The 111,984-nt window shown below is 58.3% G+C and carries 107 protein-coding genes and 1 riboswitch (2 of these 108 cut by a window edge); of the genes, 53 read left to right on the top strand and 54 right to left on the bottom strand.

Translation table 11 applies throughout. The features are described from left to right. The 3 genes from T9A_RS04550 to yghU all read left to right on the top strand — a co-directional run. Positions 1 to 632 carry the 3' portion of an MBL fold metallo-hydrolase gene (locus tag T9A_RS04550; RefSeq protein WP_035245432.1) on the top strand. The gene continues 325 nt to the left of window position 1, outside the view, so only the last 632 of its 957 coding nucleotides appear in the window; its start codon lies beyond the left edge, outside the window; the stop codon is at positions 630 to 632. A gap of 317 nt (positions 633 to 949) precedes the next feature. After that, positions 950 to 2,749: an ABCB family ABC transporter ATP-binding protein/permease gene (locus tag T9A_RS04545; RefSeq protein ID WP_035245430.1), complete on the top strand. Its 1,800-nt coding sequence runs from the start codon at positions 950 to 952 to the stop codon at positions 2,747 to 2,749. Between the two features lie 104 nt (positions 2,750 to 2,853). Next, positions 2,854 to 3,726 (top strand): glutathione-dependent disulfide-bond oxidoreductase, encoded by an 873-nt coding sequence (gene yghU / locus T9A_RS04540; RefSeq protein ID WP_035245429.1) that lies wholly within the window; start codon positions 2,854 to 2,856, stop codon positions 3,724 to 3,726. Between the two features lie 57 nt (positions 3,727 to 3,783). Here yghU and T9A_RS04535 read toward each other — a convergent pair whose 3' ends face one another. Then, positions 3,784 to 5,970: an alpha/beta hydrolase gene (locus T9A_RS04535; protein ID WP_035245427.1), complete on the bottom strand. Its 2,187-nt coding sequence runs from the start codon at positions 5,968 to 5,970 to the stop codon at positions 3,784 to 3,786. A gap of 429 nt (positions 5,971 to 6,399) precedes the next feature. Between T9A_RS04535 and T9A_RS04525 the strand changes: the two genes are divergently transcribed. Further along, positions 6,400 to 7,092 carry a hypothetical protein gene (locus tag T9A_RS04525; protein WP_198030611.1) on the top strand — a complete coding sequence of 231 codons (693 nt, stop codon included), beginning with the start codon at positions 6,400 to 6,402 and terminating at the stop codon, positions 7,090 to 7,092. 128 nt (positions 7,093 to 7,220) lie between these two features. On the opposite strand, the gene T9A_RS04520 is transcribed toward T9A_RS04525, so the two are convergent. From T9A_RS04520 to T9A_RS04510, 3 genes are all read right to left on the bottom strand, one after another. Next, entirely contained in the window at positions 7,221 to 8,678 is a 1,458-nt protein-coding gene (locus tag T9A_RS04520) for a protein adenylyltransferase SelO (protein ID WP_035245422.1), read from the bottom strand. A 132-nt stretch (positions 8,679 to 8,810) separates the two neighbouring features. Beyond that, positions 8,811 to 9,293 carry a nucleoside deaminase gene (locus tag T9A_RS04515; protein ID WP_035245419.1) on the bottom strand — a complete coding sequence of 161 codons (483 nt, stop codon included), beginning with the start codon at positions 9,291 to 9,293 and terminating at the stop codon, positions 8,811 to 8,813. Between the two features lie 53 nt (positions 9,294 to 9,346). Beyond that, a complete protein-coding gene (locus T9A_RS04510) occupies positions 9,347 to 10,540 on the bottom strand; it encodes a tyrosine-type recombinase/integrase (protein ID WP_035245417.1) in 1,194 nt (397 codons plus the stop codon). A 395-nt stretch (positions 10,541 to 10,935) separates the two neighbouring features. Between T9A_RS04510 and T9A_RS04505 the strand changes: the two genes are divergently transcribed. Beyond that, complete coding sequence (locus T9A_RS04505) at positions 10,936 to 12,312, top strand: cytochrome ubiquinol oxidase subunit I (RefSeq protein ID WP_035245560.1); 1,377 nt, start codon at positions 10,936 to 10,938, stop codon at positions 12,310 to 12,312. Continuing rightward, a complete protein-coding gene (locus tag T9A_RS04500) occupies positions 12,312 to 13,310 on the top strand; it encodes a cytochrome d ubiquinol oxidase subunit II (RefSeq protein ID WP_035245414.1) in 999 nt (332 codons plus the stop codon). Before T9A_RS04505 ends, T9A_RS04500 begins: the two co-directional genes overlap by 1 nt. 86 nt (positions 13,311 to 13,396) lie before the next feature. Here T9A_RS04500 and T9A_RS04495 read toward each other — a convergent pair whose 3' ends face one another. Continuing rightward, positions 13,397 to 14,218: an arylamine N-acetyltransferase family protein gene (locus T9A_RS04495; RefSeq protein ID WP_035245411.1), complete on the bottom strand. Its 822-nt coding sequence runs from the start codon at positions 14,216 to 14,218 to the stop codon at positions 13,397 to 13,399. Positions 14,219 to 14,441: 223 nt separating this feature from the next. Between T9A_RS04495 and T9A_RS04490 the strand changes: the two genes are divergently transcribed. After that, positions 14,442 to 14,969: a GNAT family N-acetyltransferase gene (locus T9A_RS04490; protein WP_035245409.1), complete on the top strand. Its 528-nt coding sequence runs from the start codon at positions 14,442 to 14,444 to the stop codon at positions 14,967 to 14,969. Between the two features lie 197 nt (positions 14,970 to 15,166). Next, positions 15,167 to 16,345, top strand: a complete 1,179-nt coding sequence (locus tag T9A_RS04485) for a GGDEF domain-containing protein (protein ID WP_035245406.1) — start codon at positions 15,167 to 15,169, stop codon at positions 16,343 to 16,345. Positions 16,346 to 16,432: 87 nt separating this feature from the next. Here the strand turns inward: T9A_RS04485 and T9A_RS04480 are convergent, their stop codons facing one another. Next, complete coding sequence (locus T9A_RS04480) at positions 16,433 to 17,326, bottom strand: haloalkane dehalogenase (RefSeq protein WP_035245405.1); 894 nt, start codon at positions 17,324 to 17,326, stop codon at positions 16,433 to 16,435. Between the two features lie 213 nt (positions 17,327 to 17,539). Further along, positions 17,540 to 18,493, bottom strand: coding sequence for an aldo/keto reductase (locus T9A_RS04475; protein WP_035245404.1), 954 nt, complete (start codon positions 18,491 to 18,493; stop codon positions 17,540 to 17,542). A gap of 222 nt (positions 18,494 to 18,715) precedes the next feature. Here T9A_RS04475 and T9A_RS04470 point away from each other — a divergent pair, with 222 nt between their 5' ends. Next, positions 18,716 to 19,621: a recombination-associated protein RdgC gene (locus T9A_RS04470; RefSeq protein WP_035245402.1), complete on the top strand. Its 906-nt coding sequence runs from the start codon at positions 18,716 to 18,718 to the stop codon at positions 19,619 to 19,621. Positions 19,622 to 19,801: 180 nt separating this feature from the next. On the opposite strand, the gene rloA3 is transcribed toward T9A_RS04470, so the two are convergent. Continuing rightward, the gene (gene rloA3 / locus T9A_RS04465; protein WP_035245400.1) at positions 19,802 to 20,356 is read right to left on the bottom strand and encodes a retropepsin-like aspartic peptidase RloA3; all 555 of its coding nucleotides are present in this window, start codon (positions 20,354 to 20,356) and stop codon (positions 19,802 to 19,804) included. Between the two features lie 70 nt (positions 20,357 to 20,426). After that, on the bottom strand, positions 20,427 to 21,920 hold the full coding sequence (locus T9A_RS04460; protein WP_035245398.1) for a flavin-containing monooxygenase: 1,494 nt from the start codon (positions 21,918 to 21,920) through the stop codon (positions 20,427 to 20,429). A gap of 200 nt (positions 21,921 to 22,120) precedes the next feature. Between T9A_RS04460 and T9A_RS04455 the strand changes: the two genes are divergently transcribed. The 3 genes from T9A_RS04455 to T9A_RS04445 all read left to right on the top strand — a co-directional run bounded on the left by T9A_RS04455 (position 22,121) and on the right by T9A_RS04445 (position 24,564). Then, positions 22,121 to 22,831: an esterase/lipase family protein gene (locus T9A_RS04455; protein ID WP_035245559.1), complete on the top strand. Its 711-nt coding sequence runs from the start codon at positions 22,121 to 22,123 to the stop codon at positions 22,829 to 22,831. After that, entirely contained in the window at positions 22,824 to 23,039 is a 216-nt protein-coding gene (locus T9A_RS04450; protein ID WP_035245397.1) for a DUF1653 domain-containing protein, read from the top strand. Before T9A_RS04455 ends, T9A_RS04450 begins: the two co-directional genes overlap by 8 nt. A 172-nt stretch (positions 23,040 to 23,211) precedes the next feature. Continuing rightward, on the top strand, positions 23,212 to 24,564 hold the full coding sequence (locus T9A_RS04445) for a DEAD/DEAH box helicase (RefSeq protein ID WP_035245396.1): 1,353 nt from the start codon (positions 23,212 to 23,214) through the stop codon (positions 24,562 to 24,564). A gap of 116 nt (positions 24,565 to 24,680) precedes the next feature. Here the strand turns inward: T9A_RS04445 and T9A_RS04440 are convergent, their stop codons facing one another. The 4 genes from T9A_RS04440 to T9A_RS04425 all read right to left on the bottom strand — a co-directional run bounded on the left by T9A_RS04440 (position 24,681) and on the right by T9A_RS04425 (position 27,780). After that, on the bottom strand, positions 24,681 to 25,076 hold the full coding sequence (locus T9A_RS04440) for an endonuclease domain-containing protein (protein WP_035245395.1): 396 nt from the start codon (positions 25,074 to 25,076) through the stop codon (positions 24,681 to 24,683). 147 nt (positions 25,077 to 25,223) lie between these two features. Next, on the bottom strand, positions 25,224 to 25,976 hold the full coding sequence (locus T9A_RS04435) for an SDR family oxidoreductase (RefSeq protein WP_035245394.1): 753 nt from the start codon (positions 25,974 to 25,976) through the stop codon (positions 25,224 to 25,226). 278 nt (positions 25,977 to 26,254) lie between these two features. Next, complete coding sequence (locus tag T9A_RS04430; RefSeq protein ID WP_035245392.1) at positions 26,255 to 26,932, bottom strand: histidine phosphatase family protein; 678 nt, start codon at positions 26,930 to 26,932, stop codon at positions 26,255 to 26,257. Next, complete coding sequence (locus T9A_RS04425) at positions 26,932 to 27,780, bottom strand: SDR family oxidoreductase (RefSeq protein WP_084573397.1); 849 nt, start codon at positions 27,778 to 27,780, stop codon at positions 26,932 to 26,934. The genes T9A_RS04430 and T9A_RS04425 overlap by 1 nt, the downstream gene beginning before the upstream one ends. A gap of 130 nt (positions 27,781 to 27,910) precedes the next feature. On the opposite strand from T9A_RS04425, the gene T9A_RS04420 reads away from it, so the two are divergent. Then, entirely contained in the window at positions 27,911 to 28,837 is a 927-nt protein-coding gene (locus T9A_RS04420) for a LysR family transcriptional regulator (protein WP_035245389.1), read from the top strand. 123 nt (positions 28,838 to 28,960) lie between these two features. On the opposite strand, the gene T9A_RS04415 is transcribed toward T9A_RS04420, so the two are convergent. After that, positions 28,961 to 29,434 (bottom strand): winged helix-turn-helix transcriptional regulator, encoded by a 474-nt coding sequence (locus T9A_RS04415; protein ID WP_035245387.1) that lies wholly within the window; start codon positions 29,432 to 29,434, stop codon positions 28,961 to 28,963. Positions 29,435 to 29,548: 114 nt separating this feature from the next. Between T9A_RS04415 and T9A_RS04410 the strand changes: the two genes are divergently transcribed. From T9A_RS04410 to T9A_RS04390, 5 genes are all read left to right on the top strand, one after another. Continuing rightward, positions 29,549 to 30,274 carry an SDR family oxidoreductase gene (locus T9A_RS04410; RefSeq protein WP_035245386.1) on the top strand — a complete coding sequence of 242 codons (726 nt, stop codon included), beginning with the start codon at positions 29,549 to 29,551 and terminating at the stop codon, positions 30,272 to 30,274. Between the two features lie 175 nt (positions 30,275 to 30,449). Beyond that, the gene (locus T9A_RS04405) at positions 30,450 to 31,040 is read left to right on the top strand and encodes a 2-hydroxychromene-2-carboxylate isomerase (RefSeq protein WP_035245384.1); all 591 of its coding nucleotides are present in this window, start codon (positions 30,450 to 30,452) and stop codon (positions 31,038 to 31,040) included. 214 nt (positions 31,041 to 31,254) lie between these two features. Then, on the top strand, positions 31,255 to 32,337 hold the full coding sequence (locus tag T9A_RS04400) for a mechanosensitive ion channel family protein (protein WP_035245382.1): 1,083 nt from the start codon (positions 31,255 to 31,257) through the stop codon (positions 32,335 to 32,337). A 165-nt stretch (positions 32,338 to 32,502) separates the two neighbouring features. Next, positions 32,503 to 33,528, top strand: coding sequence for a hypothetical protein (locus T9A_RS04395; protein WP_035245380.1), 1,026 nt, complete (start codon positions 32,503 to 32,505; stop codon positions 33,526 to 33,528). Between the two features lie 197 nt (positions 33,529 to 33,725). Next, positions 33,726 to 36,179, top strand: coding sequence for a hypothetical protein (locus T9A_RS04390; protein ID WP_035245378.1), 2,454 nt, complete (start codon positions 33,726 to 33,728; stop codon positions 36,177 to 36,179). 105 nt (positions 36,180 to 36,284) lie between these two features. On the opposite strand, the gene speE is transcribed toward T9A_RS04390, so the two are convergent. Continuing rightward, entirely contained in the window at positions 36,285 to 37,145 is an 861-nt protein-coding gene (speE, locus tag T9A_RS04385) for a polyamine aminopropyltransferase (protein WP_035245377.1), read from the bottom strand. A 159-nt stretch (positions 37,146 to 37,304) separates the two neighbouring features. On the opposite strand from speE, the gene speA reads away from it, so the two are divergent. The 3 genes from speA to T9A_RS04370 all read left to right on the top strand — a co-directional run bounded on the left by speA (position 37,305) and on the right by T9A_RS04370 (position 40,256). Further along, the gene (gene speA / locus T9A_RS04380; protein WP_035245375.1) at positions 37,305 to 39,185 is read left to right on the top strand and encodes a biosynthetic arginine decarboxylase; all 1,881 of its coding nucleotides are present in this window, start codon (positions 37,305 to 37,307) and stop codon (positions 39,183 to 39,185) included. 271 nt (positions 39,186 to 39,456) lie between these two features. After that, complete coding sequence (locus T9A_RS04375; protein WP_035245372.1) at positions 39,457 to 39,801, top strand: Rieske (2Fe-2S) protein; 345 nt, start codon at positions 39,457 to 39,459, stop codon at positions 39,799 to 39,801. Next, entirely contained in the window at positions 39,801 to 40,256 is a 456-nt protein-coding gene (locus T9A_RS04370) for a DUF4112 domain-containing protein (protein ID WP_035245367.1), read from the top strand. Before T9A_RS04375 ends, T9A_RS04370 begins: the two co-directional genes overlap by 1 nt. 117 nt (positions 40,257 to 40,373) lie before the next feature. Here T9A_RS04370 and T9A_RS04365 read toward each other — a convergent pair whose 3' ends face one another. Next, entirely contained in the window at positions 40,374 to 41,042 is a 669-nt protein-coding gene (locus T9A_RS04365; RefSeq protein ID WP_035245365.1) for a 2-thiouracil desulfurase family protein, read from the bottom strand. 38 nt (positions 41,043 to 41,080) lie between these two features. Here T9A_RS04365 and T9A_RS04360 point away from each other — a divergent pair, with 38 nt between their 5' ends. Next, on the top strand, positions 41,081 to 42,034 hold the full coding sequence (locus tag T9A_RS04360; RefSeq protein ID WP_035245364.1) for a 2-hydroxyacid dehydrogenase: 954 nt from the start codon (positions 41,081 to 41,083) through the stop codon (positions 42,032 to 42,034). A 105-nt stretch (positions 42,035 to 42,139) separates the two neighbouring features. Here T9A_RS04360 and T9A_RS04355 read toward each other — a convergent pair whose 3' ends face one another. Next, on the bottom strand, positions 42,140 to 42,946 hold the full coding sequence (locus T9A_RS04355) for an SDR family NAD(P)-dependent oxidoreductase (RefSeq protein WP_035245361.1): 807 nt from the start codon (positions 42,944 to 42,946) through the stop codon (positions 42,140 to 42,142). 178 nt (positions 42,947 to 43,124) lie between these two features. Between T9A_RS04355 and T9A_RS04350 the strand changes: the two genes are divergently transcribed. The 5 genes from T9A_RS04350 to T9A_RS04330 all read left to right on the top strand — a co-directional run bounded on the left by T9A_RS04350 (position 43,125) and on the right by T9A_RS04330 (position 49,609). Continuing rightward, positions 43,125 to 44,105, top strand: a complete 981-nt coding sequence (locus T9A_RS04350) for a ketopantoate reductase family protein (RefSeq protein ID WP_035245359.1) — start codon at positions 43,125 to 43,127, stop codon at positions 44,103 to 44,105. A 2-nt stretch (positions 44,106 to 44,107) separates the two neighbouring features. Beyond that, the gene (locus T9A_RS04345) at positions 44,108 to 44,488 is read left to right on the top strand and encodes a secondary thiamine-phosphate synthase enzyme YjbQ (RefSeq protein ID WP_198030610.1); all 381 of its coding nucleotides are present in this window, start codon (positions 44,108 to 44,110) and stop codon (positions 44,486 to 44,488) included. A 128-nt stretch (positions 44,489 to 44,616) separates the two neighbouring features. Next, on the top strand, positions 44,617 to 45,828 hold the full coding sequence (locus tag T9A_RS04340; protein WP_198030609.1) for a tyrosine-type recombinase/integrase: 1,212 nt from the start codon (positions 44,617 to 44,619) through the stop codon (positions 45,826 to 45,828). Positions 45,829 to 45,853: 25 nt separating this feature from the next. Continuing rightward, a complete protein-coding gene (locus T9A_RS04335) occupies positions 45,854 to 47,569 on the top strand; it encodes a site-specific integrase (protein ID WP_156964820.1) in 1,716 nt (571 codons plus the stop codon). Next, entirely contained in the window at positions 47,570 to 49,609 is a 2,040-nt protein-coding gene (locus T9A_RS04330) for a site-specific integrase (RefSeq protein WP_035245354.1), read from the top strand. Between the two features lie 415 nt (positions 49,610 to 50,024). On the opposite strand, the gene T9A_RS04320 is transcribed toward T9A_RS04330, so the two are convergent. After that, a complete protein-coding gene (locus T9A_RS04320) occupies positions 50,025 to 50,411 on the bottom strand; it encodes an MbcA/ParS/Xre antitoxin family protein (RefSeq protein ID WP_035245352.1) in 387 nt (128 codons plus the stop codon). A gap of 114 nt (positions 50,412 to 50,525) precedes the next feature. On the opposite strand from T9A_RS04320, the gene T9A_RS17000 reads away from it, so the two are divergent. Further along, complete coding sequence (locus tag T9A_RS17000; RefSeq protein WP_156964819.1) at positions 50,526 to 50,681, top strand: hypothetical protein; 156 nt, start codon at positions 50,526 to 50,528, stop codon at positions 50,679 to 50,681. Between the two features lie 157 nt (positions 50,682 to 50,838). Here T9A_RS17000 and T9A_RS04315 read toward each other — a convergent pair whose 3' ends face one another. The 3 genes from T9A_RS04315 to T9A_RS04305 form a co-directional block, all read right to left on the bottom strand. After that, positions 50,839 to 51,948: a hypothetical protein gene (locus T9A_RS04315; RefSeq protein WP_035245351.1), complete on the bottom strand. Its 1,110-nt coding sequence runs from the start codon at positions 51,946 to 51,948 to the stop codon at positions 50,839 to 50,841. Positions 51,949 to 52,083: 135 nt separating this feature from the next. Next, positions 52,084 to 56,970, bottom strand: coding sequence for a DEAD/DEAH box helicase (locus T9A_RS04310; RefSeq protein ID WP_035245349.1), 4,887 nt, complete (start codon positions 56,968 to 56,970; stop codon positions 52,084 to 52,086). A gap of 68 nt (positions 56,971 to 57,038) precedes the next feature. After that, a complete protein-coding gene (locus T9A_RS04305; protein ID WP_198030608.1) occupies positions 57,039 to 57,263 on the bottom strand; it encodes a hypothetical protein in 225 nt (74 codons plus the stop codon). Between the two features lie 202 nt (positions 57,264 to 57,465). Here T9A_RS04305 and T9A_RS17265 point away from each other — a divergent pair, with 202 nt between their 5' ends. Beyond that, positions 57,466 to 57,681: a S24 family peptidase gene (locus T9A_RS17265; protein ID WP_408605292.1), complete on the top strand. Its 216-nt coding sequence runs from the start codon at positions 57,466 to 57,468 to the stop codon at positions 57,679 to 57,681. A 670-nt stretch (positions 57,682 to 58,351) separates the two neighbouring features. Here the strand turns inward: T9A_RS17265 and T9A_RS04300 are convergent. The 6 genes from T9A_RS04300 to T9A_RS04275 form a co-directional block, all read right to left on the bottom strand. Then, entirely contained in the window at positions 58,352 to 59,047 is a 696-nt protein-coding gene (locus T9A_RS04300; protein ID WP_035245348.1) for a DUF2057 domain-containing protein, read from the bottom strand. 58 nt (positions 59,048 to 59,105) lie between these two features. After that, complete coding sequence (locus T9A_RS04295) at positions 59,106 to 59,444, bottom strand: DUF4870 family protein (protein WP_035245347.1); 339 nt, start codon at positions 59,442 to 59,444, stop codon at positions 59,106 to 59,108. Further along, a complete protein-coding gene (locus tag T9A_RS04290) occupies positions 59,441 to 59,743 on the bottom strand; it encodes a BPTI/Kunitz domain-containing protein (protein WP_035245346.1) in 303 nt (100 codons plus the stop codon). Before T9A_RS04290 ends, T9A_RS04295 begins: the two co-directional genes overlap by 4 nt. Positions 59,744 to 59,826: 83 nt before the next feature. Continuing rightward, positions 59,827 to 60,360 carry a mechanosensitive ion channel domain-containing protein gene (locus T9A_RS04285; protein ID WP_035245345.1) on the bottom strand — a complete coding sequence of 178 codons (534 nt, stop codon included), beginning with the start codon at positions 60,358 to 60,360 and terminating at the stop codon, positions 59,827 to 59,829. 7 nt (positions 60,361 to 60,367) lie between these two features. Further along, positions 60,368 to 61,009 (bottom strand): MBL fold metallo-hydrolase, encoded by a 642-nt coding sequence (locus tag T9A_RS04280; RefSeq protein ID WP_035245344.1) that lies wholly within the window; start codon positions 61,007 to 61,009, stop codon positions 60,368 to 60,370. 380 nt (positions 61,010 to 61,389) lie between these two features. Further along, on the bottom strand, positions 61,390 to 62,757 hold the full coding sequence (locus tag T9A_RS04275; protein ID WP_232222002.1) for a cytochrome P450: 1,368 nt from the start codon (positions 62,755 to 62,757) through the stop codon (positions 61,390 to 61,392). Between the two features lie 158 nt (positions 62,758 to 62,915). Between T9A_RS04275 and moaB the strand changes: the two genes are divergently transcribed. Both moaB and T9A_RS04265 read left to right on the top strand, forming a co-directional pair. Next, positions 62,916 to 63,428 (top strand): molybdenum cofactor biosynthesis protein B, encoded by a 513-nt coding sequence (gene moaB, locus T9A_RS04270; protein ID WP_035245342.1) that lies wholly within the window; start codon positions 62,916 to 62,918, stop codon positions 63,426 to 63,428. Positions 63,429 to 63,468: 40 nt separating this feature from the next. Next, on the top strand, positions 63,469 to 64,695 hold the full coding sequence (locus tag T9A_RS04265; RefSeq protein ID WP_035245339.1) for a molybdopterin molybdotransferase MoeA: 1,227 nt from the start codon (positions 63,469 to 63,471) through the stop codon (positions 64,693 to 64,695). 38 nt (positions 64,696 to 64,733) lie between these two features. Here T9A_RS04265 and T9A_RS04260 read toward each other — a convergent pair whose 3' ends face one another. After that, the gene (locus tag T9A_RS04260) at positions 64,734 to 65,531 is read right to left on the bottom strand and encodes a hypothetical protein (protein ID WP_035245338.1); all 798 of its coding nucleotides are present in this window, start codon (positions 65,529 to 65,531) and stop codon (positions 64,734 to 64,736) included. A 268-nt stretch (positions 65,532 to 65,799) separates the two neighbouring features. Between T9A_RS04260 and T9A_RS04255 the strand changes: the two genes are divergently transcribed. Together T9A_RS04255 and cobU are read left to right on the top strand one after the other, a co-directional pair. Further along, entirely contained in the window at positions 65,800 to 66,378 is a 579-nt protein-coding gene (locus T9A_RS04255; RefSeq protein ID WP_035245335.1) for a PhnA domain-containing protein, read from the top strand. Next, on the top strand, positions 66,378 to 66,908 hold the full coding sequence (gene cobU, locus T9A_RS04250) for a bifunctional adenosylcobinamide kinase/adenosylcobinamide-phosphate guanylyltransferase (protein ID WP_035245333.1): 531 nt from the start codon (positions 66,378 to 66,380) through the stop codon (positions 66,906 to 66,908). The genes T9A_RS04255 and cobU overlap by 1 nt, the downstream gene beginning before the upstream one ends. Before the next feature lie 172 nt (positions 66,909 to 67,080). Here the strand turns inward: cobU and T9A_RS04245 are convergent, their stop codons facing one another. Both T9A_RS04245 and cobT read right to left on the bottom strand, forming a co-directional pair. Continuing rightward, a complete protein-coding gene (locus T9A_RS04245; RefSeq protein ID WP_035245332.1) occupies positions 67,081 to 67,680 on the bottom strand; it encodes a histidine phosphatase family protein in 600 nt (199 codons plus the stop codon). Between the two features lie 3 nt (positions 67,681 to 67,683). Then, positions 67,684 to 68,736 (bottom strand): nicotinate-nucleotide--dimethylbenzimidazole phosphoribosyltransferase, encoded by a 1,053-nt coding sequence (cobT, locus tag T9A_RS04240; protein WP_052042473.1) that lies wholly within the window; start codon positions 68,734 to 68,736, stop codon positions 67,684 to 67,686. Positions 68,737 to 68,942: 206 nt separating this feature from the next. Next, positions 68,943 to 69,181, top strand: a riboswitch (cobalamin riboswitch). Positions 69,182 to 69,297: 116 nt separating this feature from the next. Here cobT and T9A_RS04235 point away from each other — a divergent pair. The 6 genes from T9A_RS04235 (at position 69,298) to T9A_RS04210 (ending at position 76,071) form a co-directional block, all read left to right on the top strand. Then, positions 69,298 to 71,127 carry a TonB-dependent receptor domain-containing protein gene (locus tag T9A_RS04235; protein WP_035245331.1) on the top strand — a complete coding sequence of 610 codons (1,830 nt, stop codon included), beginning with the start codon at positions 69,298 to 69,300 and terminating at the stop codon, positions 71,125 to 71,127. Positions 71,128 to 71,146: 19 nt separating this feature from the next. Beyond that, positions 71,147 to 72,046 carry a cobalamin-binding protein gene (locus T9A_RS04230; RefSeq protein ID WP_035245330.1) on the top strand — a complete coding sequence of 300 codons (900 nt, stop codon included), beginning with the start codon at positions 71,147 to 71,149 and terminating at the stop codon, positions 72,044 to 72,046. 25 nt (positions 72,047 to 72,071) lie between these two features. Further along, the gene (locus T9A_RS04225) at positions 72,072 to 73,013 is read left to right on the top strand and encodes a FecCD family ABC transporter permease (RefSeq protein ID WP_084573390.1); all 942 of its coding nucleotides are present in this window, start codon (positions 72,072 to 72,074) and stop codon (positions 73,011 to 73,013) included. Further along, positions 73,013 to 73,777: an ABC transporter ATP-binding protein gene (locus T9A_RS04220; RefSeq protein WP_035245329.1), complete on the top strand. Its 765-nt coding sequence runs from the start codon at positions 73,013 to 73,015 to the stop codon at positions 73,775 to 73,777. The genes T9A_RS04225 and T9A_RS04220 overlap by 1 nt, the downstream gene beginning before the upstream one ends. A gap of 186 nt (positions 73,778 to 73,963) precedes the next feature. Further along, positions 73,964 to 74,575, top strand: a complete 612-nt coding sequence (cobO, locus tag T9A_RS04215) for a cob(I)yrinic acid a,c-diamide adenosyltransferase (RefSeq protein WP_035245542.1) — start codon at positions 73,964 to 73,966, stop codon at positions 74,573 to 74,575. 68 nt (positions 74,576 to 74,643) lie between these two features. Next, on the top strand, positions 74,644 to 76,071 hold the full coding sequence (locus T9A_RS04210; protein WP_084573389.1) for a cobyric acid synthase: 1,428 nt from the start codon (positions 74,644 to 74,646) through the stop codon (positions 76,069 to 76,071). Positions 76,072 to 76,121: 50 nt separating this feature from the next. Here the strand turns inward: T9A_RS04210 and T9A_RS04205 are convergent, their stop codons facing one another. Together T9A_RS04205 and T9A_RS04200 are read right to left on the bottom strand one after the other, a co-directional pair. After that, positions 76,122 to 77,129, bottom strand: a complete 1,008-nt coding sequence (locus T9A_RS04205; protein ID WP_035245327.1) for a putative solute-binding protein — start codon at positions 77,127 to 77,129, stop codon at positions 76,122 to 76,124. 262 nt (positions 77,130 to 77,391) lie between these two features. Further along, positions 77,392 to 77,880, bottom strand: a complete 489-nt coding sequence (locus T9A_RS04200; protein ID WP_035245325.1) for an FKBP-type peptidyl-prolyl cis-trans isomerase — start codon at positions 77,878 to 77,880, stop codon at positions 77,392 to 77,394. A 274-nt stretch (positions 77,881 to 78,154) separates the two neighbouring features. Between T9A_RS04200 and moaA the strand changes: the two genes are divergently transcribed. Continuing rightward, the gene (gene moaA / locus T9A_RS04195) at positions 78,155 to 79,168 is read left to right on the top strand and encodes a GTP 3',8-cyclase MoaA (protein ID WP_035245323.1); all 1,014 of its coding nucleotides are present in this window, start codon (positions 78,155 to 78,157) and stop codon (positions 79,166 to 79,168) included. A gap of 109 nt (positions 79,169 to 79,277) precedes the next feature. After that, positions 79,278 to 79,925, top strand: a complete 648-nt coding sequence (can, locus tag T9A_RS04190) for a carbonate dehydratase (protein WP_035245321.1) — start codon at positions 79,278 to 79,280, stop codon at positions 79,923 to 79,925. 117 nt (positions 79,926 to 80,042) lie between these two features. On the opposite strand, the gene T9A_RS04185 is transcribed toward can, so the two are convergent. The 8 genes from T9A_RS04185 to T9A_RS04150 all read right to left on the bottom strand — a co-directional run bounded on the left by T9A_RS04185 (position 80,043) and on the right by T9A_RS04150 (position 87,968). Continuing rightward, positions 80,043 to 80,780 (bottom strand): copper resistance protein B, encoded by a 738-nt coding sequence (locus T9A_RS04185; protein WP_232222000.1) that lies wholly within the window; start codon positions 80,778 to 80,780, stop codon positions 80,043 to 80,045. Then, entirely contained in the window at positions 80,777 to 82,657 is a 1,881-nt protein-coding gene (locus tag T9A_RS04180; protein ID WP_035245319.1) for a copper resistance system multicopper oxidase, read from the bottom strand. Before T9A_RS04180 ends, T9A_RS04185 begins: the two co-directional genes overlap by 4 nt. A 36-nt stretch (positions 82,658 to 82,693) precedes the next feature. Continuing rightward, positions 82,694 to 83,053 carry a hypothetical protein gene (locus T9A_RS04175; RefSeq protein WP_035245317.1) on the bottom strand — a complete coding sequence of 120 codons (360 nt, stop codon included), beginning with the start codon at positions 83,051 to 83,053 and terminating at the stop codon, positions 82,694 to 82,696. Positions 83,054 to 83,114: 61 nt separating this feature from the next. Continuing rightward, positions 83,115 to 83,738, bottom strand: a complete 624-nt coding sequence (locus T9A_RS04170) for a LysE family translocator (protein WP_035245315.1) — start codon at positions 83,736 to 83,738, stop codon at positions 83,115 to 83,117. 196 nt (positions 83,739 to 83,934) lie between these two features. Continuing rightward, positions 83,935 to 84,438 carry a DUF411 domain-containing protein gene (locus T9A_RS04165; RefSeq protein WP_035245313.1) on the bottom strand — a complete coding sequence of 168 codons (504 nt, stop codon included), beginning with the start codon at positions 84,436 to 84,438 and terminating at the stop codon, positions 83,935 to 83,937. Between the two features lie 49 nt (positions 84,439 to 84,487). Further along, positions 84,488 to 84,850 carry a cupredoxin domain-containing protein gene (locus tag T9A_RS04160; RefSeq protein ID WP_035245311.1) on the bottom strand — a complete coding sequence of 121 codons (363 nt, stop codon included), beginning with the start codon at positions 84,848 to 84,850 and terminating at the stop codon, positions 84,488 to 84,490. Beyond that, the gene (locus tag T9A_RS04155; protein ID WP_035245310.1) at positions 84,847 to 85,497 is read right to left on the bottom strand and encodes a class I SAM-dependent methyltransferase; all 651 of its coding nucleotides are present in this window, start codon (positions 85,495 to 85,497) and stop codon (positions 84,847 to 84,849) included. Before T9A_RS04155 ends, T9A_RS04160 begins: the two co-directional genes overlap by 4 nt. Next, on the bottom strand, positions 85,494 to 87,968 hold the full coding sequence (locus T9A_RS04150; protein WP_035245308.1) for a heavy metal translocating P-type ATPase: 2,475 nt from the start codon (positions 87,966 to 87,968) through the stop codon (positions 85,494 to 85,496). The genes T9A_RS04155 and T9A_RS04150 overlap by 4 nt, the downstream gene beginning before the upstream one ends. 224 nt (positions 87,969 to 88,192) lie before the next feature. Here T9A_RS04150 and T9A_RS04145 point away from each other — a divergent pair, with 224 nt between their 5' ends. Beyond that, complete coding sequence (locus T9A_RS04145) at positions 88,193 to 88,804, top strand: outer membrane beta-barrel protein (RefSeq protein WP_035245306.1); 612 nt, start codon at positions 88,193 to 88,195, stop codon at positions 88,802 to 88,804. A 206-nt stretch (positions 88,805 to 89,010) separates the two neighbouring features. On the opposite strand, the gene T9A_RS04140 is transcribed toward T9A_RS04145, so the two are convergent. Both T9A_RS04140 and T9A_RS04135 read right to left on the bottom strand, forming a co-directional pair. Then, on the bottom strand, positions 89,011 to 89,925 hold the full coding sequence (locus T9A_RS04140; protein WP_052042472.1) for a hypothetical protein: 915 nt from the start codon (positions 89,923 to 89,925) through the stop codon (positions 89,011 to 89,013). A 26-nt stretch (positions 89,926 to 89,951) separates the two neighbouring features. Beyond that, on the bottom strand, positions 89,952 to 90,605 hold the full coding sequence (locus T9A_RS04135) for a histidinol-phosphatase (RefSeq protein ID WP_035245305.1): 654 nt from the start codon (positions 90,603 to 90,605) through the stop codon (positions 89,952 to 89,954). Positions 90,606 to 90,807: 202 nt separating this feature from the next. Here T9A_RS04135 and T9A_RS04130 point away from each other — a divergent pair, with 202 nt between their 5' ends. The 3 genes from T9A_RS04130 to T9A_RS04120 are packed head-to-tail and all read left to right on the top strand — an operon-like array spanning position 90,808 to position 95,094. Further along, positions 90,808 to 91,350 (top strand): RNA pyrophosphohydrolase, encoded by a 543-nt coding sequence (locus tag T9A_RS04130; protein ID WP_052042471.1) that lies wholly within the window; start codon positions 90,808 to 90,810, stop codon positions 91,348 to 91,350. After that, positions 91,343 to 93,619: a phosphoenolpyruvate--protein phosphotransferase gene (gene ptsP / locus T9A_RS04125; protein WP_035245304.1), complete on the top strand. Its 2,277-nt coding sequence runs from the start codon at positions 91,343 to 91,345 to the stop codon at positions 93,617 to 93,619. The genes T9A_RS04130 and ptsP overlap by 8 nt, the downstream gene beginning before the upstream one ends. Positions 93,620 to 93,663: 44 nt before the next feature. Beyond that, positions 93,664 to 95,094, top strand: coding sequence for a M20/M25/M40 family metallo-hydrolase (locus T9A_RS04120; protein WP_035245303.1), 1,431 nt, complete (start codon positions 93,664 to 93,666; stop codon positions 95,092 to 95,094). Between the two features lie 19 nt (positions 95,095 to 95,113). Here the strand turns inward: T9A_RS04120 and T9A_RS04115 are convergent, their stop codons facing one another. Further along, positions 95,114 to 95,857: an NRDE family protein gene (locus T9A_RS04115; protein WP_035245301.1), complete on the bottom strand. Its 744-nt coding sequence runs from the start codon at positions 95,855 to 95,857 to the stop codon at positions 95,114 to 95,116. 154 nt (positions 95,858 to 96,011) lie between these two features. Here T9A_RS04115 and T9A_RS04110 point away from each other — a divergent pair, with 154 nt between their 5' ends. The 4 genes from T9A_RS04110 to T9A_RS04095 all read left to right on the top strand — a co-directional run bounded on the left by T9A_RS04110 (position 96,012) and on the right by T9A_RS04095 (position 99,051). Continuing rightward, on the top strand, positions 96,012 to 96,815 hold the full coding sequence (locus tag T9A_RS04110; protein ID WP_035245298.1) for a sulfite exporter TauE/SafE family protein: 804 nt from the start codon (positions 96,012 to 96,014) through the stop codon (positions 96,813 to 96,815). A 5-nt stretch (positions 96,816 to 96,820) separates the two neighbouring features. Further along, positions 96,821 to 97,633 carry a prolipoprotein diacylglyceryl transferase gene (gene lgt, locus T9A_RS04105; protein WP_084573388.1) on the top strand — a complete coding sequence of 271 codons (813 nt, stop codon included), beginning with the start codon at positions 96,821 to 96,823 and terminating at the stop codon, positions 97,631 to 97,633. Then, on the top strand, positions 97,630 to 98,463 hold the full coding sequence (locus T9A_RS04100) for a thymidylate synthase (RefSeq protein WP_035245297.1): 834 nt from the start codon (positions 97,630 to 97,632) through the stop codon (positions 98,461 to 98,463). The genes lgt and T9A_RS04100 overlap by 4 nt, the downstream gene beginning before the upstream one ends. A gap of 78 nt (positions 98,464 to 98,541) precedes the next feature. Then, a complete protein-coding gene (locus tag T9A_RS04095) occupies positions 98,542 to 99,051 on the top strand; it encodes a dihydrofolate reductase (RefSeq protein ID WP_035245295.1) in 510 nt (169 codons plus the stop codon). A 270-nt stretch (positions 99,052 to 99,321) separates the two neighbouring features. Here the strand turns inward: T9A_RS04095 and T9A_RS04090 are convergent, their stop codons facing one another. From T9A_RS04090 to T9A_RS04080, 3 genes are all read right to left on the bottom strand, one after another. Continuing rightward, entirely contained in the window at positions 99,322 to 99,741 is a 420-nt protein-coding gene (locus T9A_RS04090) for an OsmC family protein (protein ID WP_232221999.1), read from the bottom strand. A gap of 193 nt (positions 99,742 to 99,934) precedes the next feature. Then, complete coding sequence (locus tag T9A_RS04085; RefSeq protein WP_035245290.1) at positions 99,935 to 100,615, bottom strand: hypothetical protein; 681 nt, start codon at positions 100,613 to 100,615, stop codon at positions 99,935 to 99,937. 278 nt (positions 100,616 to 100,893) lie between these two features. Beyond that, positions 100,894 to 101,388 carry a DUF6231 family protein gene (locus T9A_RS04080; RefSeq protein ID WP_232221997.1) on the bottom strand — a complete coding sequence of 165 codons (495 nt, stop codon included), beginning with the start codon at positions 101,386 to 101,388 and terminating at the stop codon, positions 100,894 to 100,896. A 297-nt stretch (positions 101,389 to 101,685) separates the two neighbouring features. Between T9A_RS04080 and hemP the strand changes: the two genes are divergently transcribed. Continuing rightward, a complete protein-coding gene (gene hemP, locus T9A_RS04075; protein WP_035245286.1) occupies positions 101,686 to 101,862 on the top strand; it encodes a hemin uptake protein HemP in 177 nt (58 codons plus the stop codon). A gap of 299 nt (positions 101,863 to 102,161) precedes the next feature. Beyond that, the gene (locus tag T9A_RS04070) at positions 102,162 to 103,124 is read left to right on the top strand and encodes a ChuX/HutX family heme-like substrate-binding protein (protein ID WP_035245284.1); all 963 of its coding nucleotides are present in this window, start codon (positions 102,162 to 102,164) and stop codon (positions 103,122 to 103,124) included. A gap of 402 nt (positions 103,125 to 103,526) precedes the next feature. Here the strand turns inward: T9A_RS04070 and T9A_RS04065 are convergent, their stop codons facing one another. The 5 genes from T9A_RS04065 to dapF form a co-directional block, all read right to left on the bottom strand. After that, the gene (locus T9A_RS04065) at positions 103,527 to 103,841 is read right to left on the bottom strand and encodes a YqcC family protein (RefSeq protein WP_035245283.1); all 315 of its coding nucleotides are present in this window, start codon (positions 103,839 to 103,841) and stop codon (positions 103,527 to 103,529) included. Continuing rightward, positions 103,834 to 104,541: an HAD family hydrolase gene (locus T9A_RS04060; protein ID WP_035245529.1), complete on the bottom strand. Its 708-nt coding sequence runs from the start codon at positions 104,539 to 104,541 to the stop codon at positions 103,834 to 103,836. The genes T9A_RS04065 and T9A_RS04060 overlap by 8 nt, the downstream gene beginning before the upstream one ends. Before the next feature lie 223 nt (positions 104,542 to 104,764). After that, positions 104,765 to 105,718, bottom strand: coding sequence for a tyrosine recombinase XerC (gene xerC / locus T9A_RS04055; protein WP_084573387.1), 954 nt, complete (start codon positions 105,716 to 105,718; stop codon positions 104,765 to 104,767). A gap of 9 nt (positions 105,719 to 105,727) precedes the next feature. Beyond that, complete coding sequence (locus tag T9A_RS04050) at positions 105,728 to 106,453, bottom strand: DUF484 family protein (protein ID WP_035245282.1); 726 nt, start codon at positions 106,451 to 106,453, stop codon at positions 105,728 to 105,730. A 29-nt stretch (positions 106,454 to 106,482) separates the two neighbouring features. Then, positions 106,483 to 107,334: a diaminopimelate epimerase gene (gene dapF, locus T9A_RS04045; RefSeq protein ID WP_035245279.1), complete on the bottom strand. Its 852-nt coding sequence runs from the start codon at positions 107,332 to 107,334 to the stop codon at positions 106,483 to 106,485. A 169-nt stretch (positions 107,335 to 107,503) separates the two neighbouring features. Between dapF and T9A_RS04040 the strand changes: the two genes are divergently transcribed. Together T9A_RS04040 and nhaC are read left to right on the top strand one after the other, a co-directional pair. Next, complete coding sequence (locus T9A_RS04040; RefSeq protein WP_232221996.1) at positions 107,504 to 108,388, top strand: 23S rRNA (adenine(2030)-N(6))-methyltransferase RlmJ; 885 nt, start codon at positions 107,504 to 107,506, stop codon at positions 108,386 to 108,388. 279 nt (positions 108,389 to 108,667) lie between these two features. Next, complete coding sequence (gene nhaC / locus T9A_RS04035; protein ID WP_035245277.1) at positions 108,668 to 110,161, top strand: Na+/H+ antiporter NhaC; 1,494 nt, start codon at positions 108,668 to 108,670, stop codon at positions 110,159 to 110,161. Positions 110,162 to 110,344: 183 nt separating this feature from the next. Here the strand turns inward: nhaC and lysA are convergent, their stop codons facing one another. The 3 genes from lysA to argH all read right to left on the bottom strand — a co-directional run. After that, the gene (lysA, locus tag T9A_RS04030) at positions 110,345 to 111,586 is read right to left on the bottom strand and encodes a diaminopimelate decarboxylase (RefSeq protein ID WP_035245276.1); all 1,242 of its coding nucleotides are present in this window, start codon (positions 111,584 to 111,586) and stop codon (positions 110,345 to 110,347) included. 2 nt (positions 111,587 to 111,588) lie between these two features. Next, on the bottom strand, positions 111,589 to 111,756 hold the full coding sequence (lptM, locus tag T9A_RS16770; protein ID WP_156964818.1) for an LPS translocon maturation chaperone LptM: 168 nt from the start codon (positions 111,754 to 111,756) through the stop codon (positions 111,589 to 111,591). A 96-nt stretch (positions 111,757 to 111,852) separates the two neighbouring features. Further along, positions 111,853 to 111,984 carry the 3' portion of an argininosuccinate lyase gene (argH, locus tag T9A_RS04025; protein ID WP_035245274.1) on the bottom strand. Its footprint extends 1,269 nt past the window's final position, so only the last 132 of its 1,401 coding nucleotides appear in the window; its start codon lies off the right edge, out of view; it ends in the stop codon at positions 111,853 to 111,855.

The raw sequence follows: 111,984 nt of genomic DNA, 5'->3' as shown, positions 1-111,984 counted from the left end.
TCAAGGCCGGTGCCACAGCGGTATACGGTGAGGCCCAGTTTGCCGAGATCTACGGCGATATCATTCCCGTGGATGAGCGCCGGGTGCGCACCATGGACGACGGCGATGAGGCCACCGTGGGCGATCGCAAGCTGGTTTTCATTGATACCCCCGGCCATGCCCGCCATCATTTTTGCGTGTATGACCCCAGGTCCCGTGGGATTTTCACCGGCGACACCTTTGGCTTGTCCTATCCGCCGCTGACCACCGCCAAGGGGCCCTTTATCTGCCCGACCACCACTCCGGTGCAGTTTGATCCGCCGGCATTGAAGGCCTCCATCCGCAAGCTGCTGGCGCTGCAACCCCAGCGTATTTATCTCACCCATTACAGCATGGTGGAAAACCCGCAACCGCTGGGCGAGCGCTTGCAGACCATGGTGGACGACTATGTGGCGCTGGCGGAAACCGTGGCGGCAACCGCCGACGGTGATGCGCTGGAAAAGGCGTTGATGGCGGCCATGAGGGAGTACTTGTTTGGCTGCGCCCGTGAACACGGCTGTGAGATGTCAGACGAGCAGCTGGAGGCTGTACTGGGGCTGGATATCCAGCTCAACAGCCAGGGCCTGGCGGTGTGGCTGCAGTCCCGGCGATGAAAGCCGGTATGCATGGCTGCATAGGTCGCCTCACATTGCTTGTAGGAGCGTCGCTGGCGGCGCGAGCCGGAACCACGTGAAGGTAACAACCGCCAGGGTGCACGAAGCCAGCAATCGCGCCACCAGCGACGTTATTCGCTTCGCTCACCCTGCGGGTCGGTCTGCGGCCGTTGCTCCGCTACGCTAAGCTCCTACAGAAAGGCTGGCCCACGATTCAGTATCTTTAACGGTAATCGGGGTCTCAGGTTTTCGGTCATCCGATGGTTGCCCGCCATGTTGTTATACTGCGGGCTCTTTTCTTCAAGGCAGGCCTTTTTATGCGCGGTATGAGCCAGGACGTTACCCCCAAGCCCATCGACTGGTCTGTGCTGAAAACCCTGTTTCCCTATCTGCTGGAATTCCGTACCCGCATTGCCCTGGCGGTGGTCTGCCTGGTACTGGCCAAGCTGGCCAGCGTGGGGTTGCCGTTTATTCTCAAGCACATCGTTGACGGGCTGGATGCCAACGACGCCAGTGAGTTGATTACCCTGCCGCTGGGTCTGTTGCTGGCCTATGGGGTGGTGCGTTTCTCCAATGTCCTGTTCGGTGAGCTGCGCGACACCCTGTTCGGTCGTGTCACCGAGCGGGCCATGCGACGAATCGGTCTGAAGGTATTTCGGCATCTGCATGCCCTGGATCTGGATTTTCATCTCAATCGCCGCACCGGCGGGCTGTCCCGTGATATTGAGCGGGGCACCAACGGCATCAGCTTTCTGCTGCGTTTCATGGTGTTCAACATTCTGCCCACCCTGTTGGAAATCGGCATGGTGATCGGGTTGTTGCTGTGGAATTACGATGCCTGGTTCGCACTGATCGTGGCGGTAGCTGTGGTGGCCTATGTGGGATTCTCCATTTTTGCCACCGAATGGCGGTTGGCCTTTATTCGTGAGGCCAATCAGGCGGAATCGTCCAGCAGCACCCGCGCCATCGACAGCCTGCTTAACTATGAAACGGTGAAATATTTCACCAACGAAGAATTTGAAGCCCGTCACTATGACGAGAACCTGGAGCGCTGGGAGCTGGCACGGGGTAAAAACCGGCTGTCACTGTTTGCTCTCAATGCCGGTCAGTCTTTTATTATTGCTGCCGCTGTCACAGCCGCGATGATAATGGCTGCGGTGCAGGTTACCGACAAGGTAATGACTCTGGGTGATTTCGTGCTGATCAATGCCTTCATGATGCAGGTGTTCATGCCGCTGAATTTTCTCGGCTTTGTTTACCGGGAAATGAAGGGTGCCATGACCAACATTGAAAACATGTTTGCGGTGATGGACGTAGAGCCCGGTGTGGTGGATCGCGAAGGCGCTACCGCACTGGCCGTGGGCGATGGCGAGATCCGCTTTCATGATGTGCACTTCGGTTATGGCGATACCCGGGACATTATTCGTGGCGTCAGCTTTACCGTGCCATCCAGACAGAAGGTGGCGATTGTGGGCAGCAGCGGGGCGGGTAAATCCACCTTGTTCAAGCTGCTGTTCCGGTTCTATGACGTCAGTAGTGGCGATATCACCATCGATGGCCAGTCGATTCGCCAGGTCAGCCAGACCTCCCTGCGTCAGCAAATTGGTGTGGTGCCCCAGGATACCGTGCTGTTCAACACCAGCATCTTCGAGAATGTCCGCTACGGTCGCATTGATGCCGGCGACGAGGAGGTGCGCGAGGCGATTCGTCTGGCCTATCTGTCCGACTTCATCGCTTCCCTGCCCAAGGGAGAACACACCATGGTGGGCGAGCGGGGCCTGAAACTTTCCGGCGGCGAAAAGCAGCGGGTGTCCATCGCCCGGGCATTGCTCAAGCATCCGCCGATCATGGTGTTCGACGAAGCCACATCATCCCTGGACAGCCACTCGGAAAAGATCATCCTCAAGGCAATTAGCGACATCTCTCACCAGCAGACCACCCTGGTGATTGCCCACCGCCTGTCCACCATCATGGATGCGGATCGCACCATCGTGCTGGACAACGGCCAGGTGGCGGAGCAGGGCAGCCATGTTGAGTTGCTGGCCCGGGGCGGTTTGTATGCGCACCTGTGGGACGTGCAGCAGCATGAGAGTGGGTCGATCGATCGATTAAACTGAAGCGTTTGTTCATTTTTTTCAGCTTGTTCCCGGCGCTCGGGCTGGCCATGATGAGGCAACATTCAACGTGCACAGGCCATGCCTGTCATCGATCGGGAGCAACTATGTCTGACCCCACCTACACCCCACCCCGTGTCTGGAAGTGGGACCAGGCCAATGGCGGCGCCTTTGCCAATATCAATCGCCCTATCGCCGGGCCCACCCATGACAAGGCCCTGCAAGTGGGCAAGCATCCCCTGCAGCTTTACTCCCTGGCCACCCCCAACGGGGTAAAGGTCACGGTGATGCTCGAAGAGCTTCTTGAGAAAGGCCACAAGGATGCGGAATACGATGCCTGGCTGATCAATATCCAGAATGGCGACCAGTTTGGCAGCGGCTTTGTGGAGGTGAATCCCAACTCTAAAATTCCCGCCTTGATGGATCACAGCGTTACCCCGCCGCGCCGGGTGTTCGAGTCCGGCAATATCCTGCTTTACCTGGCAGAAAAGTTTGGCGAATTTCTGCCCACGGACCCAGGCAAACGTACCGAAGCGCTCAGCTGGCTGTTCTGGCAAATGGGCAGTGCGCCGCTTCTGGGTGGCGGCTTCGGTCATTTCTATGCCTACGCCCCGGAAAAGTACGAATACCCGATCAATCGCTACACCATGGAGATCAAACGGCAGCTGGATGTGCTGGATCGCCAGCTGGCCGACAACGACTACATCGCCGGTGATGAATACACCATTGCTGATATGGCCATCTGGCCCTGGTACGGCGCTTTGGTCACCAACAAGGTGTATGAAGCGGCGGAATTTATTGAGGCGCACACCTACAAGAATGTACTGCGCTGGACCGAGCAGATCAGCAAGCGCCCAGCGGTGGAACGTGGCCGTAAAGTCAACCGGGCCTGGGGTGACCCTTCCAGCCAACTGTGGGAGCGGCATGACGCCAGCGACTTCGAATTGCGTACGCTGGATAAACTGCAAGCGAATCAATAACCGGGCCATGCCAGGCATGGCGAAAGCCCCGTCCCCGGGGCTTTCGGTTTCATCCGTTTATAGCGGGTTCACGAACAGCTGGTTGCGTCCCTGAACCAGGTCTACCTCTCTGCCATCGCTGAATGCCAGGGTGCTGCTGCCGTCACTGTCGATGTCCAGATTGATGGCGCCTGAAAGGCAGCTATCGGTAACATCAATGGTCATGTGATGAATGTTCTCCAGCGACCCGGTCAGGGTGTTGCCGCCTGGTAGCAAGGAATCGCTGCTCAATGTCCGTTGCGTGCTTACCCAGGGTATCGGGTAAGTGCCAGCTCCTGAGGTGAACTGGCGATCCATCTGCGGTGTGCCGCAGCCATCGCTTTGCAGTGAAATCTGGCTGGGCTCGGTGGAGCGATTGAGGATGTTGCTGACCCAGTAAGCGCGATTGTGATCAATGGCATATTCCGGGTAGGCCTGTGCCGGATCGTAGTAGTAACTGACCGTGCTCGGCCGGCTAACGGCCACACGGTTGGCGCTGTAATTGGCCATCTTCTGCCATTCATCCAGCAGGATATAGGTCAGGTGCTCCGCAGGTAGATGGAGGTAGAACACATAGTCTGAATTTCCGGCGACATATTTTTCCTGTAGTGCCAGAGCCGTAGTGACATGCACGATTTCATCGGCCGCACTGTAGGCATTGGCCACCGGGATATGCTCCAGATTTCCCAGGTAATCCAGCACGTTGTCTTCCGCACCAATGCTGAACTCCTGCTGCAGTTCCTGGAATGCAGACAAGGGGGCATCCAGTAGCTCAATGCCGGTGAGATCCGTCAAAGAGTCGAGCAATGTTCTTTCCAATGGCAGGTTCAGCAGGCTGCCGGTAAAGCCCACCCAGTTCACACCGGCAGCGTAATCCTGTGGATACAGTGCCGCCATTCTCAGCGTGCCATAGCCGCCCATGGAGTAGCCGCTCACCAGCACCTTGCGGCTGTCGATCGGGTAGTGTTCTTCCACGTCCGCGCGAACATCCAGCACATCACGCTCCGAGAGCCCGGTATAGAAACCCCGCGGCCCGCGGCCCAGGGGGGCGGCCAGAATGCGGTTGTTGGCATCGGCGAAAGAGGTCTGGAAATTGCTCTGGTTGATCTGGCTGGCGTGGTTGGCTTCGCAGCCGTGCAGTACCAGCTGCAGCTCGTGGGGGCCGTCCTGCTCCGGTACATAAAAACCGTAGGGCTGGTATTTCCCCAGGTAATGAAAATACTGGTCGCAGGGCAGGCCGGTATCACCCTGGCGGCCGGGGACGCCCCGCAGCGAGACCCCTTCACCGGGAGGAAGCGTGTATTGGGAGGTGTAAACGCGCTGCTGAAAACCGGTGACGGACTCCGCAGGGCGGGTGATGCGGTTTTCCAGATCACTGCGTGAAACCACGTCCCCGAAAACGGAAATGTCGCCGCTGCCGAGCGCCTGGGACTGTTTGTCTTCCCAGAAATTGCCCGCGTCTGGAAGAATCTGTTCCGGGATAGAAGCCGCACGGGCGGATTCATCGGGGCCACGGAAAGCCACATTCATCACCGTGCCGTCGTGCTGCGCCACCACAGCCTGAATGCGCCACTGTTCGGTTTCTGGCGCAGGAATTCGACCAGCAATAATGTTATTGATCGGGTCGCCTTCAGCGAAGGTATAGATCTCATCCCAGCCGTCACTGCGAATGCCCAGGCCCGGCCAGACGCCACCACCGGTACTGCTGTCATTGTCAGTATCAATGGCGATGACGGCGAGGCTGTCATCACTGCCATAAAGTGTATTCAGCTCGAAGCGAACAGACAGTTCATCGCCATCCAGAGCCAGTGCCAGCGAAACCAGGTCAGCGGTGTTTTCCATGCCGGCAGGGTAGCGTTGATCGCCCGCAGTGGGAGACAGCAGCCCGGGGGTGTTGGCAATCGGATTGAACACGCCGCCACCCCGTGACAGCAGATTCATCACGGTCAGGGGCGACAGGCCCACCAGGCCGGTATCCGCGCCGTAGTCATCATAGACATAGTCACGGTAAATGAGTGTGCCGTCGCACAGTTCTGTGGTGCCTGCCACCCAGCTGTTCCGCTGGCAGTCCACCGGCATGTCGGGCGGTGGCACGGGCTGATTGGGGGTGGGGGATTGCGGGGTCGAGCCAGGCGTCTGCGACACGCTACCAGAGCTGCCGCCGCCACCGCAGGCGGTAACAAGCAGTGCCAGGCTGGCGATGGATGCGTACTGTTTTTTCATCATTATTGTCCGCCTATGGGTGACAGCGACGGGGCAACCGGATGTGCCATGTGTCTCTTTCATGGCTGAAGAAGAGCCCGCCTGTCAGGGGCTTGAGATGTCACAGGGCATAGCGAACAGAGAGCGCGTTATCGCGATGCTGATGGGTGACTGCAGGGAGGTTGCCACTGCCTAACTGTGTTTTTATGACTGGTTTTATTCTGTTCTTAAGAAAACGTTTTTATAGCCATTTACTGCGATGTTTTGTAATGGAATTGTTTCCCTGTCTACCTGCCCGGTGAGTCGTACAAGTTGCCTGTTGAGCAGGGGGGAGAGACTTGGTGGCGTGCACCGCTGGCGTCCTGATGGAACAGCCCGCCTGGGCTCAGTGCATCCTGCGCTAGGCGTTGCGTTGGGGGTTGTATTGAGGGTGGCAAGGTGTGACGGTGCGCCGTGTTGCGCTACGCTGGCGCCATGACGATGCCATCGACGCCGGTTCGCTTGTCCCCCCTGGCCTGGGCCACCGCCTTGTTGCCGCTGGCGACTATGCATGTCTGTTATTTGTTGTCTGCCAGTGAGCAGCTGGTGCCCTGGTGTCTGCCCTGGTTCGAGGGCTGCACCAGTATTTCCCGGGCGTCCCGTTCCGGTACCGCCTATTTCGTTTTCAAGGCCGGCATGTTGCCGGCCTGCGTCTGCATGATGCTGTTCTGGTGGGCCAACCGTCACTGGCTGCGCCACATGCGGGTGGAGCCGAAAATCTGGTGGTGGCTGGGGATGCTGGCGCCGCTGCCCCTGGCGCTCTATACGGTGGTCCTTGGCCATGAGGGAGATACCCCTTACCTGCTGCGCCGGATCGGCGTGGTGGGATTTTTCGGCCTCACCTTTCTGGCCCAGCTGGGGCTGAGCGTGTCTTTGCGGCACAGTCCGATGTCAGCAGCGGGGAACTTGCTGCTGCGGTTATGCGGTTTTACCCTGTTGGTGGGAATAGCGTCGCTGATACTGGGGGTGATCTGGCCCGAGCACTACGACACCATGGATGACGGCTTTGAATGGGCTCTGGCGGTGTTGATCAATCTGCATACCCTGAGGGTGGCATGGCTATGGCAGCGCAGTGGTTTCGCCGTGAATGTCTCATCGGTTTCCTGAGCTGAAGTGCTGACTCAAGTATTGCCATGGGTGCGTAGCAAAGACCGCAGACCGGCCCGCAGCGAATAGCGTCGCTCCTGCGGAGTCTTTTGCGGGGCGGGGCAATCCATGGTTGGGTCAGCCGGTTATCAGGTTCCGCAAAAAGTCTGGCAGACCCGCTCCTCCGGAGCCGGCGGCTGTCGATAGCTGTCGTCCGGGTCGCGATCGGCATAGGGGTCGGCCAGTGCGTTCAGCAGTGCTGAGGTGACAGCCAGGTCACCCTGTTCCGCCGCCGTTAAGGCTTCTGCCACGCGATGGTTGCGGGGGATCACCGCCGGGTTGTGATTGCGCATCAGGCACAGGGACGACTTGAGGGGTTTGGAGTTGCGACCCAGACGGGCCTGCCAGCGCTGGTGCCAATTGATGAAGGCGTCATCCTGGTAAAAACCACCGGCGGGAAAGTGTTCGCCGGTGATATCGCGGAAGGTATTGGTGTAATCCGCCTGGTTCACCTTCATCCATTCAAGCAGATCGGTAATCAGTTTTTCATCCACCGGGTCATCACCGAACAACCCCAGCTTTTTCTTCATCATTGCCAGCCATTTTTCGCTGTAGCGTTCGCTGAAAGACTTGATGATGGCGGTGGCTTTTTCGATGGCGCTGTCCACATCCTCGTCGATCATCGGTAGCAGGGTTTCCGCGAAGCGGCTCAGGTTCCACTGGGTGATGGTGGGCTGATTGCCGTAGGCGTAGCGGCCCTGGTGGTCGATGGAGCTGAATACGGTGTCCGGGTCAAAACTGTCCATGAAAGCACAGGGACCGTAATCGATGCTCTCGCCACTGAGGGTCACGTTGTCGGTATTGAGTACGCCGTGAATAAAACCCACCCGCATCCAGTGGACGATCAGATCCACCTGGCTGTCCATGACCGCATCCAGCAGGGTCAGGGCCGGGTTGTCGGCGGGTTGTCGATCCGGGTAGTGGCGGTTCAGGGTGTAATCCACCAGTGCTTCCAGCAGCGCCGGGTTTTGTCGGCCGGCGGCGTACTGGAAGGTGCCCACCCGCAGGTGCGATGCCGCTACCCGGGTGAGAATGGCGCCGGGCAAGGCGGTTTCCCGTAATACCGACTCACCGGTGGCTACCACCGCCAGGCTGCGGGTGGTGGGAATACCCAGGCCATGCATGGCCTCGCTGATGATGTATTCGCGCAACATGGGCCCGAGTGCCGCGCGGCCATCGCCGCCCCGGGAAAACACCGTGCGGCCGCCGCCCTTGAGCTGGATGTCCCGGCGCGCGCCGTCCGGGGTGAGCTGCTCACCGAGCAGAATGGCGCGGCCATCGCCCAGCATGGTCAGGTTGCCGAACTGGTGGCCCGCGTAGGCCTGGGCGATCGGGTCGCTGCCGTCGATCTGCTCATTACCTGCCAAAATCGCAGCCCCGGCCGGGCTGTCCAGTGCCTCGTCGTCCAGCCCCAGTTCCCCGGCCAGATCCCGGTTGAGCAACACCATCTGTGGCGCCTTCACTGGCTGCAGGGGGCAGCGGGAAAACAGGTCTTCCGGCAGGTGGGTGTAGCTGTTGTCGAACTGGAAACCGTAGGGGCGGGTCATTGTGGGCGCTCTGCAAACCATGGGCGTACAGGTTAACAGGAGGGATCGGGCGGGGTCATTCGGTGTGCTGTATCGGAGGCCAGGCACTTCCTGAAAAAACCGCCAACATTCCCACAATCGAACAAAGGCTGCCTAGTAGTCTTCCCGGTCGCTGCTGGCCTGCCATAACTCGAAGGCGACCAGCCGGCGCGGATGATCAAGGTGTTCGGTGGTCAGCTGGCGCTGCGCGACAGGGAGAGCCAGCTCCTGGTAGATGAACTGATCATCAAAACCGATACGAGCCGCATCGGCCTGGCTGTTGAGATAGAACAGCTTGTCCGGCCGGGCCCAGTAGATGGCGCCCAGACACATGGGGCAGGGCTCGCAACTGCTGTAGATCACACAGCCATGCAGCTGGTGGCTACCCAGCTGGCGGCAGGCGGCGCGAATGGCTTCCATTTCCGCGTGGGCGGTGGGGTCATGCTGGTCCGTTACCCGGTTGCAGCCCTGACCAATGATGGCGCCATTTTTGACCACCAGTGCAGCAAAGGGCCCGCCAAGGCCGTGACGCACATTCTCCTCGGGGAGAGTGAGGACCGTCTGGATCAGGTTTTGGTGATTATCAAACGGTTCCATGGTGGCGGCTCCGAGCTATTGGATGCCAGCGTCGGCATGGTTCTTTGTAACGCTTAGCGACGTGTTACCTTGCCGATGACAGTGTTATCCAGATAGTCCGCCCAGGCCTGCAGCATTTCCCGGCGTTTTTCCTGATAGAGCTGACGATCGCTCTGTTCGTCGCCGGTCTGGTTGAGCAACTGTGACTGGATCTGTTCCGCCTGGTAGCCCAGCTCGCCCAGCGCAGTGGCAGCCAGGGTGCGCAGGTTGTCGGTGGAGACCGGTGTCGTGCGGGTCACTTTTTTCAGGGCGCCGGTGAGAGTGCTGGCGCCCAGGTGCTTCTTGCGATCGCGGGTGCCGGGGAAGATATATTCCTGGCGGCCGGTGATCGGTTCCATCTCCCGCAATAGCTCCACCGCCTGGCGGGGCAGGGGCACGGTAATGATCTTGTTGCCGTCCGGGCTGTCCGGATTTTTGCGGCGGATGCGCCATTCGCCGGCATCCAGATCCATGTCCGACCAGCGTGCGTTGACGATCTCGCTGGGTCGGGCCAGCAGCCAGACAGTCAGCTTGAGCGCCGCGGTGGTGGTGGTGCGGCTCCACTGTCCGAGCACGCCACTGGCCAGATTGAAGAGTTGCTCACGGGTGCTGAGCAGGAATTCCGGCTCGGTGCCGGAACCGGTAAGTCGGCGGCGCAGGGCACCGGTCTGCTGGAAGCCGGCCACGCCGGTATCGCGGGCATGGCCGTAGACCCGTTTGGCGATACCCAGTACCCGCTTGCCCTTGTCCAGATGGCCTTCGGCGCCCAGGGCGGCCGCCAAGGATTTCAGATCCTCCGGGGTCACTTCGCTGACCACCCGCTTGCCAATGCTGGAAATCAGGTAGTTTTCCATCTGTCGCTTGGTGCGACGGAACTGTTCTTCCGAGACCTCAAAGCGGTAGACCCGTTCCAGCCAGTCCCGCGCCACCGCCTCGAAGGTTTCCACCGAGGGGCTGAACACTTCGCGTTTTTCGCAACGGGTGAGCGGATCAGTGCCGTCGGCGATCAGCTCCCGGGCTTCGTCACGAAGCTGGCGGGCAAAGGCCAGGGTGACCTCGGGGCAGGGGCCCAAGGTGATGACTTTGCTGCGGCCATCGAACCGATAGCTGAATTTCCAGGTACGGCTGCCATTGGTCTCTACCAGCAGGTAAAGCCCCTTGTCGTCCCGGAGCTTGTAGTCTTTTTTTAGGGTTTCGGCGTTGCGGACATCCGCGGAAGTCAGGGCCATGGCTCGCTGCAGGTCAGGTTATTGTCAGCATCGCGCAAAAACGATGCAGGGATTACAGACAATAAGCTACTCAGCTTTGCCAGTGCGTTCAATTGCTGTGCGGTAACTGCCGTTGAACGAGAGAGGGGTCGTGGTGTTGATGGCATGACGGTTTTACAGCCTTATGGGGCCTGTTCCATCAAATGACGGGGTTCGCGCTATTCTGCTGCGTCTGGGGATAATGCTGGGTTTCAGCGTTTGTTGGCGTATTGTCAGGGGGAACACCGTTCCCCAGGCCGTTATTTAGCAGGCGGTTGACCTAGGGCAATTTGTCACACGCCGCCGTAATACTGATGTGCTAGCCTAGAGAAAATTATGAATCCTGTTCGCAGGCCTGTCATGTGGAGGTTGCGCCCGTGGAGTTCGATCCGTTCTTGCTTGCCCGGCTGCAGTTCGCGGCCAATATCAGTTTCCATATCCTGTTTCCCACCATCACCATCGGCCTGTGCTGGGTGCTGTTCTATTTCCGGTTGCGCTACACCTTTTCTGGTGACAAGGCCTGGGAGTATGCCTACTTCTTCTGGGTAAAGATCTTTGCTCTGAGTTTCGCGCTGGGGGTGGTGTCCGGTATCACCATGAGTTTCCAGTTCGGCACCAACTGGCCCGGGTTTATGGAGCGTGCCGGCAATATCGCCGGGCCGTTGCTGGGGTATGAAGTGCTCACTGCCTTTTTCCTGGAGGCCTCTTTTCTGGGCATTATGCTGTTCGGCAAGGACCGGGTATCCAATCGTACCCACCTGATTGCCACCGCCCTGGTGGCCGTGGGAACTTCGTTCTCTGCATTCTGGATCCTCAGCCTCAATTCCTGGATGCAGACGCCGACAGGCTATCGCATTGAAGACGGCGTGTTCTTCGTGGAAAGCTGGTGGGAAGTCATCTTCAACCCGTCTTTCCCCTATCGCTTCGCTCATATGTTCACGGCGTCGCTGTTGACTGCGGCTTTCCTGATCATGGGTATCAGCGCCTGGCGGGCCATGCGCGGTGTGGATGGCCCGGCCACCTGGAAGGTGATGCGCACCGGTGCGCTGATGGCAGCTGTGCTGGCTCCGTTACAGGTATTTATCGGTGACTTGCACGGGCTCAACACCCTGGAGCACCAGCCCGCCAAAATCGCCGCCATGGAAGGTATCTGGGAAACGGAAAAAGGGGCCCCCCTGACTCTGTTCGGCTTTCCCGATGAGGAAGAAAAGACCACGCACATGGCCATCAAGGTGCCCAACCTGGCCAGCCTGATTCTCACCCACGAGTGGGACGGCGAAGTGCTCGGCCTCAATGAGTTTGAGGGGGAAACCCCACCGGTGGCGCCGGTGTTCTGGGCGTTCCGGGTGATGGTCGGCATTGGCATGCTGATGGTGTTAGTGGGCTGGTGGTCCGCCTGGCGGTTATTCCGCAACCGGGATGAAAGTCGCGAGACACAGACCTGGCTGTTGCGTGCCCTGTCGGTGATGACATTCTCTGGCTGGATCGCGGTGCTGGCGGGTTGGTATGTCACCGAAATCGGCCGTCAGCCCTGGGTGGTGGATGGGCTGCTACGAACCGCCGATGTGGTGGCGGATCACAGTAGTGCCACTGTTGCAGGCACACTGTTCGGCTATGTATTGCTGTACCTGTTCTTGCTGGTGTCCTACATCGCCACCCTGCGTTATATGGCCACCAAGCCGGCACGTTCCCTGACGCTGACGCCTCAGCAACGGGCCATGAACGACGCGGAAACTGCCGAAGGAGAAGCGTGATGGATCTGGGATACTGGCTTCCGTTGTTCTTTGCTGGCGCCATGGGGCTGGCACTGCTTATCTATGTGGTTCTCGATGGCTACGATCTGGGCATCGGCATGTTGCTGCCCTTCGCCAGCGATGACGAAAAGGATGTGATGGTGGCGGCCATCGGGCCGTTCTGGGATGCCAATGAAACCTGGATCGTACTGGGCGTGGGTATCTTGCTGATTGCCTTCCCGCAGGCGCATTCCATCGTGCTCACCTCCTTGTACCTGCCGGTGACACTGATGCTGATGGGGCTGATTCTGCGCGGGGTATCGTTCGATTTCCGGGTCAAGGCCGGCGACAAGCACAAGGCGAAATGGAACCGTCTGTTTGCGTTCGGTTCCCTGGTCGCATCGGTCTGTCAGGGCTGGATGCTGGGCGCCTTTGTCACCGGGCTCACCGGTGATGCCACCAGCACCCTGTTCGCTGCACTGATCGCGGTGGCGTTGCCATCCCTGTACATCATGCTTGGCGCCGCCTGGCTGCTGATCAAGACCGAGGGCGAGTTGTTCAACAAGGCGGTACGCTGGGGACGAATGGCGGTATGGCCTATGGGCGGTTTCCTGCTGCTGATTTCCATCGCTACCCCGCTGGTAAGCAGCGCCATCGCTGACAAATGGTTCACCCTGCCTAACGCCATCGGTCTGATGCCTATTCCGATCACCACAGCGCTGGCCTATGTGGCGCTGGTCTGGATCTTCAACAGTAAACAGATCCTGCACAATGGCTATGGCTGGCTGGCGTTTGTCGCCTTGATGGTAGTGAGCGTGCTGGCGAGTATCGGACTGGCCTACAGCCTGTTCCCTGATATCGTGTTGGGGCAGATTTCCATTTGGGAAGCAGCGTCGGCCACGGAGTCCCTGCTGTTTACTTTTTGGGGTGCCATCATCGCCTTGCCGATGATTCTGGGCTACACGATCTTTATCTATCGGGTGTTCCGGGGCAAAGCGACTCATCTGAGTTACGAGTAGCGATTCGCCTTGCGAGCAAGGCTCCAACAGCGGTGAGTTATGCGTTGGAGCCTTGTTCACAAGGCAAAGATTTTTACACTGTTCCATTATCGGAATAGTGATTTTTCTTTAAGTACTTTCTCCAGACTGTTTCTCTCTATCTTTGCCATATTGATGGCAAATACCCCTTCCAGTAATTCCCATAACTCAGCTGCCGAACCCAGCGTCTGCTTTTCACTGCTGCCATCCGGAAAGCGAACCGTATAAAGATCGTTCAGCAGTGTGTGGCGGCGGTCTTCGCCAGTGCGCACCGCAATCAGATTGTTCACGAATTTGGATTGTGGGTGGCAGGCCACATACCAGTTGGCCATCTCGAAATCCACGGCACCCTGTTGCATCAGGTCGAAACGATAAAGCAATCGCCACTGTTCCCCGAGCTGTACCCACAGGCTGTAATGATCCTGATGCGCCTCCACCCGGAAAGGCTCCAGCGGTGTGCTTTGTGGATGACGGGCATGGAGCTTCAACGGGGCAGTCGGAGTCATGCCGCCGAACCCCACATCGCTGAGATACTCTTCGCCGTCAATCGTCACCAGTAGCAGCATATGCGAGCGCGGCGGCCAGGCATCGTCGGGCTGGTTCCAGTAGACCCGCCCGGTAATACCACGTGCCTGAAATCCCAGCCCAGTCAGGATTTCCAGAAACAGCAGGTTATTCTCGAAACAGTATCCGCCTCGCCGCTGAACAACCAGCTTGTCCATCAGGACCTGGCTGTCCAGTGGCACAGGGAGCCCCAGCAGCGGGTTCAGGTTCTCGAAGGCGATGGCCTGCAGGTGTAAGCGTTGCAGGGCCTTGAGGGTATTCAGGGTAGGCGTCTTGTCTCCCTGGTAGCCGATTCGCTGCAGGTAGGCATCAATATCCAGCGCCATGGTATGGGTCCCTGTCGGAAAAAGGAGAGTCAAGCATAAAACCTCAACTCAGGTTGATGTAAAGAGTGAAATTCGCTATTTAATTAACCATATCGACCTTTGTGTCGAATGAATGAAAACGATAAACCGATGGCAGTTACCAACATGGATGCTGGCTACTCTTGTGGGAGGCGTATAGATATTTCTATACAGGGGGCAGGCAGGGAGGCAGTGGCGTAACGTTATGAAAGTCTCAGTGGCAACGGACAGGCTCACCTTTACGCCGCTCACCGACGCGAGCCTGCCGGTGTTGCATGACTGGCTGGGTCGCGAGCATGTCAGCCGCTGGTGGGGGCCGCAGCGCAGTCTTGAAGAGGTGATTCGCGATTACCATCCGGCCCAGCGCTGCTTTGGTGGCGCCATGTTTTTCTTTATCCGTCTGGATGACGAGCCGCTGGGGTTCATTCAGCGTTATGCGCCCATCGAGCATCACCATGAAGGCTGGTGGCTGGAAATTGATGACCCGGGCGTGCGTGGGGTGGATGTGTTTCTCGCCAGCGAGAGCCACCTGGATCATGGCCTGGGCTGCTCGGCGGTGAGTGCCTTTGTGGATCGGCTGTTTGATGATCCCCAGGTAACTGAAGTCATTGCCGATCCGGCGCCAGATAACCTTCGCGCCATCCACTGTTTTCGCAATGCCGGTTTTGTTGCCCGCCAGGTGGTGAAGACACCGGACGGGCCGGCCCTGCTGATGACCCGTACTCGCCCCTGATTGCAGAGCCCCACCTGGTGCCGATGCAATCACACTCTATGATGAGGCTTGCCTGCGTTCCGGTCTGCACCAGAACAGTGAAAATGCCGTGCAGTATTTCCGACCACTGGTGGCAGCCGGGGCACCAGCGTTGATCAGATTTCACTCAGCGGGATCGGCCCTGTGACATAATTCCGGTATGAATGAGAACTCATGCCATGCCAGCGGTTGACCGCAATCCGCTGCCCATCACCGATCTGCTCGACTGGAGCGATCGGGACAAGAGCCTGTTGCTGTCGGTGCTCACCGGCCTGCTGATGCTAGGGTTTCTCGGTTGGCTGCTGTTCACGGTGAACTACACCCGTTTCGGTGAGCAATTCCTGTCTGTGGAAGGGGCCGGGCTAGCCCGGGATATTTTCCTTTTCAACGTGATCGGCTGGTTGTTGCTGAGCTGTTGGGGAATGGCCCTGCACAAGACCAAGCGTCACTCGGTGGCCTACCCCAATGTGTGCATCCATTTCTTCGGTTTTTCCTTTCTCGGCATTGGTTATGTAATGGGGTTGTATAACCCGATCGTGGGCCTGGTGCTGGTGGGCTCGCCGCTCACCGGCTTTATTCTTTTTGATTTCAAGCGGGTCACCTGCAGCCTGGTGATTCACACCGTGATGGTACTGGCCATCTATGCGCTGATCGTGCAGGGAAAATTACAGTACGCCCCTATGCTCAAGGCGGACCCAGTGACCAAGGATCTGGTCTCCGTGTACTGGGTCAACAGCATGATCGCCTTTGCCACGCCGTTTCTGGCCATGGTGTTCGGCTTCACCTATGTGTTGCTGCGGCGCTGGCAGATTCGTGAAAAGCAGATCCGGGCCCTGGCGGTGACCGACCCGCTCACTGGCCTCGACAACCGTCGCGCCCTGTTCGACCAGTTCAGCTACGAGCTGGCCCGTAGTCGCCGTAGCGGCAACCCGGTGTCGGTCTGCGTCATGGATCTGGATCATTTCAAGCAAATCAACGATCGCTACGGACACGCCATAGGCGACAAGGTGCTATTGATGGTGGCCAGGGTGTTGCGGGACTGCTTGCGGGAAACCGATCGTATTGGTCGCATCGGAGGCGAGGAATTCATGCTGCTGATGCCGGAAACGGATCAGCAGGGTGCGGAGAAGGTCATCGAACGCTGCCGACAGCGACTGAACGACACACCGGTGGAAGTGGAAGGGCAGGCGCCGTTCCATATCAGCGCCAGCTTCGGCGTCACCTGTTCCGGTACCGGCGACACCCTGGGTGAGGAACAGCTCTTCTCCCGGGCGGATCAGGCCCTCTATCTGGCCAAGGAAGCGGGCCGCAACCGGATGGCATTCTGGTCGTTGTCCCAGGAAGCGGTTCCCGCCTGAGGGATAGCGGTCAGAATTCGTTGGAGCCTTGCTTGCAAGGCGAAGAGTTATCTGGTCGCTTCGCCTTGCAAGCAAGCCTCCAACAAGCTACGACTCCAGCCCGGCAATCAACGCATTCACGGCCCGGGCAAACTGCACCGGCGAATCTTCCTGAAGAAAGTGGCCACCTACCAGGGTCTGGTGGGGCTGCCCCTTGGCGCCGGGAATGCGTTCCTGCATGTACTTGTCGCCGCCCCGGGTGATCGGGTCGCCATTGCTGAACGTGGTCAGGAACGGTTTGTCCCATTGCTCCAGTACCTTCCAGGCCTGGCGGTTGGCATCGCTGGCCGGGTCATCCGGGGTGACTGGCACCAGCTTTGGGAAAGCCCGGGCGCCGGCCTTGTACTTCTTGCTCGGGAAGGGCGCATCGTAGGCCCGTCGCTCATCCGGCCCCAGCTTCTTGAAGGTGCCACTGCCGATGATGCGGGCGATGGGGAATACCGGGCTGTAGAGCGCGAAATTCTTCCACAATTGAAACGCCTTCGGCACTTTCAGATCGCCGGTGGGTAGCATGCCGTTACCCACCACGATGGCCCGGAAGCGCTCCGGGTTTTCCGCCGCCAGGCGCAGGCCCAGTAGCGAGCCCCAGTCCTGGCAGACCAGGGTAATGTCACGCAGGTCCAGCTGTTCCAGCCAGGATTGCATCCAGACCATGTGGCTCTGGTAGCTGTAGGCGTTGATGTCGGTGGGCTTGTCGGATTTGCCGAAACCGATCAGGTCCGGCGCCACCACCCGGTGGCCGGCAGCGGCGCAGATCGGAATCATGTGCCGGTACAGGTACGACCAGGACGGCTCGCCATGCATCATCAGCACCGGCTTGGCATCCGCCGGGCCTTCGTCCAGATAATGCATGCGCAGGCCACCCACGTCCGTGTAGTTGGGCTCGAAAGGGTAGTCCAGCAGTCGTTCGAAACGCGAATCCGGGGTGCGCAGAAAATCCATGGGGCATCCTGATGAAAATGAAGTCCCAAGGATGGCCGTTCCCGACCGCTGATGACCATGTCTTCCCGGGCCAAAGGGCGTGAAGGAATGAGAAGGGGCGGCGTTTGCGTAGGGTGCACTGAGCCTAAGGCGAACTGCACCATGTCCACGGTGGTTACGGTGCAGTTCGCCTTAGGCTCAGTGGCACCCTACGGTTTTGCCAGGGTTGGGAGTTTACTCGTCCCAGAGACCTTCCAGGCTGTAATCACTGCCCGGCTGTGCCCAGAAGCCGCCGTCGACATAGCGGCGGTGGCGATCCAGCTCGGCGATGGCGTTCATGTCGTCCTCGCTGAGAGTCAGATCCGCGGCGGCCAGGTTCTGTTGCAGCCGTTGTGGATTCACCGATTTCGGGATCACCGCGGTGCCGCGCTGCAGGGCCCAGGCGATCAGCACCTGTGCCGGGCTGGCGCTGTGGTTGTCGGCGATGTCATGAATGATCGGGTCTTCCAGCAGCACCGGTTCGTCCACGGCCTTGAGGCCGTCCGGGCGATCGGAGGAGCCCAGCGGTGAGTAGGCAGTCAGGTGGATGCCCTGTTGCTGGCAGAAGCGCAGCATGACGGTCTGCTGTAGATAGGGGTGCAACTCGATCTGGTTCATGGCCGGTTTCAACCGCGCCTTGCCGACCAGGTCTTCCAGCTTTTTCACGCTGAAATTGGAGACACCGATCTGCCGGGTCAGGTTGTTATCCATCAGCGCTTCCATCGCTGCCCAGGTGGTCGCCACGGGAAGGTCGTTCAAGGACACCATGTCATCGCCGGTCTGGGGAAAGGGCACACCTTTCTTCAGGGCCACCGGCCAGTGCATCAGATACAGGTCGAGATAATCCAGCTTCAGATTGTTCAGGGTGGTTTCCAGGGCCGGCTGCACATCCTCCGGCGCATGGTCGCTGTTCCACAGCTTGGAGGTGATCCACAGGTCCTCGCGCTGCACTGTGCCGGCGGCGAACACATCCTGCAGTGCCTGGCCGATTTCGTCCTCGTTGCCGTAAATATGGGCACAATCGATGTGCCGGTAACCCATCTCGATGGCCGCCTTCACGGCCTCGTAGACCTCGCCGGGCTGGGATTTCCAGGTACCCAGGCCCAGTTGCGGCATGGTGTCGCCGTTGGGGAATGTCAGTGTTTTCATCACCTGCTCCTGTAGATGCTGTGTGATAGTCCCGGTCGCTTTTGGCAGCCGGAAATAGCCTAATGACAGTGACCCTTAACAGGCGCCGCAGTTCCTGCCGGATTCTTGTCCGATTCTCCGGAATGAGCGCTTGAGCCGATTCGGCCATTTCGCTACTGTGGCCAGCCTTTCTTTTCTGTCCGGCGGCGCCTTTTCTCGTCGCCCCCTGCTTGGAACCTGTTTATGTGGATCAAGAATCTGGTTGTGTTTGTGGGCGAAGAGGCCTTTCCTTCCTCCGTGGCCGAGCTCGATGAAACCCTGGACCAGAACCGCTGCCAGCCCTGTGGCTCCCAGACCCTGCGCACTGAAGGTTTTGTGCCGCCCCTGAAAGGGCAGGACCCCATGGTCTATGCGGTGGACGGCTTTATCTACTGCACCTACCAGGAAACCTCGCGCCTGCTGCCCGGGCCGGTGATCAAGGAGCTGCTCGACGAGAAAGTGGAGCACATCCAGGACGAGGAAGGCCGCAAGGTGGGTCGCAAGGAAAAGGCGGATCTGAAAGAGCAGATCACCTTCGAGCTGATGCCCCGCGCCTTCACTCGCTCCCGCCGTACTTCTTTGCTGATCGATACTGAGCGCAAGCGGGTGATGGTGGATGCCTCGTCCGCCAGCCGTGCCGAAGAAGTGGTGGCTTGTCTGCGCAAGGCCATCGGCACCCTGCCGGTAGCGTATCCGGCCCCCAACTCCGCCCCCTACACCAGCTTCAGCAACTGGCTGAAAGACACCAAGCTGTTGCCGGAAGGCTTCACCCTGGGTGATCGTTGCGAGCTGAAAGGCACCAAGGACGAAGGCGCCGCCGTGAAATTCACCGCCGTGGACCTGGGCCAGGAAGAAATCCTCGCCCACCTGGAAACCGGCATGGTGGCCACCCGCATCAACCTGGCCTGGCAGGATTCCCTGGAGCTGGATATCAACGACAAGCTGGAGATCAAGCGCATCAAGGCGCTGGATCTTCTACAGGAAAATATCGACGCCATGGATGCGGACGATGCGGTGGCAGAACTGCAGGCGCGCATCAGCCTGCAGGGCAATGTACTGCGCGAAGCGCTGGATGGGTTGTTCGGGTATTTCGAGGTGAACCCGGCGTAACCGGAAAGCGGCTCAACTTTCCCCTGTAGGAGCGCCGCTTGAGGCGGGAACGTACTTGCGAAAGCCTTCCTCGCTTCGCTCGGTTCGCGCCTCAAGCGGCGTTATTCGCTGCGCTCACCCTTCGGGCCAGCCTGCGGCTGTTACCTTCGCGAGCTCGGTTCCTACAAGAGGAGGGTGACATCAGTCATCAATGTCCTTGTCGTCTTCCTGGTCCTTGTCCAGTTTGACGATGGACCCTTCATCACAGTCCGGGGAATGGGTGAAGGTCCGAGTCACATCCAGATAGCCCAGATGCGACAGGGTGCGGCGACCCAGCAGTACCGGGTAGATCATGTCCGAGCGGTCGTTCAGGGTGAATTGCTCTTCATAGACGGTGTTGCCCATGCACAGATTCATCAACACCACCGGGCGACGATCAATGCCACCGGCACCGCGGATCAGCACCTTGCGGTAACGGGGCTTCTCGAAGGTTTTTTGCATTTTTTTACCGCTCGCTTCATCGCGCACATCCACGGTAAAGCGCACCCAGTCATCGCCCTCTTTTTCAAACACTTCCACATCCGTGGCATGCATTGACGAGGTCAGGGCGCCGCTGTCCAGCTTCGCCTTCAGTTCCACCCCCCAGGGTTCCAGCGTGGTCTTTTCCACCCAGCCGAATACCGGGCGATCGGCGGCGAAAGTCTGGCCGGCTAGCAGTAGCAGGGCGGGGAGCAGGGCAAGTGTCAGGCGAGGCATGGCATCTCCTTGATGATTCGGGTCTTCGTTAGGACAGGATGCCTGCCGCCGGGTTCCCCGGGTGTCCCGATCAGACCGATTCGGGCTCAAACAGATACTTGTCCGGCTCGAACTTGCGGGTGCGCATCCAGTACTGGAACGTGAAGCTTGGCCACAGGGTACGGTTCTTGCCGAATTCGTCCAGGTACCAGCTCTCACAGCCACCGGAAGACCATACCGCATCATCCAGTTGCGCCTGCAGGCGCCGGTTGAATCCTGCCTGCACCTCCGGCTTCACGTCCAAAGAGCCGCCGCCCTCACCAAGCAGTTTTTTCACCGCCTGCATCACGTAGTTCACCTGTGCCTCGATCATGAACACGATGGAGGTATGCCCCAGCCCGGTATTGGGCCCCAGCAGCATGAAGAAATTGGGGAAGCCGCTTACCGAGACGCCCAGGTAGGCTTCCATGCCGGTCTCGTCCCAGGTGTCGCGGATTTCCTCGCCGCCCTTGCCGATGATCTGCATCGGGCCGATAGGGTCGGAGACCTTGAAGCCGGTGCCGTAGATAATGCAGTCCACCTCGCGTTCCACGCCCTGGCCATCGACAATGCTGTGGGCTTTCACTTCCTTGATGCCATCGGTGAGCACCGCCACATTGTCGCGATTCAGTGATGGGTAGTATTCATCGGACATGAGAATGCGCTTGCAGCCGATGGTGTAGTCCGGGGTGACTTTCTTGCGCAGCTCCGGGTCCTTGATGTTGCGGCGGATAAAGTGGCGGCCATACAGCTCGGCCAGCTTCATGGCCCGTGGATCCACCGCCAGACCCAGCACCCGGCTTTCCATCCACCAGTAGATGCCGCCCCGGAACAATTTCTGCGTCACCGGTAGGGTCTTGAACAGCAGCTTTTCAATTTTGGTCATGCGCCGGTCCGGCTTGCTCAGCACCCAGGGCGGGGTGCGCTGGTAAAGATCCAGCTGCTCGACCTCTGGGGCAATGCGCGGCACAAACTGGATGGCACTGGCGCCAGTGCCCACGGCAGCCACACGTTTGCCGGTGAGATCGTAATCATGGTTCCAGCGGGCGGAGTGAAAGGCCTCGCCCTGAAAGTTCTCTACCCCTGGCAGTTTCGGGTAGGCGGGGATGCTCAGCGCGCCGATGCCGGAAACGAAAATCCGGGTGGTCAGCTCGGTGCCGTCATGGGTGGTCACATGCCAGATCTGTTTCTGCTCGTCGTAGACCGCCCGCTCCACCTCGCAATTGAAACGCATGTGTGGGGTGACGCCGAACTTGTCGGCGCAGCGTTTCAGGTAATCCCAGATTTCCTGCTGCGGCGCGAACATGCGCGACCAGCGCGGGTTGGGGGCAAAGGAATAGGAATACAGATGGGAGGGCACATCGCAGGCGCAGCCCGGGTAGATATTGTCCCGCCAGGTGCCGCCGATATCGCCGGCTTTTTCCAGCACCACGAAATCATCGTAGCCGGCTTCCTTCAGCTGGATCGCCATACACAGTCCGGAGAACCCGGCGCCCACCACAATTACCTGATGATCGGCACGAGCCGCATTGTTGTTTTTGCTCATTGTGCACCTCCCTGGTTATCACCATCATGGCGTAAGGACTCCGACCCGGCCACCGCTGTTGCGCATTGCCAGCACACCGTTACCGACGATAAACAAAGCGGATGCGCCATGACCCGGGCGCGCCCTCTGACCGCGTCATGACCAAGGTGGTCACCGCCACGCCGGTTACGATGGGGGCAGAGAAACATGAGGAATTTGCGATGACAGACAAGCCATCCGCGCCCTCCCTGGGGCTGTTGCTGGGAGAGAGCCGGGCCATGCTGGCCTACGGACGTTACCTGCTGCGGGGCCTGGGCCACCGTCAGCTCCCCGCCGGTCGTGGTCAGCCGGTGCTGGTGCTGCCCGGTTTCGGTGCCAGCGATGTGAGCACCCGGCCCCTGCGACGGGCGCTGACCCGGCTGGGCTACAGCGTCTACGGCTGGGCCCAGGGCACCAACCTGGGCATGAACAGCAAGCGCAAGGCCATGCTGGTGAGCCAGCTACAGGCCATTCACACCCGTCATGGTCAGCCCGTGGCGCTGATCGGCTGGAGCCTGGGCGGGGTGTTTGCCCGCGAACTGGCGCGGGCCTACCCGGAGCGGGTCAGCCAGGTCTTCACCCTGGGCAGCCCCATCAATGGCGACCCGGAAGCCAACAACGTCACCTCCCTGTTCAACCTCTTTAACCCCAAGCGGCCACCACCGGACCGGGAAGCCTTCGAGGCCCGTATCCCGGCGCCGCCGGTGCCCTGTACCGCCATTTTCACCAAACAGGACGGCATCGTGTCCTGGCAATGCAGTCAGGAAGAAGAGGGGCCGCTTACCGATAATGTGGAAGTGCAGGGCACCCATGTGGGCCTGCCCTGGAATCCCCAGGTGCTGGCGGCCATTGCCGAGCGCCTGGCCCGCTGCCCGGAGACCGGCAATGAGTGATCTGCAACCGGGCCGCTACCGGCACTTCAAGGGCAACGAGTACCAGGTCATCGGCACCGCCACCCACTCGGAAACCGGCGACACCCTGGTGGTCTATCGCCCGCTCTACGGCGACCAGGCCCTGTGGGTGCGCCCCCTGGCCATGTTCACCGAAACCGTGGAACGCGACGGCAAGGTCCAGCCGCGCTTCGCCCGGGTGGGCGATTAGCCCTCCCCGTCCCCGTTGGAGCTATGCTTGCATGGCGAATGGCTGTCAGGTTCACAATGCGTTTGCAGGAAACAGAACCTTTCTCGCCATGTGAGCATAGCTCCTATCGCAATAAGGCAGTCATTCGCCAAGATAGTCGTTACAATGGCCCCTCGATAGCGGAGCCCATTGCATGACCACTTTTGCCGACCTCAATTTGCACGAGCGCCTGACCAGGGCACTCGGCGAACTGGAAATCACCACCCCCACGCCTGTCCAGGCCTCAGCCATCCCCGAGGCCCTGGCCGGCCACGACCTGCGTGTGGTCGCCCGCACCGGTAGCGGCAAGACCGCCGCCTTCATGCTGCCCATGCTGCACCAGCTGCTGCAGCACTCCCGGCCGCGCACCGACACCCGCGCCCTGATTCTGCTGCCCACCCGCGAGCTGGCCCAGCAGACCCTCAAGCAGGTCGAGGCGCTGGGGCGCTATACCTTTATCAAGGCGGAGCTGGTCACCGGTGGTGAAGACTTCAAGGTGCAGGCCGCCAAGATGCGCAAGAACCCGGAAATCCTCATCGGCACCCCGGGGCGTCTGATCGAGCATCTGGAAGCCGGCAACCTGCGCCTGCAGGATCTGGAAATGCTGGTGCTGGACGAATCCGACCGCATGCTGGACATGGGCTTCAGCGACGACGTACTGCGCCTGGCCGCAGAATGCCGCGCCGAGCGTCAGACCCTGCTGTTCTCCGCCACCAGCGGTGGCAACGCCATGGAGAAAATGGTCGCCTCCACCCTGCGCGAGCCCAAGTCCCTGATGCTGGACTCCGTGCGTGACCTGAACGAATCCGTGGTCCAGCAGGTGATCACCGCCGACGACGTGAAACACAAGGAACGTCTGGTGCAGTGGCTGCTGGCCAACGAGACCTACGACAAGGCCGTGGTGTTCACCAACACCCGCGAGCAGGCCGACCGCATGGGCGGCGTGCTGGTGGCCTCCAACCTGAAAGTGTTCGTCCTGCACGGCGAGAAAGACCAGAAAGACCGCAAACTGGCCATGGATCGCCTCAAGGCTGGCGCCGTGAAAGTGCTGGTCGCCACCGACGTGGCCGCCCGGGGCATCCACGTGGACGGCCTGGACCTGGTAATCAACTTCGACATGCCCCGCAGTGGCGACGAATATGTCCACCGCATCGGCCGCACCGGCCGGGTGGGCGGCGCCGGCACCGCCATCTCCCTGATCGCCGCCCACGAATGGAACCTGATGGCCGGCATCCAGCGCTACCTGCGCCAGAACTTCGAATACCGCCTGATCGAAGCCCTGAAAGGCAACTTCCTTGGCCCGAAAAACCTCAAGTCCAACGGCAAGGCTGCGGGCAGCAAAAAGAAAAAAATGAAGAAAAAGGAAGACGCCAAGAAGGGCAAAAAGCCGGCCAGGAAAAAACCGGTGGCGAAGAAGAATTCGCGTACCAACAAGCCGGCGGTGCCGGATACCAATAGCGGCTTTGCGACCGTGAAGAAGCGGAAGAACCCTGGGTCGATTGATTGAAGGGTTACAAGTTTAAAGTTTAAAGTTGCAACGCGGGCAATAGGGTAGGTAAACGAAAACGTTTTGCCCGCGATTATCGGTAAAGATTCATTCTGAATAGCAACGAAGTGGGTGAGTTAATCGTTTCCTTTAGGGCCTTCCTGGAGGGTCCCCTCTCCCTTGAGGGGAGAGGGACAGGGAGAGGGTGAGACGGCCTTGAAGATTTCTTCCAGAACCGCATCAGTATTCTGCAGGATGTCATTGTTCCAGAATCGCATCACGCGATAGCCTTCCGCGTTTAGCCAGTCATCACGTTCCTGATCCGCCGCATTATCATTGTGCTGACCTCCGTCAGCCTCAATCACTAGCCTCGCCCCGAGGTGGACGAAGTCAACGATATAAGGGCCTATCGGCTGCTGGCGACGGAATTTCTGTCCATTTAGCCGATGGGCTCGCAAGTGTTTCCATAGCAAGCGTTCGGCGTCTGTCATGCGGGTTCGCAAATCCTTTGCGAAGCGGTGACGGTAGTCCATTACTTTGCCTTTTGTGCTTCCTGCACGTTGTAGCTTCACCCTCTCCCTGTCCCTCTCCCCTCAAGGGAGAGGGGACCTAATAGAGAGGCCAGGGTTTAGTGATTGGCGATATCATTCTTCCCAAACATCATTGCAGCTTGTAGCTGCCTACATCATCTTTCCGACCATCCCCAGCGGCAAATTCCGCATAGCAAAGCCCAGCGGCCCCCACGGCCAGCCCGGCACTGACGCATTCTTCGGCTCTTTCTCGATGGCTTTCACCAGTGCCTTGCAGCCGGTTTCCGTGTCTACCAGGAAAGGCGTGTTCTTCACCTTTTCGTTGATCTCGGAACGGATGAAGCCGGGGAAGATAGTGGTCACCTTGATCGGGGAATTCTGCAATTCCACTTGCAGGCCTTCGGCCAGCATGGCCACGCCGGCCTTGGTGGCGGCGTAGGTGGTGAGGTTTTTCTTCATGCCGCGCATGGCGCTGATGGAGGAAATCATTACCAGGTGGCCGCTGTTCTGGGCGCGGAAAATTTCCATGGCCGCTTCGGTCTGTGCCAGTGCCGCCACAAAGTTGGTTTCCGCGGTCTGCCGGTTGGCGTAGAAGTAGCCGGTGCCCAGTGGTTGGCCCTTGCCCATGCCCGCGTTGATGATGACGCGATCAATGCCCGCCATTTCCGTGCGGAACGCATCGAACACCGCAAACACCTGGTCGTAATCGTTCACATCCAGCGGCTTGATCAGAACCTGGATACCCGGATGCTTTTCTTCCAGCTCGGCCTTCAAGGTTTCCAGCCGGTCCATGCGCCGGGCACACAACGCCAGGTTGCGCCCCATGGCCGCAAACAATCGCGCCATCCCTTCGCCCAGCCCGGAGCTGGCACCGGTGATTAGAATATTCTTGCGTGTCGGCATTGTTATCCCCTTGCTAATGGCTGCTGTAGGAACGAAGCGTAGCGTAGTAACGACTGTAAGTCGGCCCGCAGGGTGAGCGTAGCGAATACAGCCGCTTGAGGCGCGAACCTCGCGAAGCGAGGCGACAACGTTTGTGTCGCTCGCCGATGTTTTCTGAAACCTGTCGAGCGCTGGGATCCTGATCGTCCTGCGGACGATTCCGCGCTGGCGCGCGGTTCGCACCTTAAGCGGTGCTCCTACATAGGCGTTGTAGAAATGTTGAGGTTATCAGGTCGCGTCTATCGATACGTCACCTGCTCGCTCGGCAGATGCAGATGTTCGTTCACCGAGACTAGTCGCAGCTTGCCGGCATTCACAAGCACTCGGGTCACACTGGTGTTGATCAGGGTGCGGTTCCAGGTGATCAGGGCCTCGTCGGTGAGCCCCATCAGCCGCTGGATAATCACGCTGATGGCGCCGCCGGAGGTGAACACCAGGGCGCTGTCGCCGCTGCTCAGGCAGTTGCCCAGGCTGTAGGTGCTGGCCAGCACCCGTTCGCGAAAGGCGGACCAGCTTTCGCTGTAATCACCGTCGCCGCTCTGCCAGCGGCGCAGGGCTTGCTCGAAGCGGGCCTGGAATACCTTGCGCGGGTGATCCTGCTCGGCCAGCCACTGTGTCAGGGCCGCCCGGTCGGTGGCCAGGGGCCAGTCCACGGCCAGCAACTCGCTGTGGTTGTATTCGTTGAAGCCGGTATCCGTGTGCCATTCCTTTGCCAGGCCCAGTTCGCCCAGGGTCGCTTGCGCGGTTTCCACATGGCGGCGCATGGTGCCGCAGATGGCGCGGGGCACCCCCAGATCCTGATTCTGCAGGGCGCGGCCAAGAATCCGGCTTTGCTCCCAGCCGCCCTCTGAAAGCTGATCGTAATCTTCCTTGCCGAAGCTGGCCTGGCCGTGGCGGATCAGGTAGATCACCGGCATCAGGCTTTCTCCGCTTTTTCCAGTTTGCCCTGCAGTCGCTCGGCGCCTTTGAGCATCACCCGGTTGAACACAAACGGCAGAAAACGCTTCATCCAGTAAGCTCGGCGACCACTCTTGTGGGGCAGTAGAAAGAACTGCTGTTTGGCCACTGCCTTCTTGATCATCTCGGCAATCTGGTCGGCGGTGAGCTCGTCACTGGAGAGCAGCTTGTCCACCGTCTCAATCATGCCCGGCTCCGGGGTACGCATGGACTCGTGCAGGTTGGTGCGGAAGAAACCCGGGCACACCACCGTGGTATGAATGCCGTAAGGCGCCAGCTCGAAGCGCAGGGTTTCCGACAGGGAAATCACCCCGGCCTTGGTCACGTTATAGCTGCCCATCACCGGCGCATGCAGCAGCCCGGCCAGGGAAGCGATGTTGACGATGTGGCCGTGGCCCTGGCGCTTCATCATCGGCACGAACACCTTGCAGCCGCGCACCACGCCTTTCACGTTGATATCGAAAATCCAGTCCCAGTCGGCCATGTCGCCGCGATCAATACGGGCGGCACCGGCCACCCCGGCATTGTTCACCAGCACATCCACGCCACCCCAGTTCTGCTCCAGCCATTCACGGGCATTGTTGAAGCTGGCCGCGTCGCGCACATCCAGATACTGGAACTGCAGCTCGCCGGGCAGATCCTTCAGGGCGGCCAAGGTTTCTGCAGCGCGCTCCTGGTTCACATCGCCGATCAGTACCCGGGCGCCATCGCGCAGCCAGGCCTCGGCCATGGCGCGCCCCAGCCCGGAGGCGCCGCCGGTGATCAGGATGCGTTGTGGGGTCTGGCTCATGGTGTGTCCTGTGGTCATGGTGGTTTCGGTCGCGGATTGTGCGTCAGGCGTCGACCCGCCGAGATCCGGGGTCTTATCCATTGACCGATGCTAGTGACGGCGTTTCAATAAATCCAATGAATCCTCGCAATGATCACTGATAAACGCCATGCATGTTTCGCGGTTCGATCTCAATCTTTTCGTGGTCTTCGATGCCATCTACACCGAGGGCTCCCTGACCCGCGCCGCCAAGGTGCTCAACCTCACCCAGCCGGCGGTGAGCCACGCCCTGGGGCGCCTGCGCGACCGCCTGGATGACCCCTTGTTCGTGCGCCAGGGCAGCCGCATGGTGCCCACCGCCCGGGCCCGGGCCATGGTCAGCCCGGTGCGTCATGCCCTGGGGGGCTTTCAGCGATGCTTGAGTGATGAAGGCGGTTTCGATGCCAGCGAGGCGGAGCGCACCTTTGTGCTGGGCCTGCGCGATGGTCTGGAAGGCTGCCTGCTGCCGTCGCTGATGGCGCAGCTGATGGAAGACGCCCCGGGGGTACGTTTGCAATCACTCACTATCAGCCGGAAGCAGATGGCCACTGAGCTGGCCAGCGGCCGGCTGGACCTGGCCTGCGACGTGATGCTGGCCCTGCCGGAATCCATCGAGCATCTGCCGGTACTCAGCGGGCCGCTGGTGGTGATGATGCGCGAGGGCCACGAGCTGGCCGATGACATGGACCTTCCCGGCTACCTGGCCGCCCAGCATGTGCTGGTGTCGTCCCGCCGCGAAGGCCCGGGCCTGGAAGATTTCGGCCTGGCCCGGCAGGGCTACCGACGCCATATCCGCCTGCGCTGCCAGCACTACCAGGCGGCCATCAGCACCGTGCAGAACACCAACCTGCTGCTCACCCTGCCGGCCACCCTGGCCGGTCGCCTGTCCCGCAAGGGCATGGTGATCAAATCCTTCCCGGCAGACCTGCCCGGCCTGGAAATGCACCTCTACTGGCACCGCGACCAAAGCGCCGACCCGGCCCATAGCTGGTTGCGGCAGAAGGTGTTGGGGTTGTTGAAGGAACAGCAGGAGCAGTTAACAGTTAACAGTGAATAGTTAACAGCGCGCGGTATCGCGCCAGTGTTGCCCAAAGCATAGAGGCCGCGTCCCAGCGATGGGCGCGGCCTCTATGGTTGCAGGCAAAGAAAACCTTCCCCGCGAGCTGTTCACTGTTAACTATTAACAGTTCACTAAAATCTGCCCTTTCCAGTACGGGTTCTCCTCCACCCGAATATCCGTGGGCTTCACCACGTCGCCGCAGTGGCTGCACTGCAGCTGCGCTTCCAGGGGTTCGCCGCACTGGCGGTGGTAGCGGGTGAGGGGGGCGCCGTGTTCGCCGGCCAGGTGTTTGTCGCCCCATTGGGCCAGGTGCACGATCACCGGGTAGAGTTCCTTGCCCATGGCTGTCAGCCGGTATTCGTGGCGCAGGGGGCGTTCCTGGTAGGCCACCTTGTCGAGCACGCCGCCCTCGGTGAGCTTCCGCAGGCGATCGCTGAGTACATGGCGGGTGACGCCCAGGCGCTGCTGGAAATCATCGAAGCGGCGCACGCCCATAAAGCAGTCGCGCAGCACCAGCAGCGTCCAGTTGTCGCCGATAATGGCCAGGGTGCGGGCCAGGGAACAGGGCTGTTGATCGATGTCTTGCCAGCGCATGCTAAACCTCCGTGAACGTGCTTTGATCATACCGGGTTGACGGGTTCTCAAAAAGAACCGACTATAAGTTCCAAATAGGAACCAACAGTTGGCTCACTGAAATCGGGAGGCCCCATGCCAGACTCTGTTGCCGTCATCATCGGCGCCGGTGATGCCACCGGCGGTGCCATCGCCAAACGCTTTGCCCGCGAAGGCTATACCGTCTGCGTCACCCGCCGCAGCGAAGACGCCCTGGCGCCGCTGGTGCAGGAAATCGAAGCCGCCGGCGGCAAGGCCCGCCCGTTCGGCTGCGATGCCCGCGATGAAGAGCAGATGGTGGCGCTGTTCGACACCATCGAGAAAGAAGTGGGCCCGGTGGAAGTGGTGGTGTTCAACATCGGCGCCAACGTGTTCTTCTCCATCCGCGAGACCACCGCCCGGGTCTACCGCAAGGTCTGGGAAATGGCCGCCTTCGCCGGCTTCCTGGCCGGGCGGGAAGCCGCCCGCGTGATGGTGCCGCGAAATAAAGGCACCATCATCTTTACCGGTGCCACCGCCTCATTGCGTGGCGGCAAGGGTTTCTCCGCGTTCTCCGGTGCCAAGTTTGCCCTGCGTGCTTTGGCGCAAAGTATGGCTCGGGAGTTGGGGCCGGAAGGGATTCATGTGGTCCACCCGATCATCGACGGCGCCATCGACACCGCCTTTATCCGCGACAACTTTCCGGCCAAGTATGCCCAGAAAGAGCAGGGTGGCATCCTCAACCCGGAACACATCGCCGACACCTACTGGATGCTCCACCAACAACCCCGCGACGCCTGGACCCACGAAATCGATCTGCGTCCGTGGATGGAAACGTTTTGAAGAACGCTGCATGCCAACATAGAACCCGCCGTAGGAGCGACGCTTGAGTCGCGAAGCCAGCGGTGGAATTCGCGACTCAAGCGTCGTTATTCGCTGCGCTCACTCCTTCGGAGCCGCCCTGCGGGCGTTGCTTCGCTGCGCTACGCTCCTACATGACAACCTGAAAGGAAAAACCATGACCCAAAAAATCGAATTCCTCTTCGACGTGGGCAGCCCCACCGCCTACCTGGCCTGGAGCCAACTCCCCGCCCTGTGTGAGCGCACCGGAGCCGAGCTCGTTTATGTGCCCGTGCTGCTGGGCGGCATCTTCAAGGCCACCGGCAACAACCCGCCCGGCGCCGTGCCCGCCAAAGGCATGTACATGATGCGTGACCTGGCCCGCTACTCCGCGCGCTACCAGGTGCCGCTCACCATGAACCCGCACTTCCCGGTGAACACCATCACCCCCATGCGCATCGCCACCGCCGCCATCGGCACCCCGGAACAGGACGCAGTGATCACTGCCCTCTACAACGCCATGTGGCGCGAGCCCTGCAAACTGTCCGAGGTAGAAGAAATCACCCGCGTCCTCACCGACGCCGGCCTGGATGCGCAAGCCTGGCTGGAAAAAGCCGCCAGCGACGAAGTGAAAGAGCAGCTCAAGGCCAATACCGAAGCCGCCGTAAAGCGCGGTGTGTTCGGTGCGCCGACGATGTTCGTGGGGAAGGAGATGTTCTTCGGCCAGGATCGGCTGGATTTTGTGGAAGAAGCGGTAAAAGGCAGTTAATAGTTAACAGTGAATAGTTAATAGCGAAAATCAAAAAAACAGGAGTCGAATGTCCGGGGCGGACGTAGCGTGCCTCTGTAGGAGCTATGCTTGCCCCCAAGGGGATCTGCGACATGCGAACCGGCGTCGGCTGCGAAAGCAAATCGGGGGCAGACCTGCCCCCGTTACCCCTGTTAAGTTACCAAGGAGTCGGTGACGCCTTGGCGGGGGACATATGCAGCAGATGATTCAGGATGCTCTGGTCGCGTGGGTAGATGCTGCAGGGTTGGCCTTGCTTGCCATCATTGCCGGTTTGCTTGTCTATAAGGCGCTGGTCTACCTGATTGGCCGTTTTGCCGAGTCTGCCTCCGTCGGTCGCATCTTCTTTGACGCGGCGGCGCGGGCCATTGGCGTGTCGTTAGCCCTTATCGCCCTGAGCAGTGTGCTGCATACCGTGCCCGAAGAGCTTCCCTGGCTGGCAGAGATCCGCCACGGCACCACACTGCTGCTGATCATCGCCCTCACCTGGACCGCCGTCGGCTTCACCTCCGCCATTGGCGACGTGATCGTCAAACTGAACCCGGCCTACGAAAACGAATGGAAGCGGGCGCGCAAGGTGGAAACCCAGACCCGCTTTCTGGTCCGTTGCCTGAATATCGTCATTGTCCTGGTCGGCACCGGCGCCGCCCTGATGACATTCGATTCCGTCCGCCAGATCGGCACCAGCCTGCTGGCCTCCGCCGGTATCGGCGGCATCATCCTCGGCTTTGCCGCCCGCCCGGTACTCAGCAACCTGCTGGCAGGCATGCAGATCGCGCTCACCCAGCCTTTCCGCATCGATGACGCCATGTTTGTGCAGGGTGAATGGTGTTGGGTAGAAGAAGTCACGGCCACCTATGTGGTCCTGCGAGTGTGGGACCTGCGCCGTCTGGTGGTGCCGCTGCAATGGTTTATCGAAAACCCCTTCCAGAACTGGTCACGCAATACCGCCGACCAGATCGGCAGCACCCTGATCTGGGCGGATTACGGCATTCCCATCGAGCCGTTGCGTGAGGAATTCTATCGCCTGCTGGAAGCAGCCTCGGAGTGGGATGGTTCCACCGGCACCGTTCAGGTGGTGGAAGCCGGGGAAAAAGCCATACAGATCCGCTTCCTGATGAGCGCCAAAAATTCCACCACATTGTGGAACCTCCGGTGCTCCATCCGCGAAGACATGATCGCCTTTATCCAGAAACAGTTTCCCCAGTACCTGCCCCGCTATCGTGGCCAGCTGGAAGAGCCGCAGGAGCCAACCGGCCAGGCCAGCGTGTTGCCCTGATTCAATAAGGCCGCAAGCAACAACGCGCTCATTACCGTTTGCGGCCCGTTCTTGCCTCTCCGCCCGTGCCACTTAAGGCCACGCACCCATTGCGATGCCTTGCCTGCAAAATACGCAATTATTTGCTATCGTCGCCGATCTTTTGTTGCTGACGGATGCGTGCTGATGCTGAAATGGGTTTACGGTGTATTGATTGCCGCGTTTATCGCGATGGTGGTGGGCGGCGCGGTCAGCAAGGCCAAAAATTCCTGGCAGGCCCAGCAGCGTGCCATCACCATGATGCAGGAAAGCCAGCAGAAACAACGGCAGAAGTACGATGAAATCCGCGACCGGATTGCCCGCACCCAGGCCAAACCCTCCCTCAACGACCACGACCGCTGGCTGATCGCCCACCTGCAGAAAACCCTCGGTGGCCTGGAAAAGGTCGTCGACGGCCAGCAAACCCACTCCATTCAGCTCTATCGCGGGCTGCTGCGCACCTGGGTGGGCTTTGCCTTTCTGGGGCTCGCCATGGTGGTGCTGGCGTTCTGCCTGCTGGTGCGCCCCAGCAAGGCGCTTACCCGCGAAGAGAGGCAGTGGCTGACGAGCCACCCTCGCGACATCCCCGGCCTGTTGCTCGACCCCGGCGCCTACCGCAACAATGCGGCGCCCGTTCGCGGCGGCAGCAACTTCGTCACCGCCCGTATCAAACCGGTCAAGGCTGACCTGTTACGCATCACCCGCAGCCGGGCACTCAGTGGCATGGGCCTGGCCTTTCTGATCGCCCCCCAGGGTGGCCTGGCGGTGGAGCTCTACTACATTGCCGACGCCCTGTTCGTGTCACATATTCCTTTCGCGCAGATGACGTGGGGCGGCACCATGCAGGCGTTGATGCTGTCCATCTCCTTCACCCTGGCCGGCCTGTTCGTGCTGTTCTCCACCACCAGCAACGCCCGCCTGGACCGACGCGACCAAACCATCACCCTGCCCGGCGACAACCGCGCCCTGGCGTTCAATGAAGTGGAATCCGTCCAGCTCAACCAGGTACTCACCACCGGCGAACGCAGCTTCGTAAACAGCCAGATTCAGTTAAACCTGCGCAACGGCGAAACCCTGTCCCTGCTCAGCCATGGCGGCAAGGAACAGATCTACGTGGACCTGATCCGCACCGCCCTGTTCCTGGATAAACCGGCAGTGATTCCGGAAGCCTGATTGGAATGATAGCGATTGCTAACTTGGGGGTGTCGGTTGTCGCTATTCATTATTAACTATTCACTGTTAATTGGTTTTCAGCTCGCGCGTTTCCAAGTCCATCAAGATTGTGTAGATTCGGGATTGGATCGCAAATAACAACCGGTCAGCCAAGGTGGCATGGCCTTAAATTTAGAATCGAGGGGAAAGGAGAGAAAATGCTATCTCTCGCTCAAGGTGAAAAAGCATTAGATGATTTGATTGAAAGTTTGAATGATGATTCAGATTTTAATGAGGCTCAGACAAGATTTCATATTATTGATAGAGTTCTTTTTGAATGCTTTGGCTGGTGCCGAGAAAGCGAGATAGAGGTCGAGAATTCCGAGGATAATAAATTTACTGACTATGAGCTGGGAAAGCCTAGAAGGTTCGCTATTCTGGAAGCCAAAAGGGAGGGCTTCCACTTTGAAATTCCGGCCGGGGTCTCTAAGAAGTTAGTTACCGATGTTAGGTCGCTCGCGCGGCTGAGTGCTGATACAGGAAAAGCGATAAATCAGGTCCATTTCTATTGTTCTCAGCGAGGAACTCCTGTCGCGATTTTGTCTAATGGAAAGCAGTTTGTTGCTTTTTTGGCATCTAGGCAAGATGGAGTTTCTTTTCTTGATGGGAAGGCGCTTGTTTTTGAAAGCCTTGAGGTTCTTAAGGGAAATTTTAATTTGGCATGGCAGCTGCTTTCTGCGGATGGGATAAAAGAAAAAAGAATAAATAGATTTTTGGTTTCAGGTGAGACTCAGCTTCCTAATAAGCTTTCCTCTCGCCTTGTTGGTTACCCAAAGGCAAGATATAAAAGCGATATACAAACTACATTGCGATCTTTGTCGGATTTGTTTCTTCAAGATATCGTCTATGACCCGGATGTCGAGCATAGTTTTTTCAGCGAATGCTATTGCGAAAGTGGCGCTCTATCAAAATATGCTCTTCTTAGTAAAGGGATTCTTGAGGCTCGTTATGCTTCTTTATTTAGTTGTTCAGAGCCGCAGCCCAGCCTAAAAAGTGTAAAAAGCAAAAAAAGTGACAATCTTACGCCAGAAGTTCTTTCTGAGGCTGTGGCAAAAAGGCCCATTGTGTTATTGGGCGATGTTGGAGTTGGTAAAACATCTTTTATTAAAAATCTTATGTATAACAGCGCTCATGAAGAATTTAAAAAGGCGCTTTATATCTATATTGATTTAGGCTCTAAGGCTTCGCTCACAGAAAATCTTCGTGTTTTCATTCTTAATGAGGTGGAGCGACAGTTGGTGGATAAATATGAGGTTGATCCTTATGAGAGCGGGATAATTAAAGGTGTTTATGCTGCGGATATTAGTCGGTTCTCGAGAGGGATGTGGGGAGGAAAAAAAGAAACCGACCCTGATTTGTATGAAACAAAGCTTCTCGAAAAGATAGAGGGTTTGTATGGTGAAAGGGATCAGCATTTAAAGCGAGTTGTAGGTTATTATTCAAAAACATCGCAGAAGCAAATAATAATATGCTTGGATAATGCAGACCAAAGAGATTTTGAAGTCCAGCAAGAAGCTTTTGTTATTGGTCAGGAGCTTGCCCAAGATTGGGAGTCTATGGTTTTTATTTCTGTGCGGCCACAAACTTTCTTTAGGTCAAAAAGGTCTGGGGCGCTTACAGCATACCCGCATAAAGTATTCACGATTTCCCCTCCTCGCATTGATAAGGTAATTGAAAAGCGACTTGGGTTTGCTTTGAAAATGGCTGAAGGGAATGTTTCAAGTGAAATCTATCGTGGTTTTGCGGTTAATGCTGAGAGCTTGGCTTTGTTCCTTAAGGCTCTTCTTTCTTCGTTGAGGGGGAATTCTGAGCTTCTTGAGTTTCTTTCAAATATAACTGGGGGGAACATCCGGGCAGCGATTGAGTTTGTTACAAACTTTATTGGTAGTCCAGGTGTTGATGCAGAAAAAATTATAGAAAAAATGGCTACAAAAGGAAGATATCGAATTCCCCTTCACGAATTTACGAAGCAGGCCCTATTGGGTGAGTATTCGCATTATAGTTCAGATACATCAATGGCAATGAATTTGTTCGATATCTCCAATTCTGATCCAAACGAACATTTTTTGGCGCCTATTATATTGGCTTTCCTGGATTTGGATGGAAGGCATAGAGATAATGATGGGTTTTGCCTTACCAGCGAACTTTTTTCTGAATTGCAGAACTCCGGTTTTACCGGAGATCAAATAGAGAGGTCACTAAGAAGATCAACCAATAAAAAGCTTATAGAGACCTCGCAAAGAGTGACTTTTGAGGAGGATATAAATGGCGCTTTGATCGGAGAGATGCCTGATTCATTCAGAATAACTTCTTCGGGCGCTTATCATTTTCGTCGCTGGATGGGACAGTTTGCCTATTTGGATGCGATGGTATTTGATACTCCAATACTAAGTGCTGATGTTAGAGAAAATATTAGCGAAGAGCTTGAGTCTCTTACTATAGACTCTAGATTTAAGCGGGCTTCTGTGTTTAAAAAATACCTGTTGGATAGGTGGAAAAGATTTACTCAAGCACCAAGTTATTTGGATTTTGAGGCTGTTCTTGAAGAGTCTAATGCTACGTTTAAGCGGGTAGAGCTTGCGGTAGAACGAAATGAGGCAGAGAAAAGTTAAATTTTTTGCATTTCATATTTCTGCCTTTAATAAAGATGCCCTTTCTTTCAGCGAAGACAAGGGCATTCTTTATTAACTATTAACTATTAACTATTAACTATTAACTCAGCCCTTAATCGCCTTCTCCATAAACGGCGGCATCACCAGCGCCCCTTTATGCATCGCCGCTGAATAATACTTCGTCTCAAACCCTTTCCCGGTGGCATCCGTTTCGCGGAATTCGCTTACGTCGGTGTTCTTGCCTGCCAGGGTGCAGCTCCACCAGCCGCTGGGGTATACCGGCTGCGGGAAGGGCAGGGTCTGGGTGGTGGTGAAGCCGGCTTCACGCATGTTGGCGTGCAGGTCCTTGATGATGGTATCGCTGTGCAGCAGCGGGGATTCGGACTGCTGCACGATGATGCCGCCATCGGCCAGTACGCGGTGGCAATCGCGGAAGAAGTCGGCCTTGAACAGGCCTTCCGCCGGGCCCACCGGGTCGGTGGAATCCACGATGATCACGTCCACGCTGCCGTCTTCACAGTTGCGCATGTATTGCACGCCGTCTTCGAACAGCAGTTCGGCACGGCTGTCGTTGTTGGACTCGCACAGTTCCGGGAAATATTTCTCGGAGTAGCGGGTGACCATTTCGTCGATGTCGATCTGGGTGGCTTTTTCCACGCTGGGGTGGCGCAGCACTTCACGCAGGGTGCCGCAGTCGCCGCCACCGATAATGATGACGCGCTTGGGGTTGGCGTGGCTGAACAGCACCGGGTGCGACATCATTTCGTGGTAGAGGAAGTTGTCGCGGGTGGAGAGCATGGTGGCGCCATCGATGGTCATCAGGTAACCGAAGGTGTCGGTTTCCCACATCTCGATGTGCTGATACTCGGTCTGCACTTCTTCCAGCTTCTGCTTGAGGCGCAGGCCGAAGGCGGTGCCGGCGGTGTCGAAGTGCTCGTAAAACCAGTTGTCTTTGGTGCTGCTCATGGGCGGTTCCGGTGGAGGCAAATGGGGATGTTCGACGGGTGAACGATAGTCGCGATTGTAAGTCCTATCGTGCCCCTGTCAAAGCAGGAAAAAGGGGTGCGAGTGCGGCGCCCCGGCAGGCATAATGCCCCCAGACGACACCCTTATTCAGGACAGGTAATGACCGACAGATCTCCCGTACCCGCCAGCGACATCTATAACGTGGATCGCTGGGGCGACAGCTACTTCCGTATCGACGACCAGGGCCAGCTGTGTGTGCGGCCCAATGGCGAGCAGGGCGGCCAGGCCACGCTGGAAGCGGTGCTGGAAAACTGCCGGGCGGCCGGGTTGCGGGCGCCGGTGCTGGCGCGCTTTTCCGGGATTCTGCGCCAGCGGGTGAAGCTGCTGGCCGGGGCCTTCCGTGAGGCCATCGAGGCGAACCAGTACCAGGGCGGTTATACGCCGGTGTACCCGATCAAGGTGAACCAGCAGCGCCGGGTGGTGCACGAGATCCTGCGGGCCCGTGAAGATGGCGAGCGTATTGGCCTGGAGGCGGGCTCCAAGCCGGAGCTGCTGGCCGTGCTGGCGCTGTCCAACCCGGGCGATACCATCGTCTGCAACGGCTACAAGGACGCGGAATACCTGCGCCTGGCGCTGATGGGCGAGAAGCTGGGCTTTCACGTGCACATCGTGGTGGAGAAGATGTCCGAGCTGCCGGCGCTGCTGTCGCTGGCCGACGAGCTGGGCGTGTCGCCGCGTATCGGCCTGCGGGTGCGGCTGATGAGCATCAGCAAGGGCAACTGGCAGAACACCGGGGGCGAGAAGTCCAAGTTCGGCCTGAGTGCGCCGCAGCTGATGGCGGCCATCGAGCATTGCCGTGCCGCCGGGCGGCTGGACTGCGTGAAGCTGCTGCATTTCCACTTGGGCTCCCAGGTGGCCAATATCCAGGACATCAAGGCGGGTATGCGTGAAGCGGCCCGTTACTACACCGAGATGCGCGCCCTGGGCGCGGCGGTGGAAACCGTGGATGTGGGCGGTGGCCTGGGGGTGGACTATGAAGGTACCCATTCCCGTTCCTACTGCTCCATGAACTACGGGGTGGGCGACTATGCCCGTCATATCGTGCAGACCCTGCAGCAGCAGTGTGCCCAGCACGGTTTGCCGGAGCCCAACATCATTTCCGAGTCCGGCCGGGCGCTGACCGCCCACCATGCGGTGCTGCTGGTGAATATCACCGACCAGGAGCAGATGGCATCGGTGGCGGTGGACGCGCCGGCGGCGGATGATGTGGCCGAGCTGCATCAGCTGTGGGAGCTGCAGCAGGCGCTGGCTGGTGAGCCGGGCAATCTGCTGGAGCGCTTCTCGGAAGTGACCGGTGCCTGGCAGGACATTCACCAGCGTTATATCGCCGGTGACCTGGGCCTGAGCACCCGCGCCCGCGGCGAGCAGCTGTATATCAACTGCCTGCTGGCCCTGCGCGGTCGCCTGAATCCGCTGCGCAAGCAGCAGCGCGAGCTGCTCGACAGTCTCAACGAAACCCTGGCGGACAAGTTGTTCGTGAATTTTTCCGTGTTCCAGTCGGTGCCGGATGTGTGGGGTATCAATCAGGTGTTCCCGGTGCTGCCGCTGTCCGGCCTGGACAAGCCCGCGACTCGCCGGGCGGTGATTCAGGACATTACCTGTGATTCCGATGGCCGCATCGACCAGTTTGTGGATGGCGAAGGCGTGGAAGCCACCCTGCCGCTGCCGGAACAGCTCAACGGCCACCTGGGGATCTTCATGGTGGGCGCCTACCAGGAAATCCTCGGTGATATGCACAACCTGTTCGGCGACACGGATTCCGTGGATGTGGATGTGGAAGCCGATGGCGCCATCACCCTGAGCCACGCCATTCAGGGAGATACGGTGAGTACCGTGTTGCGCTATGTGAACTACGATACCGACAAGCTGCTGGCGTCCCTGGAGCAGCATTGTCGTCAGGCGCATTTGAGCGACGGCGAGCAGGAAACCTTCATCGGGCTGGTACGCGAGGGGTTAGCCGGGTATACCTATCTGGAGTGATGGGGTGTGAGGCACTCAAGGCGTCTCTACGAAGCCGCTGTAGGAGCTATGCTTGCATGGCGAACCGCGTTTACGCGGAATTGCCCGCAGGGCGATCAGATCTTTCAGCGCTCGACAGATTTTATTCATGGCATTGTCAGGCCCTTGAATCTCTGTCGCCTCGCTACGCTCGGTTCGCCATGCAAGCATGGGCTCCTACAGCGGCGTTGTAGCTAGCGGTTAGCAGCTCGTCGCTCACAACTGATTTTTCCAAGCCAGCAAGGAGAACAAGATGCGTTATGAACTCTGTGCCAGCCAGGACCTCCCGCAAGGGAAAAGCCGTGCCATGGAAGCCGGTGGCAAGAAACTGGTGGTGTATCACCTGAGCGATGGTTTTTATGCCACTCAGGCCCGTTGTACGCATATGTTTGCGTCGCTGGGTAAGGGCAAGATTGTTGAAGACAAGTGTGTGCAGTGTCCGTTGCACCGTGCGCGGTTTGATATTCGTACCGGGGAAGTGAGCGAGTGGGCCAACTTTCCGCCGGGCGTGCAGTTGTTGAATGTGGTGCGTGGCGAGAAAGCCCTGGAGACCTGGCCGGTCACGGAAGAGGACGGCCACCTGTTTGTGGAGATGTAATGGCAGCAAGGACTGAAGCCCAGCAACGGGCAACGCTGGAGCGGCTGGAAAAATTCAGCCGTTTTACCGACAGCAGTATCGGTATCCCCTTTACCAAATTCCAGATCGGTGCCGAGGCCATCATTGGCCTGGTGCCGCTGGTGGGTGATGCCGCCGGTTTGGTGCTGTCCAGCTATGTGCTGATCGAAGCGCAGCGGGCCGGAGCCAGCAAGGGTGTGAAGTTGCGTATGCTGCGCAACATGGGCATCGATTTTCTCGGTGGTCTGTTGCCGGTGGTGGGCGATGCCTTTGATGCTATCTTCAAGGCCAATACCCGCAATACCAGGCTGCTGAAAAATTATCTGGAAGAGCAGCTCGAAGTGGAGCCGCCCCCGCCACCGTTCCCCTGGAAGACCCTGATCGGGTTGTCCATCCTGTTTGCCGTTGTCACCGGTGGGCTGACGCTGATTTTCTAACGGCGTTGGTTCCGCCGACCCTTCCCCTAATCGTTGGAGCCTTGCTCGCAAGGCGAAGCCTTACTGGTACCCCGGGCCTTCGCCTTGCGAGCAAGGCTCCAACGGTTAAAAAAACAATCAATGCATCGCCCGCCCCAGTTTATCCAGATAGTGGCGCAGCCCACTGTGCAGAGGCTCGTCCAGCTGTTCACTTTGCCTCTGCATGTCATTGAGCCATTGGCCCTGGCGGTCGTTGTTGTGCCACTGGTGGTAGCAGTACACCTGTAGCAGAAAACTTTGCAGGAAGGCGGGCTTTTCCAGGTCGCTGTCGTTGGCCAGGGGAATGCGCGGGAACAGTTCGTGGAGCTTGCGGGCGAAGGCGCCGGAGGCCATGCCGATCTGTTGACCGCCGGCGTTATGCACCGGGGTGCTCAGGTGGCCACAGCTGGGGGAACGGGCTTTGAGCACAAAGCCGCTGAGGGGTTCGCTCATGCCGGCGGCCACGTCTTCCAGTGCCTCGGTGACATCCTGCTGCGGGTTTTCCACACCTTTGACGAGCAGGGCATCGTCCACCTGTACCACCTGAATCGGTGGGCGCGGGACCGGCAGGCCGATGGCCACTTCCGGGCAGGTGTCGCGAAAACGTAGCAGGGGGCCGAGCTGATGCACCAGGATGGCGTTGTGTTTGTGGTCGCCGTCGTAGCGGACCTTCTGGCCGAGCAGGCAGGCGCTGACGCCCACCACCGGTTTCTGCCAGTCATGCTGTGGCAGGGCGAAGCCCATCTTTTCCAGCAAATCCGTTAGCATGGAACACCTCCCTTCTTCCCCGATAAAGGTGACCGAACATGCAGGGCGTTTTTCTCGACACCGATACCCTCAATCCCGACGAGATGGACTTCTCCGCCCTGGAGGCGTTGATGCCCTGGACCTTTCACCCACTGACTCGCCCGCAAGATCGTCTGGCGCGTCTGGACGGTGCCCAGGTGGTCATCACCAACAAGGTGGTGCTGGATGCCGCCACCCTGAGAGCCTGCCCGTCTCTCAAGCTTATCTGCATTTGTGCCACTGGTACCAATAATGTGGATCTGGACGCGGCCCGCGAGCTGGGGATTACGGTGTGTAATGTGAGCGGCTATGCGCGGGCCTCGGTGGCTCAGCACACCCTGACCATGATGCTGTCACTGGCCACGCGCTGGCATCTCTACGATCGGGATGTGAAGGCCGGGGCCTGGAGCCGGGCGGAGCAGTTCTGTCTGCTGAATCATCCGATCATGGAGCTGGCCGGCAAGACCCTGGGGCTGATCGGTCACGGCGATCTGGGCCGGGAAGTGGCACGACTGGCCGAGGCGTTGGGGATGCAGGTGCTGGTGGCGGAATCCTTCCAGCGCCATGGCGGCCAGTCCGGGCGGGTGGCGTTGGCGGAACTGTTACCGCAGGCGGATGTGCTCAGCCTGCATTGCCCGCTGACGGCGCAGACCGACAAGCTGGTGAATGCGTCGTTTCTTGCCCAGATGAAACCCGGCGCCCTGCTGATCAACACTGCCCGGGGCGGCCTGATCGATGAACCGGCCCTGGCCGATGCCCTGCGCTCCGGCCATCTTGGCGGTGCCGGCCTGGACGTACTCAGCAGCGAACCGCCGCCGGCGGATCACCCGTTGCTGGCGGAGGATATCCCCAACCTGATCATTACCCCGCACAACGCCTGGGGTACGAGGGAATGCCGGCAACGACTGCTGGACGGGGTGGTGGAGAACATTCGTCAGTGGCAGGCGGGCAGTGCGATTAACGTGGTGAATTGAAGTTTGTTGTAGGAGCTATGCTTGCATGGCGAATAACCGCAATCGCGAGCAGGTTCGCATGTCGCAGATCCCCTGAGGGGCAAGCATAGCTCCTACGGTAATGATTCAACCTTTCTTTTTAAGCTGGCTGGCCAGCAGTTTGTCCATGCCTCTGAACAATGGCTGCGGCAATTTTGTGGCCGGGCCGGGGAGGGCGGCGAGCAGTACGCTGCCCAGTTTGCCCATGGGGCGGGCGATGCGGGCCGGGCGTTTTTCGCAGGCTTCGACGATCCAGCCGGCGGCCTTTTTCACGTGCATCATCGGCATGTATTTGTAAATGGCGGTGCGCGATGACATGGGCGTGCGCACCATGGGGAAGTACACCACCGTGGTGCTGATACCCTGATGACCCATTTCCGCCTGCAGGGAACGGGTGAAAGATTCCAGCGCGCTCTTGCTGGCCAGGTAGGCAGAAAACAGGGGGATGGGCACCTGGGTGGAGAGGCTGGAAATATTCACCACATGGCCGTGGCCCTGCTCGAGAAAACGCGGCAACAGTTTCAGGGTCATGGCCACGGCGCCGATGTAGTTCAACTGCACGGTGCGCTGATAGTCGTGCAGGCGATCCAGGGATTGTTCTATGGGGCGACGGATGGAATGGGCTGCATTGTTCACCAGCGCATCGATACGCGGCTGCTCGGCGAGAATCCGTGCGGCGCAGGCCTCGATGGCCACGTTGTCGCTCAAGTCGCAGGGGTAGATAAAGGCGCAGCCGCCGTCGGCTTCGATGAGTTCCTGGACTTCCCGCAGCTGCTCTTCCCGCCTCGCTACCAGACACACGGTGGCGCCCCGGCGCGCCATGATTTTCGCTGCCTCGGCACCGATGCCACTGGAGGCGCCGGTCAGTACGATGGTCTGTCCTTTCAGTTTCATGATTCAACCTTTCTACTCGTCTGGGCGAGGATTGTCCTGTTCGGCCTGTGGCATGCAATCTCACAGGCTCTACTCTAGGCCTTGATACGCCATATTCAGGCTTCAGGGCTGCCGTGGAATCGCGGATGCAGGTCTATGTTATCTCGTTATTAACCGATAAAGCTGGAGATGTGTCGGTATGAATATCCTGATCGTTGGGGCAGGGGCAGTAGGATTAGTGTACGGCCATTGTTTTCAGCAGGCCGGTCATAGTGTGACGTTTTTTATCAAGGAAAAGCACCGGGCAACATTGAATCAGGGGGTGACGCTTGTCCGCAAGAGACGTTTATGGCGTGACAATGTGAGCCAATTCAGTGATTTTTCCCTGATTTCAGACTGGCAGGCGGTAGGAAAGCAGCAGTGGGATCAGGTGTTGCTGGCGATTCCTTCGGATGCGCTGCGGCAGCTACCTTTCGATTCCATTTACCGGGCTATCTGTGATGCAACGCTGGTCATGCTGCAACCCAGTGAGGAGGATTCCCGGTTACTGTTGCGGTTCTGGCCAGCATCACAAGTCGTCAGGGGGATGATCAATCTGATCAGCTATTACCATCCCTTGCCGGGGGAGACGCCAGTGGCATCCGCCACGCCCCTGTCGATAGCCTGGTTTTTGCCTCCGACTGCCATGCCACTATCGGGTGACAAGGCACGGCTCGACGATGTCTTGTCGCTGTTCAACGGAAGCGGTATTTACAGCAAGAGCGTTGCGAATGCACTGGCCAGTTCCCGCTTGCCCAATGCTGTGTTGATGACGTTTTTGTGTGCTCTTGATGCCAGCGACTGGCGTTTTGCACAGCTCCGGAGTGACCGGACGTTGCTGGCGTTACTGGTGGCCGCACAAAAGGACTTGCTCGAGGCGCTGGCGGCCAATGAAGCGCCACAGGAACAGAAAGCCATGAAGCGTGCGGCGGGCCTTCTCGGTTACTGGCCTTATCGCATGATTTTGGGGCTGGCGCCATTAGCGTTGCCCTTTTCTCTGGAGGCTTATTTGCGCGAACATTTTACCAAGGTTCGCTCCCAGACGGATCTCTATGTACAAGACTTCAGGCGCCACTGCGATAGTGTCCATCTGGCACAGTTGCATCAGCGGGCGTTTGTCGACATACAGACAGTGAGTTGATTATGTGGTTTCAGACAACTATCAGCCTGGCGGCTCGAAAGCGGGGCTGCCATCTGGTAACACGAGATATAATCGATGGTCTGCCAGGACTGGCCGATGTGAAGGTGGGCTTGCTGCATCTGTTTATCCAGCATACCTCCGCGTCGCTGACCATCAACGAAAACGCCGACCCGGATGTGCGTGGCGATCTGGAGCGGCATCTGAATGTGATGGTGCCGGAAAACGCGCCTTACTATGAACACACCCTGGAAGGCCCGGACGACATGCCCGCCCATATCAAGAGCGTGCTGATCGGCCCGTCACTGAGCCTGCCAATCAGCAATGGCCGACTGGCGCTGGGCACCTGGCAGGGGATTTATCTTACACCCGAAAAATCAATTTGATGCATTACACCCGATATGAGATGTTTTTGACATGATAGGTGTCTTTATGGTGTTCAAGGGTGGCGATACGAGAAAAGTTTCACTATCAGCCCATGAGGTTCGACCCTGGTAGTTCGAATGAGTTTGGGTTGCCATGGGTTGTTGATAGCACGCAGACCGAAATTCCCGATTGTCCGCAGATTTTTCGCATGGATGGAGAGCCGTGGATAGAGGCCAATGTCTATGCAGTCCAACGTCTAGAGGCTGGGAAAAATATCGAGACCGTTAATGCGCTGATGAATCACCTGCGCGACTATGCTGAGTTCCTAGAAGTCGAGAATTTGGATTGGCGGCACTTCCCCCAGAAGAAGCGGCAACGATGCCTCGTTCGCTACCGGGGCAATCTCATTGAAAGACGTGACGATGGATGTTTGTCACCAAGTACCGCCACTGCCCGTATGAGTTCTGTGGTGGCTTTCTACCGATGGGCCCGGAGAGAAGGTCTGATTGACAGAAAAAACCTCTGGGAAGATCAGCAGAAGATCATCCGAAGACATACCTTGATCGGCCTACCAAGGACACTAGCTGTCACATCCAGCGATCTAGCCATACCCAACAGAAAACGGCCGGGAGATTCGGTGGAAGATGGGCTTCTTCCGCTAAGTGACTCCGCTCGTAAGACATTGCTCGCTTTCCTTAATCGCCAAGGGATGACTGAGCTTTACTTGATGTTCGTGATTGGCTTCTTCACTGGTGCCCGTATTGAGACGATCCGCACCCTTCGACTATTGACGCTTGATTCGGCTCGTAGTGATCCATCCATACCGAATTTGCAACGTGTACCTGTAGGTCCACCTACACCAGTTAAGACGAAATTCCGCGTCAGCGGTGACCTCTTATTCCCTTTGCCCGTCATTCATCTTCTACAGAAATATGCCACGAGTGCTAGACGGTTGGCTCGCCAGGCTAAGGCCGACGATGAGGACAGGACTCTGCTATTTCTAACCACGCGAGGAAGGAAGTATGAAGATGGGTCGTTCACGCGTCTAATGTCGGAACTTAGAAAAAATCTAGTAAAGAGCGGCCTTGGGGAATTTGAGCGACTTAAGTTCCATCAGACCCGAGCTACGTTTGGCTCCCAGTTGATGAGGTTGTGCATAGAGACCATGGCGCATACTGATGACGCCATCGTTTTTGTCAGGGATGCAATGCTCCACAAGAATGAGGCCACCACATGGAAGTACGTCAAATTCGTGCAAAACGAGCCGATAAAAGAGAAGTTAGCTGATGAGTTTTTTGATTTTTTTTCGGGGAAAGAAACAAACCCAGATGCATTGATTGATTATGTAACCAATGAATAGTATTCCTGATCTTAGAGTCCGACATGTGAAAGTTGATGGCAAGGTGCGTTTCGACCTTCGTAGATTTCTTTACGTTCGCACGTATGCCAGTAATGGAAAGGGCCTAGATCCGAGATGGTTTTTTCGCCAAATAGAGCAAGGAGATATTCAGCCGGAAAAGATACAGCGGCTAGACTTGATTATTGAGATAAGAGATTTCTTGGAGATGAGATTGATTTCCGGATTGTCGCTTGCAACTGTAGAGGGGGATGTTGCTAATTTGCAATTGTTTTTTGACTTTGTAGATCAATTAAAAAGGGAAGTTAGTCTGGATAATCTCGTTGATTCATACCTTGAGTTCTGTGAGCATCTTTTCCAAAAGTGTAATAAAAAGCCGCCTGAATTAAATAAAGCAACTGCTTTTGGGTATGCTTCTAGACTTTCTACTATGTTCGGAGAAATTCTTGATATACCTAAGAGTGTGTCTTTGATTAATAGAACAAGATTGAAGTGTCCTCCAGTACCGAAGAAAGCTGTTGGCATAGGGGTGGATAAACAAAGCCTCGAAGACACCTATAAAATGGGAAGCTTTCTGATTGATATTGCTGATGGTATTACCGTTGATGCGGTTCTTGGCCAGCTTCCCTTAAAAATACCTGTTAGGAATAAATTAATAAAAGATAATGAGATTTTCATAAGCATAAATAAGACGAGGGTTGTTAGCGAGGATGCTATTTATGAACCGTGGGATGAATTGACGAAAGCGGAAAAGCGGTCGGTTATTCAGATAAAAAAGTCACGATCACCAGTCAAAAGCATCATAGGGACAAAGCGTGGCTATTTTGTAACGCTCAGGGTGACAGCAGAGTTCTTAATCTTCATCGCGCAAAGTGGAATGAATGTGACGACTGCCAACGGGCTTAAACGATCCGGCTTCAAGTACAAGCCTATTGAAGATAAATGGCATGTTAGAGCGTTCAAAAACCGTCGTGGTGGTGAAGTGATGTTTAGCATCTATCAGTCGTACAAGCCACACCTTCAAAAGTATCTAGAGTTCATAGGCCACTTTTTCCCGGAATCGGATCTTCTATTTCCGTGGTGTGATATGGGCGGAAGGCTGTCTTCAGGAGGAAGAGTGCTATATAGCTCGCTCCGTAAGCTATTAGTAAAACACGATATTCCTTGGGTTCAACCGAGAACGCTCAGAAATACACGAGCTAATTGGTTTCTGCGACGGTCAGGAGGGGACGAAGCATTAACGGCCGAAATGCTCCAGCACGTCAAGGAGACGCTTCGGGATAAGTACGAGCGCCCAAGCCAGCAGCGTGCCGCAGGAGAAATTACGCGCTTCTGGCATGGCCGAGACCCAATCAAGAAGGGTGATATGAGGGCTTCCCTAATCTCGGGGCAATGCTCTGGCGATCCTCTGCCCATGGAAGACAAGCCGCCTTCGGTTGTTTTGCCTAATTGCAGCAATCAGTCAGGTTGTCTATGGTGCAAAAATATGAGGGATATTGATTCGATGGATTACGTCTGGTCACTGGTTTCGTTTCGCCATCTAAAAATGATTGAAGTGGCTGGTATTACCAATAGGGAGACTGTCTCCGCCGATATGGTGATAGAACGAATCTCAGAAAAGATCGCATGGTTTGGTAAGGGAAATGATAAACGGAAAGAATGGGTGAACGAGGCCGAGATGCGTGTTTCCGAAGGTCATTATCATCCTCACTGGTCAGGGATATTAGAATTTCTTGAGGGATAGATGATGGAGTTAGTCCTGCAGTTCATGGAGCCAACAACCTTGGTTACGCCCCAGTCGCCCTCGTATCGTCCGCCTTCATTTCCTCCGCCAAATTGCTGGCCAGTTACAGTTGACCGGAAAGGTAATCCTTTGTCGGTCTATGGCGATGATTACTGGGATTTCTCTGCGATTGGTTACTACGGATTCAACTTCGGTCGGCATGGACTTTCCTGTGAAAACATAGCCCTTATTAAGCAGGCCATGGTTTTCATAATATACCATCCCAGGCTTTTTCCTGGGAGGGTAAAGAGTTGCCGAAGTTATTTTGATTTGTTGGTGAAAATCGGTGGGGTCTGTGATCGTTATGATATAAAGATCTCTGATCTTCACAAATTCCCAAGGGTGTTTTCTGCCGTTTTTGACGTTATTAAATCAGTTAGAATTAAGCATAGTATATCACAGCTTCATAAGCTGAAGCTCTATGAAAGAGAGCTTGGTTTTTCTATAGCCAGTGATGGATTTTTGAAATTATTGGCGCGAGAGGTTAAGGAGCATGAGGCTGTTCAGCACCCATATATCCCCCCTCGTATTTGGAGCTATCAAGTTGAGAGGTTGAGTGAGGTGCTAAATGATTTCCTTCAGCACCAAGCTGCTATAGAGAAAGCATTCAAGTGGATGCATAAAGCATATGTTCACAATTTGAAGGTGGTTTCTCCCTGCTATCAATCTCCATTTTCAGAGAGAAATTTGTACCGAGATAACCGTGTTTTGTACAAAGGGAATTTTGACACTTTCTTGCATGAAAGAAGGTTGTTTAGTTTGTTCGATAAATGGCTTGAGCCTGAGAAGAAGTCTGTCTATGGATATAGCTACAGTACACAATCCTTTTCAAAGTACCTCACGTTTGTCAGGGACGCTTCAATAATATTTATTTTAAACTTTAGCTTGCAGCGTAAGAAGGAGGCGACATCACTTAGACGTGATTGTTTTCATGTGGAGATTGATAAGTATCTAGGGGAGGTTTGCATTCTTATCGGAGAGACCACGAAAACCGACGAAGACTCTGATGCAAGGTGGGTTGTCCCGAATACGATTAAGAAAGCTATTGATATATGCACGTGTATCGCTCGCCTCCGATTGTCCGTCTTGCGGGAAGATATAGATCTATCGAGAGAAGACAGAGAAAACCCCTACTTGATGTTTCCCTCAACAGAGATTTGGTCATCCAATTCAAGTAAAGTTCGATCATCTTTTATGCGTCACGGAGCTTTGGTTAGCCACAGGGCGCTGGATTATGACAATGTTCTCCGTCGAGGCCTCAAGTTGTTTGATGATGACGTAATTCGGATTACGGAAGAAGACGCCCAAATGGCTCTCTCGCTAACGCCGAATCTTTATGAGCGGGAGTGGTTCGAGGTGGGGAAGCCCTGGCGATTTTCCTGCCATCAGTTGAGGCGCACGCTTGCGGTTAATATGTTTTCATCTAGGGAAGTCTCGGTTAGCTCCATTCAGCATCAAATGAAGCATTTATCGAGGAATATGACTCTCTACTACGGAAGGCACTATACCAATTTGCGTCTGAATTCTGTTGCGGAGGCAGCGCTAGTTTTGGAGTCTTACAACAACGTATATCAACGGCTAATTGAGGTTATCGATGATGAAGTGAATAACGTAAGGCCGCATGGAAAGATCCTGGGTTTTGATACGGTAATCGACCTCGTTGATGCTGGAGAGGAAAAAAAGCTGATGAAGCTAATTCGAGATGGCCAGGTAGGAGTTCGAAGAACACTACTTGGGTTCTGTATGAAGGCTGGTTCCTGCGAGTACGGAGGGATCGAGTCCATTTCGAAGTGCATGGTAGGTGATGGTGGAGGAGTTTGTGCGGATGCTATCTTCAAGCGTAAGAATAAAGATAAGTTGCTCAGACTGCGGGAATTTCATCATAACGAGATTGAACGACTCCCTCCCGGCAGCATGAGGGTTGGGGCACTGAAGAAAGAAATATATGCCATCGGGGTCTATATAGATGCTATCGAAAGAGAAGAAGAAGCGGGCAATTGACATTTTCGAGGAGGCGTTCGAACGCTTGAAGAAAGGTAGGCCGTTGAACCTTCCGTCTGACACTCCTGTTAGTCTCTCCAACGTGGCGAAAGAGGCTGGTAAGACGCCATCCGCTCTCAGATCCGATCGGTACCCTGAGTTACTTCAGCGGATCAAGGCGTACATGGCTTCGGAAAGGGAAAAAAGTAAGTTAGGTCAGAGTGCATCCGTGAAAAGTCGAAACCGTACTGCTCGGCAAAGGCTGGCTGATTGTAAGAAACAGAGAGATCGTCTCCTATCCATTTGCCACTCCCAGCAGGAACTAATCGACGAGTTGAGAGACCAGATAAACCTTCTTTCGGATGGTGATGTGGCCAAGTTTTGAGGTTCTTACTTATTCGTTTTGTCCAAAAGAGGCTTGCTATACAATCGATAACTAACCCTCTATCTGGTGGCGCAGATAGGCCCTAACCATATACATTCCCTGCATCCCTAGCTTATCTATCTGTTGAACAGGAGTGATCCCTTCGAAGGCCTGGTTGGGCTGCGACATCCAGTCATAAGCCAATTCACGATTGTTGGGAAACAGTAAGCGCAGAGATTTATGGATTTCAAGTAGAATTCCAGCTCGCTCCAATTTGTCCCTGTCATTGGGTAGAGTCCATTCTTCGCAATATCGAGCCAAAGTGTCCCGATCACCCTTAGTCATCCCAAGCAGGATCAACTGTTCCTCTGTGCCAAGGCCCCAATGCGAAAACAGTACCATCAGCATCTTACTGACCTTTTCGCGATCATAGGTTTGGGTGTTTTTCTGAATATCCATAAAAACTCAAATATTTAGAATAAGGCTCAATTTGTTCACTAATCTTGCATCGAATGGCAAGGGGGGTTAATTCTGAAAAGAGCGCCAGACAGGTTACCAGCGTAAGGTAGATCTATGACCATGCCGTGGCAAGGAAGTTTTGCTAAAAGAGCAGCCATGGTAATCCTTGTCGCCGATACCAAAAAAACCATGCCGGAAAGTGTTCGCCGTGCCCTAAAGCTCGATTTTTTCACTAGCGCGGCAGCTACTATTAAACTGGTTTTCCTATAGGTCTATTGCGTCGGTTTTGGTTTCGCATGTGAAGCAGGCCGAGAGCTGACCGGGCTATTTGCAAAATAGGTTTGGAAATCCAACTTGGAAAATTCAGGGGGGGGTCAGGGGATCCCTAAATTTAGATAACTCTTTGTCTCAATATGGGGTTTGTGGTTTATTTAGATCTCCATGCCAGAATATCCTTCTCGATCTGAGAAGCTATTTCTCCAACGTAGTCAGGCCGGTCTTTATACTGATCCCACCAGTCAGCATTCCGAGTTTTATTGGTGTATTCAAACCAGGTGGCTGAAATTCGTTGTGCATCATCTGCAGGCCACCATTGCTTTAAGAACAAAAACAACTCCTCTTGAGGAGGGATGTCATGGGTCTGCCCTATCAGAATACGGGCAATTTCACGAAGGCTCTCATCAAGGGTGGCGAAAATGAACCGACGTCCGCTATTTTCTTTTTCAGCACTAATATGCTGAACGAAATTGCTTAAATGTGTAATGTCCCAGGCAGCATTTTTTATTCCTTCGATGGCTCTCTCTCTGGTTGGTGAGCGCAAGCTCTTAAATAGTCCTTTCTTTGGTGGGGAGTTGGGGGCAAAGTAAACGCAGGCTAGGATGGCTGCCGGGCCTGCCAAAATAAAATCCGAATACATCCATCTGAATAGCGCCAAGACCTTGTCAAGGGCGTTAATGTTTTGTGCAAGTTCTAGTGATGCAATTTTTAAGGCAGCCGTATAATTGCGCCTCCAGCGCTTAAGTGGCTTGGCCAGATCTATTGAATCAATTGGTTGTGGGGGGGCAATGGTTTTAATGCGATCTGCTTCCCTGAGTGCAAAAGCAAGCCACTCTTTGGGAGAGCCATTGTCAGCGACACGGAACCAAGAAAGCTCATCTATTGCTTCAGAGTTTCCCTGATGAGGGGCCAACTCATGAAAAGCAATAGATGGTTCTATCTGAATATCAAGGCATTGGGCGAATGCCAGAATTGCCGCAACTTTACGGCTGTGGACATCCCCGTTGTTGGCCACTGATTCTCCTTTGGCAATTTTAGCCAACCGGGAAACAATGTTTCTATCCGGGAGAAGCACAGTCTTGGAATTTTCTACCCAAGCATGATAGATAAAACCATCGACGTGATAGAGGCCAACATCAGGTGGTATATAGCCAGGGACGAATACGTTCTCATTATCTAAGATTAGGGATACCGCTTGGAGGTCGGCATAAGGAAAGTCTGCAGGGAGCATTAGCAGTGCATCAAAATCTTCATATCCCACTGTTTGCCTCTCCAATTCCTTCCCTCAAACATAAGCAAAATTCAATCAGGTTATGCTGTCTATCTAGGCAGAACTCAATTGGTCTGCTTCGCTCCATCCGCCCGGTAGGTCAAAATGTCACGCTGTTAGCCGGGTTTAGATGTCAAGCTCGGGGAGATTCCTGATGATTTTCATCGTTTCAAGGCTCACTGTAATTACACGCCGGAACAGTTCGAGCGGGTAGGCTGGGTAATCCATGGTCTCTATGGCGTAGTCGTTCGCATCATTGACAATACCGCTGGTTGTGTCCGTTTTGACCAGCTGACTCTCCATCACCCATTCCAAAGCGGGCTTTCCATTTACAACGTAGTCGTAGGCATCTACGGGTACGCCAGCTATGGTGATTGTGCTGTTATATTTAACAATGGATTTGTCTTTGTCTTTGGCCTTCCCTCCGAACTTCCATTTATTATTCACCCTAAAGTCTTGAGTGGTTAGTTCCTCATAACTGCGACCTCCCGATATCTTAATTTCGACCGGGTGCATCTCAACGCTATCAAAATTGAGATGAAGCTGTCCTAGGGCTCGGCCAGCTTCACTGAAAGCGCGAAAATCAGGTGCGAGAGGAATGCGCGGGTGAACCTTTTGTAGATCGGCGGTGAAGCGGTTGCGGTATTCTGGAGCATGCAATACCCCGTAGGAATACCAGAAGATATCTTCCTTGGAGATGGATTTATCTTTGTAGTGATGGCGGAAGACGGATAGTGACCAGTCTGTGATGCCATCCCGACGAATATATGGGTCATCTTCTGCGGCATCGAACAAATCTGCAGCACTATCCCTGTCCTCATAAAAGTAGAGCGGATAGCACATGCCCGTGTCTGTCAGATGCATGTTGGGAACTTGGTTGGCCACGAGGCAGGAGAATCCCTTGCGGTCGGTCACTCCGGTACATGAAATTACAATATTTTCATGCTTTTTCGTGGGGAACATCCGCTTTGTGAGGTTAACCATTTCATTCAGACGGCGATCAAAGTACATGTATTGTCGGACAAATGGCCGGTGCGTACCAATTACAATGTTATCAGGGTCAAATTGAATATCCTTACCCCGTTTTGCATCATTCTTAAGAGCCCGAGTCCAACTGATGCGCTTCGGGTCGTTGGATACAACATCCTCCAGAGAGGGCTTGGCACCTTTACCTAATCCGTCACTGGCCTTGCGGTATTTCTCACACTCTTCATTGTAGGCTCGAATCAGATTTTTCACCGATTTCTCAAGTTTTGCAGCGGAATTGTTATAGACCCAAGGGTCTCGGTTGGTAACGACACCGTAGGAATTAGATGTGAATACAGACGTGCCATTAGAAGAGTCACGTTCAGCAAGTGGCAGGAAGCGTTGGAAAGCAGGATCTCTCTGGTTAATCCAATCACCTTCTGTGTTTGGGGTCATCTCCTCCCATGGTACAGATGAGATGCTTGCGTGATCTGCGATTAGCCTCAACTTGTCTTCTTTAGTTAGATAATCGCCAACAGCGTGATAATGGAGGCTCCCCTGGTTTGGCATTTCGGAATTCTTTATCAATATCGTAATGGCCACGGGGGTTCGGCACCCTTCACCAAAAATATTCCCTTTTTCTTTGCGTCGATCTTCACCGGTTTTCTTTGCGTCCCCTCGCAGATTAAATACGAGAACTTTGCTGAACTCTTTACAGAGTGACTTTCTAAGCCCATCCAGATTCTTCGAGTCTATGAAAGAACCGTTTGTAACATAGGCAACTACCCCTTTTCTTTCGATCCGGTCAGATGCCCAACGGATAGCGCGGACATAGGAATCGTAGTTGCTTTTGGCTAGTTTAGAGCTGGATGCTTCAGCATAAGTGTCGCGAATACGGGCATCCAAACCTGGATATGAGGTGTTCTTATTGTTTTCATTCTCGCTACTTTGTTGGCCAGAATATGGCGGATTCCCAATGATTACCTTCAGATCCAGTTCTTTCTGTCGCTTCCGACGCTCAGAATTGTCCGCAAGCAAGCTGGAAACCATATCTTCCTTCTCGTACATCTGGAAGGTGTCGGTCAGGCAAATGCCCTCGAATGGGGTGTATTCTGCCTTTGTATTATCGTGGTAGACGGCCTCGATGTTGATCGCGGCGATGTAATAGGCAAGCAACACGATCTCGTTCGCGTGGATCTCTTTCTGGTACTTCCGGGTCATCTCTTCTGGCTTGATTAGGCCTGACTGCAGGAGGCGTGTGATGAAAGTGCCGGTGCCGGTAAAGGGGTCAATAATGTGTACCCCCTCACTACTCAGGGTCTGTCCAAATTCACTCTGCAGGATATCGTTGACGGAGTGGATAATGAAATCCACCACCTCAACCGGCGTGTAAACAATACCGAGGCGCTGGGTCAGCCGTGGAAAGGCGTTGCGGAAGAACTTATCGTAGAGTTCGACCACCAGGCGCTGCTTGCCATGGCTGGTTTGGATTCCCTGGGAGCGCCGTTTCACGCTCTCATAGAACTTCTCAAGGGATTGAGACTCTTTGTCGATCCGGTGCTCATCGAGTACATCCAGTATCCGCTGGATGGCTTTGGAGACCGGGTTCTCTTTGGTGAACTGGTGGCCTTCAAACAGGGTCTCGAACACCGGCCGTGTGATGATGTGCTGGGCGAGCATTTCTACAGCATCATCCTCTCTGATGCTGTCGTTGAGATCGTCGCGTAGCTCAGTCAGGAAGGCATTGAACTCAGTACGGGCCTTGCCGCCTTCCTCCAGGGTCGCCTTGATTCTAGTGATGTGCTTGCGGGCAATGTCAGCAATATCGGTCGCCCAGTCTTCCCAGTAATCGCGGGTTCCACAGCGCTTTACTAGCTTCGCAAGGATGGCCTCGCTGATTTCAGCATTGAAGTCGATTCCGAGCTGGGTAGGAGGGGAGCCATTATCCTCAGGCTGGTTCTCAGGCTCCCCCTGAGTTCCAATCCCAGTGCTTGCTTTATCGGGATTTCCACTGCTCCGGGAGGGAAGGTTGTTCACTTCTGCTGTGACAGCGGACAGTTCTTCATTGTTGATGCCTACCACCTGAATTTTATCGGAGACATCCTCGCCTAGAGAGGCACGATTGATGGTCGCATCAAGACTTTCATCATGTGCTCGGAGAGCATTAAGGATCTGCCAGACAACCCGGTAACGCTCATTGTCGTTGAGCGCTTCTTCCGGGGTGACGCCGTGAGGCACACCAATCGGCAGAATGACATATCCCATTCGCTTACTCGGCCCAGCTTTACGCATAACCCGGCCAACCGACTGGATCACATCAATTTGTGACTTCCTTGGATGGAGAAACATGATGCTGTCGAGTGCCGGCACATCGACCCCTTCGGAAAGGCATCGTGCGTTGGTCAAAATGCGGCATTCATTGGGCTCTGGTTCGGCTTTGAGCCAGTCCAGCAGGCGGTTGCGGGTCTTGGCATTAAAGGTGCCGTCCACATGCTCCAGGGAGCATTGCAGCTCAGGTGCTCCATCCTCTTCACTATGGTAGTTCACATACTCTTCAACCACTTCAGCGAATTGGCTCTGGATGAGCTTCGAGGAACGAATGTCACGGCAGAACGCCAGGGCACGCCGCATGGGCTTGGCGTCATACTGGATGTCGTCCTTCAGGGTGGCCTTGGTCAGGGCCTTGTAACAGCCTACGATTCTGCTTGCGTCATCGAGCTGCAGCTCGTTGTCTCCCGATGACAGCGCCCGCTGGACACCGCGGCCCACCAGGCCTTCGTCCATGGCGAGAATGATTACCTTGTAGTCGGTAAGGAGGTCGTTCTCTACTGCCCAGGAGAAGCCCCGGTAAAACAACACCTCTCCAAATTTTAACTTGTCGTCCATTGAGCACAGCTCGTGCCCGCTCTCATCAGCCTTCCCTTTTGCATTGTCGCCAAATACTCGGGGTGTGGCGGTCATATAGAGGCGTTTCTTGGCCATGACGTGGCCGTTGTCGTGGATGCGGACAAAGTTGGATTCGTCCTCGCCGGACAAGGTGACACCGGTGGTGCGGTGGGCTTCATCGCAGATGACCAGATCGAATTCCGGCAGACTATGCTCCTGTTGTGCCTGGGAGATGGCCTGGATGGATTGGTAAGTGGAGAAAACCACTGTCATGGCGTCAGGGTCGGCTTGTCCGGCCTCCGCCGCGAGTTTGGCAGGGTCGGTGGTAGCAGGGAACGCCAGATCATGCTGCTGAAGGTCGGCTACGTCATCGCCTTTCTTGCGCTTGCCAACCTGTGCATCAGAGCATACCGCGAAGGAGCGGAGCGGTACGGTCGCATCATTTGACCATTCGGTGACGGTCTGTGACATGAGGGCTAACGACGGTACCATGAAAAGCACCCGCTTCCCGGGGCCTGCCAGGTCCTCAGCGATCTTGAGGCTTGTGAAGGTCTTCCCGGTTCCACACGCCATGATGAGTTTCCCGCGGTCGGCCTTTCCCAGCCCCGCTCGAACGTCCGCGAGGGCTTCTTCCTGGTGGGGCCGGAGCTGTTTCTTGGCTTGGTAAGCAATCTCTTGCTTCTCGGAGAACAGTGTCCAGTCAATCCGACTGCTTTCCAGGTCTCGTAGGCTGATCCGGTAGGTTTCAACGTACTGTTCTGCATCATCCAGGAGCGCCTGGACGTTCGTGCCCAGCTCCGTTTCAGTCGTATCGACGATGATCCGCCGGGTAAAGCTCTTGCGGTTGGAGGCGGTGAAGAAGCCATCCAGATCCTTGCGGTGGAGTTTATAATCGCGGTTATAGAACTTGCACTGGATTGCACAGAAGGTCTCCGGGGCTCCCCGAAGACGCGCCACCAGATCAATGCCTGTGTCCTTACGGCTCAGTCCATGCTCTTCGGCCCAGTCACCATAGGTCCACACCTGGTCATAATGCTGCCTCTGAATATCGTCATGCTCAAAATAGGCTTTAACGAAGAGCTCGAAATACTCTCCCATCTCACGATCAGTCTTGGCGTGGGTGCGATAGCGTTCCAGCAGCTCGTAAAGTGGCGATGACATTGATTCTCCAATCATTCTTTTCTTAGCAAGGGAAATTACTGGCTATGTTCGGTGTGACAAGGAGTTGGTTATAGATTATTGGGGGTCGCCTTGCCTGGAGCTTCGTTCCGCTGCGCAGTCTCGCATAACTCCGCCATTTTCTCGAAAAGAGCGGTTGGGACGGCATAGAACTGGATCTGATTGTTCGAGGAAACCGCAATGGCCTGGCCGTTAGCCTCAGCCAAAGCGGCACTGGGATTCGACTTGAACTTGCTGATGGCGGTGGTGTAGCCGCACAACACTCTCTGCAGCATGGGCTGCCTCCATACGCAAAAAAATGGGCTGGATATGGAGCTAAGTTTAGTGTCATTGATAGCCTAAGGCCATCTAATTGGGAATGGTTGTGGTTTATTGAGCGTGCTGTTTTTTTGTACAGTATTTGTATTGCCGTTTGTTGTGCCGTTGCAGATCATCCGTCCCCCGCCCAGGGCTTTGAGGAGGTTCGGCTGGATCTCAATGAGCTGTGTTACCCGTCCGACCGCCACGTTCTTCGTTCGTGCCGCCAGAACATCCATTGTGGATGCTGGGATTTGCCCAGGCGACATCCTGGTTGGAGCCAGCTCTCTCGAAGCAAAGCATAGGAATACGGTGATCGCGGCAGTGGACGGTGACTTCACAGTCAAAGAACTGTGTTTGCGACCTGCTCCTCGCCTAATGATGGAGATTCGATGATGATCATAACGCCGTTGGCTTTTTTCTTTCCCACGCTTTAATACGCACGTGAATCTTGCGAGGGCGGATCAAGGTTACTTTGTCATGCCAAGATATCCCCAACTGGTTCATAGGGCGAATGGTTGTGTAGGCAAATGTTGAGAATGACAGCTGAATTGATGACGGCTCCCTTATTTTGTCAAATTTCTCTCCTGATTCAGCGGATATCTTTTGACATGCGTCTATGCTGCTAATAGGGCGCCAGGAGTGGATAATAGGGGTGTCAAAAAGTGTGTCATTCGGGGTTGATGTCAGTGCGAGCACCGGGATCATGGTGGGGCGAGGCGGGTGGTGGCGACGATTCAGGGGGAGTGATCGGCGGACGTTGCGACTAATTCATCTACAAGGCCGCTGTAGGAGCGCATCTTGAGGCGCGAACCGAGCGCAGCGAGGCGACAAAATTCTCAGAGAATGTCAGGCCTACCTGGAGAAACCTGTTAGGTTCGGCGAGTCCTGATCGCCCTCTGGGCGATTCCTTGCTTCGCAAGGTTCGCACCTCAAGCGGTGTTATTCGCTACGCTCACCCTTCGGGCCGACCTACGGTCGTTACTCCGCTACGCTACGTTCCTACAGCGGCTTCGTAGGGAAGAACGGAAATGGCGTTAAGCCATTTCCGTTATCAGGTAGCCGGTTACTGCGAAATCCACTGCAGAAACTCCCGGCGTTCTTCCGGGGTGGCCTGCTTCCATTGGGCTTTGAGGGTGTCCAGGTAGCTGGCGGCGGGTGCCGGTTGTGCTGCTGCCGCTGCCGCAGCAGGCTCGGTCGGTGCCGGAGAGGCGCTTTGCTGGGGGGCGATGTTCTTGCTGGAGGCGGTGCTCACCTCTTCGCCGGTGATGGGAGCGAGGAAGCCGCGCTTGAGGATCAGGTTGGATTCCTTGGCCGCGACTTTTTCACCGGTGGCGGTGTTGATGGCCTGGCCGGTAAAGGAATCTTCCAGGGCGCGCGCCTCTTCCACGTTGGCCGGCTTGTCGTAATCCAGCTGCCATTTCTCGCCGGCCTTGCCATCGACGATGAAGTTGGCCGGGTTGGTTTTCACGATGTCGTGGTTGTCCGCATCCAGCTGCCACAGCTCCTTGTAGTAGGCGAGGATTTCGTAGCGGCCGGGGGCCAGCTTGAGTTCCTTGAAGTCGGTGGCGAAGAAGGTATTCACGCCATCCACTTCCTTGCCGTTGATGGTGAACACTTCTATTTCACTGGGCACCCGCACGGTCAGCACCTGGCTGTCGGACTTGGCGGGGCCATCATAGAGCTGGACCACCGGGCTACGGGCACAGGCGGACAGGAACAGGGCGCAGAGGACGAGCGGTATAAGGCGCAGGGACAGCATGGTATCTCCTTGATTGGCCCACCAGTCTGGCGGGCCAGGGTGACAATATTGTGACAGCTCAAAAGCCCCAGGTGTCGACCCGGGCAGGTGCCACGTTGCGATTCAGGGTGCTCAGGCCGCGGGCACAGCGCACGATCCACCAGATGGTGAGCACCGCCATCAGCAGCCAGCCGATAAAGGCCAGGGTGGTGATGCCGGCAATGACGCTGTAGAGCAGGCCTATCCAGAAGGTGCGGTACTGGAAGCGGAAGTGCTCACGCAGGGGCGGTGTTGCATCCCCGGCGTACAGGTGGGCAATGATAACTCCGGCAACGGCGGTCAGCCCACCGGTGATCAGCCCCACCAGGTGAAGTACATAAACCGCCCGGGCCATGCCCAGGGACGATGTTTGACTCATTGCGGATCTCCCTTGCTGCGATAGGTTTTCGCCGGGTTGGCAGGCTCGCTGTTGCTGGCATTACAGGTCTGCACGCAGGCGTCCTGTGTGTCGAAGGGCACGCTGCCCTTGCAGCCACCCCAGGTAAAGCTCTTGCAGCTGTCACTTTCCTGATCGTAGTAGTAACGCTGGAAAGCCGCCTTGCACATGCCGGTTTCCGGCGCCTGGTAACAGGCGTCCGGCAGGGTGTTGCCGGCCTCAGTACCGTTCTGACAGCCGGCCAGCAGGGTGATGAAGATCAGGGGAAAGAGCAGCCGCATGGTGTCGTCCTTGTGTTGATCAGCAACGGCCCAAACCGGCAAGGCCTTTCAATAAAGTGTCACTTTACTCTGTCGCGGGTGTGTTAGTCAGCCCGGCAGTGTTTCTGGTCTTTGGGCAGGGTGTCGCCGCGCAGGCGAATCACGGTCTTCTGCAGCAGCAGGTTGTTGGGCAGGGTGTAGCGGTGGCCCAACTCGTCCTGAACGGTGATGAAGATCAGCCCCATGTAACGGATCTGCCCGGTGACCGTGTTGTCGCCATCGAGCAGGCGGATGCGATCGCCCACCCGGTAGGGGGCGCTGAAGAACAGGATAATGGCGGCGGTGGTGTTGCTGAGCATGGACCAGCTGGCAAACAGGGCCACACCCAGCAGGGCCATCATCGATGTGGCGAACACCATCAGGCCGCTGCCGTTCAGGCCCCAGAGGATGCCGATGGACAGCAGAGCCAGTACCACACAGGCGCTGTTGATCACGACTGCCGTCTGGAAGATACGTGCCCGGCTGAAATCACGACGTCGGCCCAGGCGCCGGGTGGCGCCCCGCAGTAATACGGACAACAGCCAGGCCACCAGGATAACGGCAATTGTCAGGCCCCATTTCATTGCGCTGGATTCCATCTCTGCCTCAACCGTGTTTGCCGGAAACGAAGGGATTGTTGGCCCGCTCGTGACCGATAGTGGACATGGGGCCGTGGCCGGGGATGAAGGATACATCGTCATCCAGGGTCAGCAACTTGTCCTTGATGGCCTGGACCAGGGTGTCGAAATCTCCCTTGGGGAAATCCGTGCGGCCGATGGAACCGTTGAACAGCACATCGCCGACCACCACCAGTTTGCTTTCCGGCTGGTAGAACACCACGTGCCCGGGGGTGTGGCCCGGGCAGTGACGCACCTGGAGACGGGTTTCGCCCACGGTGACGGTGTCGCCTTCCTCGAGCCAGCGGTTCGGGGTGAACGGGCGCGAGGCGGGAAAGCCCATCATCTGCGCCTGCTGGGGCAGCATGTCGATCCAGAACTGGTCATCGGTGTGTGGCCCTTCGATGGGCAGATCCAGTTTTTCTGCGAGCTCGGCCACGGCGCCGATGTGGTCCAGGTGGGCGTGGGTGACGAGAATCTTTTCCGGCGTGCCGCCGACCTGCTGCAGGGCTTCCAGAATCTTGTCCAGATCGCCGCCGGGATCGACGATGGCCACCTTGTCGGTGGTGTCGCATTTCAGGAAGGAGCAGTTTTGCTGGAAGGGCGTGACCGGCAGGATGGCGTACTTCATGGCTGTCTATCGGGTAAAAAATGTGCCCGCAGTATAGCCGCAAACCGGGACCGGATTCATGCCTGAAGAGTAAAGCTACGAGCTACGCTCGTTGGATAGGGAACGGGTGGAAAGTTCCCAGGACCTCGGCATTTCTACAAAGCCGCTGTAGGAGCGGAGCTTGAGCCGCGAACCGGGCTTGCGTGGATATCGACCGCAGGGCGATCAGGCATTCCAGAGCTCGACAGGTTTCAGTAAGAACGGCTGACGCTCCCCTTGTTGCCTCGCTACGCTCGGTTCGCACCTCAAGAGGTGCTCCTACATTCAATCGCGCCGCCAGCGACGCTCCTGCAGCGGCGTTGTAGCTAGCAGCTCGTCGCTGGAGGCGAAGCCGTGCTGCTTTACCGCTTTTCCAGCACCACCGGCAAACCATCCTTGGGCATGATCAGCGGCACTTGCTGTACCGGCATTTCATAACCCGGTTTCAGGCTAACCTTGTAACGTTGCAGGAAGTGGAACAGGAAGGTCTTGGTCTGCAGCTCGGCAAAGTTCAGGCCCAGGCACTTGTGATGACCACCGCCGAAGGGAATCCACTGGTAGAAATGCTTCTTGTGTTCGGCGCGTTCGTCGCTGAAACGTTCCGGGTCGAAGGTGTGCGGGTTGCTCCAATACTCTTCCATGTAATGGGTGAACAGGGGAGAGAGGTTGACCAGGGTGTTGCGCGGCAGGGTGTAGCCCTGGAAGGTCACTTCCTTGACGGTGCGGCGCGGGAAGGCGGTCAGCGGCGGGCGCATGCGCAGGGTTTCACGGAATACCCAGCTGGTTTTTTCCAGCTTGGCCAGGTCGTCGTAGTCGAGGCTGTCCTTGTCCAGGCTGGCCATTTCTTCGGCCAGCTGGTCCTGCCAGTGGGGATGCTGTGCCAGCAGATAGATGATGGAGCACAGTGTGCTGGTGGTGGTGTCGTGGGCGGCGAACAGCAGGAAGATCATGTGGTTCATCACATCCTGATCGCTCAGGCCGCCTTCCTCTTCGGCGGCCTTGCACAGCTCGCTGAAGAAATCCGGGGTCTCGCTGGCCCGTTTCTGCGGGATCAGATCGGTGACGAATTTTTCCAGGTAGCGGCGTCCTGTCATGCCCCGGTGCCAGAGGGTGCCGGGAATCGGCAGGCGCAATACCGCCAGGGAGGCATCCGCGGAGTCGATAAAGGATTTATTTACCTTGTCGGATTCCGGGCCCATGTCCAGGCCGAAGAAAATCTGCGCGCCCACATCCAGCAACAGCGCCTTGATATGGTCGAAGAAGCTTAGCGTTTCACCGGTCTGCCAGGGGTGGATCTGGCTGCTGATATGGGCGTTCATGCGGTCCAGGTAGCTGGCCAGTGCCGGCTTCTTGAATGCCTGCTGCATGATGCGGCGATGGAACTTATGGTCGGCGAAATCGCGCAACATGAGCCCGTCGGTGAACAGCTTCTCCAGGAACGGGTTCCAGGCGGCACGGCTGGAAAACACGTGTTCCGGGTCCTTGAGGACAAACTCGTTGGCCTCCGGCCCCAGCAGGGTTACGCCGCGTTGAAACAGCACCGATCCCTTGGAGACCAGACCGTATTTTTCGGCCCGCCGGGTGACCAGCTTGTGGTAGTCCTTGAGGAACGGGATGGTGTCGCCCAGTAACGGCGTACCATAATCCCCCGGTATATTGTCCAGCTTGCGTTGTGGCAGGCGCGGCAGGCGGGCGGCATCCTGCTGGGCGGTTTCCATGCTGCTGCTCATTGTCAGCTCTCCCGATAAACACGTTGTATAGCGTCAATGTACTGTGAGCATACTGTGGCGAACAGGGGGCTGTTGGCAGCGGTCAATCCGGGATGTGCTGTCCAGCCACTGTGGCATGGCTCGTGCTAGCATTGGCGCCATCAGCAAGGAGAATCCCTATGTCCAAGCCCGCGGCAGCCTTTGAGCCCCTGGCCCTGGCGGTGTTGACCGTCAGCGATACCCGTACCCCCGATAATGACACCTCCGGGGATCTTCTGGTCCAGCGTCTGCAGGAGGCCGGCCATCAGCTGCAGGCCCGCCAGATCGTCAAGGATGACATCTACCAGCTGCGTAAGGTGGTGTCCGAGTGGATCGCCGACGAGCGCATCCAGGGCATTCTCACCACCGGCGGCACCGGTTTTTCCGGGCGTGACTCCACCCCGGAAGCCCTGGGTGTGTTGTTCGACAAGCACATTGAAGGCTTTGGCGAACTGTTCCGCCAGGTCAGCGTGGAAGACATCGGCTCGTCCACCATCCAGTCCCGTTGCCTGGCCGGTCTGGCCAATCGCACGGTGATCTTCTGCCTGCCCGGTTCCAACAATGCCTGCGCCACCGGCTGGGATCGCATCATCCGCGACCAGCTGGATGCCCGTCATCGGCCCTGTAACTTTGTCGCCCAGATTCGGCGTTGAGGACGATGACAACAACGATGCAGCATGGAGGGATGTGCGGATGAGTTTGATGCCGGTAGAGGATGCCCTGGCCCGATTGCTGGACAGCGCAGCGCCGTTTGCCCGGGTCCAGGAGATTGCCCTCAATCAGGCCCGTGGCCAGTACCTGGCCCAAGACGTGGTCTCCCGCGTGGATGTGCCGGCCTTTGATAATGCCGCCGTGGATGGCGTGGCCCTGCGCTATGCGGACCTGGACGAGCCCGGTCTGACTCTGCCCATGCCGCTGCGTGTTGCCGCCGGTGACCCGCCGGGCACCCTGATGCCGGGGCAGGTGGCGCGCATCTTCACCGGCGCGCCAGTGCCTGCCGGGGCAGATACCGTATTGATGCAGGAAGACTGCGAAATCGCCGACGGCCGGGTGCGGCTGCCGGCACAGGCTTCGGTCAGCGACGGGCAGAATATTCGTCCGGCGGGGCAGGATGCCCGGCTGGATGAAGTGGTGATGCGTGCCGGTCAGCGCCTGACTCCCCAGGCGGCGGGGCTGATCGCCTCGGTGGGGGTGTCACGGGTGCGGGTGTATGCCCCCAGGGTGCTGGTGCTTACCAGCGGGGATGAACTGCAGGCGCCGGATGAAACGCCGTTGCCCGGCAAGATTTACGACAGCAATGGCCCGCAACTGGAGCAGCTGCTGATTCAGAGTGGCTTTGCCGAAGTGCGACGGGAGCATCTGCCGGATGACCCGGCCATTATCCACGCCTCCCTGACCCGTGCTCTCACCGACCCTCAGCAGCGCCCGGATGTGATTATCTCCACCGGCGGTGTGTCCGTGGGCGAGGAGGATCATCTACGGGCGGTGCTGGAGCAGCAAGGCAAGCTGGATTTCTGGCGCCTGGCGATCAAGCCGGGCAAGCCGTTCACCTACGGCAGTGTGGATGGCATCCCGTTTTTCGGTCTGCCCGGCAATCCGTCTGCGGTGCTGGTCTGTTACCTGATGCTGGTGTTGCCCACCTTGCGTCGTTGCTGTGGTGCTGAAAAAGTTTTGCCGGAACCCTTCCTTCTGCCGGCGGACTTTTCTGTCAAAAAGGCCGGCAAGCGACAGGAATATTTACGTGTTCGTTGCGTACAGAAGGACGGCAATCTGGTGCTGGAGAAACACCCCAATCAGAGTTCCGGCATGTTGAGTTCTGCGGTGTGGGCGGATGGGCTGGCGGTGGTGCCGGTGGGTGAAGTAGTCAAAGATGGATATTCTCTGGATTATTTTCCGTTTTCAGCCCTTATCGATGGCTAGGCGAAAAAGGGGGCAGCATTGTGCTGCCCCTCCTGTTCTTAATCGAAAAACACGGTCCCGTTATACAAAGAGCCGGTAGCTCCATCGATTGACAGGTTTCCTTCAATGGTTGTTATGAGGCCTCCGAAATCGATCGCTCCACCTGCGCTGCTGGCTTGCCCGCTTGCGTTAATCGAAATAGTGCCGCCCTGGCAGGTATAGCTGCCGGACAATGGCTGCGGGAAGTTGATTTGATGTGTGCCATAAAAGTTCACATCTGCTGTCATAGGTTCTGCAGGGAAAACGTGAACCTGACCCTCAGAGAAAGTGATTTGATTAATATTATTGGCGTTTTCGTCCGTTGTAAGTAGCAGGCCGGAGAAAATAATATTCATCGCCGCGTTGAGCGAGTAGCTTTGGTTTAGGGGCGAGGCATTGATGTTGGTGTAAGTGCCCTCTTCAAATGCTTCGCATGGCGTGGGCTGGTAACCGTTAAGGGTAAAAGTATTAAATTTTACCAGGACCTCATCTTTGTTCGCTTTTTCTCTGGAAATAACGCGTAACCGGTAGTTGCCCTCTTCAAGATTCAACGCTGAAGTATCAAGCTGATAACTGGTGTCAAAGGACCAGCGAGAGTTTTCGATACGAATGATGTCGTTTTCTGAGAGTCTTTCCAGGACATAGCGGTATTGTGCTTCTGAACCATCACTGCCTACTGAGAAGGCGATGGTTTCTCCGGTGTAAAATGTCTCGGAATCTGGCGAGAAGGTAACATTCAGCGTGTTCAGGTCTGCGGTTACGGGGGAAGAAATAGAGATTGCCAAGATGGCAATTGGGGCTGTCCAGAATTTTTTCATGATGCGTCCTTAAGATATTGTTGTTTGTATGAAATTCTTCCTATGAATTTCAGGAATAAGGTTGGCAGTAGATCTCTCGTGGGTCAATGCGCTTTTTTTTATAATGGTGAAATAGGTGTTCTGAGCAGTGTCGGGAGTATTTAGCTGAGTTTTCTGGACGGCAAGCATTGTGGTTCACGCTAAGGTGGATGCTTAATTTATTCGCCGGCGGAACACTTCGGCCCTTCTCCCACCTGTATACTGGCCGGCAAATTGACGGAGCGAACAAATGACCCTGGAATCCGCGCTGCTGGCGCGAGCTGACTCGACCTGTGAACTGTGCGGCGCCGGTGAGGCGCTGGCGGTGTATGCGGTGCCGCCGGAAGGGGATGGCACGGCGGCGCAGAGCGCCTTGTTGTGCGAAACCTGCAGTTTTCAGATCGACAATCCCGGCAACGAGGATATCAACCACTGGCGTTGTCTTAACGACAGCATGTGGAGCCAGGAGCCGGCGGTGCAGGTATTGGCCTGGCGTATGCTGACACGGTTGCGGGCGGAAGGCTGGCCCCAGGATCTGCTGGATATGCTCTATCTGGATGACGAGACGCTGGCCTGGGCTAAGGCCACCGGGGAAGGGCAAAGCGACGACGAAAAAGTCGAGCATCGCGACAGTAACGGTGCTGTGCTGGAAGCGGGTGATAGCGTCACCCTGATCAAGGATCTCAATGTGAAGGGCGCCAACTTCACCGCCAAGCGTGGCACACCGGTGCGTAATATCTCGCTGGTGCAGGATAACCCGGAACAGATAGAAGGTCGGGTGGAAGGTCAGCGGATTGTCATCCTCACCCAGTTTGTGAAAAAGAATTGATGCCACATTCCCTGATTCTCGGCGGTATCCGTTCCGGCAAGAGTTCGCTGGCGGAACGGTTGGTGTCGGAGCAACCCGATCCGGTGGTGTACGTGGCTACGGCCACCGCCGGGGATGGTGAAATGAGTGAGCGTATTCGTCGTCATCAGCGACGCCGTCCTGCCAGCTGGGGGCTGGTGGAAGAACCGGTGGAGCTGGGCAGTCTCTTGAATCGCCAGGCCACCCTGTCACCGCCGCCATGCGTGCTGATTGATTGCATGAGTCTGTGGGTGAGTAATCTGCTGCATGCAGGTGATGTCGTTTTTGTGCGTGAAAAGGAAAATTTCCTGACGGCGTTGGCGGGCTATCCGGGTTCGGTGGTGATCGTCAGTAATGAGGTGGGGCTGGGGACGATCGGCATGGACCCGCTGACCCGCCGCTTTGCCGATGAGCTGGGCTGGTTGAATCAGGCCCTGGCGAAAAAGTGTGATCGGGTGGTGTTGTCGGTGGCGGGGCTCGCGCAGACGTTGAAGGGGGAGGCTCTTTTGTAGGAGCGCCGCTTGAGGCGCGAATCTCACCCGGTCAGGAATCGCCCTTGGGCGATGATGGCTTGTCGAACTGGACGGGTTTCTTCGGATAGTTCTGGCTTGCTGTGAAATTTTGTCGCCTCGCTACGCTCGGTTCGCGCCTCAAGCGGCGCTCCTACAGCGGCATGACGGCGGGTTAGTCCCCGTGCCTCACCAGACAACTCAAGGTGCCCTGCTCGGTGTTATCAATGCGCACCTGCGAGCGGCAGGCGAAGGGGACCTGGAATCCGGCCATGGCTTTGCCCGGGTTTAGCCCCAGTACATGACTCAGCACCATGCGGATAACGCCGCCGTGGCAGACCAGTAGCACTCTCTGACCTTGTAACGCCTGCTGCCATAGTGCCCAGGCATCACCGATGCGTTGATGGAAATCCTGAATGGTTTCGCCGTTCACCGGTGGGTGGTTTTCTGCATCGCGCCAGAAGCTGGCCTGGTGGTCGCCGTATTCGTTTGCCACCTGTTCCCGGGTTTTTCCTTCCCAGTCGCCGAAGCTGATCTCCTTGAAGTCGTGGGCCACGGTGAAGGGAACATTGATGGTCTCCGACAGGTGCGCGGCAAACTCCCGGCAGCGCAGCAGCGGTGAGGTGAGGATGTGGTCCCACTGATCGTCCACCTGAATGGCATCGCGCATTTGCTGCCAGCCCAGTTCGCTGAGCGGATCGTCCTTATGACCGCGATACATGTGGCCACCGGCAGGTTCGCCGTGACGGATCAGATCAAACAGGGTGGTGGTCATGGTCTACTCCGCGTTGTTGACGCCGGCATCGGCAAAGGTTGCCATGCCGTTATGCAGGGCGCAGGCGCTGCGAATCACCGGCACGGCCACCGCCGCACCGCTGCCTTCCCCCAGGCGCATGGACAGGTTGAGAACCGGCTCTGCGTTCAGGGCCTCGAGTAGCCGGGTGTGGCCGGGTTCCCGGGAGTGATGGGCGAACAACAGCCAGTCGCGCAGATCCGGCCGTAACCGTACGGCGGCCAGAGCGGCCACGGTGACAATGAAACCATCCACCAGCACGGGAATGCCACGGGCGGCACTGCCGATCAGGGCGCCTGCCAGGGCAGCAATTTCAAAACCGCCCAGGGAGGCCAGTACCACCAGCGGTTCCCGGTTGTCCCCGTGGCGGGCCAGCGCCCGTTCGATCACCGTGACCTTGTGGCTGACGCCCTCCGCGTCCAGGCCGGTGCCGGGCCCGGCCAGCGCCAACGCCGGCTCGGCCAGCAGGGCACAGGCCACGGCGCTGGCGCTGGTGGTGTTGCCGATGCCCATTTCGCCACCGATAAAAAGCTGGGCCTGCTGGTCTGCCGCACGCTGTGCCGCCCGGTCACCGGCGGCCAGGGCCTGTTCCAGTTGTGCTGTCGACATGGCGGCCTGACGGGCCAGGTTGGCGGTGCCGGCGGCGATGGCTTCATCCACCACGCCGTCGCTTGTGGGCGGCGGGGTGGCGGTGCCCAGGTTGATCACCTCCAGCCGCGCTTGCAGATGCCGGGCCATGACACTGATGGCGGCCCCGCCGGCAACGAAGTTGGCAATCATCTGCCCGGTGACAGCCTGAGGGAAAGCCGAAACTTCTTCTACGCAGACGCCGTGGTCGGCGGCAAAGACGGCGATGCTGATGCGGTCGGCACCCGGTGTATCAGTGTTCTGGAGTGCAGCCAGATCAACCGCCAGTGCTTCCAGGCGACCCAGCGAACCGGCGGGTTTGGTGAGCTGGCCCTGGCGGGACAGGGCAGTTTCACGGTGCGTCTGACTGGGCGAAGGAATCGCTGTTTGCCAAGGGGAAGGCTGGGGCACGGAACACTCCCGAAAAGGACAGGGGCCGGAAAGCGGCAAATCCTCTGCCCCTGGTCCGAAGCTGTCAAGTAAACCTCTTGGCAGCCTCCGGAGCTGATCGCCTCCGTTGGAGTCATGCCTGCATGGCATTTATTAGTGGCGCTCAACTTCTCCTGAATTTTCCTCAAGCAACACGTATCCGTTTGCTTATTGCCGCCGCCGTTGGTAATTTCGCGCCACCTTCCGGTGCCCGCCTGTTCACACACAGACGGGTTAAACGGGAAGTCGGTGTGCTTTGTGGTGTTCGCAAAGCCGGTCCGACGCTGCCCCCGCAACGGTGATTGAGTGAATCGCGTTTCGTAGTGCCACTGTGCCAAAGCCCGAAAGGGTGCATGGGAAGGCGAACGCGCTGAGGTATTCCACCTCGCTCATCAGCCCGGAGACCGGCCAGAAGGTGAAACTTGGCGTCGCGGTGGGCGATGGCGGGGTGTAACGGTGCCGTCCGGTGCCGGTTATCCCTGTTGTGTCTCCGCGGCTGAATCCAGGCCGTGCGGGTGGGCACGGCAACAGGGGATCTCCTTCATGTCTTTGCGTTTTCTGGCGGCACCTGCCGCCCTGTCTTTGTCTGTCTTGCCGTCGGTGGTTCAGGCCGATACCTCCTCACCACAACAGGCCGCAATGCTGGATCCGGTGGTGGTAACCCCAGCCCTGGTGAGCCGAACCACGGAGGCGTCGCTGTCTTCTGTCACGGTGGTAGACGAGCAACAACTTCGTGATCAGCAGCCGGTGGACATAGCCGATATTCTGCGTGGTCAGCCCGGTGTGGATACCACCAGTAATGGTTCTTTCGGCAAGATTGCCAGCGTCTTCGTGCGGGGGGCATCCAGTGATGCGACCCTGCTGCTGGTGGACGGGGTGAGGTTGCGGTCCGCCACCGCCGGGAGCCCGGCCTGGCAATATCTGCCAACGGCCATGCTGGAGCGGGTGGAAGTGGTTCGTGGCCCTCGCGGTTCCCTGTACGGTGCTGATGCGGTGGGTGGTGTGGTGCAGCTATTTACCCGCGATGATGGCAGCTGGCTGGATTTCGGTGCCGGCAGTTTCGGCACCATGAATGCCGGTGCCGGCGTTTCCGGTGAACAGGGCGGCACCCGTTATAGCCTGGGTATCAATCGCTTCCGCACCAATGGCATCGAGCTGCGTGAAAACAGTGAAGAGCGCGGCTACGACAACACCGCCGGCATCGCCAAAATCAGCCACCGCTTTGGCGACCGTGGTGAAATAGGTGTGTTCGGTTTTCATACCCAGGGCAATACGGAATTTGAAGGCAGCACGCCGGCAGACGATCGAAATATCGACTACGCGCTGGAGGTGGCAGGGTTGAAAGGTGAGGTAATGCTCACCGATGGCTGGCAGACCAAGGTGCTGATCAGCCAGGCCAAGGACGAAAGCGAAGACTTTGCCAATGACGTCAGTAACGGCGTTTTCGATACCCGCACCCGTACCGTCAATTGGCAGAATGTGTTCGCGGCCGGGGCCCATCAGTTTGTGCTGGGTGGCGAATACCTGCGTGACGAGATCACTAGCAGCAACGAGTACGACGTGACGGACCGGGACAACAAGGCCGCTTTTGGTCAGGCTTTGTTGCACTTTGGCGCGCTGGATCTGCAAGGCAGCCTGCGCCATGACGATAACGATGCCTACGGCAGCAAGGTGACCGGGGCTGCGGCCCTGGGCTACAAGCTGGATACGGTTCACCGGGTACGGGTGAGCTATGGCACGGCCTTCAAGGCGCCCACCTTCAACGATCTTTATTTCCCGGATTCACCGCCCTTTTTCTTCAGTAACCCGAACCTGAAACCGGAGTCCTCGGAAACCGGTGAGCTGGGTGTTCGCGCACAGTACCAACACTGGTTCTGGGATGCGGCGGTGTACCGCACCAATATTGATGACCTGATCGCCTACGATGGCAGCAAGGGCTCCTCGTTCAATGTGAATAAGGCCCGCATCGAAGGGGCGGAGCTAGCCCTGGGCATGGACTGGCAGGAGTGGCAGGTGCGGGTGGCTTTCTCCGCCCTGAAACCGGAAGACCGGGATACTGATACGTTGATTGCTCGTCGTGCCCAGCGTCTGGGCCGGCTGGATGTGGATCGTCGCATCGGCACCGTGACCCTGGGTGGCACCGCCAGTTTCCAGGGGCACAGGTACAATGATGCTGCCAACACCCAGCGGCTTTCCGGGTTCGGCCTGTTTGATCTGCGTGCCGGCTGGCAGTTTGCGCCGAACTGGTCCACCCGGCTGACAATGAAAAACGTGCTCGACAAGGAGTATGCCACCGCGCAGAACTTCAGTGGCTGGAACTATCTCAACGCCGGGCGTTCCGTAATGGTAAGCCTGCGTTACGATGTGCAGTAACTGAAACACGGAGTCCGCCATGCCCCCAGCCCGTCTGTTATCGCTTTGTCTTCCCCTGTTGGCAGTCATGCTGTGTCTGGGGAGCGGGCTGGCCCGGGCACAGGTCTGTGTCACCGACGATACAGATCGACAGGTCTGTCTGGGGCAGCCGGCCAGTCGCATCATTGCTCTGTCCCCTGGTGCCACAGAGTTGCTGTTCGCTGCCGGTGCCGGCGAGCAGGTGGTGGGGGCGGTGAGCTTCAGTGATTATCCGCCGGCGGCGGAAAAACTGCCGCGGGTGGGCAGCTACAAACGGCTGGATCTGGAAGCGGTGCTGGCGTTGAAGCCGGATCTGATCGTTGCCTGGCGCAGTGGTAATCCCATGGAACAGGTCGAGCGCCTGCAGGCCATGGGCGTGCCGGTGTATCACAGCGAACCCCGCCGTTTTGACAACATCAGCACTACTCTGGAACGCCTGGCGGTGCTGGCCGGGACCGAAGCGGTGGGCCAGGGGGCGGCCGATGCTTTGCGCAGTGGCATGGACTCCCTGCGCCAGCGCTATGCGGAGGCGGAACCGGTGACGGTGTTTTACCAGGTCTGGGAAGAGCCGCTGATGACCGTTAACAACGAGCATCTGATCAGCGAGGCGATCCAGATCTGTGGTGGCGTCAATGTGTTCGGGGAGCTGGCATCCCTGGCGCCCAAGATCAGCCGCGAGGCGGTGCTTGCCAAGGACCCGGAGGTGATCATCGCCGGTGGCATGGGTGAGGATGACCCTTCGTGGCTAGAGCCCTGGAAGCAGTTTTCCTCCCTGCGTGCGGTGCAGCAGAACAACCTGTTCTTTGTGGCGCCCTCCACCTTGCAGCGGCCCACCCCACAGATGCTGGCCGGCACTCGCACCCTGTGCAGCCATCTCGACACCGTGCGCGCCCGTGATTAGCCGCCGAGCTGTCTCTTCCCTGCTGATGCTGGCGGCACTGGGTGCGCTGGCATTGCTGGTGGCGGTGACTGTGGGCAGTGTCTCCATGAGCCTCACGGAGTTGTGGATGGCAGTTGCCGGGCGGGGCGATCCCTTGTTTGGCGAATTGGTATTTTCCCTGCGATTACCTCGTGCCATGGCGGCGTTTGCCACCGGTGGCCTGCTGGCACTGGCCGGTGCCCTGATGCAGGTGCTGTTGCGCAACCCGCTGGCCGATCCCTATGTGCTGGGCATCTCCGGCGGTGCGGCGGTGGGGGCGCTGGCATCCATGTTGCTGGGTCTGGGTACGGCGATGGTGTCCGGCTCCGCCTTTGCCGGTGCCCTGCTGTCCACCCTGCTGGTCTTTGGTCTCGCCCAGGGGCGGGGTAGCTGGACGCCGACTCGCTTGCTGCTCACCGGCGTGGTCATCGCTGCCGGCTGGGGGGCAGTGATTACCTTCATGCTGTCGCTGAGCCCGGCGGACCGCTTGCCCGGCATGCTCTACTGGTTGATGGGCGACCTGAGTTACGCCCGCTCGCCGTGGCTGGCCTGGCTGGTGTTGATCCCGGTGCTGATTGTCACGCTGCCGCTGGGGCGCAGCCTCAATGTGCTGGCCCGGGGGCCATTACAGGCGGCGGCTCTGGGTGTGGCAGTGAAGCCGCTTGCCTGGCTGGTCTATGGGCTGGCCAGCCTGCTGACGGCGGTGGCGGTAACCACCGCCGGCAGTGTGGGCTTTGTGGGGCTGATCGTGCCGCACATGCTGCGGCTGGTGCTGGGCAATGATCAGCGCATCATTCTGCCAGCCAGTGTCATGGCCGGCGGCGCCTTGCTGACCATCGCCGATACCCTGGCGCGAACCCTGATGGCGCCAGAGCAGTTGCCGGTGGGTGTGATCACCGCCCTGCTCGGGGTGCCCACTTTCCTCTTCCTGCTGTATCGGAGTCGGTGATGGCGATTCTCGAAGCCAGCAATATGGTGGTCGATATTCCCGGCCGTGCGGCAGGCCAGCCCTTTACCGCGCGGATTCTGCCGGGCCAGCGCTGGGGCGTGCTGGGTCCCAATGGCGCAGGCAAGTCCACACTGCTGCATACCCTGGCGGGGTTAAGGCCGCCGCGCAGTGGTCAGGTGTTGCTGGATGGTGAATGCCTGACTCAACTGCGCCGCCGGCAACTGGCGCAAAAACTGGCGGTGGTGTTTCAGGAACGTCAGGACAGTTTTCCTGCCACGGTGCAGGAAACCGTGTTGATTGGCCGTCATCCTTTTCTTTCCCCCTGGCAGCGGGAAAGTGGCAGTGATCTGCGTCTGGCCAACCAGGCCATGGATGCCCTGTCCCTGCGTCTGCTCAGTGATCGGCTGGTCAGCACCCTGTCCGGGGGCGAGCGCCAGCGGGTGGCCATTGCCACGGCCCTGACCCAGCAGCCGGCCATCTGGCTGGCAGATGAGCCCACCAATCATTTGGATCTGCATCATCAGGTAGCGGTGATGGAGCTGCTGCACCGGCAGGCGGAGCAGGGCGCGGCAGTATTCATGTGTCTGCATGATCTGAATCTGGCGGCCCGCTGGTGTGACCATTTGCTATTGCTCTATCCCGATGGCGAGCTGTGCTTCGGGCCTGCCGACACCATGCTGGTGCCGGAGGCGCTGGAGCGACTTTACGACCAGAAGCTCAGTGTGGGGCAGATCAACGGCGCGCCGGTGTTTGTGCCGGGGTGAAAACTGTTAATAGGCTGTAGGAGCTATGCTTGCATGGCGAACCTGCTTGCGCAGATCGCTCGCCAGTTCGCCATGCAAGCATAGCTCACTACGGAGTGAGCCTTCAGAAGACATGTCTTCTTAATTGCCCAGATTAATAACGAAATTCAAAAGCGTTGAGAAAAGAACCAAAAAATGGGAAACAGTATGAAACCGGATCCTAAAAGTCCTGAGCGTCATGCCTGGCGGATGGAAAAGAAACAGCAAATCATGCGTGAGCGGATTGCCAATGCGGACAAGGATCAAGGCATCCTGTTGGTGCTCACCGGGCCCGGCAAGGGCAAGAGCAGTTCCGGGTTCGGTATGCTGGCCCGTGCTCTGGGGCATGGCATGAAGGTGGGGGTGGTGCAGTTTATCAAAGGCGCGTTCAGTACCGGCGAGGAAGCCTTTTTTCGTGATCTGCCCAACGTGGATTATCACGTCATGGGCGAGGGGTATACCTGGGATACCCAGGACCGGGAAAAGGATGTGGCTGCCGCCAGTGCTGCCTGGGATATCGCCAAAAAAATGTTGCAGGACGACAGCTATCACATGGTGTTGCTGGATGAACTGAACATTGCGTTGCGTTACGAGTATCTGGATCTGGATACCGTGCTCGACGATCTGCAAAACCGCCCCGCCATGCAGCACGCCGTTGTCACTGGTCGCTATGCACCAAAGGAACTGATTGAACTCGCCGACACCGTCACCGAGATGAAGGTGGTGAAGCATGCGTTCACGGATCTTGGGGTAAAGGCGCAGAAGGGCGTTGAACTTTAGTGAATAGTTAACAGTGAATAGTTAATAGCGAAAATAAAACGATGGCTGGTCGTTCGTCGATAACGCTGATGGTTCAGGGGTGCACCTCCGACGCCGGGAAAAGTACGGTTGTTGCTGCGTTGTGTCGGTGGTTTGCGCAGCGCGGGTATTCGGTGGCGCCGTTCAAGCCGCAGAATATGGCGTTGAACAGTGCGGTAACTGTGGACGGCGGGGAGATTGGTCGTTCTACGGCATTGCAGGCGTTGGCCTGCGGGATTGAGCCGCACAGTGATATGAATCCGGTGCTGCTAAAGCCGCAGACCGATATGGGCGCCCAGGTGATACTCCGTGGCCAGGTACTGGGCAACATGCAGGCGCTGGATTATCACGCCTACAAGGACACCGCTCGTGAGGCGGTGCTGGCGGCCTGGACGGATCTGTCGAACCGCTATGAGGTGATTATTGCCGAAGGGGCGGGCAGCCCGGCGGAAATCAATCTGCGTGAAAACGATATCGCCAATATGGGCTTTGCCGAAATGGTGGATTGCCCGGTGATTCTGGTGGCGGATATTGATCGCGGCGGCGTGTTTGCCCATCTCACCGGAACACTGGCGCTTCTCTCCGACACAGAGCAGCAACGCACCCTGGGCTTTGTCATCAACCGGTTTCGTGGTGATCTGTCTCTATTGCAGGGTGGCCTGAACTGGTTGGAGGAGCGCACCGGCAAACCGGTATTTGGCGTGCTGCCCTATCTGCATGGCCTGACCCTGGATGCGGAAGACGCGGTGGCCGAGCAGGGAGATCATGACAGTGGTTCGCTCAAGGTGGTGGTGCCGTTGCTGCCGCGCATGAGCAATCACAATGATTTCGACCCCTTGCGCCTGCATCCCCAGGTGGACCTTCGCTTTGTGAAAATGGGTGATACCTGGCCGGCGGCGGACCTGGTGATTCTGCCCGGCAGCAAGGCGACCCGCGCCGATCTGGCCTTCCTGCGTGAGCAGGGCTGGGACTCGCAGATCGAAAAACATCTGCGTTACGGCGGCAAGCTGCTGGGTATCTGTGGGGGCTTTCAGATGTTGGGGGACCGGGTTGACGATCCTGACGGGCTGGAAAGCAATGCCGGCAGTAGTACTGGCCTGGGTTGGTTGGCCATGACCACACGGCTGATTGCCGGCAAGCAGCTGCGTAATGTACAGGGCGTTTTTCTCCCTGCTGATACTGCCATTCATGGCTATGAGATTCACAGCGGCGTTAGTGAAGGATCGGCGTTGTTGCGGCCCATGCTGCAATTGGGAGAACGTAACGAGGGCGCCATCAGCGACGATGGTCAGGTCATGGGCTGTTACCTACATGGCCTGTTCGATCGTGCCGAGGCCTGCAACGGGATACTGCAATGGGCGGGACTTCGTGGTGAGCGGGCGGTGGATTACGATGATCATCGACAGAAGGATCTGGATAGGCTGGCAGATTTGATCGAGGAGCATCTGGATACAGAGAGACTGCTATCCGTGCTGTGAGGTAGTCCTGAAAGACAGGGCCGGGAGAGCTCCTCCCGGCTCGAGATACATTATTCCATCGGGTTAACGCATTCCGCCCGTGTCGGTTCCAGCTTGCAGCGAACCTTTCTGAGCAGGCCCATCATCGACTTGTCGTAGACGCCGTCCTCAGTCAGAGCGACGCGGGCTTCACGCATCATCTCGTCGTAGCGCAACTTGTCCGCGTCCGGGATCCGGATCCACCACTTATCATCAACTTCGTTGCTGGCGTTCTCAATCAGGCGCATGGCACGGTCAAATTGGCCATACATGAATTCCCGGGACTGCTGGGCATAATCTGCCGGGAACTTGTCCTTCTTGAGAATGATCTGGGCACTGAGCTGGCCGAGGGTGTAATCCAGGATGCCGCCATCCGGCGCCATGCCCTTGTATAGCTCGAGCGCAGAGAAGCCCATGATCGGTGCAAAACAGATATCTACAGAACCATTATTGAAGCGGGTAGAAAAGTTGGTGATGTCTGACATCACCGGTGACATGCCCACCCGGGATGCCATGCTTGCCTGGGCACTGTCATATTCAAGCACCGCAATGGATTTGCCTGAAAGCTCTTCAACGGTATCCAATTCCTGATCTTTCAGAAAAAGAAAGGCAGCACCCATGGGAACAACACCGCCCACTTCATAGGGGCCGGAAATCATCTGTTTGTTGATGGATGGCGTGTTGCTGGCAATGACGGAAATGACTGTTTTCATCGCGTCGTAGCTGGGGATGGCGCCAATGGAATCCATGCTGCCGGTGAAGCTGTTGAACTGGCGGCCGCGAATACCGGTAAGAACCGCTGCATCGCATTGCCCGGCTTTCAGGTCTTCAGCAGCGATCTTTTCATCGGTGAAGGGTTTCAGTTCCACATCCACGCCCCATGCAACGGCGGCGGTCTTGTAGTCCTTCATGATGTTATAGATGTCGCCGTTGGCGCCGATGATGTCGAAAACACAGAATTTTCGTTTTTCCAGCGCATGAGCGGAAAGGGAAATACTCGAAAGCAAAGCGGAAAGAATTAGTATCGTTATGTAGCGCATGACGCTCTCCCGTGAAACACAGAAATATCAAAGAGCATCGATCCTATTTGGGCGCTGAGTATACATTCAATATGGCTTTACAAAATTGTGCACAATCCACAACAAGAAGCTGAAGTAAGCCGGGCCAGGGAGTCATTTTGTTAAAAAAGAAGGGAGAAAACGGCAAGATTTTCACCTTGCTTTCACTGTCAGGTTAGTCTTGGGGGAGCAAGGGACAATAAAAAAGGCGCCAGAGGCGCCTTTTTTGCGGGAGGTGCAGACCTTAGTGGTCGTGACCTTCCGGGCCGTGTACGTGGCCGTGTTCTTTCTCTTCGTCGGAGGCTTCACGCACCTCGGTGACTTCCACGGCGAAGTTCAGGGTTTCACCTGCCAGCGGGTGGTTGCCATCAACGGTCACTTCCTCACCTTCCACAGCAGTGATGGTGAAGATGCGAGGACCTGCTTCAGTCTGAGCCTGGAACTGCATGCCCGGCTGCAGATTCTCTTCGTTGCCTTCGAAGGCGGTTTTCGGCACTTGCTGGATCAGCTGCTCGTGACGCTCGCCATAGCCTTCTTCCGGGGTGACGGTTACGTCCAGCTTGTCACCGGCAGCCTTGCCCACCAGGGCGTTTTCCAGGCCGGGGATGATGTTGCCAGCGCCGTGCAGGTAGGCCAGGGGCTCGCCACGCTCGATAGAAGAATCAATGGTCTCGCCGGTTTTGTTAGTGAGCGTGTAGTGGATAGACACTACGGAGTTTTCTGAAATTTGCATGGAAACCCTTTAGGGGTAGATGAATTCGGAATGAAGGGGGTATGGCGGACATGGCGTTTCATGGTCCGGCAGCGCCCCGCATTCAGGTCGGCGAACATTCTAACAAGACCGACAAGGGCCTGACCAACCGGAGCCAGTCCCGGCCGACGGGCGTGGGGTAGCCATCAGGGGCTGGGGAGCCACGAAGGGCTCCACAGGAGGGCGGAACCGGGAGGTTATTGCCCGAGTAAGCGCTGGTTCCCCGGCTTGGCCCCGCATTTGCTACAGTACCGCCATGGCCACTGACACTTTCACTGACAATCCGCTACTGCAGGACCGTTTCGGCCGCACTATCGACTATGTGCGGCTGTCGGTGACGGATCGCTGTGATTTCCGCTGTGTGTACTGCATGGCGGAGGATATGACCTTTGTGCCCCGGGCCCAGGTACTGACTCTGGAGGAGATGGGGCGGCTGGGGCGGGTTCTGGTGTCGCTGGGGGTAAGGCGAATCCGACTTACCGGTGGCGAGCCGTTGGTGCGCCGTAACGTGGCGCATCTGGTGCGTGGTCTTGGTGCACTTCCGGGTCTGGATGAACTGAATATGACCACCAACGGCGCCGGACTGGGCCGTTTTGCCGGTGAATTGAAGGCCGGTGGGCTGGATCGGCTCAATATCAGCCTGGATTCCCTGGATCCGCAGCGGTTTCGGGCCCTCACGCGCACCGGCGATTTGAGCAAGGTTCTGGCGGGGATCGAGGCGGCCCGCCGGGCCGGTTTCCGCCGTATCAAGCTGAACAGCGTGATCCTGCGCGGACGCAATCAGGATGAGGTGCCGGCACTGGTGGATTTCGCCCTGGCGCGGGGGCTGGATATCTCCTTTATCGAGGAAATGCCCCTGGGGGCCATCAGTGAACATGATCGGGCGCTGGAGTTTGTCTCCTCCGAAGCGTTACGGGATCAGCTCTCTGAGCGCCTGACCCTGGTGCCCATGGCGGACAAAACCGGCGGGCCCTCCCGCTACTGGCAGGTGCCGGGCAGTGACAGCCGCATCGGGTTTATCTCTCCCCACTCACAAAACTTTTGCCATTTGTGTAATCGGGTGCGAATTACCGCCGAGGGCCGTATGCTTCTGTGCCTGGGGCACGAGCACAGTGTGGACCTGCGGGCAGTACTGCGGGCGCACCCCACGGAGGATGCCCCCCTGCGTCAGGCAATCATTGATGCCATGGCCATCAAACCGGAGCGGCACGACTTCAATCTGGCACCGGGCGAGCAACTGGTACGGTTCATGAATATGACCGGTGGTTAGTCGCCGCCTTCGTCCCCCTTCAAGGCAGAGGAGATGCTCCAGAAAGCCTTTAGTATGTAGCGTGCAAATATGCTGCGTGTAGCGTGAATGCGTAACCAAGCGAGAGACCATGAAATCCCTTCCTGAACTCTTTACCAACAACGAGCAGTGGCGTCATGACATCGAGGAGGAGCATCCTGGGTTCTTCAAGGCGCTGGGCGAGCAGCAGAGCCCACAGTATTTGTGGATTGGCTGCGCGGATTCCCGCGTGCCCGCCAATGAGGTGGTCGGGCTGATGCCCGGTGAGCTGTTCGTGCATCGCAATGTGGCCAATCTGGTGAACCACACCGACCTGAACCTGCTGTCGGTGCTGCAATTTGCCGTAGACGTGTTGAAGGTGAAGCACATCATGGTGGTGGGCCACTATGGCTGCGGCGGGGTAAAGGCTTCCATGGAAGATGTACCCCATGGCCTGATCGACAATTGGCTGCGGCAGGTGCGTGAGCTGTATCTGCGTAACCGCAAGCACCTGGTCAAGCTGCCGGATGACAAGGCCCAACTGGATCGCATGTGCGAACTGAATGTGGCGCGTCAGGTGATCAATGTGTCCAACACTACCGTGGTTCAGGAAGCCTGGCGCCGCGATCAGCCACTGACGATCCATGGCTGGATTTACGGTATCGGCGATGGCCGCCTGCGTGACCTGGATATCCAGATCCAGAACAACAAGGAACTGCGGGTTCTGGAAAACGAGGAATACGACAACACCTCGGCATAAGGGGTCCTGTAGGGTGCCACTGAGCCTGAGGCGATCTGCACCAACCACCACCAACCAACGGTGCAGTTCGCCTCAGGCTCAGTGGCACCCTACGCAAGATTGCTGCCTTCGCGTTTTTCAGAACCAGAAATGGATCCCGGCCACCAGCGATGCTTCCTCCGGATCACCACCCGCCGCCCGCGTTCTGTCGGCGGTATCACCGTACTGTTTTTCCCAGTGCACGCCGATGTAGGGGGCCAGCTCCCGACGGATTTCGTAGCGCAGCCGCAGGCCGGATTCAATGGCGACCAGACCGTCGCCGATCCCCAGGTCGTCATCGTCCTTGCCGTAAAAGCTGGCTTCCACCTCCGGCACCAGCGCCAGACGCTGGCTCAGCATCAGCTCGTATTCCGCTTCCAGACGCAATTCGCTGAGGTTGTCTTCACCCAGGAATAATTGGCCGTCGAGCTCGAACCAGTAGGGCGCCAGGCCCTGAATGCCCAGGCTGGCCCAGTCCCGGTTGGGATTGTCCGGTTGCCAGTCCCGGCGCCAGCCCAGTTGCCAGTCCCAGTAGGGGGCGAAGGCATGGCTCCAGGCGAGTCGTGTTTCGGCGCTTTCCGTGCTGGCGTCTTCGTCGTGGTGTTCCGGGTCCATCAGCCGTTCGCCTTCCGTGGACAGGTAAAGCTTGTTCAGGTCGCCGCCATACCAGGCGTTGGCATCCCAGCCCAGCACCGTGCCTTCGTCACTGTCACGCAGCTCAAGCTGGTCCACCAGCACTTTGCTGAAGCGGGGCGGGTGTTCGCTCATGGACCAGGCCGGCGTGGCGACGGTCATGGCTGTCAGGGCGCTGAGCAGAAAGGTCGATGTTTTCATCATGCGTCCTCCCCGTGAGTGCCATGGTGTGAGTGGTCGCCGTCCGTTGGAGCGTCGACCACGCGGACTTCCCGGAACATGCCCGCGTCCATGTGGTAGAGCAGATGGCAGTGATAGGCCCAGCGGCCCAGGGTGTCGGCGCGCACCAGGTAGCTGAGTTTTTCACCGGGTTTCACGGTGACGGTGTGTTTGCGCAGCAGCTTGCCATTGCCCACTTCCAGATCACTCCACAGCCCATGCAGGTGGATGGGGTGGGTCATCATGGTGTCGTTGACCAGGGTGATGCGAACCCGTTCGTTGTGATACAGCTCCAGCGGTACGGCATCGGCAAATGGAATACCGTTGAAGCTCCACATGTAGCGGGACATGTTGCCGGTCAGGTGCAGCACAATTTCCCGGTCCGGGTGCAGGCTGTCTGGTGGGCCGTCCTCAGTTTCCATGTCCGCATAGGTGAGTACTTTCCAGCCCCGGTCGCGCAGGCCGATACCCGGGTCGGCGAGCATCGCCCCGGGGGCCATGGCGCGCATGTCCACGCCGGGGCCGTATTCAGTGGCAGCATGCTCGGTGGCACTGTTTCTGGGCGGCAGGTCCGGGTTGTCTGGATCTTCCGCAAAGGGAACGGCGTCGGCGTGATTCGTGCCGTCCATGTTGTGATTCATCTGCCCATGGTCCATCTGGCCGTGATCCATGCTGCTCATCGTTATGCTGTCATGGTCCATGCCTGCATGGCCGTCGCCGTGTTGCATGGCACCCATGCCCATCTCGGTATGGCCCAACAGCGGCGGCGGGTCCATCTCCGGCACCGGCGCGGCCATGGCCGGGTCGGGTGTCAGGGTGCCACGGGCAAAGCCGCTGCGGTCGATACTCTGGGCAAACAGGGTGTAGGCCTGATTCGCTTTGGGTTCCACGATCACATCCAGAGTTTCAGCCACGCCCAGGCGCACCTCGTGGAAGGGCACCGGTTTGACCGGCTGGCCATCCATGGCGATCACGGTCATGTCCAGGCCGGGAATGCGGATATCGAAGAAGGTCATGGCGCTGGCGTTGATAAAGCGCAGGCGGAGGCGTTCCCCCGGATTGAACTGGCAGGTCCAGTTGCCGTTGGGGCTCTGGCCATTCATCAGGTAGGTGTAGGTGTAACCGGTCACGTCGGCCAGGTCCCGGTCGCTCATGCGCATGGTGTTCCACATATGGCGATCCTTGAGGGTCTGGATCACGCCCTTGTGGCGGAAATCGCGCAGGGTGTCGAACACGGTGCGTTCGTTGAAATTGTAGTAGTGGCTGAGCTTTTTCAGGGTGGCGAAGATGTGGTTCGGGTCCTCGTCACTCCAGTCTGACAACACGATGACCTGGTCCCTGTCCGCGGCATGGGGCTCCGGGTTTTTCGGATCAATGATGATGGAACCGTAGAGTCCGGTCTGTTCCTGAAAGCCGGAATGGCTGTGATACCAGTAGGTGCCGTTCTGCTTGATCGGAAAGCGGTAGGTAAAGGTTTCTCCCGGTTTGATGCCATCAAATGACAGCCCCGGTACGCCGTCCATTTCAAACGGCAGCAGCAGGCCATGCCAGTGGATGGAGCTGGTTTCCGGCAGCAGGTTGGTGACCTTGAGTGTGACGGTGTCGCCTTCGCGCCAGCGCAGGGTGGGGCCGGGGACGATGCCATTGATGGTGGTTGCCGGGCGGGTCTTGCCGGTGATGTTGACGTCGGCGCCACCCAGAGTCAGGTGGAAGGTGTCACCGGTAAGCGTGGGGGCGCCGGTGTGGCCCTGACGGGCCAGCAGCTGGGCGGATGTCAGACCCAGCCCCAGACCAGTGGCTCCGAGCGCCAGGCCCTGCACGAAACGGCGTCGTGGCAGGGAAAACGGGGGTGCGGTTTTCATGATGGATCTCCTGATTGTTTGAGTGGAACAGCGAACTCAAACAGTCAGGGACGGTGGCCGTAACGGCAGGTGGTGGATGCCATCGTGAAGGCGGGTCTCCAGGCTGGGGTGCCAGGGGTGCTCGGGGATATCCGTCTGCCCGCTGAACAGGGCGACGGTGGTGGCACTGATCTGGCACAGGGTCAGGCACTGGCAACCGTCATCCTGGGGGCAGTGCTGGCTGTCGCCATGGTCGGGCTGTGCCATCTCGGCATGGTGATGGCAGTGGGTCTGTGGAGCGCTATCCAGATGGCCCACGGAAACCTGCGCCGACAAATTGCTCGTCACCACCAGCATCAGGGTGGCGAGCAGGCCGGCCAGCAAGGACCGGTAATCGAGGCGCAGATATCGTTTCATGGAACCATTATTAACCTGCGGGTTACCCCAAGGTCAAAGGGGAATTGACGCATGCCTGACGTCACGCCACCTGCCACACCACGCTGGCGGCGATAACGACCAGCAACACGGCGGTGCCTTTTTCCACCCAGTGATGGTGGGCGCGCAGCCAGGGTAGAAAACGGCTGCGACCCAGTAATAGGGCCACCAGCACATACCAGCCGCCATCGATGAACATGGAGGTCAGCACCATCTGGATGCGGGCGGCCTGGGCCATGTCCGTTTGCAGGAACTGGCTGAACAGGGCCAGGAAAAACAGGGCCACTTTCGGATTCAGGAACGCCACCAGAAAGCCGTCGCGGGCGGCGCCGTGCAGGACGTTGAATTGGCTGGAGGCATCCATGGGCGCCAGCGGTTGCTTGCCCGCCTGCCAGCTTTTCCATGCCATCCACAGCAGGAAGAGGGCGCCACTCAGGCTGAAGAATAATTCCAGTGACGGGTAGCGGTGAAACAATACCGCCAGCCCGGTGACGGTGGCGGTGGCCCAGATACCGATTCCCAGGGCATGGGTAACCCCGGCGATGGCCCCGGCTCGGGGGCCGCCATGGAGGGTGTGGCGGGTGATCACCGCCAGGCTGATGCCGGGCGCCATGGCACCCAGGGCGCAGACGCTGGCCAACAGTAGCCAGTCGTGAAGAGGGAGCATTCAGTATCTCGTTACACGCAAAAGGGAGAGACTGTAACGGGTTGGTGTGACAGGTTGAAGAGCCGACAAGTGGGCTACGAAGCCCCTGTAGGAGCACCCCTTGAGGTGCTAACCGGTTAACAGGTTTGACGTTACCAGATAAATTTACCTCGCCTGAGCTCGGGTTCGCACCTCGAGAGTTGCTCCTACAGGGGGATCAGTTGCCGGGATGGTGGCTGAAGACCTGGGTGCCGTCTTCATCGAACAACAGCACATCATAGGCATCTTTGCGGTCGCCCATTTCCATGCCGGGGGAGCCGACGGGCATGCCGGGGACGGTAAGCCCTTTGGCATCGGGTCGCTCGGCGAGCAGACGGTCCACGTCGCTGGCGGGCACATGACCTTCGATGACGTAGTCGCCAATAAAGGCGGTATGACAGGAGCCCTGCCCCGGGAGGATGCCGGCCTTTTCCTTGATGGATTGCAGGTTCTGCTGTTCGTGGACGACCACTTGGTAGCCATTGTCTTTCATGTGATCCACCCAGGCGCCACAGCAGCCACAGGTGGGCGATTTGTACACTTCCATCACCTTGTCGGTGCTGGCGGTTTTGGCTTCTTCAGTGGCCGCAGGGGCCGCTTCGGTGGCCTGGGGCTGGGGCGGCCCATCATCGCCACAGGCGGCTACCAGAAAAGCCAGCAGAAATGCCGCAAATACTTTCATCGTGTTTCCTCTTCCATGCGTATGGCGTGTTGCGTGGGGCCTGCCAGCGTCAGCTTACAATCAATCTGCCCTGATACATCTGCATCTGGCAGGTGAAACGGTATTCGCCGGCGGGCGGATTGTTCAGGGTCACGGTGGTAATGGTACCCGTTTCCAGAAACTCGCTCACGTCGAGCCCGTGGAACACCACCTGCTCGGCGCAGGGGGAGGGGTCCCGTCGGTCGAAGTGCAGGGTCAGCGTCTCCCCGGCTTTGGCGCGCAGGGTGGCCGGGCTGTAGACGCCGTCGGCGACCACGATGGTGGTGCCCTGATCGCTGACGTTCTGGCTCTGTGTTGTGGATTTGGACAGCCAGAACCACCAGACGATCCCCACCATCAGTAGCAGGCCGGCAAGATTGATCAGCAGTGTCATGGTACGACCTCCGGGTTGCGGGCGGTGATGACCAGGCCGGTCTTGTGCATGACCTGGCCCATAACGTTGATACTTTGTTCCGGAACCACCTGTTGCTGTACGTCGACAAATCCCGCAGTGGCCAACGCCTGTTGCAGATCCGGCCCTTCATAGGTGACAAAGCCGTGTTGAAAAACCGGCATGGTGGCCATGCTGTTTCTGTCGCGCAGGCCCAGACAAAGCTTGCCGCCAGGGCGTAGCAGTTTGCGAATGGCATTTAACGCCGGCCGCAGCGGGTTCCAGAAGTAGACTACATTGATGGCGACCAGATGGTCCGCGCTGCCCTCGGGCAGGGGAGGATTGTGCAGATCGCCTTGCAGGAAACGCACCTGTTGCCGGTGGCCATGGAGGGCCCCGGCAGCGCTGACCATATCCGCGGACAGATCCAGACCGGTGTAGTGCAGATCGTCCGCCATGGCCAGCAGGTCCGGTAGATGGCCTGCCGTGCCGGGGCCCACTTCCACGATATGGTCGCCGGCGGACGGCGCTAACGCCTGGTAGCTGGCCGCGATGATCGGCTGGTTATGCTGATTCATGTTGTCGGCGACCTGAGCGCCGTCATCGCCGCTGGGGCAGCGCAGCTGGGCGGCCAGTTGTTCTGGCGTCATGACTTACCTCGCTGGGGTTTGAACAGTCGCAACCGGTTGGCATTGCTGACCACGGTCACCGAGCTGAGCGACATGGCGGCGCCGGCAATCACCGGGCTGAGCAGACTGCCGGTGAGGGGGTAGAGCACCCCGGCAGCCACTGGCACGCCAAGGCTGTTGTAGATAAAGGCACCGAACAGGTTTTGCTTGATGTTGCGTACCGTGGCCGATGAGATCGCCATGGCATCGGCGACACCGTGCAGGGAGCCGCCCATCAGGGTGATGGCGGCGGATTCGATCGCCACGTCGGTGCCAGTGCCGATGGCAAAGCCCACATCCGCCTGGGCCAGCGCCGGGGCATCGTTGATGCCGTCGCCAACCATGGCCACGATGCGGCCCTTATCCTGCAGCGCTTTCACTTTTTTCGCCTTGTCCTCGGGCAGCACCTCCGCCATCACCTGGTCCACGCCCACCTGTTTGGCGATGGCATCGGCACTGGCCTGAATATCACCGGTAATCATCACCACAGTGAGGCCTTGGTCCTTCAGGCGGGCAATGGCGTCCCGGGAGTCTTCCTTGATGCGATCGGCCACGCCGAGGATACCCAGCAGGGTATTTCCCTCAGCCAGGAACAGGGGGGTGGCGCCACGCTCGGTGAGCGAGCTGCTGTCCAGGTTGGCCGTAATCCCTTCGCTTTCCAGCCAGCGGCGGTTGCCGAGCCGGTATGATTTGCCGTTCAGGGTGGCGCTGACGCCCTTGCCGTTGAGGGCATGGAAATTGTCGGCCCGGTCCGGGCTGATGTCACGTTGTTGAGCGGCTTCTAGAATGGCGCGGGCCAGCGGATGCTCGGAGCCGCTTTCCAGGCTGGCGGCCAGTTGCAGCAGGTGGTCTTCCTGCTGACCCTCGGCGCAGAGAATATCGGTGAGCGCCGGTTTGCCTTCGGTGATGGTGCCGGTCTTGTCGAGGACAATGGTGTCCAGCTTGCTGCTGGTCTGCAGGGCGTCACCTTCACGAATCAGAATGCCGTGCTCGGCGGCCTTGCCGACGCCGACCATCACCGACATGGGCGTGGCCAGCCCCAGCGCGCAGGGGCAGGCAATGATCAGTACCGTGGTGGCGCTGATCAGCATGTGGGTGATACGCGGCTCCGGCCCCAAATTGAACCAGGCCATGGCAGCGACCACGGCGATCAGCATGATGGTGGGAACGAAGACGGCGGAGACGTCGTCGGCCAGGCGACCGATGGGCGGCTTGCTGCCCTGGGCCTTTTTCACCAGCGCCACGATGCGTGACAGGGCGGTGTCCTTGCCCACGGCGGTGGCCCGGTAGAGCAAGGTGCCTCCTTCGTTCAGGGTGCCGGCGCTGACCGTATCACCGATGGTCTTGCTCACCGGCATGGGTTCGCCGGTGAGCATGGACTCATCCAGGCGGCTTTCGCCTTCTTCGACGATGCCGTCCACGGCAATTTTTTCCCCGGGGCGTACGCGCAGGATGTCATCGGTCTGCACCTGCTCCACCGGGATGTCCTGCTCCCTTTTTTCGTGATTCGGGCCGTCGCGAACCACCCGGGCGGTTTTGGCGCCCAGGTCCAGTAGCCGTTTTACCGCTTCGCTGGTTTTGCCCCGGGCCCGCACTTCCAGGGCCTGGCCCAGGTTGATCAGGCCGATGATCATGGCACTGGCTTCGAAGTACACATGGCGGGCGGCTTCCGGGAGCGCCGCGGGAATCAGTACCACGGCCATGGAGTAGAGCCAGGCGGCACCGGTGCCCAGAGCAATCAGGGTATCCATGTTGGCGTTGTGATTGCGAAACGCCTTCCAGGCACCGACAAAGAAATGGCGCCCGGCGGTGGCCAGCACCGCCAGGGTCAGCAGGCCGATAGCCAGCCAGATCCACTGACTGGCGGTGCCGGGTTGAACCATCATGTTGCCGCCCAGCAGTCCCCAGGCCATCAGCGGTACGCCCAGCCCCAGGCCCAGCCAGGTATGACGCAGCAGGCGGCGATAGTGTTGCTGCTCCTGTTGTTCGCGGGCGCCATCATCATCGTTGTCGTCCACTGGGCTGGCGCCATAGCCCGCCTTCTCTACTGCGTCGATCAGGGATTGGGTATCCGCCGTGCCGCTGACTCTGGCGGTGCGGTCGGCAAAGTTCATCTGTGCCTGGTTGACCCCCGCGGTGTTGCGCAGGGCGTTTTCGATGGTGCGTACGCAGGCGGCGCAGGTGGCACCGGTAATGGCAAGCTGCTGTTCCTGATCGGTGCTGGCGGGCGATGCTGATGCAGTGTGAGGCGGCGTGTCTTCGACGGCATAACCCGCCTTGGCCAGGGCGGCCTGCACGTCGGCACTGTCGGCGGTGCCGGTGACGGTCACCTGCTGGGCATCCAGATCCACCTGCACATCGTCGATGCCTGCGATGGCGGACAGCGCCTCGCGAATCTTGCGGACGCAGCTCTGGCAGCTGGCGCCCTGAATATCGAACCTCTGTGTCTGCATCAGGATCTCCTTTGGCCGGTGTGGGCGTAACCATTCCTGTCGTCACAGATTGTCAAACTTCAGGGTAACCCCAAGGTCAACCCTGTGCTATAAGTTGCCGGCGGCATTGAAAATTTTTATAAAACTGTCAAAAAGGCGGAACTGTTCGTGCGCCGGCGACTCCATATCACCACTACAGTACCAGCACATTGATGCCGTTTATCAATATTGAGAGGACCTTTTCTATGTTTAAGAAAACTTTGCTTGTGTCAGGAATTGCCCTGGCTGTTGCTGCACCGGCCATGGCTGAGCAGCGGACGTCCATGGTCCGTGATAACGGTTTTTCCTACACCTACGGCCAGCTGGCCTATGATCGTTGGGATCTGGATAACGATGTGGACGTGGATGCGCTGACCGCAGAGGGCTCATTTGCCCTCGACGAGCACATCTTCCTGCGTGGCAGCCTGGGCTTCTTTGACGGTGATTATGATTTTGGTCCGTTCCGTGATGGTGATGTGGATGGCACTCGCCTTTCCGCAGGTGCCGGCTTCCACACGCCGTTGCAGCGGGGCCTGGACTTCGTGACGACTGCCGACATCATCTACGATGACCGTGATTTTGATCCGGGCAATTCCGATGACGAGATCGGTTTCGAGCTGCGTGGTGGTCTGCGTCATGCCACTACTGAACAGCTGGAACTGTCCGGTGGCCTGACCTACATGGATCTGTACGACGATGATCTGGGGGTTTACGGCCAGGGTCTGTTCAAGCTGACCCCGGTGGTGGATCTGGGCGCCCGCGTTGTTGTCGGTGGCGACCGTGATACCTACGGTGTGTTTGGCCGCTACAACTTCTAATAGCGTTCAGCACAAAAAAAGCCCGCCGGGTGAAAATCCGACGGGCTTTTTTTGTGACTGGGGCCCGCGTGTTGCCCTGTGTTGATTGCATTTGTAGGAGCGGCGCTTGAGCCGCGAACCTGCTTGCGAAAACGCTGGTGAATCTGTTCCCCCTCGCTTCGCTCGGTTCGCGGCTCAAGCGCCGCTCCTACAAAGGTTTTACTCTTTCAGGGCTGATTCAGCCAGGTTGCCAGCGCGTCAGGGCCTTCTTTTTTCGATGCTGCTAGGGCCTCCTCAATGCCCGGCGCTTTTTCTGCCCAGGCTTCCAGTGCGGTCTGATCCATATTGCGCACACCCTTCAACAACCGTTCCGCATTCACTTCGCGCACGGTTGCCGGGATAAACAGGCCTTCCGCTTCCAGGTCGGTGCTGGCTTTGCGGGCGTCGCGAGCCAGGGTGTGTTCCAGGCCGCATTTCAGGGCCTGTGAATCAAGGGGCGCCTCCACGGATAGCAGTTTGGCATCGGTCAGCAGCAGCTCGGTGGCAAGCTGAAGATACTCTCGCCGACGCAGGGCGATCTCGTCATCGCCGGCCAGCAGGGGCAGTGCCTTGGGGGTTTCTTCGGTGCCATTGAGTGCCACAAACAGGGCGGCAAAGCCCAGGCTGGCTTCGCTGGCATCGGTGGCGCCGTGCTGGGTGCGCAGGGATTTACGCGTCATTTCCAGATAGGGATCACTGATCAACCCGGACTCGGGCCATTCCGGCAGGGCATCCAGGTAGCCGGGGTAGAGCGGCCAAGTATCCATGCGGTTGAGCAATTCCTGTTGATTGAGCTGGCAGGCCCGGCTGGCAGCGAGCAGGTAGTGATCCACAAAGGCGGCATACCAGCTTTCCAGCTGCTCACGCAGCGCGTCCAGTTGCGCCTGCTCACGGTTCTGTTCGAAATCGTTCATAGCCTGTTGCCAGGCGGCGGCACCATTCTGGAAGGTCTGGTCCGCGTTGTTCTGCCAGTCGGTGGCGGGAATATCTGCCACGGCGGCCGACATATCAGTGACTTCGCCCGGCGCCGATTCCGGTTCCGGTGTGTTGTTGTCGCAGCCGCTTAACGCCAGTGCCAGCAGCGCGGCCAGAAAATAACGCATGGTTCCCCTTCCCCTTTTTATGAGTCTCAGCGCAGGCTGATGACTGGCCAGCCTTGTTCCCGTGCTTCCCGGTCCAGGGTGGCATCCGGATCCACCGCCACCGGGTTGTCCACTTTTCTGAGTAACGGCAGGTCGTTGTGGGAGTCGCTGTAGAACCAGCTGCCGGCCAGTGTTTCGTCGTTGGTGCGCAGCCATTCTGCCAGCCGTTCCACCTTGCCGTCCCGGTAGCTGGGTGTGCCGGCCACGTTACCGGTATAGCGCTCGCGCTTGCACTCGGCCACGGTGGCGATCAGGTGATCCACGCCCAGGCGGTCCGCCAGTGGTGCGGTGACGAAATCGTTGGTGGCGGTGATGATCATCAGGGTATGGCCCTGGTCCCGGTGCTTTTGCAGAAGACTCTCGGCCTTGGGCAGCCACATGGTCTCCAGTGTTTCCGCCAGGAACTGCTCACGCCAGAAATGCAGCTGTGCCATGTCATGCTCGGCCAGCACTTTCAGGGAAAAACGCAGGTAAGCCATGATGTCCAGACGGCCGTTCTGGTAATCCACGTAGAATTGGTCGTTGGTGTCCTTGTAATGCTGCTGGTCGACAATGCCTTTTTCTACCAGCCAGTCCCCCCACAAGTGGTCGGAATCGCCGGCGATCAGGGTGTTATCCAGGTCAAAAATTGCGAGCGTCATGGCCTCTCCTTACATGAACGGCACATTTTATGCGAAGCGAATGACAAGTTATAGGGAGCTGCGGGGCGGTATAGAGCCTTGCTGACTGCGTTTCTGGACCAGATGTTGCACGGTTGTGCATTGATTGCGGGTTGCCCGGCAAGGTTTAATGGGCCAACAAGGAGCCAGAGTCGGCAATGGTGTGCCGGCTCGTAGAGACACCATGACAGGCATTATTGATGACAAGGGATTCCGGCTGAACGTCGGGATCATCATTGCCGGCGAGGATGGCCGGGTATTCTGGGGTCGACGGGTAGGTAACCGTGATGCCTGGCAATTTCCCCAGGGGGGCATGATGCCCGGAGAAACCCCGGAGGAAACGCTTTTTCGCGAGCTGGAAGAAGAGGTCGGTCTGCGTCCTGAACACGTTGAGATTGTTGCCAGTACCGAAGGGTGGCTGACCTATCGTCTGCCGCGCCGTTTTCTACGTCGGCCTCGCAATCGCCCCCATTGTATCGGTCAGCGGCAGAAGTGGTTTCTGCTGCGGCTGACGGCGGAAGAGGCTGCCATTGATCTGTTCGCCAGCGACAGCCCCGAATTCAAGGCCTGGCGCTGGGTTAATTACTGGTATCCGATTCGCAAGGTAGTGCATTTCAAACGCGGCGTTTATGCCCGTGCCCTGCGCGAACTTGCCCCGGCCCTGAAGGGGGAACGGGAAGAGCAGGAAAAGAACCGGATTTCACCGGGAGACAACCCCAATGCTTGATACCCTGCGACGCATTGTCCAGGAAGTGAACAACGCGGCGGATATCCCCTCCGCGCTGAACCTGATGGCCAAGCGGGTTCGTGATGCCATGGGCACCGAGGTGTGCTCCATTTATCTACGTCACGAAGAAGAGCAGCGTTATGTGTTGATGGCATCCGAAGGCCTCAAGCAGGAAGCGGTGGGTCATGTCAGTCTGGGGCTGTCGGAAGGCCTGGTGGGTCAGGTAGGCCTGCGCGAAGAGCCGGTGAACCTGGAAGATGCCTTCAGCCATCCCAAATTCCATTACCTGGCGGAAACCGGCGAAGATCCGTTTCACGCCTTTCTCGGCGTGCCGGTGATGCATCATGGCAAGGTGCTCGGGGTGATGGTGGTGCAGCAGCGTGATGTGCGCCGTTTCGATCAGAGTGAAGAAGCCTTTCTGGTGACTATCTCCGCCCAGTTGTCGGCGGTGATTGCCCACGCCCATGCCTCCGGGGTGCTGTTCGATCAGCTGGATCCGGGAGGGCCGGACCTGCCCAGTTTTTATGATGGTCTGCCCGGCTGCCCTGGTGCGGCCATCGGCTTCGGCGTGCTGTTGTTCCCGGCGGCGGATCTGTCTGCCGTGCCGGATCGTCAGGTGGAAGATGTCAGCGCGGAAATCGCCCGCCTGGATGATGCGCTGGTGCGCGTACGTCAGGAAGTGCGAGACTTGGCCGAGCGAGCGTCCAAGAGCCTGGGGACCGAAGAGCAGGCGTTGTTTGATGTTTATCTGCGCATGCTGGATCGGCATGCGTTACCCGCCGAAGTGATTGTGCATATTCGCGAGGGCCAGTGGGCCCAGGGGGCCCTGCGCACCGTGGTGGATGCCCACGTGCGCAACTTCGAGATGATGGATGACCCCTATCTGCGCGAACGGGCGGCGGATGTGCGCGATCTGGGGCGACGGGTACTGGCGCAACTGCAGAGCCAGAACCGCCGGCATATCGTGTTCCCGGATGACTGCATTCTGTTGGGCGAAGATATTTCCGCGCCCATGCTGATGGAAGTTCCCCGCGAGCGGATTCGCGGCATCGTGACGACCCGTGGCTCGCGCAACTCACACATGGCCATCGTCGCCCGCGCCATGGGCATCCCCACCGTGGTGGGAGCCCAGAACCTGCCGCTCAAGAAGATGGATGACAAGGAAATCATCGTTGATGGTTTCCGTGGCCGGGTGGTGGCCAATGCCTCACCGGAGCTCAAGGAGCAGTTCGAAGAAATCATCGCCGAGGAGGCCAATCTCCAAGCGGGCCTGGAAAAGCTGCGCGATGAACCGGCAGAAACCCTGGACGGTGTCCGCATTCCCCTGCAGGTGAACACCGGCCTGATGACCGACATCAACCGCTCCATCGAGCGTGGTGCCGAAGGGGTGGGGCTGTATCGCACGGAAATTCCCTTCATGGTCCGCGACCGCTTTCCTTCTGAAGAGGAGCAGCGGGTGATCTACCGGGAGCAGCTTGCCGCCTTTGCGCCGCACCCGGTGACCATGCGCACCCTGGATATCGGTGGCGACAAATCGCTGAGCTATTTCCCCATCGAAGAGGAAAACCCCTTCCTGGGTTGGCGGGGTATCCGCGTCACCCTGGATCACCCGGAAATTTTCATGGTGCAGGTGCGGGCCATGCTCAAGGCCAGCGACGGCCTGGACAACCTGCGCATCATGCTGCCCATGGTCACCAGTGTGATCGAGGCGGAAGAAGCCCAGCATCTGATTCACCGTGCCTGGCTGGAAGTTCGTGATGAAGGCCTCGACATTGCCATGCCTCAGGTGGGGGTGATGATCGAAGTCCCCGCGGCCGTCTACCAGGCCCGGGCGCTGGCACAGCGAGTCGACTTTCTGTCCATCGGCACCAACGACCTGACCCAGTACCTGTTGGCGGTGGACCGCAACAACCGTCAGGTGGCATCCCTGTACAACTCCTATCACCCGGCGGTGCTGCATGCCATTTTGCATGTGGTCGAGCAGGCTCATGAGGAAGGCGTGCCGGTATCCGTGTGCGGGGAGATGGCCGGGGAAGTGGGCTCGGCGTTGCTGTTGATGGCCATGGGCGTTAACGCTCTGTCCATGAATGCCTCCAACCTGCTCAAGGTGAAAGCCGCCGTCCGCCAGGTCAAAGCCAGCTTTACCCGCCAGTTGCTCAACGAAGTGCTGGCCATGGACAACGGCGAAGTCATCGCCGCCTACGTGGACCTGCAATTGGACAAGGCTGGGCTGGGCGAGCTGCTGCGCAATCGCAAGGCGCTGGTCTGACGAAACAGCGAGCCTGTCAGAACAACAAGACGTGAGGGCTGAACATGAAACGCTTGCTGCAATTGCTGGCGCTAGCTGTGCTTATCCTGCTCGCGGTGCTGCTCTATCACACCCTGACCTTGCCGCAGGCAGACAGCCGCGTTGCCGAGCTGCCCGATTTGCCGCAAGCCATGGATGAAGACGCCATGGTTGGGCGGTTGGCCGCGGCTCTGCGTTTTCCCACCCTGCCGGACCAGCCGGATGCCTTCGTCGGCTTCCATGATTTTCTGCGCGACAGCTTTCCGCTGACCCACCAGACCCTTTCGTTAAAGGCCTTCGGCCATAGTCTGCTGTATCACTGGGACAGCAAGAACGACTGCCCGCCACAATTGCTGCTGGCCCATCAGGATGTGGTGCCAGTGTCCTCCCCGGAAAAATGGCAGAAGCCTCCTTTTGCCGGCGTCGTTGATGACGACTTTGTCTGGGGCCGCGGTGCCCTGGATGACAAGGGCAGCCTGATGGCGATTCTGGAAGCCACGGAAGCCTTGCTGCAAAGCGGTCAGGCTCCCGCCTGTGATGTGTATCTGGCGTTCGGTCACGATGAGGAAATCGGTGGCCGCGAGGGCGCGGTGAAAATGGCTGCCTGGCTGGAACAGCAGAACCTGCGGTTTGCCCTGATTCTGGATGAGGGAGGCATGATGCTGCCGGGCAGCACCCTGGGTATGGATCGTCCGGTGGCGTTAATGGGGATTGCCGAGAAGGGTTACATGACAGTGGAACTGCAGGCGGAAGCTGAACCGGGGCATTCCTCCCGGCCGCCGGAGAGAACGGCCATCGGTGATCTGGCTGCGGCGATTCATCACTTGCAGACGCACCCCAGACCGGCATCTTTGAGTCTGCCCACCCGGAAGATGCTGGAACAGGTGGCGCCTCATCAATCGTTTGCCAAGCGGCTGGTGTTTGCCAATCTGTGGCTGTTCGAGCCGCTGATTATTCGCCAGCTGGAAGGCAAACCGGAAACCAATGCCCTGCTGCGCACCACCATGGCGCCCACCTTGCTGGAGGCCGGGGTAAAGGAAAATGTGCTGCCGGCTACCGCCAACGCCACCCTGAACTTCCGGCTTGCGCCAGGAGAAACCCGCGACAGTCTACGGGCCTATCTGCAAAACGAATTACCGGACAATATCAGCGTCACCTCGAAGGGCGCTTTCCTGTCCGATCCATCCGCCGTCACCGACATCCCCTCCGCCAGCTTCGATCGACTGGCCGCGCTGGCGCGGGCGTTACCGGAACAGCCGGTGGTGGCCCCCTACCTGCTTATCGCCGGCACCGATGCCCGTCACTACCAGCACCTGTCCGACCAGGTATTCCGCTTTATGCCGGTCTCCCTGGGCCAGGACGATCTGGCCCGCTTCCACGGCCACAACGAACGTCTGCCCCGCAAGCAGTATCCGCACATGGTGCGGTTTTATGCGGGGCTGATGTTGGGGCAGTAACGGATCTGCGTAGTCAGGGTTAACTGCGCTGCAGAGATCCGCTGGCTGAGCCGTCCGGCAGCCAGCCCTGTTCCAGCATGATCGGGTCACGGTCGCGATGCAGTTCGACCACACTGCTGGCGCGGGTGCCGTAGGTGGGGGACTGGATAAAGACCGGGGCCACCAGACGTTCCAGGTCCAGACCGACGCCGGTGTCGGGAAGTTCGCTGTCCGGGGGCTGGAAGTGGTCGTCGACCACTTCCATGAGCTGTTCTGTGCTGCAGTCGGCGGTGATGGCGTTGGCCAGATGTTGTTTGGCCCGTTGCACCTTGGGCCAGGGATCGTCCAGCAGGCCGTTGCACAGGCCGTGAATGCCGGGGGTGACCGCTTGCGGAGCGGCGCCGCGGTTGCCCAGGTACCAGAGGCTGTCGGGGGTGCCTACCAGCAGGTTGAAGGCGCCGTAGTGGTGCTGTTGTTCGGCCAGTTCCCGGCAGAACTGTTCCGGCGACTGGCTGCCTTCCAGGAAGGCCAGGGGCAGCAGGCCCCGGGAGCGTTCGCCGCTTTGTCGGCCGGCGATGGGCTCGCGGTAGTTGGTGACCACGGCGACACGGCCATTGCGGTGGATGCCCAGCCAGGTACCGCCGGCGGTCAGGTCCAGACCACAAAAGATATCGCCACGCCAGCGGGCGGGTTCGGCGGGGCGGGCGTGGAATTCATCCCGGTTGGCGGCCATCCGCAAGGGGGTAGCTGAATCTGGTTGCCAGTCGAAAAGCACAATGCACATGAATGTTGCCAGTCAATAAAGGGTATGGGCTGGTGCCTTCGCCTTGCTAGCAAGGCTCCAACGGGAAGGGTAATCCCGCCAGCGTGTGGCACTTGTAGCGTGCTAGCATACCTGCCTTGCGTATAGATTATGAACCGGCGCTAAGGGCTGGCCAATGTGGGAACTGTTTCTGATTTGTCTGGGGGTTGGTGTGGGTGCCGGGCTGCTGGCCGGGGCGCTGGGCCTGGGCGGTGGTGTGGTGATTGTGCCGGCGCTGATCTTTCTGTTTCACGGGCTCGGTTTCCCCGCTGATCTGGTGGCGAAGATGGCGGTGGCCACCTCTCTGAGCACCATCATGATCACCTCTATCAGCGCGGTGCGTACCCATCACAAGGCCGGCTTTGTGCGCTGGCCGGTGGTGTTGCGGCTGGGCGTGGGCATTGTGCTGGGGGCCTTCGCGGGTGCCTTTATTGCCGATGCCATGAAAGGGGAACTGCTGACCCGGTTGTTTGGTCTGTTTGCCATGGTGATTGCCTTGCAGATGGCACTGACGGGCCGCAAAGCGCCAGACGGCAACCTGCCGGAACGGGTGCCCGGGGCGGTGGGGTTGGGTGTGGCCGGGGTGTTGATCGGTACCGGGTCCGCCATTTTTGGTATTGGCGGCGGTTCGTTGACGGTGCCGTTCCTGAGCTGGTGTCGCCTGAAAATGCAGGAGGCGGTGGCCATCGCCTCCGCCTGTGGTCTGCCCATCGCCATTGCCGGCACCCTGGGTTTTGCGGTGGCCGGCTGGCAGGAAACCCGGCTCCCCGAGGGGGCGCTGGGCTATGTGTTTTTGCCGGCCACAGCCGGTATAGTGCTCACCAGTTTTCCGTTCGCGCGACTGGCGGCGCGACTCAGCCACCGGCTTCCTTCAGCGATGCTGAAAAAGGTGTTCGCGGTGGTGTTGTTTGTCATCGGCCTCAGGCTGGTTTTGGGATAGGCATTATGGAATTTCCGCAGATTGATCCGGTGGCGATTGCCATTGGTCCCCTTCAGGTGCACTGGTACGGCCTGATGTACATGATCGGCTTTGCCGCCGCCTGGTTGCTGGGGGTATACCGCGCCAAACAACCGAACTCGGGCTGGACCAAGGATCAGGTGGGCGACCTGGTCTTCTATGGCGCCATGGGGGTGATCCTGGGTGGCCGGCTGGGTTATGTGCTGTTCTATAACTTCGGCAAGTTTCTCGATGATCCGATCTGGCTGTTCAAGCTGTGGGACGGCGGCATGAGCTTCCACGGCGGCGCCATTGGTGTGCTGGTGGCGTTCTGGTTGTTCGGCCGCAAGACCAACAAACGGTTTTTCCAGGTGGCAGATTTCATGGTGCCCATGGTGCCGATCGGCCTGGCCACCGGACGCCTGGGTAATTTCATCAATGCAGAGCTGTGGGGTCGCACCAGTGATGCGCCCTGGGCCATGGTGTTTCCCACCGATCCGGACCGCCTGCCACGGCACCCTTCCCAGCTGTACGAGTTTGCCCTGGAAGGGGTGCTGCTGTTTCTCGTGTTGTGGTTCTATTCGGCGAAGCCGCGGCCGGCCGGGGCGGTGACCGGGCTGTTCGGGGTTGGCTATGGTCTGGGCCGAACCTTTGTGGAGTTTTTCCGTGAACCGGATGCCCACCTCGGTTACCTGAGCGGTGGCTGGCTGACCATGGGGATGTTGTTGAGCATCCCGATGATACTTCTCGGTGCCGCCATGATGGTGTGGGCCTACCGCCATGATGATCGTGCCGCCACCCCTTCCGGGAGTCGTTCATGAAGCAATATCTCGATCTGCTGCGCCAGGTGCGTGAGCATGGCACTTTCAAGGAAGACCGTACCGGTACCGGCACCTATGCGGTGTTCGGCCATCAGATGCGTTTTGATCTGAGCGAAGGCTTCCCCATGGTCACCACCAAGAAGCTGCACCTGCGCTCCATCATTCACGAGCTGCTGTGGTTTCTGTCCGGCGACACCAACATCCGTTATCTGAAGGAAAACGGAGTGTCGATCTGGGATGGATGGGCGACCCCGGAAGGTGAGCTGGGCCCGGTCTACGGCGAGCAGTGGCGTAGCTGGAAAACCCACGATGGCCAGGTGATTGACCAGATCAGCGAGGTGCTGGCGGAGATCAAGCGTAACCCGGATTCCCGCCGCCTGGTGGTCAGTGCCTGGAACCCGGCGGTGCTGCCGGACCCGTCCATTTCCCCGGACGCCAATGCCGCTGCCGGCAAGCAGGCACTGCCACCGTGCCACTGCCTGTTCCAGTTCTATGTGGCGGACGGCAAGTTGAGCTGTCAGCTGTATCAGCGCAGCGGCGATATCTTTCTGGGCGTGCCGTTCAACATCGCCTCCTATGCGTTGCTGACGTTGATGATGGCGCAGGTCTGTGGTCTGGAGCCCGGCGATTTCGTGCATACCCTGGGTGATGCGCACCTGTATTCCAATCATCTGGAGCAGGCGGATACCCAGCTGGCCCGCGACCCGCGCCCATTGCCTACCATGACCCTGAACCCGGAGGTGAAGGATCTGTTTGCCTTTACCTTCGAGGATTTCACCCTGAGCGATTACGAGCCCCACGCCCACATCAAGGCGCCGGTGGCGATTTAGAAAAACGCTTGCACGCTTTCACGCAACACGCCGACACGCGTGGTGCATGCAAGCGTGCTGCGTGTCAGCGAGGTTTGCATGTCCATTCGTCTTTCCCTGATGGTCGCCAAGGCCAGCAATAATGTGATCGGCCGCAATAACAAGCTGCCCTGGTATCTGCCCAACGACCTGAAGTACTTCAAGCAGGTCACCTTTGGCAAGCCAGTGATCATGGGCCGCAAGACCTGGGACTCTCTGGGCAAGCCGTTACCCGGCCGTACCAATATCGTCATCACCCGGCAGCCGGATTTTCAGGCGGAAGGCGCCAAAGTGGTGGCGACGCTGGAAGAGGCGGTGACCATGGCGGAGAACGTGGCCTTTATCGAAGGCCAGGACGAAGCGGTGGTGATGGGGGGCTCAGAGATCTATGCGCTGGCGTTACCGAAAACGGACCGGCTCTATCTCACCGAAGTCCATGCGGAAGTGGAAGGGGATACCTGGTTCCCGGAATACGACACGTCTGAATGGAAAGAGATCGGCCGGGAGGATTTCCCGGCGGAAGGGCCGAACCCCTACGATTATTCGTTCGTGGTGTACGAGAGGAAATAGGGGCGAGCTACACTCGGTTGGATAGGGGGCTGACCTAGGCACCTCTACGAAGCCGCTGTAGGAACGCAGCGCAGCGGAGTAGCGCACGTAGTGCAGTGCGGCACGAAGGGTGAGCGTAGCGAATACTACCTCGTGAGGTGCGAACCGCGCTTGCGCGGAAATCGCCCGCAGGGCGATCAGGAATCTCAGAGCTCGACAGGTTTCGCTAACCAGCAAAATAAGAAGCTGGAGCAGACGCCCAAATCGTACCTCAAGCGGTGCTCCTACAAGTCACCCCCTCGGCTTGATCAATACTTCACTCTTCACAGACTGCGCAATAAAGCATTTCTCGTGGGCGCGCTGGTGCAGGGCCTGGATCTTGCCAGCATCCGGTTGTTCGCCGCTGAAGGTGGCCAGGGGCTGCAGCAATACCTGCCGCACATAGATCATCGCTTTTTCATTCTGGCCGAGGATGGCTTCGGGGGCATCATCGTAGCTGGTGACGGACAAGCCTTCGCGGGCGGCTTCGGTGAGGAATGACAGCAGGTGACAACTGGCCAGGGAGGCAATAAAGGCCTCTTCCGGTTCCATGAATTCCTGCTGACCATGATGGCCATCCACCACACGGACTTCATTGCCATCGGCCAGGTGCCAGAGGTAGTGATCCTCGCCGTGGGTGCTCCAGCTCAGATGCATAGTGTGTTGTGGCACGAGATATCCCCGGTTGGTTTATTCTTCAGGGCAGTATGCCATCAAAACAGCCACTTGCCATGGCGGCTTTGGTCGAAGTCGGTGACAAAACGTCAGCGGGCGGTGTCGGTTGTATCCGGAAGGAGAGCGCTGGCAGGGCAGAACAGCGGCAGGTGGCGGTGGCGGGAAAGTGGTGAAAACGTTACCGCCACCACTAGGTGGCACTGTCCTGGGCCATTTCCCAATAGCGGAACACGGCCACATTCACCAGCGCGCTCATCAGGCTGACCGGCACGCCCACTAGCAGGGCGGTAGCCTGGGGCTGGCTGATGACGGAGGTCACCAGGCTGGCCAGGATGCTGCTCATCATCAGGTAGGCGAGAAACACCAGCACCAGTATCAGCATCAGCGGCCACTGCTGGGCTTCTGTCATGGCGAAGGATTGGCGCAGGGCGTCAATGGGGTTGCGGCGTTTCAGGACAACCAGGAAAGGCGCGAAACACAGGCGGGTGTAGACCCATAGCGCCGGGAAGAAAAATGCCAGCCAACCCAGCGAGACACCAACGGCCATGATGGCGTAGGTGGCCAGCAGCATTGGATAGACCAGCAAGGCGGCGGCAAGGCATTGCAGCAGGCCTGCGGGTTTGCCGGTGCGGGTGGCAGCGAGCTGAGCGATCAGTGCGCCTTCGGCCAGGGGGCGGCTGAGCAGCACAATGGCCAGGCTGATGCCGCTGAACTGCAGGGCGCCGCCGGCCTCTTCCGGAAATACAAAGCTGGGGCCAAACAGCCATTGACTGGCTTCGGTGAGCAGGGCAAACGGCGCGGTGACCAGAAAGATCGGGCCAAGGTTGCGCCACCAGAAAAAGAGAATTTCGCGAAAACGTTGGCTGATCATATTGGCTGTAAGGTGTAGCGGGAAAGGCGCTATTTCACCACAGCGGGCGGGATGTGCACAGGGAAAGGGGCAATATTCGTTAGTGGGGCGTTGATGGTGGTGGGGCTGGTTGCAGGTAGGGTGGATTAGCCGAAGGGGTAATCCACCTTTCCACCACCGTGAAGAGAAACCCAATTAACACCGATCGGCGAGTTAAATACCTTCATGCCCTTGAGCCATCGGCAGAGGCAGGATTGTGGATTACGCCTTCGGCTAATCCACCCTACGGCACAGCCGGGTCACCACCAGTACTTGCCCCAGTTTTCCGGGTTGGCCCAGAAGCGCGGGTTGTTCCATTTGCGCTCAAAGTTGTAGTTGTCCAGGTCGTAGCTGTAGATGTTCAGCTCGCGGCCATCCTGGGCAAAGTGTCCCTGTTCCCGGCAACCCAGTGCCAGAAATCCATTGCTGGGCCAGCGTAGTTTCTGCGGGGCCAGGGTGGGCTGGTACACCGCCACCATGGAATCGGTGTGCAGGTTTCGCAGCAGGCCCATCAGTGCCTCGCCGTCCCGCTGGCTCATGTATTCCAGCTGGTCGGCCACAATCGCCATATCTACCCGCTCGATATCATCCAGTGCCGCAAAGGGATCCTGCTCCTGGATTTCCACCAGGTTGCAGTCGTGGTCCTTGCACCATTGGCTGACGACGGGGATGGGGTTGAGGCTGACGGTAACAATGGAGGAAGGCTGGTGGCTATCCAGGATAGCGGCCAGACGTTCCTGGGGGGATTCAGTCATGGGGTGTGCCATCGCGGTATTCATGAATTCAGTCTAGCGCGGTTGTGCAGGGCTTTCGATAGGGGAACGTAAAAACACTTGCCGGATGGCATGCAGGACGGCGGACAAAGAAAAGCAAAGCGCGCAGAAGTCCGATGGTGGGCGCCAGAAAGGGAGAAGGGTTAACGTGGAAAGATCCATTAATGCTGGCTGGCGTCAGGGCTGCGTTGTGACCCCCATCAGAAAATCAGGAAAGAGCATTGACGGCCCTTCAATCAATAATGATAATGATTCTCATATGAAGACAAGGAGGCCAGCATGACTCAGCTCAAGAAGAACGTCACCACGACTACCCGCCGGGTTGCGATCAATGCAGAAAGCAGTGTTGCCAGCAGCTTGCTGCTCAATCATCAGGGCAAGCTCTGGATTGAGCATGCCGGTGAGCGTTACCAGTTGCGACGCACCTCCAATAATCGGCTAATTCTGACCAAGTAACGCGGCGCGCAACACGCTTTACGCAACAACGCGGTATCGGCTTTCAGATTTTCTGGCCAGCAGGACGCGTATCAGGTTTCCGGGCGGGGCCAGTCACAATGAAAAGCATTTCTTCGTGTTGATGCGTGTCCCGTGTTGCATGCAGCGTCTCAATTTCTCCCTGACGTGGATCGCCAGCCGTCGCCAGCTTTCCACACCTAATAACAAGCACCGCCGACCATTAAGGCGCTTCTGAATAACCCTTTCTGAACAGGGCATCAGAGGTGTCTTAACCGGTGGTGCGGCGATCTGGAGGTAGCATGTCAGTGATGGCGTGGTCCCCGGCGCCGGCGGCATCCCCTCTGCTTCGTCAGTGCGGCGCAGCCCTCGGTGATCGGGTTTTACGATTGCAGGACGAGCCGCTGGCCATTCTCAAGGCCCTGTACCGGCTTGGCTCCCTGGTGGTGACGACCTTTACCAGTGGTTCCCGGGTATCCCAGAACATGCACTACCCGGCTTTCCATGAGGGCGAGTGGTGGCTGGAGTCAGTGGGTGACCGTTGCCGGTTACGGCAAAGCCTGCAGGTGTCCCAATGGCATTCGGTACTGGCAGTGCTGGAACCCACCGGCGCCTTGCCGGCCCGCAGTCTGGTGTTTTTCGACCGCCAGGGGCAACCGCTGCAACAGATGGCGGTGGCGCCGGACAGTGGTGGCCTGGCATTCGAGGAACTGGTCTGTGCCATGCTGCACCCGGATCAGCAGACGCTGAATCCGCCTGCCGGTCTGCCTCGCATTGTGGCGGGTGAGTTAGGGTCGCTATCGCAACTGGAGCGCGACTGGGCCGGCAGTGCCGACGAGGAGGATTTCTCCCAGCTGTTGCAGCGCTGCCACAACCAGCGCGCCGTGCTGTATCGGTCGGTGCGTGACAGCTTTGCTTGCATGGTGCGCCCGGAAACCCTGCCGGCGGTGCTGGCGGAAGCATCACGTCGCGATAATGCGACCACCTTGTGTGTGGGCAACCAGGGGGTGCGTTTGTGTATGACCGCACCCTGGTCGTCGCCACGCTGGCAGGGCAGCCATTGTCATCTGGCCCACAACGGCGCGTTGGTATCGTTGGACATGGCAAAGATGCACAGCCTGTGGCGTCTGCGTAAGCCCGGTGAGGGACAGGTGATCACGGCCCTTGAAGCCCTGGATAAAAACGGCAACTGGTTGTGGACACTGTCGGCCGGCGAAGCGGAGTCAGACTGGCGGGCGTTATTAAGGGATAGCGTGATTCGGTAGCTCGAGCTGCGCTCGATTGGATTGGGAAAGGCTAAAAGTTCCTCAACCTCCGAGCTCTCTTCGCAGTCGCTGTAGGAGCACCTCTTGAGGTGCGAACCGCGCTTGCGCGGAAATCGCCCGCAGGGTGATCAGGGATATCAGAGCTCGACAGGTTTCAAACAATGCAGCAGCCCTCGTCTCTGTCCCCTCGCTACGCTCGGTTCGCATCTCAAGCGGTGTTATTCGCTTCGCTCACCCCTCGGGCCGCACGGAACTACGTGCGTTACTTCGCTACGCTCCGTTCCTACATTGAATCTCAAATCCTCGCTAAGGCCTGAATCGCGCCGCCAGCGACGCTCCTACAGTGTGTGGGTTCGCCTGCAAGCAGTCTCCTACGGATGCGCGTTGCCGCTTGCCACTACCTCAAAAGTGCTCGTCGAAACGCTTGAGCAGATCAATGATCTCGCTGACATCTTGCTCCATTCCCTTCAGAGCCTCTTCTGCCATGGGGCTCACGTCGCACTGGCCGGGCAGGGGATGGTCGGCGTCGAGGATGGCGCGGAAGCGGCCGATAAATACCCACTGCAGCCACTGGCTGAAAGCCATGGTGTCGGCAAAGAAGGGGGTGCTGCTGTCGAAGGCAGCGGGCGCCGGGGGCTGTTGTTCCCACAGGCCCTGCTGGTCCAGCTCGGTTTGCAGATCGTCCAGAAGGTTGGCAAGTTGCGCGCGCTTAGTCATCGAAAAGGGGTACCAGGTCCGGGAGTTCGTGAAGGTTGTGAATATGGTGACGGGGGTGGGCCAGATCAACCGGCCAGTCCAGATCGATCAGGTTGGCCCAGATGGCATGCATGCCGTGTTCGCGAGCGGCATGCACATCCTCCAGGGGATGATCGCCCACATGGACGGCCTGGCTGGCGTCGACACCTGCTGATGCCAGTGCCGCCAGGAACATGTCCGGTGCGGGCTTGCGCTTGCCGATGGTTTCCGCGGAGTGGTGGAAGGTGAACAGCTCGGCGATGCCGATTTGTTGCAGATCCGCGTTGCCATTGGTCAGGGCGCCCAGCTGATAGCTGTCGGCCAGTTGTTCGAGCACGCCCAGGGCACCGGGGAAAAACGTCACCTGATTACGGGCGCGATGGAAAACCAGAAAGGCTTCTTCGGCAATCTTGCGCGCCTCATTGGTGCTGAAGCCATGCTCGGTAAAGGCCCGGGCCATGGCGTCCTGGCGCAGGGCTGTCAGGTTGTCCAGATAATCCGGCCGCTCCCGCAGTAGTGCCGTGCGTACCGCGCGTACCCGCTCGGCGCTCAGCGCCAGGGCGGCTTCCGGGTGGCGGTCAATGATCCAGTCACTGCATGCCTTCTCCGCCCGGCGAATCACTTCGTCCACCGGCCAGAGGGTGTTGTCCAGATCAAAGGTAATCAGTTTGAGGCGGCTCATGGCGCTATTGTAACGCATGGCAGGGGCTGTGGCCCGACCATGGCGATGAAGCTGCTGTAGGAGCTCCCTTCCAGGGGGCGAACCGTGCGCAGCACGGAATCGGCCATAGGGCGATCAGGGATATCCAGACTCGATAGCTCCTTGAAAAATGGTCCCCCTTTCGGGTGCCTCGCTACACGAGCTTCGTCCCCTGGAAGGGAACTCCTACAGGAAGCGGTAGACGTCAGGACGATTCCTCGTCATCCCTCTTGCGGCGCTGCGCTCTTGGATGAGCACCGTCATACACCTGGGCCAGGTGCTGAAAGTCCAGGTGGGTGTAGACCTGGGTGGTGGCCAGATCCGCATGGCCCAGCAGTTCCTGTACGGCGCGCAGGTCGCCGGAGGATTCCAGCAAATGGGTAGCAAAGGAATGCCGTAGTTTATGGGGGTGCAGGTGATCATCCAGGCCCCGTTCCAGGGCATGGCGTTTCAGGCGTTGCTGCACGCTGGAGGGCGACAGTCGACGGCCATTCTTGCTCAGGAAGAGCGCTTTTTCTTCGCTGTCCTTGATGAACAGGGTGCGGGCCTTGAGCCAGCGGCGCACGGCAGTGAGGGCCGGTTTGCCGATGGGTAGCTGGCGGGTCTTGTTACCTTTACCGGTAACCAGCAGCTGGCCGGCACTCAGATCCAGGCTGTCCAGATTCAGGCTCAGCAGTTCTGCCAGGCGCAGGCCGCAGGCGTAGAATAGTTCCATGATGGCCTGGTCGCGCAGGCTCAGCGGGTCGCCTTTTTCCATGCCCGCGTCCAGCAGCTGGCCCACCTGGTCCGCATCCAGGGCCTTGGGCAGGCGCTTGCCACTTTTCGGTGGCCGCACATCCACCGCCGGGTTGTCCCGGGCCAGCCCTTCACGCATCAGATAATTGTAGAAAGTACGCAGTGTGGACAGTAGCCGGGCAATGGTCTTGCCGCCTTTTCCCTGCCGGTGCAGGGTGGCCACCAGCGAGCGCATGTCGTGCACGGTGAGCGTGGCCCAGTCCCGCTGCCCGGTAAGGCGGAAGGCTTCTTTCAGGTCACGCTGGTAGTTGCTGACGGTGTGCGGGGAGAGGCGGCGCTCGGAGGCCAGATGGGTTAGGAACGAATTGATAATTGATAGTTGATAATTGATAGCGCCAGAAGCGGCTGGATGTTCGTTATCCATTATCAATTCTCAATTGATTTCCCCGGTCTTTTTAGCTGCCTGATGCGGGTATTGCCGCAGGACTTCGTGCAGGCGGCGGCTGAGGACCTGGCCGATGTGGGTAATGAACAGGGTGCCTAGGGAGCTGCGGAAGTGCATGGCGCTTTTGCTGCCGATGGCCAGCAGGCCCAGTTTGCCCTGGTACTCGAGCGGTACCATAGCGGCGGAGCGGATGTCGGTGGCGTGCTCCTGGAACAGGGCCAGCATTTCCTCTTCGCGCATGGCGCCGCAGACCGCCTTGCCGTTGCGCAGCAGGTGGTTGAGGGCGCTGGGCAGGGCGTCGCTGTCGACACAGCGAATCTGGTTGCGCAGGTCGCCGAGGATGGGCAGTTCCCGGTCGTAGAGCAGCAGCGCCACCCGATCGCAGTGAAAATCGTCACCGAGGCTGGCGAGCAGGTTGCGGAACAGTTTTTCGGCTCCCCGTGCTTCCAGCAGGGACAGGGTCAGACGGCGGGTCTTGTCGAACAGGTGATCGTTTTCCCTGGCCACGTCCAGCAGGCCGTTGAGGCGGTCACGCAGTTCGTTATTACGGTCGCGGAGAATGGACGCCTGGCGTTCCAGCAGAGAGACAGCCTCGCCCTTGGAGTCCGGTAGGCGCAGCAATTCCAGCAGCTCCGGGCGATGCTGGAAGTAGTCCGGGTTGTCGCGCAGGTAGGCGGCAACCTGGTCGGCGCTGGCTTTGGTGTTCTCCGTCATGGGATTGCGTCCTTCTTGTTCCGCCGCAGTTATGCGCTGGTTACATCAATGCTGCCATCATAGACATGGCTGGCAGGGCCTGTCATCCGGATACCGCCCTGGCCAGTATAGCGAATCTGCAAGGTGCCTCCGGGCAGGTGCACGGTCACGTCCTGATCGAGAAAACCCCGTCGCTGGCCGATCACGACTGCGGCGCAGGCGCCGGAGCCACAGGCCAGGGTTTCCCCGGCGCCTCGTTCGTAGACGCGCAGGCGGATTTCATTGCGGCTGACGATCTGCATGAAAGCCACGTTGACTCGTTCCGGGAACTGTTCGTGGCTTTCCAGCAGCGGCCCCACGGTGTCCACCGGGGCGGTGTCCACATTCTCCACCAGCAGTGTACAGTGCGGATTGCCCAGGCCGACGGCGCCGACTTCGTAGGCATTGTTGCCTGCGACCAGAAAATAGGTGTCCTGTTCACCCTTGGCGATCAGGGGAATTGCTTCTGGCGCCCAGCGCGGTGCGCCCATATCCACGGTCACCTGCTCGTCGTCGGTCACCGTCAGGGTCATCTGCCCGTCGGCGGTTTCCACCACGATTTCGGCCTTGTCGGTGAGCCCATGATCGCGCACGAAGCGGGCAAAGCAACGGGCGCCGTTGCCACACTGACTGACCTCGGAGCCGTCCGCATTGAGGATGCGGTAACGGAAATCCGCGTCGGCGGAACGGGCCGGTTGCACGATCAGCAGCTGGTCAAAGCCCACGCCGAAATGCCGGTCGCCCAGGCGGCGGATCTCATCGGCGGAAAAGGGCACGCCGGTTTCTGGCAGCGACTGGCTGATGCCGTCGATGACCATGAAATCGTTGCCCAGGCCGTGCATTTTGGTGAAGCGCAGGTTCATGCGGGGTGTCCGGTACGGGTAAAAAGGCCATTGTACTCCGGGATTCCTGTGGCGTCAGGTGATGGCGCCTTGGTCTTGCCGTAGGAGCGGCGCTTGAGCCGCGAATCGTGCCTGGGAAAGTGTTCGCAAGCAGATTCGCGGCTCAAGCGCCGCTCCTACATAGGAGGTGTTGGGTGTACAATGCGGCACCACATACCCGCAGGCCCTGATCATGTTGTCTTACCGCCACAGCTACCACGCCGGCAACTTTGCCGATGTTCTCAAGCACATCGTCCAGGTGGCGATCATCGAGTACCTGAAAAAGAAGGACAAACCCTTCACGGTGCACGATACCCATGCCGGTGCCGGCAGCTATACCATTGCCAGTGATCACATGCAGAAGACCGGGGAATACCGGGACGGCATTGCCCGGTTGTTGGATAACCGCACCGGTGTAGGGGTGATTGACCAGTACGTGGCGCTGGTGAAAAAACTCAACCCGGTGGGCAAGCTCACCGAGTACCCGGGCTCGCCGCTGATCAGCGCCAGCCTGTTGCGCGAGCAGGACCGGCTGCAGTGTTCCGAGCTGCACAGTACCGATTTCGAGCTGTTGCAGCGTCGCTTTGCCGATGACAAGCGGGTGCGTGTGGAAAAGCTGGATGCCTGGCAGGGGTTCAAGGCCATGTTGCCGCCCCAGCATCGCCGGGGGTTGGTGCTGATCGATCCTTCCTATGAAATGGAAGCGGATTACCTTGGGCTGTTGCCGGCGTTGCAGATGGCCATGGAGCGCTTCTCCACTGCGACCTATGCCATCTGGTATCCGGTGCTGGATCGTAACCGCACCGAGAGTTTCATCCGCCGTTTCGTCAAGGCGGAGATTCCTAACATGCTGCGAGTGGAGTGTTGCCCGCGCCCGGATGCCTCTGGTCGTGGCATGACCGGCTCCGGCATGCTGATCGTCAATCCGCCTTACACGCTGGCCCAGCACATGGCCCAGGCCATGCCTGTGCTCAAGAATGCCCTGTGCGAGCCCAACGGGCATACTCTGGTCAGAGAGCTGACCGGCGAGGCCTGACAGCATAAAAAAACAGGGTGCGATGGGCATGTGAATCGCACGGGGCGGGGGAGTCAGTTACCAGAGGCGAGTTGCAGGGAGCGAAAATTCACGTCCTGTTCTGCATGCCGATTCTCGATTCCCTTCAGTCGCCCCGCAGGCCGACCACCGGCAATGCGCCTTCGCCAGCGTGCTGGTAGACTGCGCCGCTTTTCGCGCCGCCGGTAAGTGCTTACTCGCCGGCGAAGGCCCATAACGGGAAAGAGAGCAACCGGACAGACGGCCGTCTGTAAGCCTGCCATGACACAGTCCTCTTCACATCGTCGCCCCAGCCTGTTCGACGCCCTGCTGCCGATAGTCGTGCTGGTGGCGTTGTTGGCGGCGGCGGTGTACCTGTTCGGCGACAGTGCCTCTTCCGGGCCCAACCAGATTGCCCTGTTGCTGTGTGCCGGGCTGGCCTCGCTGATTGCCTTCAAGAACGGTATGTCCTGGCGGGACATCGAAACCGCCATGATCAAGGGGATTTCCGTGGCCCTGGGCGCGGTGCTGATTCTGCTCAGCGTGGGGGCCCTGATCGGCACCTGGCGGCTGGCCGGCATTGTGCCGTCGCTGATCTATTTCGGGCTGGAGTTGATGAACCCGGCCCTGTTCTATGCAGCGGCCTGCCTGATCTGCGCCATTATCGCCCTGAGTATTGGTTCCAGCTGGACGGTGGCGGCCACCGTGGGGGTGGCCTTGATCGGGGTGGCCAACGGTCTGGGGTTGTCGTTGCCGGTGGCTGCCGGGGCGGTAGTGTCCGGCGCCTATTTCGGCGACAAGATTTCGCCGCTGTCGGAAACCACCAACCTGGCACCGGCGGTGGCCGGCTCGGATCTGTTCGAGCATATCCGCCTGATGCTGTGGACCACGGTGCCGTCGATTGTCATCGCGCTGCTGATTTTCCTGTTCATGGGGTTCAATGCGGAAGTGGCCGGTGACACGGTGGACCGCATCCGCCCGCTACTGGCCGGTCTGGATAATCAGTTTCATATCTCCTTTCTGCATCTGATTCCCCTGCTGGTGTTGCTGGTGCTGGCGCTCAAGCGCATGCCGGCGCTGCCGGCGATCTTCCTGGGGGCCTTGCTGGGGGGCGTCTGGGCGCTGTTGTTCCAGCCCGAGGCCATTGCCGCCCAGGCGGGGGTGGCGCAGGCGGATCTGGCGGCGTCACTGAAAGTGGTATGGCAGACCTTTTATGGCGGTATCACGGTGGAGACTGGCGATGGGGCGCTCAATGATCTGCTGTCCGGTGGCGGCATGGCGTCCATGCTCAACACGGTCTGGCTGATTCTCTGTGCCATGACCTTCGGGGCGGTGATGGAGCATGCCGGTTTGCTGGCCAGACTGATCGAAGGTTTGCTGGCCGCGGTGAAGGGGGCGGCGGGATTGATTGCGGCCACTCTGGCCACCTGCCTGGGCAGCAATATCCTCACTGCGGACCAGTATATTTCCATCATCATGCCCGGGCGCATGTTCCGCGAGGCCTATGAAAAGGAAGGGCTGGCGCCGGTGAATCTGTCCCGGGCCCTGGAAGATGGCGGCACCATCACCAGCCCGCTGATTCCCTGGAATACTTGCGGGGCCTATATGCAGTCGGTGCTGCTGGTGCCGGTGACGGACTATCTGTTCTATGCGTTCTTCAACCTGATCAACCCGCTGCTGGCGCTGGTGTATGCCTGGCTGGGGATCAAGGTGCTGCGTCTGACTCCGCCGGGGGCAGGAGGGTTTCCCCCAGGGCCTTCTACGAAGCCGCAGTAGGAGCGGAGCTTGCGCCGCGAACCACGTGAAAACGCGAAGTCGTCTGCAGGATAACCAAGCTTCTCTGGCCTTGCCGTCTTCCTCCCGTTAATCCTGGCGACGCCCTGCCAAAACGCTGCAATAAAAAAGGCGGAATACCTTTCAGGTAATTCCGCCTTATGCCGTGATTGCTGTTCGCTGGAGTCAGGGTAGTAACGATTCCAGTTTTAGCTGATCTTCATAGGTTTCCCGCTGGCGCACCACAAAGGCCTGGTCGCCATCCACCATCACTTCGGCGGGGCGGTTGCGGCTGTTGTAGTTGCTGGCCATGGCAAAGCCATAGGCGCCGGCACTGCGCACTGCCAACAGGTCGCCGGTCTCCAGGGACAGGGCCCGGTCCTTGCCGAGAAAGTCACCGGTTTCGCAGACCGGGCCGACGATATCCCAGTCCCGACAATCCGCATCATGGGGTTTTACCGGCACGATGTTCTGCCAGGCCGAATACAGGCTCGGTCGGATCAGGTCGTTCATGGCGCCGTCGACGATGGCGAAGTTCTTGTGTTCGGTGGGCTTGAGAAACAGCACCTGGGTGACAAAGATGCCGGCGTTGGCGGCAATGGCCCGGCCCGGCTCGATATGCACCGGCAGGTCGCCCGGGATGTGCTTGAGCAGGGCCTGCACGTAATCGGCCGGCGCCGGGGGCGCTTCCTCGTTGTAGGTCACGCCCAGGCCGCCGCCCAGATCCAGATGGTGAATCTCGATACCCAGATGCTGCAGTTGATCCAGCAGCTTGAGTACCCGCTCCAGGGCATCTTCGAAGGGCGACAGCTTGGTGAGCTGGCTGCCGATGTGGCAATCGATACCCAGTACCTTGATGTGCGGCAGCTCGGCGGCGCGCTGATAGAGAGCCGGTGCCTTGGCGATATCCACGCCGAACTTGTTGTCCTTCAGGCCGGTGGAGATGTAGGGGTGGGTCTGGGCGTCCACATCCGGGTTCACGCGGATGGCGATGGGCGCTTCACGATCCAGTTCGCCGGCGACCAGATTAAGCAGTTCCAGCTCGGCGGCGGATTCCACGTTAAAGCAATGGATGTTGGCTTTCAGTGCGGCGGCCATTTCATCGGCGGTCTTGCCGACGCCGGAAAACACGATCTTGTCCGGATCGCCGCCGGCCCGCAGTACCCGCTCCAGTTCGCCGCCGGAGACGATATCAAAGCCGGCGCCGCAACGGGCCAGCACGTTCAGTACCGCCAGGTTGGAGTTGGCTTTCACCGCATAACAGACCTGGTGAGGGTGATCACCGAAGGCCTCGTCGAAGGCCTGGAAGTGACGCTCCAGGGTGGCGCGGGAATAGAGATACAGCGGTGTGCCGAAACGGTCAGCCAGTTGTTCTACCGGCAATTCTTCGGCGAACAGCTCGCCATCGCGGTACTGAAAGTGGTCCATGATTATTCCTGTTCACCGTCATCCTGGTCGGATGCGGCGGGTTGGTCGGCGTTGTCGTCCTTTGCCTCTACGGGCTCGGCGGCGGGTTCCTGTGGGGCAAAGTACAGCGGACCTTTCTGGCCGCAGCCAGCCAGCAGAACGACAAATAGCAGGGCGATGATGCGCATCATCAAGCTCCGAATGTGCGTGCGAAGGCGGATAGCGTGGAGCTTCCCCCCTCGGCGAAAGATGGCGGAAAGGGCTGTGCCCTGTCCGCCCGGGGTTGATCAGTGACCGGTATTGTCCAGCGCTTGCCGGGCACGGGCAACTGCGGCACGCACCTGATCCGGGGCGGTGCCACCGATATGGTTACGGGCGCTCACCGACCCTTCCAGGGTCAGCACGTCGAACACGTCGTC

Origin of the sequence: Alcanivorax jadensis T9, from assembly GCF_000756655.1 — a bacterium.
Classification (GTDB): Bacteria; Pseudomonadota; Gammaproteobacteria; order Pseudomonadales; family Alcanivoracaceae; genus Alcanivorax; species Alcanivorax jadensis.
Note: the sequence above shows the minus strand (reverse complement) of the source record. Positions and strands in the feature narration are given on the sequence as shown.

What these genes read in the sequence shown, in the direction of transcription:
- T9A_RS04160 (WP_035245311.1), bottom strand. Translation starts at nt 84,850, where the DNA reads ATGACACTGCTGATCAATCTTGCCGGCCTGCTACTGATGGTGGGGATC.
- cobO (WP_035245542.1), top strand. Translation starts at nt 73,964, where the DNA reads ATGAAACCGGATCCTAAAAGTCCTGAGCGTCATGCCTGGCGGATGGAA.
- T9A_RS04200 (WP_035245325.1), bottom strand. Translation starts at nt 77,880, where the DNA reads ATGCAAATTTCAGAAAACTCCGTAGTGTCTATCCACTACACGCTCACT.
- T9A_RS04435 (WP_035245394.1), bottom strand. Translation starts at nt 25,976, where the DNA reads ATGCCGACACGCAAGAATATTCTAATCACCGGTGCCAGCTCCGGGCTG.
- T9A_RS04140 (WP_052042472.1), bottom strand. Translation starts at nt 89,925, where the DNA reads ATGCGTTATTTTCTGGCCGCGCTGCTGGCACTGGCGTTAAGCGGCTGC.
- T9A_RS04135 (WP_035245305.1), bottom strand. Translation starts at nt 90,605, where the DNA reads ATGACGCTCGCAATTTTTGACCTGGATAACACCCTGATCGCCGGCGAT.
- T9A_RS04415 (WP_035245387.1), bottom strand. Translation starts at nt 29,434, where the DNA reads ATGCGCTGGCAAGACATCGATCAACAGCCCTGTTCCCTGGCCCGCACC.
- T9A_RS04445 (WP_035245396.1), top strand. Translation starts at nt 23,212, where the DNA reads ATGACCACTTTTGCCGACCTCAATTTGCACGAGCGCCTGACCAGGGCA.
- T9A_RS04260 (WP_035245338.1), bottom strand. Translation starts at nt 65,531, where the DNA reads ATGAAAAAATTCTGGACAGCCCCAATTGCCATCTTGGCAATCTCTATT.
- dapF (WP_035245279.1), bottom strand. Translation starts at nt 107,334, where the DNA reads ATGAACCTGCGCTTCACCAAAATGCACGGCCTGGGCAACGATTTCATG.
- T9A_RS04485 (WP_035245406.1), top strand. Translation starts at nt 15,167, where the DNA reads ATGCCAGCGGTTGACCGCAATCCGCTGCCCATCACCGATCTGCTCGAC.
- T9A_RS04420 (WP_035245389.1), top strand. Translation starts at nt 27,911, where the DNA reads ATGCATGTTTCGCGGTTCGATCTCAATCTTTTCGTGGTCTTCGATGCC.
- speA (WP_035245375.1), top strand. Translation starts at nt 37,305, where the DNA reads ATGACCGACAGATCTCCCGTACCCGCCAGCGACATCTATAACGTGGAT.
- speE (WP_035245377.1), bottom strand. Translation starts at nt 37,145, where the DNA reads ATGAGCAGCACCAAAGACAACTGGTTTTACGAGCACTTCGACACCGCC.
- T9A_RS04275 (WP_232222002.1), bottom strand. Translation starts at nt 62,757, where the DNA reads ATGAGCAGCAGCATGGAAACCGCCCAGCAGGATGCCGCCCGCCTGCCG.
- T9A_RS04210 (WP_084573389.1), top strand. Translation starts at nt 74,644, where the DNA reads ATGGTTCAGGGGTGCACCTCCGACGCCGGGAAAAGTACGGTTGTTGCT.
- hemP (WP_035245286.1), top strand. Translation starts at nt 101,686, where the DNA reads ATGACTCAGCTCAAGAAGAACGTCACCACGACTACCCGCCGGGTTGCG.
- T9A_RS04365 (WP_035245365.1), bottom strand. Translation starts at nt 41,042, where the DNA reads ATGCTAACGGATTTGCTGGAAAAGATGGGCTTCGCCCTGCCACAGCAT.
- T9A_RS04350 (WP_035245359.1), top strand. Translation starts at nt 43,125, where the DNA reads ATGAATATCCTGATCGTTGGGGCAGGGGCAGTAGGATTAGTGTACGGC.
- T9A_RS04290 (WP_035245346.1), bottom strand. Translation starts at nt 59,743, where the DNA reads ATGCGGCTGCTCTTTCCCCTGATCTTCATCACCCTGCTGGCCGGCTGT.
- rloA3 (WP_035245400.1), bottom strand. Translation starts at nt 20,356, where the DNA reads ATGCCTCGCCTGACACTTGCCCTGCTCCCCGCCCTGCTACTGCTAGCC.
- T9A_RS04300 (WP_035245348.1), bottom strand. Translation starts at nt 59,047, where the DNA reads ATGCTGTCCCTGCGCCTTATACCGCTCGTCCTCTGCGCCCTGTTCCTG.
- T9A_RS04080 (WP_232221997.1), bottom strand. Translation starts at nt 101,388, where the DNA reads ATGACTGAATCCCCCCAGGAACGTCTGGCCGCTATCCTGGATAGCCAC.
- cobU (WP_035245333.1), top strand. Translation starts at nt 66,378, where the DNA reads ATGCCACATTCCCTGATTCTCGGCGGTATCCGTTCCGGCAAGAGTTCG.
- T9A_RS04400 (WP_035245382.1), top strand. Translation starts at nt 31,255, where the DNA reads ATGCAGCAGATGATTCAGGATGCTCTGGTCGCGTGGGTAGATGCTGCA.
- T9A_RS04495 (WP_035245411.1), bottom strand. Translation starts at nt 14,218, where the DNA reads ATGGCGCTGGATATTGATGCCTACCTGCAGCGAATCGGCTACCAGGGA.
- T9A_RS04345 (WP_198030610.1), top strand. Translation starts at nt 44,108, where the DNA reads ATGTGGTTTCAGACAACTATCAGCCTGGCGGCTCGAAAGCGGGGCTGC.
- T9A_RS04330 (WP_035245354.1), top strand. Translation starts at nt 47,570, where the DNA reads ATGATGGAGTTAGTCCTGCAGTTCATGGAGCCAACAACCTTGGTTACG.
- T9A_RS04455 (WP_035245559.1), top strand. Translation starts at nt 22,121, where the DNA reads ATGACAGACAAGCCATCCGCGCCCTCCCTGGGGCTGTTGCTGGGAGAG.
- T9A_RS04265 (WP_035245339.1), top strand. Translation starts at nt 63,469, where the DNA reads ATGAGTTTGATGCCGGTAGAGGATGCCCTGGCCCGATTGCTGGACAGC.
- T9A_RS04100 (WP_035245297.1), top strand. Translation starts at nt 97,630, where the DNA reads ATGAAGCAATATCTCGATCTGCTGCGCCAGGTGCGTGAGCATGGCACT.
- T9A_RS04115 (WP_035245301.1), bottom strand. Translation starts at nt 95,857, where the DNA reads ATGTGCATTGTGCTTTTCGACTGGCAACCAGATTCAGCTACCCCCTTG.
- T9A_RS17265 (WP_408605292.1), top strand. Translation starts at nt 57,466, where the DNA reads ATGAGCTGTGTTACCCGTCCGACCGCCACGTTCTTCGTTCGTGCCGCC.
- moaB (WP_035245342.1), top strand. Translation starts at nt 62,916, where the DNA reads ATGTCCAAGCCCGCGGCAGCCTTTGAGCCCCTGGCCCTGGCGGTGTTG.
- T9A_RS04130 (WP_052042471.1), top strand. Translation starts at nt 90,808, where the DNA reads ATGACAGGCATTATTGATGACAAGGGATTCCGGCTGAACGTCGGGATC.
- T9A_RS04500 (WP_035245414.1), top strand. Translation starts at nt 12,312, where the DNA reads ATGGATCTGGGATACTGGCTTCCGTTGTTCTTTGCTGGCGCCATGGGG.
- T9A_RS04120 (WP_035245303.1), top strand. Translation starts at nt 93,664, where the DNA reads ATGAAACGCTTGCTGCAATTGCTGGCGCTAGCTGTGCTTATCCTGCTC.
- T9A_RS04430 (WP_035245392.1), bottom strand. Translation starts at nt 26,932, where the DNA reads ATGCCGGTGATCTACCTGATCCGCCACGGCCAGGCCAGCTTCGGCAAG.
- T9A_RS04310 (WP_035245349.1), bottom strand. Translation starts at nt 56,970, where the DNA reads ATGTCATCGCCACTTTACGAGCTGCTGGAACGCTATCGCACCCACGCC.
- T9A_RS04225 (WP_084573390.1), top strand. Translation starts at nt 72,072, where the DNA reads ATGCTGGCGGCACTGGGTGCGCTGGCATTGCTGGTGGCGGTGACTGTG.
- T9A_RS04085 (WP_035245290.1), bottom strand. Translation starts at nt 100,615, where the DNA reads ATGATCAGCCAACGTTTTCGCGAAATTCTCTTTTTCTGGTGGCGCAAC.
- T9A_RS04175 (WP_035245317.1), bottom strand. Translation starts at nt 83,053, where the DNA reads ATGAAACGATATCTGCGCCTCGATTACCGGTCCTTGCTGGCCGGCCTG.
- T9A_RS04170 (WP_035245315.1), bottom strand. Translation starts at nt 83,738, where the DNA reads ATGCTCCCTCTTCACGACTGGCTACTGTTGGCCAGCGTCTGCGCCCTG.
- T9A_RS04390 (WP_035245378.1), top strand. Translation starts at nt 33,726, where the DNA reads ATGCTATCTCTCGCTCAAGGTGAAAAAGCATTAGATGATTTGATTGAA.
- ptsP (WP_035245304.1), top strand. Translation starts at nt 91,343, where the DNA reads ATGCTTGATACCCTGCGACGCATTGTCCAGGAAGTGAACAACGCGGCG.
- T9A_RS04245 (WP_035245332.1), bottom strand. Translation starts at nt 67,680, where the DNA reads ATGACCACCACCCTGTTTGATCTGATCCGTCACGGCGAACCTGCCGGT.
- T9A_RS04370 (WP_035245367.1), top strand. Translation starts at nt 39,801, where the DNA reads ATGGCAGCAAGGACTGAAGCCCAGCAACGGGCAACGCTGGAGCGGCTG.
- T9A_RS04220 (WP_035245329.1), top strand. Translation starts at nt 73,013, where the DNA reads ATGGCGATTCTCGAAGCCAGCAATATGGTGGTCGATATTCCCGGCCGT.
- T9A_RS04475 (WP_035245404.1), bottom strand. Translation starts at nt 18,493, where the DNA reads ATGAAAACACTGACATTCCCCAACGGCGACACCATGCCGCAACTGGGC.
- T9A_RS04070 (WP_035245284.1), top strand. Translation starts at nt 102,162, where the DNA reads ATGTCAGTGATGGCGTGGTCCCCGGCGCCGGCGGCATCCCCTCTGCTT.
- lptM (WP_156964818.1), bottom strand. Translation starts at nt 111,756, where the DNA reads ATGATGCGCATCATCGCCCTGCTATTTGTCGTTCTGCTGGCTGGCTGC.
- T9A_RS04280 (WP_035245344.1), bottom strand. Translation starts at nt 61,009, where the DNA reads ATGAAGTACGCCATCCTGCCGGTCACGCCCTTCCAGCAAAACTGCTCC.
- T9A_RS17000 (WP_156964819.1), top strand. Translation starts at nt 50,526, where the DNA reads ATGACCATGCCGTGGCAAGGAAGTTTTGCTAAAAGAGCAGCCATGGTA.
- T9A_RS04205 (WP_035245327.1), bottom strand. Translation starts at nt 77,129, where the DNA reads ATGCGCTACATAACGATACTAATTCTTTCCGCTTTGCTTTCGAGTATT.
- moaA (WP_035245323.1), top strand. Translation starts at nt 78,155, where the DNA reads ATGGCCACTGACACTTTCACTGACAATCCGCTACTGCAGGACCGTTTC.
- T9A_RS04405 (WP_035245384.1), top strand. Translation starts at nt 30,450, where the DNA reads ATGACCCAAAAAATCGAATTCCTCTTCGACGTGGGCAGCCCCACCGCC.
- T9A_RS04355 (WP_035245361.1), bottom strand. Translation starts at nt 42,946, where the DNA reads ATGAAACTGAAAGGACAGACCATCGTACTGACCGGCGCCTCCAGTGGC.
- T9A_RS04165 (WP_035245313.1), bottom strand. Translation starts at nt 84,438, where the DNA reads ATGAAAGTATTTGCGGCATTTCTGCTGGCTTTTCTGGTAGCCGCCTGT.
- T9A_RS04185 (WP_232222000.1), bottom strand. Translation starts at nt 80,780, where the DNA reads ATGATGAAAACATCGACCTTTCTGCTCAGCGCCCTGACAGCCATGACC.
- T9A_RS04490 (WP_035245409.1), top strand. Translation starts at nt 14,442, where the DNA reads ATGAAAGTCTCAGTGGCAACGGACAGGCTCACCTTTACGCCGCTCACC.
- T9A_RS04295 (WP_035245347.1), bottom strand. Translation starts at nt 59,444, where the DNA reads ATGAGTCAAACATCGTCCCTGGGCATGGCCCGGGCGGTTTATGTACTT.
- lgt (WP_084573388.1), top strand. Translation starts at nt 96,821, where the DNA reads ATGGAATTTCCGCAGATTGATCCGGTGGCGATTGCCATTGGTCCCCTT.
- T9A_RS04450 (WP_035245397.1), top strand. Translation starts at nt 22,824, where the DNA reads ATGAGTGATCTGCAACCGGGCCGCTACCGGCACTTCAAGGGCAACGAG.
- T9A_RS04425 (WP_084573397.1), bottom strand. Translation starts at nt 27,780, where the DNA reads ATGACCACAGGACACACCATGAGCCAGACCCCACAACGCATCCTGATC.
- T9A_RS04285 (WP_035245345.1), bottom strand. Translation starts at nt 60,360, where the DNA reads ATGGAATCCAGCGCAATGAAATGGGGCCTGACAATTGCCGTTATCCTG.
- T9A_RS04410 (WP_035245386.1), top strand. Translation starts at nt 29,549, where the DNA reads ATGCCAGACTCTGTTGCCGTCATCATCGGCGCCGGTGATGCCACCGGC.
- T9A_RS04545 (WP_035245430.1), top strand. Translation starts at nt 950, where the DNA reads ATGCGCGGTATGAGCCAGGACGTTACCCCCAAGCCCATCGACTGGTCT.
- T9A_RS04095 (WP_035245295.1), top strand. Translation starts at nt 98,542, where the DNA reads ATGTCCATTCGTCTTTCCCTGATGGTCGCCAAGGCCAGCAATAATGTG.
- T9A_RS04470 (WP_035245402.1), top strand. Translation starts at nt 18,716, where the DNA reads ATGTGGATCAAGAATCTGGTTGTGTTTGTGGGCGAAGAGGCCTTTCCT.
- can (WP_035245321.1), top strand. Translation starts at nt 79,278, where the DNA reads ATGAAATCCCTTCCTGAACTCTTTACCAACAACGAGCAGTGGCGTCAT.
- T9A_RS04480 (WP_035245405.1), bottom strand. Translation starts at nt 17,326, where the DNA reads ATGGATTTTCTGCGCACCCCGGATTCGCGTTTCGAACGACTGCTGGAC.
- T9A_RS04320 (WP_035245352.1), bottom strand. Translation starts at nt 50,411, where the DNA reads ATGGATATTCAGAAAAACACCCAAACCTATGATCGCGAAAAGGTCAGT.
- T9A_RS04255 (WP_035245335.1), top strand. Translation starts at nt 65,800, where the DNA reads ATGACCCTGGAATCCGCGCTGCTGGCGCGAGCTGACTCGACCTGTGAA.
- T9A_RS04510 (WP_035245417.1), bottom strand. Translation starts at nt 10,540, where the DNA reads ATGGCCCTGACTTCCGCGGATGTCCGCAACGCCGAAACCCTAAAAAAA.
- T9A_RS04515 (WP_035245419.1), bottom strand. Translation starts at nt 9,293, where the DNA reads ATGGAACCGTTTGATAATCACCAAAACCTGATCCAGACGGTCCTCACT.
- T9A_RS04520 (WP_035245422.1), bottom strand. Translation starts at nt 8,678, where the DNA reads ATGACCCGCCCCTACGGTTTCCAGTTCGACAACAGCTACACCCACCTG.
- T9A_RS04360 (WP_035245364.1), top strand. Translation starts at nt 41,081, where the DNA reads ATGCAGGGCGTTTTTCTCGACACCGATACCCTCAATCCCGACGAGATG.
- lysA (WP_035245276.1), bottom strand. Translation starts at nt 111,586, where the DNA reads ATGGACCACTTTCAGTACCGCGATGGCGAGCTGTTCGCCGAAGAATTG.
- T9A_RS04145 (WP_035245306.1), top strand. Translation starts at nt 88,193, where the DNA reads ATGTTTAAGAAAACTTTGCTTGTGTCAGGAATTGCCCTGGCTGTTGCT.
- T9A_RS04150 (WP_035245308.1), bottom strand. Translation starts at nt 87,968, where the DNA reads ATGCAGACACAGAGGTTCGATATTCAGGGCGCCAGCTGCCAGAGCTGC.
- T9A_RS04375 (WP_035245372.1), top strand. Translation starts at nt 39,457, where the DNA reads ATGCGTTATGAACTCTGTGCCAGCCAGGACCTCCCGCAAGGGAAAAGC.
- T9A_RS04110 (WP_035245298.1), top strand. Translation starts at nt 96,012, where the DNA reads ATGTGGGAACTGTTTCTGATTTGTCTGGGGGTTGGTGTGGGTGCCGGG.
- T9A_RS04065 (WP_035245283.1), bottom strand. Translation starts at nt 103,841, where the DNA reads ATGACTAAGCGCGCGCAACTTGCCAACCTTCTGGACGATCTGCAAACC.
- T9A_RS04460 (WP_035245398.1), bottom strand. Translation starts at nt 21,920, where the DNA reads ATGAGCAAAAACAACAATGCGGCTCGTGCCGATCATCAGGTAATTGTG.
- T9A_RS04235 (WP_035245331.1), top strand. Translation starts at nt 69,298, where the DNA reads ATGTCTTTGCGTTTTCTGGCGGCACCTGCCGCCCTGTCTTTGTCTGTC.
- T9A_RS04050 (WP_035245282.1), bottom strand. Translation starts at nt 106,453, where the DNA reads ATGACGGAGAACACCAAAGCCAGCGCCGACCAGGTTGCCGCCTACCTG.
- yghU (WP_035245429.1), top strand. Translation starts at nt 2,854, where the DNA reads ATGTCTGACCCCACCTACACCCCACCCCGTGTCTGGAAGTGGGACCAG.
- xerC (WP_084573387.1), bottom strand. Translation starts at nt 105,718, where the DNA reads ATGGATAACGAACATCCAGCCGCTTCTGGCGCTATCAATTATCAACTA.
- T9A_RS04305 (WP_198030608.1), bottom strand. Translation starts at nt 57,263, where the DNA reads ATGCTGCAGAGAGTGTTGTGCGGCTACACCACCGCCATCAGCAAGTTC.
- T9A_RS04155 (WP_035245310.1), bottom strand. Translation starts at nt 85,497, where the DNA reads ATGACGCCAGAACAACTGGCCGCCCAGCTGCGCTGCCCCAGCGGCGAT.
- T9A_RS04535 (WP_035245427.1), bottom strand. Translation starts at nt 5,970, where the DNA reads ATGATGAAAAAACAGTACGCATCCATCGCCAGCCTGGCACTGCTTGTT.
- nhaC (WP_035245277.1), top strand. Translation starts at nt 108,668, where the DNA reads ATGACACAGTCCTCTTCACATCGTCGCCCCAGCCTGTTCGACGCCCTG.
- T9A_RS04180 (WP_035245319.1), bottom strand. Translation starts at nt 82,657, where the DNA reads ATGAAAACCGCACCCCCGTTTTCCCTGCCACGACGCCGTTTCGTGCAG.
- T9A_RS04440 (WP_035245395.1), bottom strand. Translation starts at nt 25,076, where the DNA reads ATGGACTACCGTCACCGCTTCGCAAAGGATTTGCGAACCCGCATGACA.
- T9A_RS04060 (WP_035245529.1), bottom strand. Translation starts at nt 104,541, where the DNA reads ATGAGCCGCCTCAAACTGATTACCTTTGATCTGGACAACACCCTCTGG.
- T9A_RS04230 (WP_035245330.1), top strand. Translation starts at nt 71,147, where the DNA reads ATGCCCCCAGCCCGTCTGTTATCGCTTTGTCTTCCCCTGTTGGCAGTC.
- T9A_RS04395 (WP_035245380.1), top strand. Translation starts at nt 32,503, where the DNA reads ATGCTGAAATGGGTTTACGGTGTATTGATTGCCGCGTTTATCGCGATG.